The organism is Staphylococcus sp. ACRSN (genome assembly GCF_022346615.1).
Taxonomy (GTDB): domain Bacteria; phylum Bacillota; class Bacilli; order Staphylococcales; family Staphylococcaceae; genus Staphylococcus.
This window is the reverse complement of sequence record NZ_JAKRNS010000011.1, coordinates 1-115,343: the sequence shown is the minus strand read 5'-3', so window position 1 is coordinate 115,343 and position 115,343 is coordinate 1. Positions and strand designations below refer to the sequence as shown.

General features: G+C 31.6%; 109 protein-coding genes and 1 pseudogene. 78 read left to right on the top strand and 32 right to left on the bottom strand.

What is annotated here, in order from left to right:
* Positions 1-99: 99 nt before the first annotated feature.
* Both MHZ36_RS11085 and sroA read right to left on the bottom strand, forming a co-directional pair.
* The gene (locus MHZ36_RS11085; RefSeq protein WP_239231697.1) at positions 100-318 is read right to left on the bottom strand and encodes a DUF2922 family protein; all 219 of its coding nucleotides are present in this window, start codon (positions 316-318) and stop codon (positions 100-102) included.
* 14 nt (positions 319-332) lie between these two features.
* Entirely contained in the window at positions 333-539 is a 207-nt protein-coding gene (gene sroA, locus MHZ36_RS11080) for a sigS mRNA-stabilizing protein SroA (RefSeq protein WP_239231696.1), read from the bottom strand.
* Positions 540-687: 148 nt separating this feature from the next.
* Between sroA and MHZ36_RS11075 the strand changes: the two genes are divergently transcribed.
* The 9 genes from MHZ36_RS11075 to MHZ36_RS11035 all read left to right on the top strand — a co-directional run bounded on the left by MHZ36_RS11075 (position 688) and on the right by MHZ36_RS11035 (position 9,770).
* Entirely contained in the window at positions 688-1,239 is a 552-nt protein-coding gene (locus MHZ36_RS11075; protein ID WP_239231695.1) for a tyrosine-type recombinase/integrase, read from the top strand.
* 22 nt (positions 1,240-1,261) lie between these two features.
* Positions 1,262-3,658, top strand: coding sequence for a DUF4040 family protein (locus MHZ36_RS11070; protein ID WP_239231694.1), 2,397 nt, complete (start codon positions 1,262-1,264; stop codon positions 3,656-3,658).
* Positions 3,645-4,070: a Na+/H+ antiporter Mnh2 subunit B gene (gene mnhB2 / locus MHZ36_RS11065; protein ID WP_239231693.1), complete on the top strand. Its 426-nt coding sequence runs from the start codon at positions 3,645-3,647 to the stop codon at positions 4,068-4,070. The genes MHZ36_RS11070 and mnhB2 overlap by 14 nt, the downstream gene beginning before the upstream one ends.
* Positions 4,067-4,414 (top strand): Na+/H+ antiporter Mnh2 subunit C, encoded by a 348-nt coding sequence (gene mnhC2 / locus MHZ36_RS11060; protein ID WP_239231692.1) that lies wholly within the window; start codon positions 4,067-4,069, stop codon positions 4,412-4,414. The genes mnhB2 and mnhC2 overlap by 4 nt, the downstream gene beginning before the upstream one ends.
* Entirely contained in the window at positions 4,407-5,909 is a 1,503-nt protein-coding gene (gene mnhD2 / locus MHZ36_RS11055) for a Na+/H+ antiporter Mnh2 subunit D (protein ID WP_239231691.1), read from the top strand. The genes mnhC2 and mnhD2 overlap by 8 nt, the downstream gene beginning before the upstream one ends.
* Complete coding sequence (gene mnhE2 / locus MHZ36_RS11050; RefSeq protein ID WP_239231690.1) at positions 5,906-6,388, top strand: Na+/H+ antiporter Mnh2 subunit E; 483 nt, start codon at positions 5,906-5,908, stop codon at positions 6,386-6,388. The genes mnhD2 and mnhE2 overlap by 4 nt, the downstream gene beginning before the upstream one ends.
* The gene (gene mnhF2, locus MHZ36_RS11045) at positions 6,385-6,687 is read left to right on the top strand and encodes a Na+/H+ antiporter Mnh2 subunit F (RefSeq protein ID WP_239231689.1); all 303 of its coding nucleotides are present in this window, start codon (positions 6,385-6,387) and stop codon (positions 6,685-6,687) included. The genes mnhE2 and mnhF2 overlap by 4 nt, the downstream gene beginning before the upstream one ends.
* Complete coding sequence (locus MHZ36_RS11040; RefSeq protein ID WP_239231688.1) at positions 6,662-7,108, top strand: Na+/H+ antiporter subunit G; 447 nt, start codon at positions 6,662-6,664, stop codon at positions 7,106-7,108. The genes mnhF2 and MHZ36_RS11040 overlap by 26 nt, the downstream gene beginning before the upstream one ends.
* 610 nt (positions 7,109-7,718) lie before the next feature.
* On the top strand, positions 7,719-9,770 hold the full coding sequence (locus tag MHZ36_RS11035; RefSeq protein ID WP_239231687.1) for a cation:proton antiporter: 2,052 nt from the start codon (positions 7,719-7,721) through the stop codon (positions 9,768-9,770).
* A 330-nt stretch (positions 9,771-10,100) separates the two neighbouring features.
* On the opposite strand, the gene mntC is transcribed toward MHZ36_RS11035, so the two are convergent.
* Genes mntC through MHZ36_RS11020 form a run of 3 tightly spaced genes read right to left on the bottom strand, consistent with a single transcriptional unit; the run spans position 10,101 to position 12,605 of the window.
* Positions 10,101-11,027 carry a manganese ABC transporter substrate-binding lipoprotein MntC gene (mntC, locus tag MHZ36_RS11030; RefSeq protein WP_239231686.1) on the bottom strand — a complete coding sequence of 309 codons (927 nt, stop codon included), beginning with the start codon at positions 11,025-11,027 and terminating at the stop codon, positions 10,101-10,103.
* Positions 11,024-11,857: a metal ABC transporter permease gene (locus MHZ36_RS11025; protein WP_239231685.1), complete on the bottom strand. Its 834-nt coding sequence runs from the start codon at positions 11,855-11,857 to the stop codon at positions 11,024-11,026. Before MHZ36_RS11025 ends, mntC begins: the two co-directional genes overlap by 4 nt.
* 16 nt (positions 11,858-11,873) lie before the next feature.
* Positions 11,874-12,605: a metal ABC transporter ATP-binding protein gene (locus MHZ36_RS11020; RefSeq protein WP_239231684.1), complete on the bottom strand. Its 732-nt coding sequence runs from the start codon at positions 12,603-12,605 to the stop codon at positions 11,874-11,876.
* 120 nt (positions 12,606-12,725) lie between these two features.
* On the opposite strand from MHZ36_RS11020, the gene MHZ36_RS11015 reads away from it, so the two are divergent.
* Positions 12,726-13,370: a metal-dependent transcriptional regulator gene (locus MHZ36_RS11015; RefSeq protein ID WP_239231683.1), complete on the top strand. Its 645-nt coding sequence runs from the start codon at positions 12,726-12,728 to the stop codon at positions 13,368-13,370.
* A 217-nt stretch (positions 13,371-13,587) separates the two neighbouring features.
* On the opposite strand, the gene MHZ36_RS11010 is transcribed toward MHZ36_RS11015, so the two are convergent.
* On the bottom strand, positions 13,588-14,331 hold the full coding sequence (locus tag MHZ36_RS11010) for a M50 family metallopeptidase (protein WP_239231682.1): 744 nt from the start codon (positions 14,329-14,331) through the stop codon (positions 13,588-13,590).
* A gap of 297 nt (positions 14,332-14,628) precedes the next feature.
* Here MHZ36_RS11010 and tarA point away from each other — a divergent pair, with 297 nt between their 5' ends.
* On the top strand, positions 14,629-15,375 hold the full coding sequence (gene tarA, locus MHZ36_RS11005; protein ID WP_239231681.1) for an N-acetylglucosaminyldiphosphoundecaprenol N-acetyl-beta-D-mannosaminyltransferase TarA: 747 nt from the start codon (positions 14,629-14,631) through the stop codon (positions 15,373-15,375).
* Positions 15,376-15,594: 219 nt separating this feature from the next.
* Here tarA and tagH read toward each other — a convergent pair whose 3' ends face one another.
* A complete protein-coding gene (gene tagH / locus MHZ36_RS11000; RefSeq protein WP_239231680.1) occupies positions 15,595-16,389 on the bottom strand; it encodes a teichoic acids export ABC transporter ATP-binding subunit TagH in 795 nt (264 codons plus the stop codon).
* A 379-nt stretch (positions 16,390-16,768) separates the two neighbouring features.
* On the opposite strand from tagH, the gene MHZ36_RS10995 reads away from it, so the two are divergent.
* The 4 genes from MHZ36_RS10995 (at position 16,769) to tagD (ending at position 20,364) form a co-directional block, all read left to right on the top strand.
* Positions 16,769-17,569: an ABC transporter permease gene (locus MHZ36_RS10995; protein ID WP_239231679.1), complete on the top strand. Its 801-nt coding sequence runs from the start codon at positions 16,769-16,771 to the stop codon at positions 17,567-17,569.
* 154 nt (positions 17,570-17,723) lie between these two features.
* Positions 17,724-18,818 (top strand): teichoic acid glycerol-phosphate primase TarB, encoded by a 1,095-nt coding sequence (gene tarB, locus MHZ36_RS10990; protein ID WP_239231678.1) that lies wholly within the window; start codon positions 17,724-17,726, stop codon positions 18,816-18,818.
* Positions 18,815-19,873, top strand: a complete 1,059-nt coding sequence (locus MHZ36_RS10985; RefSeq protein ID WP_239231677.1) for a glycosyltransferase family 2 protein — start codon at positions 18,815-18,817, stop codon at positions 19,871-19,873. The genes tarB and MHZ36_RS10985 overlap by 4 nt, the downstream gene beginning before the upstream one ends.
* A 92-nt stretch (positions 19,874-19,965) precedes the next feature.
* On the top strand, positions 19,966-20,364 hold the full coding sequence (tagD, locus tag MHZ36_RS10980; protein WP_239231676.1) for a glycerol-3-phosphate cytidylyltransferase: 399 nt from the start codon (positions 19,966-19,968) through the stop codon (positions 20,362-20,364).
* 314 nt (positions 20,365-20,678) lie between these two features.
* Here tagD and pbp4 read toward each other — a convergent pair whose 3' ends face one another.
* On the bottom strand, positions 20,679-21,980 hold the full coding sequence (pbp4, locus tag MHZ36_RS10975; protein ID WP_239231675.1) for a penicillin-binding protein PBP4: 1,302 nt from the start codon (positions 21,978-21,980) through the stop codon (positions 20,679-20,681).
* Positions 21,981-22,201: 221 nt separating this feature from the next.
* Between pbp4 and MHZ36_RS10970 the strand changes: the two genes are divergently transcribed.
* The 12 genes from MHZ36_RS10970 to MHZ36_RS10915 all read left to right on the top strand — a co-directional run bounded on the left by MHZ36_RS10970 (position 22,202) and on the right by MHZ36_RS10915 (position 35,415).
* Positions 22,202-23,920 (top strand): ABC transporter ATP-binding protein, encoded by a 1,719-nt coding sequence (locus tag MHZ36_RS10970; RefSeq protein ID WP_239231674.1) that lies wholly within the window; start codon positions 22,202-22,204, stop codon positions 23,918-23,920.
* 390 nt (positions 23,921-24,310) lie between these two features.
* Complete coding sequence (locus tag MHZ36_RS10965; RefSeq protein WP_239231673.1) at positions 24,311-25,540, top strand: NupC/NupG family nucleoside CNT transporter; 1,230 nt, start codon at positions 24,311-24,313, stop codon at positions 25,538-25,540.
* Between the two features lie 511 nt (positions 25,541-26,051).
* Positions 26,052-26,888: a YitT family protein gene (locus MHZ36_RS10960; protein WP_239231672.1), complete on the top strand. Its 837-nt coding sequence runs from the start codon at positions 26,052-26,054 to the stop codon at positions 26,886-26,888.
* Positions 26,889-27,297: 409 nt separating this feature from the next.
* Positions 27,298-28,101: an ABC transporter ATP-binding protein gene (locus MHZ36_RS10955; protein WP_239231671.1), complete on the top strand. Its 804-nt coding sequence runs from the start codon at positions 27,298-27,300 to the stop codon at positions 28,099-28,101.
* A 10-nt stretch (positions 28,102-28,111) separates the two neighbouring features.
* Positions 28,112-29,113, top strand: a complete 1,002-nt coding sequence (locus tag MHZ36_RS10950; protein ID WP_239231670.1) for a FecCD family ABC transporter permease — start codon at positions 28,112-28,114, stop codon at positions 29,111-29,113.
* Positions 29,110-30,126 carry a FecCD family ABC transporter permease gene (locus tag MHZ36_RS10945; protein ID WP_239231669.1) on the top strand — a complete coding sequence of 339 codons (1,017 nt, stop codon included), beginning with the start codon at positions 29,110-29,112 and terminating at the stop codon, positions 30,124-30,126. The genes MHZ36_RS10950 and MHZ36_RS10945 overlap by 4 nt, the downstream gene beginning before the upstream one ends.
* A gap of 181 nt (positions 30,127-30,307) precedes the next feature.
* A complete protein-coding gene (gene dhaK / locus MHZ36_RS10940; RefSeq protein WP_239231668.1) occupies positions 30,308-31,273 on the top strand; it encodes a dihydroxyacetone kinase subunit DhaK in 966 nt (321 codons plus the stop codon).
* 30 nt (positions 31,274-31,303) lie between these two features.
* The gene (dhaL, locus tag MHZ36_RS10935; protein ID WP_239231667.1) at positions 31,304-31,879 is read left to right on the top strand and encodes a dihydroxyacetone kinase subunit DhaL; all 576 of its coding nucleotides are present in this window, start codon (positions 31,304-31,306) and stop codon (positions 31,877-31,879) included.
* Between the two features lie 2 nt (positions 31,880-31,881).
* Positions 31,882-32,241 carry a dihydroxyacetone kinase phosphoryl donor subunit DhaM gene (dhaM, locus tag MHZ36_RS10930; RefSeq protein WP_239231666.1) on the top strand — a complete coding sequence of 120 codons (360 nt, stop codon included), beginning with the start codon at positions 31,882-31,884 and terminating at the stop codon, positions 32,239-32,241.
* 175 nt (positions 32,242-32,416) lie between these two features.
* Positions 32,417-32,917, top strand: coding sequence for a hypothetical protein (locus MHZ36_RS10925; RefSeq protein ID WP_239231665.1), 501 nt, complete (start codon positions 32,417-32,419; stop codon positions 32,915-32,917).
* A 249-nt stretch (positions 32,918-33,166) separates the two neighbouring features.
* The gene (locus MHZ36_RS10920) at positions 33,167-34,234 is read left to right on the top strand and encodes a YkvI family membrane protein (protein ID WP_239231664.1); all 1,068 of its coding nucleotides are present in this window, start codon (positions 33,167-33,169) and stop codon (positions 34,232-34,234) included.
* 149 nt (positions 34,235-34,383) lie between these two features.
* Positions 34,384-35,415 (top strand): alpha/beta hydrolase, encoded by a 1,032-nt coding sequence (locus tag MHZ36_RS10915; protein ID WP_239231663.1) that lies wholly within the window; start codon positions 34,384-34,386, stop codon positions 35,413-35,415.
* A 405-nt stretch (positions 35,416-35,820) separates the two neighbouring features.
* Here the strand turns inward: MHZ36_RS10915 and MHZ36_RS10910 are convergent, their stop codons facing one another.
* On the bottom strand, positions 35,821-36,327 hold the full coding sequence (locus MHZ36_RS10910) for a GNAT family N-acetyltransferase (protein WP_239231662.1): 507 nt from the start codon (positions 36,325-36,327) through the stop codon (positions 35,821-35,823).
* Between the two features lie 121 nt (positions 36,328-36,448).
* Between MHZ36_RS10910 and MHZ36_RS10905 the strand changes: the two genes are divergently transcribed.
* The 5 genes from MHZ36_RS10905 to MHZ36_RS10885 all read left to right on the top strand — a co-directional run bounded on the left by MHZ36_RS10905 (position 36,449) and on the right by MHZ36_RS10885 (position 41,195).
* Positions 36,449-37,366, top strand: a complete 918-nt coding sequence (locus tag MHZ36_RS10905) for an NAD-dependent epimerase/dehydratase family protein (RefSeq protein WP_239231661.1) — start codon at positions 36,449-36,451, stop codon at positions 37,364-37,366.
* A gap of 16 nt (positions 37,367-37,382) precedes the next feature.
* Positions 37,383-38,063, top strand: coding sequence for a response regulator (locus MHZ36_RS10900; protein ID WP_239231660.1), 681 nt, complete (start codon positions 37,383-37,385; stop codon positions 38,061-38,063).
* A complete protein-coding gene (locus MHZ36_RS10895) occupies positions 38,050-39,072 on the top strand; it encodes a sensor histidine kinase (RefSeq protein WP_239231659.1) in 1,023 nt (340 codons plus the stop codon). The genes MHZ36_RS10900 and MHZ36_RS10895 overlap by 14 nt, the downstream gene beginning before the upstream one ends.
* A 484-nt stretch (positions 39,073-39,556) precedes the next feature.
* The gene (locus MHZ36_RS10890; RefSeq protein WP_042738139.1) at positions 39,557-40,174 is read left to right on the top strand and encodes a DUF47 domain-containing protein; all 618 of its coding nucleotides are present in this window, start codon (positions 39,557-39,559) and stop codon (positions 40,172-40,174) included.
* Between the two features lie 13 nt (positions 40,175-40,187).
* Positions 40,188-41,195 (top strand): inorganic phosphate transporter, encoded by a 1,008-nt coding sequence (locus MHZ36_RS10885; RefSeq protein WP_239231658.1) that lies wholly within the window; start codon positions 40,188-40,190, stop codon positions 41,193-41,195.
* Positions 41,196-41,415: 220 nt separating this feature from the next.
* Here MHZ36_RS10885 and MHZ36_RS10880 read toward each other — a convergent pair whose 3' ends face one another.
* Positions 41,416-42,231: a LysM peptidoglycan-binding domain-containing protein gene (locus tag MHZ36_RS10880; RefSeq protein WP_239231657.1), complete on the bottom strand. Its 816-nt coding sequence runs from the start codon at positions 42,229-42,231 to the stop codon at positions 41,416-41,418.
* Positions 42,232-42,710: 479 nt separating this feature from the next.
* Here MHZ36_RS10880 and MHZ36_RS10875 point away from each other — a divergent pair, with 479 nt between their 5' ends.
* From MHZ36_RS10875 to MHZ36_RS10865, 3 genes are all read left to right on the top strand, one after another.
* Positions 42,711-43,370 carry a Bax inhibitor-1/YccA family protein gene (locus MHZ36_RS10875; RefSeq protein ID WP_239231656.1) on the top strand — a complete coding sequence of 220 codons (660 nt, stop codon included), beginning with the start codon at positions 42,711-42,713 and terminating at the stop codon, positions 43,368-43,370.
* A 189-nt stretch (positions 43,371-43,559) separates the two neighbouring features.
* Complete coding sequence (locus MHZ36_RS10870; RefSeq protein ID WP_239231655.1) at positions 43,560-44,276, top strand: YebC/PmpR family DNA-binding transcriptional regulator; 717 nt, start codon at positions 43,560-43,562, stop codon at positions 44,274-44,276.
* 4 nt (positions 44,277-44,280) lie between these two features.
* The gene (locus MHZ36_RS10865; RefSeq protein ID WP_481867134.1) at positions 44,281-44,781 is read left to right on the top strand and encodes a cupin domain-containing protein; all 501 of its coding nucleotides are present in this window, start codon (positions 44,281-44,283) and stop codon (positions 44,779-44,781) included.
* A gap of 58 nt (positions 44,782-44,839) precedes the next feature.
* Here the strand turns inward: MHZ36_RS10865 and MHZ36_RS10860 are convergent, their stop codons facing one another.
* Positions 44,840-45,952 (bottom strand): 5-methyltetrahydropteroyltriglutamate--homocysteine S-methyltransferase, encoded by a 1,113-nt coding sequence (locus MHZ36_RS10860; protein ID WP_239231653.1) that lies wholly within the window; start codon positions 45,950-45,952, stop codon positions 44,840-44,842.
* 209 nt (positions 45,953-46,161) lie between these two features.
* Between MHZ36_RS10860 and MHZ36_RS10855 the strand changes: the two genes are divergently transcribed.
* The 5 genes from MHZ36_RS10855 to MHZ36_RS10835 all read left to right on the top strand — a co-directional run bounded on the left by MHZ36_RS10855 (position 46,162) and on the right by MHZ36_RS10835 (position 51,196).
* Positions 46,162-46,863, top strand: a complete 702-nt coding sequence (locus MHZ36_RS10855; protein ID WP_239231652.1) for a ribonuclease FAU-1 family protein — start codon at positions 46,162-46,164, stop codon at positions 46,861-46,863.
* 246 nt (positions 46,864-47,109) lie between these two features.
* Entirely contained in the window at positions 47,110-47,967 is an 858-nt protein-coding gene (locus MHZ36_RS10850; protein ID WP_239231651.1) for a LysR family transcriptional regulator, read from the top strand.
* Positions 47,968-48,054: 87 nt separating this feature from the next.
* Positions 48,055-49,266: a sugar efflux transporter gene (locus MHZ36_RS10845; protein WP_239231650.1), complete on the top strand. Its 1,212-nt coding sequence runs from the start codon at positions 48,055-48,057 to the stop codon at positions 49,264-49,266.
* A gap of 1 nt (position 49,267) precedes the next feature.
* Positions 49,268-49,756 carry a DUF456 domain-containing protein gene (locus tag MHZ36_RS10840; protein ID WP_239231649.1) on the top strand — a complete coding sequence of 163 codons (489 nt, stop codon included), beginning with the start codon at positions 49,268-49,270 and terminating at the stop codon, positions 49,754-49,756.
* A 273-nt stretch (positions 49,757-50,029) separates the two neighbouring features.
* On the top strand, positions 50,030-51,196 hold the full coding sequence (locus MHZ36_RS10835) for an MFS transporter (protein WP_239231648.1): 1,167 nt from the start codon (positions 50,030-50,032) through the stop codon (positions 51,194-51,196).
* A 255-nt stretch (positions 51,197-51,451) separates the two neighbouring features.
* On the opposite strand, the gene MHZ36_RS10830 is transcribed toward MHZ36_RS10835, so the two are convergent.
* On the bottom strand, positions 51,452-52,135 hold the full coding sequence (locus tag MHZ36_RS10830; protein WP_239231647.1) for a DUF1129 family protein: 684 nt from the start codon (positions 52,133-52,135) through the stop codon (positions 51,452-51,454).
* Between the two features lie 99 nt (positions 52,136-52,234).
* Here MHZ36_RS10830 and MHZ36_RS10825 point away from each other — a divergent pair, with 99 nt between their 5' ends.
* The 4 genes and pseudogenes from MHZ36_RS10825 to MHZ36_RS10810 all read left to right on the top strand — a co-directional run bounded on the left by MHZ36_RS10825 (position 52,235) and on the right by MHZ36_RS10810 (position 54,264).
* Entirely contained in the window at positions 52,235-52,696 is a 462-nt protein-coding gene (locus MHZ36_RS10825; RefSeq protein ID WP_239231646.1) for a GNAT family N-acetyltransferase, read from the top strand.
* 48 nt (positions 52,697-52,744) lie between these two features.
* Positions 52,745-52,942, top strand: a pseudogene (locus MHZ36_RS10820) (SA0632 family lipoprotein); the annotation flags it as partial.
* Between the two features lie 380 nt (positions 52,943-53,322).
* Positions 53,323-53,619, top strand: a complete 297-nt coding sequence (locus MHZ36_RS10815; protein WP_239231645.1) for a hypothetical protein — start codon at positions 53,323-53,325, stop codon at positions 53,617-53,619.
* Between the two features lie 96 nt (positions 53,620-53,715).
* A complete protein-coding gene (locus tag MHZ36_RS10810) occupies positions 53,716-54,264 on the top strand; it encodes a GNAT family N-acetyltransferase (RefSeq protein WP_239231644.1) in 549 nt (182 codons plus the stop codon).
* 152 nt (positions 54,265-54,416) lie between these two features.
* Here the strand turns inward: MHZ36_RS10810 and MHZ36_RS10805 are convergent, their stop codons facing one another.
* A complete protein-coding gene (locus MHZ36_RS10805) occupies positions 54,417-55,847 on the bottom strand; it encodes an aminotransferase-like domain-containing protein (protein ID WP_239231643.1) in 1,431 nt (476 codons plus the stop codon).
* A gap of 140 nt (positions 55,848-55,987) precedes the next feature.
* On the opposite strand from MHZ36_RS10805, the gene MHZ36_RS10800 reads away from it, so the two are divergent.
* Complete coding sequence (locus MHZ36_RS10800) at positions 55,988-56,608, top strand: LysE/ArgO family amino acid transporter (RefSeq protein ID WP_239231642.1); 621 nt, start codon at positions 55,988-55,990, stop codon at positions 56,606-56,608.
* Positions 56,609-56,859: 251 nt separating this feature from the next.
* Here the strand turns inward: MHZ36_RS10800 and MHZ36_RS10795 are convergent, their stop codons facing one another.
* The 4 genes from MHZ36_RS10795 to MHZ36_RS10780 all read right to left on the bottom strand — a co-directional run bounded on the left by MHZ36_RS10795 (position 56,860) and on the right by MHZ36_RS10780 (position 59,990).
* Positions 56,860-57,426, bottom strand: coding sequence for an LOG family protein (locus MHZ36_RS10795; protein WP_239231641.1), 567 nt, complete (start codon positions 57,424-57,426; stop codon positions 56,860-56,862).
* 15 nt (positions 57,427-57,441) lie between these two features.
* Positions 57,442-57,891 carry a YaiI/YqxD family protein gene (locus MHZ36_RS10790; RefSeq protein WP_239231640.1) on the bottom strand — a complete coding sequence of 150 codons (450 nt, stop codon included), beginning with the start codon at positions 57,889-57,891 and terminating at the stop codon, positions 57,442-57,444.
* Between the two features lie 4 nt (positions 57,892-57,895).
* A complete protein-coding gene (locus tag MHZ36_RS10785; protein ID WP_239231639.1) occupies positions 57,896-58,597 on the bottom strand; it encodes a hypothetical protein in 702 nt (233 codons plus the stop codon).
* A gap of 517 nt (positions 58,598-59,114) precedes the next feature.
* Positions 59,115-59,990, bottom strand: a complete 876-nt coding sequence (locus tag MHZ36_RS10780; RefSeq protein ID WP_239231638.1) for an undecaprenyl-diphosphate phosphatase — start codon at positions 59,988-59,990, stop codon at positions 59,115-59,117.
* 277 nt (positions 59,991-60,267) lie between these two features.
* Here MHZ36_RS10780 and MHZ36_RS10775 point away from each other — a divergent pair, with 277 nt between their 5' ends.
* Both MHZ36_RS10775 and MHZ36_RS10770 read left to right on the top strand, forming a co-directional pair.
* Complete coding sequence (locus MHZ36_RS10775) at positions 60,268-61,899, top strand: ABC transporter ATP-binding protein/permease (RefSeq protein WP_239231637.1); 1,632 nt, start codon at positions 60,268-60,270, stop codon at positions 61,897-61,899.
* Positions 61,896-63,569 carry an amino acid ABC transporter ATP-binding/permease protein gene (locus MHZ36_RS10770; protein WP_239231636.1) on the top strand — a complete coding sequence of 558 codons (1,674 nt, stop codon included), beginning with the start codon at positions 61,896-61,898 and terminating at the stop codon, positions 63,567-63,569. Before MHZ36_RS10775 ends, MHZ36_RS10770 begins: the two co-directional genes overlap by 4 nt.
* Before the next feature lie 91 nt (positions 63,570-63,660).
* On the opposite strand, the gene mgrA is transcribed toward MHZ36_RS10770, so the two are convergent.
* Positions 63,661-64,104, bottom strand: a complete 444-nt coding sequence (mgrA, locus tag MHZ36_RS10765; protein ID WP_239231635.1) for a global transcriptional regulator MgrA — start codon at positions 64,102-64,104, stop codon at positions 63,661-63,663.
* 222 nt (positions 64,105-64,326) lie between these two features.
* Between mgrA and MHZ36_RS10760 the strand changes: the two genes are divergently transcribed.
* The 5 genes from MHZ36_RS10760 to mdh all read left to right on the top strand — a co-directional run bounded on the left by MHZ36_RS10760 (position 64,327) and on the right by mdh (position 68,253).
* On the top strand, positions 64,327-65,256 hold the full coding sequence (locus MHZ36_RS10760; protein WP_239231634.1) for a CobW family GTP-binding protein: 930 nt from the start codon (positions 64,327-64,329) through the stop codon (positions 65,254-65,256).
* Between the two features lie 27 nt (positions 65,257-65,283).
* Positions 65,284-66,192, top strand: a complete 909-nt coding sequence (locus MHZ36_RS10755) for an aldo/keto reductase (protein ID WP_239231633.1) — start codon at positions 65,284-65,286, stop codon at positions 66,190-66,192.
* 25 nt (positions 66,193-66,217) lie between these two features.
* Positions 66,218-66,517 (top strand): hypothetical protein, encoded by a 300-nt coding sequence (locus MHZ36_RS10750; protein WP_239231632.1) that lies wholly within the window; start codon positions 66,218-66,220, stop codon positions 66,515-66,517.
* 74 nt (positions 66,518-66,591) lie between these two features.
* The gene (locus MHZ36_RS10745; protein ID WP_239231631.1) at positions 66,592-67,203 is read left to right on the top strand and encodes a DedA family protein; all 612 of its coding nucleotides are present in this window, start codon (positions 66,592-66,594) and stop codon (positions 67,201-67,203) included.
* A 111-nt stretch (positions 67,204-67,314) separates the two neighbouring features.
* A complete protein-coding gene (gene mdh, locus MHZ36_RS10740; protein ID WP_239231630.1) occupies positions 67,315-68,253 on the top strand; it encodes a malate dehydrogenase in 939 nt (312 codons plus the stop codon).
* 167 nt (positions 68,254-68,420) lie between these two features.
* On the opposite strand, the gene MHZ36_RS10735 is transcribed toward mdh, so the two are convergent.
* The 3 genes from MHZ36_RS10735 to MHZ36_RS10725 all read right to left on the bottom strand — a co-directional run bounded on the left by MHZ36_RS10735 (position 68,421) and on the right by MHZ36_RS10725 (position 70,178).
* Complete coding sequence (locus tag MHZ36_RS10735) at positions 68,421-68,696, bottom strand: hypothetical protein (protein ID WP_239231629.1); 276 nt, start codon at positions 68,694-68,696, stop codon at positions 68,421-68,423.
* Positions 68,693-69,310 carry a DUF1361 domain-containing protein gene (locus MHZ36_RS10730; protein WP_239231628.1) on the bottom strand — a complete coding sequence of 206 codons (618 nt, stop codon included), beginning with the start codon at positions 69,308-69,310 and terminating at the stop codon, positions 68,693-68,695. Before MHZ36_RS10730 ends, MHZ36_RS10735 begins: the two co-directional genes overlap by 4 nt.
* A 448-nt stretch (positions 69,311-69,758) precedes the next feature.
* Positions 69,759-70,178, bottom strand: a complete 420-nt coding sequence (locus tag MHZ36_RS10725) for a PPC domain-containing DNA-binding protein (protein ID WP_239231627.1) — start codon at positions 70,176-70,178, stop codon at positions 69,759-69,761.
* A 322-nt stretch (positions 70,179-70,500) separates the two neighbouring features.
* On the opposite strand from MHZ36_RS10725, the gene norA reads away from it, so the two are divergent.
* From norA to MHZ36_RS10675, 10 genes are all read left to right on the top strand, one after another.
* The gene (gene norA / locus MHZ36_RS10720) at positions 70,501-71,661 is read left to right on the top strand and encodes a multidrug efflux MFS transporter NorA (protein ID WP_239231626.1); all 1,161 of its coding nucleotides are present in this window, start codon (positions 70,501-70,503) and stop codon (positions 71,659-71,661) included.
* Between the two features lie 384 nt (positions 71,662-72,045).
* Positions 72,046-72,807, top strand: a complete 762-nt coding sequence (locus tag MHZ36_RS10715; RefSeq protein ID WP_275432197.1) for a hypothetical protein — start codon at positions 72,046-72,048, stop codon at positions 72,805-72,807.
* Positions 72,808-72,969: 162 nt separating this feature from the next.
* The gene (gene ybaK, locus MHZ36_RS10710; RefSeq protein WP_239231625.1) at positions 72,970-73,449 is read left to right on the top strand and encodes a Cys-tRNA(Pro) deacylase; all 480 of its coding nucleotides are present in this window, start codon (positions 72,970-72,972) and stop codon (positions 73,447-73,449) included.
* A 212-nt stretch (positions 73,450-73,661) separates the two neighbouring features.
* Positions 73,662-74,423 (top strand): DeoR/GlpR family DNA-binding transcription regulator, encoded by a 762-nt coding sequence (locus tag MHZ36_RS10705; protein WP_239231624.1) that lies wholly within the window; start codon positions 73,662-73,664, stop codon positions 74,421-74,423.
* Entirely contained in the window at positions 74,420-75,343 is a 924-nt protein-coding gene (gene pfkB, locus MHZ36_RS10700) for a 1-phosphofructokinase (protein WP_239231623.1), read from the top strand. Before MHZ36_RS10705 ends, pfkB begins: the two co-directional genes overlap by 4 nt.
* A gap of 2 nt (positions 75,344-75,345) precedes the next feature.
* Positions 75,346-77,289, top strand: coding sequence for a PTS fructose transporter subunit IIABC (locus MHZ36_RS10695; protein WP_239231622.1), 1,944 nt, complete (start codon positions 75,346-75,348; stop codon positions 77,287-77,289).
* 172 nt (positions 77,290-77,461) lie between these two features.
* Complete coding sequence (nagA, locus tag MHZ36_RS10690; RefSeq protein WP_239231621.1) at positions 77,462-78,631, top strand: N-acetylglucosamine-6-phosphate deacetylase; 1,170 nt, start codon at positions 77,462-77,464, stop codon at positions 78,629-78,631.
* Positions 78,632-78,898: 267 nt separating this feature from the next.
* A complete protein-coding gene (locus MHZ36_RS10685; protein ID WP_239231620.1) occupies positions 78,899-80,248 on the top strand; it encodes a hemolysin family protein in 1,350 nt (449 codons plus the stop codon).
* A gap of 169 nt (positions 80,249-80,417) precedes the next feature.
* Complete coding sequence (locus MHZ36_RS10680; protein WP_239231619.1) at positions 80,418-81,257, top strand: aldo/keto reductase; 840 nt, start codon at positions 80,418-80,420, stop codon at positions 81,255-81,257.
* A gap of 976 nt (positions 81,258-82,233) precedes the next feature.
* Positions 82,234-83,298, top strand: coding sequence for a glycosyltransferase family 2 protein (locus MHZ36_RS10675; protein ID WP_239231618.1), 1,065 nt, complete (start codon positions 82,234-82,236; stop codon positions 83,296-83,298).
* Between the two features lie 531 nt (positions 83,299-83,829).
* Here MHZ36_RS10675 and MHZ36_RS10670 read toward each other — a convergent pair.
* The 5 genes from MHZ36_RS10670 to queC all read right to left on the bottom strand — a co-directional run bounded on the left by MHZ36_RS10670 (position 83,830) and on the right by queC (position 86,946).
* A complete protein-coding gene (locus MHZ36_RS10670; RefSeq protein WP_239231617.1) occupies positions 83,830-84,087 on the bottom strand; it encodes a GlsB/YeaQ/YmgE family stress response membrane protein in 258 nt (85 codons plus the stop codon).
* Between the two features lie 60 nt (positions 84,088-84,147).
* Positions 84,148-84,744: a hypothetical protein gene (locus tag MHZ36_RS10665; RefSeq protein ID WP_239231616.1), complete on the bottom strand. Its 597-nt coding sequence runs from the start codon at positions 84,742-84,744 to the stop codon at positions 84,148-84,150.
* Positions 84,745-85,138: 394 nt separating this feature from the next.
* A complete protein-coding gene (queE, locus tag MHZ36_RS10660) occupies positions 85,139-85,855 on the bottom strand; it encodes a 7-carboxy-7-deazaguanine synthase QueE (RefSeq protein ID WP_239231615.1) in 717 nt (238 codons plus the stop codon).
* Complete coding sequence (gene queD / locus MHZ36_RS10655; RefSeq protein ID WP_239231614.1) at positions 85,848-86,273, bottom strand: 6-carboxytetrahydropterin synthase QueD; 426 nt, start codon at positions 86,271-86,273, stop codon at positions 85,848-85,850. The genes queE and queD overlap by 8 nt, the downstream gene beginning before the upstream one ends.
* Before the next feature lies 1 nt (position 86,274).
* A complete protein-coding gene (queC, locus tag MHZ36_RS10650) occupies positions 86,275-86,946 on the bottom strand; it encodes a 7-cyano-7-deazaguanine synthase QueC (protein WP_239231613.1) in 672 nt (223 codons plus the stop codon).
* 252 nt (positions 86,947-87,198) lie between these two features.
* Here queC and MHZ36_RS10645 point away from each other — a divergent pair, with 252 nt between their 5' ends.
* From MHZ36_RS10645 to ltaS, 7 genes are all read left to right on the top strand, one after another.
* The gene (locus tag MHZ36_RS10645) at positions 87,199-87,792 is read left to right on the top strand and encodes an anthranilate synthase component II (RefSeq protein ID WP_239231612.1); all 594 of its coding nucleotides are present in this window, start codon (positions 87,199-87,201) and stop codon (positions 87,790-87,792) included.
* Positions 87,776-88,915 (top strand): chorismate-binding protein, encoded by a 1,140-nt coding sequence (locus MHZ36_RS10640; RefSeq protein WP_239231611.1) that lies wholly within the window; start codon positions 87,776-87,778, stop codon positions 88,913-88,915. The genes MHZ36_RS10645 and MHZ36_RS10640 overlap by 17 nt, the downstream gene beginning before the upstream one ends.
* Complete coding sequence (locus MHZ36_RS10635) at positions 88,915-89,523, top strand: aminotransferase class IV (RefSeq protein WP_239231610.1); 609 nt, start codon at positions 88,915-88,917, stop codon at positions 89,521-89,523. Before MHZ36_RS10640 ends, MHZ36_RS10635 begins: the two co-directional genes overlap by 1 nt.
* Before the next feature lie 155 nt (positions 89,524-89,678).
* A complete protein-coding gene (locus MHZ36_RS10630) occupies positions 89,679-89,882 on the top strand; it encodes a hypothetical protein (RefSeq protein WP_239231609.1) in 204 nt (67 codons plus the stop codon).
* A 27-nt stretch (positions 89,883-89,909) separates the two neighbouring features.
* The gene (locus tag MHZ36_RS10625) at positions 89,910-90,617 is read left to right on the top strand and encodes a 5-oxoprolinase subunit B family protein (RefSeq protein ID WP_239231608.1); all 708 of its coding nucleotides are present in this window, start codon (positions 89,910-89,912) and stop codon (positions 90,615-90,617) included.
* Positions 90,605-91,609 carry a 5-oxoprolinase subunit C family protein gene (locus MHZ36_RS10620; RefSeq protein ID WP_239231607.1) on the top strand — a complete coding sequence of 335 codons (1,005 nt, stop codon included), beginning with the start codon at positions 90,605-90,607 and terminating at the stop codon, positions 91,607-91,609. The genes MHZ36_RS10625 and MHZ36_RS10620 overlap by 13 nt, the downstream gene beginning before the upstream one ends.
* A 771-nt stretch (positions 91,610-92,380) precedes the next feature.
* On the top strand, positions 92,381-94,321 hold the full coding sequence (gene ltaS, locus MHZ36_RS10615) for a polyglycerol-phosphate lipoteichoic acid synthase LtaS (protein WP_239231606.1): 1,941 nt from the start codon (positions 92,381-92,383) through the stop codon (positions 94,319-94,321).
* Between the two features lie 686 nt (positions 94,322-95,007).
* On the opposite strand, the gene MHZ36_RS10610 is transcribed toward ltaS, so the two are convergent.
* Positions 95,008-95,826 carry a ZIP family metal transporter gene (locus tag MHZ36_RS10610; RefSeq protein ID WP_239231605.1) on the bottom strand — a complete coding sequence of 273 codons (819 nt, stop codon included), beginning with the start codon at positions 95,824-95,826 and terminating at the stop codon, positions 95,008-95,010.
* A 113-nt stretch (positions 95,827-95,939) separates the two neighbouring features.
* On the opposite strand from MHZ36_RS10610, the gene MHZ36_RS10605 reads away from it, so the two are divergent.
* The 6 genes from MHZ36_RS10605 to MHZ36_RS10580 all read left to right on the top strand — a co-directional run bounded on the left by MHZ36_RS10605 (position 95,940) and on the right by MHZ36_RS10580 (position 104,340).
* Positions 95,940-97,820, top strand: a complete 1,881-nt coding sequence (locus tag MHZ36_RS10605) for an ABC-F family ATP-binding cassette domain-containing protein (RefSeq protein ID WP_239231604.1) — start codon at positions 95,940-95,942, stop codon at positions 97,818-97,820.
* Positions 97,821-97,833: 13 nt separating this feature from the next.
* On the top strand, positions 97,834-99,612 hold the full coding sequence (gene recQ, locus MHZ36_RS10600; RefSeq protein ID WP_239231603.1) for a DNA helicase RecQ: 1,779 nt from the start codon (positions 97,834-97,836) through the stop codon (positions 99,610-99,612).
* 307 nt (positions 99,613-99,919) lie between these two features.
* Entirely contained in the window at positions 99,920-100,879 is a 960-nt protein-coding gene (locus MHZ36_RS10595; protein WP_239231602.1) for an ABC transporter ATP-binding protein, read from the top strand.
* Entirely contained in the window at positions 100,880-102,394 is a 1,515-nt protein-coding gene (locus MHZ36_RS10590) for an ABC transporter permease/substrate-binding protein (protein WP_239231600.1), read from the top strand. It begins immediately after the preceding gene.
* A 168-nt stretch (positions 102,395-102,562) separates the two neighbouring features.
* A complete protein-coding gene (hisC, locus tag MHZ36_RS10585; protein ID WP_239231599.1) occupies positions 102,563-103,618 on the top strand; it encodes a histidinol-phosphate transaminase in 1,056 nt (351 codons plus the stop codon).
* 173 nt (positions 103,619-103,791) lie between these two features.
* Positions 103,792-104,340, top strand: a complete 549-nt coding sequence (locus MHZ36_RS10580; protein ID WP_239231597.1) for a 5' nucleotidase, NT5C type — start codon at positions 103,792-103,794, stop codon at positions 104,338-104,340.
* 211 nt (positions 104,341-104,551) lie between these two features.
* Here the strand turns inward: MHZ36_RS10580 and MHZ36_RS10575 are convergent, their stop codons facing one another.
* The 5 genes from MHZ36_RS10575 to MHZ36_RS10555 form a co-directional block, all read right to left on the bottom strand.
* Positions 104,552-105,499 (bottom strand): diacylglycerol/lipid kinase family protein, encoded by a 948-nt coding sequence (locus MHZ36_RS10575; protein ID WP_239231595.1) that lies wholly within the window; start codon positions 105,497-105,499, stop codon positions 104,552-104,554.
* Between the two features lie 119 nt (positions 105,500-105,618).
* Entirely contained in the window at positions 105,619-107,124 is a 1,506-nt protein-coding gene (locus tag MHZ36_RS10570) for a peptide MFS transporter (RefSeq protein ID WP_239231587.1), read from the bottom strand.
* A 471-nt stretch (positions 107,125-107,595) separates the two neighbouring features.
* Positions 107,596-109,110: a peptide MFS transporter gene (locus tag MHZ36_RS10565; RefSeq protein WP_239231585.1), complete on the bottom strand. Its 1,515-nt coding sequence runs from the start codon at positions 109,108-109,110 to the stop codon at positions 107,596-107,598.
* 182 nt (positions 109,111-109,292) lie between these two features.
* Positions 109,293-109,793, bottom strand: coding sequence for a preQ(1) synthase (gene queF / locus MHZ36_RS10560; RefSeq protein ID WP_239231583.1), 501 nt, complete (start codon positions 109,791-109,793; stop codon positions 109,293-109,295).
* Between the two features lie 43 nt (positions 109,794-109,836).
* Entirely contained in the window at positions 109,837-110,703 is an 867-nt protein-coding gene (locus tag MHZ36_RS10555; protein WP_239231581.1) for a DMT family transporter, read from the bottom strand.
* A 731-nt stretch (positions 110,704-111,434) separates the two neighbouring features.
* Between MHZ36_RS10555 and nrdI the strand changes: the two genes are divergently transcribed.
* The 3 genes from nrdI to nrdF all read left to right on the top strand — a co-directional run bounded on the left by nrdI (position 111,435) and on the right by nrdF (position 115,108).
* A complete protein-coding gene (nrdI, locus tag MHZ36_RS10550) occupies positions 111,435-111,833 on the top strand; it encodes a class Ib ribonucleoside-diphosphate reductase assembly flavoprotein NrdI (RefSeq protein ID WP_239231579.1) in 399 nt (132 codons plus the stop codon).
* Positions 111,796-113,901: a class 1b ribonucleoside-diphosphate reductase subunit alpha gene (gene nrdE, locus MHZ36_RS10545; RefSeq protein WP_239231578.1), complete on the top strand. Its 2,106-nt coding sequence runs from the start codon at positions 111,796-111,798 to the stop codon at positions 113,899-113,901. The genes nrdI and nrdE overlap by 38 nt, the downstream gene beginning before the upstream one ends.
* A gap of 238 nt (positions 113,902-114,139) precedes the next feature.
* Positions 114,140-115,108 (top strand): class 1b ribonucleoside-diphosphate reductase subunit beta, encoded by a 969-nt coding sequence (nrdF, locus tag MHZ36_RS10540; RefSeq protein WP_239231576.1) that lies wholly within the window; start codon positions 114,140-114,142, stop codon positions 115,106-115,108.
* Positions 115,109-115,343: the final 235 nt, after the last annotated feature.

Sequence of the window (115,343 nt, the reverse complement as noted above, 5' to 3'; positions counted from 1 at the left end):
ATGGTAATAATGATTTATTCATGATCTAACCCTTTATTGTAAATACTATTTTCTTTTATATACTTTTAGTAGTGCATATGTTTTTAATTAGAGTGAAATTTAATTATCAAATAATACCTTAGTAGTTTTATCTATAATATGTGCGGAAGACACTTTTGTAGGAATTCCAGTTTTTGGGCGTAATAAATCTAAGTCTAACAATTTTTTCATACCTTCTTTTACAGTTGATTCATTTACAAAATGTTCAATATTAGGTAATTGAATTTTCACAGTTTTATTTACTGCATCATTGAATATAAGTTCTAATGTTTGTGACATAATCATTCTCCTCCTTATTTAATTTCTTCTGTCTTGATGACCTCAAGTGATTCATAATGTTCACCAGTAATTTGTTCGATAATTGTTTTAAAGCTTTTTAATTGATCGTTTGTCGCTTCAGTATTTAAATTTGAAAAGTGACGCTTAACAATTTTAGCTTTTCCATCTTTATCGTACATTGTGCGTGTCATATTAAGTGATAGTTGATTGACATTATTCATAATTGCTAACCTCCTTTCACTATATATATCGAAACGAATCATTAAATTGGGCAAAAAAATTTTAAAAATTAAGTAAAAAAACTTTAATGTTACTTAAATGTCATATATCATTAAATATGAAACATTTAATAGTTATAGAGGTGGATATATGAATCAAGTTGATCCGATTAGGGATATTAAAGAAATAAAGGCAATGTATGAAGTGCTTAAACGTAAATCGAATAGGGATTATTTATTATTTAAATTTGCAATACATACAGGTATTAAACTTTCTGCATTGTTAAACTTAAGTGTTGGAGATGTAAGAGGTGTGCAAAACGATATTAAAACCTATTGGTTAGAAGATCACGCACCAAATATCCATATACGCTTACCGGAAATGTTGAGGAGAGAGCTATCGCAATACATTGATCATCAGAAATTGCAAGACGATGAATTGTTGTTTCAATCAAATAGAACATTAAAAGGATTATCTAGACAACAAGCATACCGTATTATTCATGCAGCAGCTGATGAGTTGGGAATGTTACATATTGGCTTAACAACATTGCGTAAAACATTTGCTTATCATGCATATCAATCTGGTATTTCTATTTCTATCATCCAAAAGTATTTAGGTCATCAAACGACGTTTGAAACGATGAAATTTATCGGTATATCAACGAAGAAAAGCAATACTACTATTGCTTTAACTTTATAATTAATACTAAAGGAGGGACAATATGAGTTTAATCATTTTATTGAGTTTTCTGTTGATGTTAATGGTATTATTGCTATTTACCTATACGCATCAAAAACTAGAACGTATTTCTGGGAATATTGTAATGTTGGCACCAGTGATTTCGGCAATTTATTTTTTATGGCAAATTCCGAATGTCATGAAAGGTAAATTTATCGCAATTAAGATACCTTGGCTACCTTCATTAGATATAAATATTGATTTTAGATTAGATGGATTAAGTTTGTTTTTCAGTCTATTAATATCATTAATTGGTGTTGCAGTATTTTATTATGCTACGCGTTATATGTCTAAAGATCATGATGATTTACCTCGTTTTTATATATATTTATTACTTTTCATGATTAGTATGCTAGGTGTAGTTACTGCAAATAACACTATTTTATTATATGTATTTTGGGAATTAACAAGTGTATCTTCCTTCTTACTTATCGCTTATTGGTATAGCAATCGGGACAGTCAATTTGGGGCATTGCAATCATTTATGATTACTGTTTTAGGCGGTTTGGCAATGCTAACAGGTTTTATTATGATTTATACGGTTACTGGTTCAAATACAATTTCAACTATTATGAATAAAAGTGATCAAATTGCCAACAGTCCGTTATTTATACCGATTATTATTATGCTTTTAATAGGAGCATTCACAAAATCTGCACAATTTCCTTTTCATATTTGGCTGCCAAAAGCAATGGTAGCACCAACACCAGTGAGTGCATATTTACATTCAGCTACAATGGTTAAAGCAGGGATTTTCTTATTATTTAGGTTTACACCTGTATTGGGATTAAGCAACTTTTATATTTATTGTGTGACATTTGTTGGATTAATAACAATGATTTTTGGAGCAGTAAATGCCATTCGTCAATATGATTTGAAAGGCATACTTGCATATTCTACAATCAGTCAGTTAGGTATGATCGTTTCTATGGTAGGTATTGGTGGTGGTGTTGTACAACATCCAAGTGATGATATGGCAAAAGTATATAGTTTAGTCCTATTTGGAGCGCTATTTCATTTAATGAACCATGCATTATATAAAGGTGCGTTGTTTATGGGTGTAGGTATCATCGATCATGAAACTGGAACGAGAGATATACGTAAACTTTCGGGTTTAAGGAAAGTATTACCTATAACACATATTGTAATGTTGATTTCAGCATTATCTATGGGCGGTATACCGTTTTTAAATGGTTTTTTAAGTAAAGAAATGTTTTTTGAAGGGTTAGTAAGTGCTCATGAATTGTCTCAATTTAATATATGGTTAACATTATTGCTTGATATAGTTGGTGTAGTGGCAAGTATTTTCACATTGATTTATGCGGTTTATATGATCAAAGAAGTATTCTGGGGAGAATATAAAGTGTCACAAATACCTGCAAACAATGTACATGAACCATTTTTATTTACGTTACCTTCATTGATAATGATGCTGCTCTTACCTGTGATTTTCTTTGTGCCTAATATATTTGCACATTATATTATATTGCCAGCATTTAGAAATATCACCTTTGGAAATAAGGCAGATTATTTAGCGCCTCATATTTCGCAATGGCATGGAATTAATTTACCGTTAATTCTAAGTCTTGTTGTCTTTATAGTCGGTATTACGGCAGCGTTAAAAATTGATTGGAAAAAATACGCGCAACAAGTTAAAACTACATCGATTTCAGAAATGTATCTTGGTACATATAAACAGTTCGAATATTATTCAGGTTATAGTATTCGCGCATTGATGAATAATCGATTGAATCATTATATAACAATTACTTTAATCATATTTATTATGATTGTTACGTATGGCATTATTCGAGCAGGATTTCCAAAAGTACATCAAATTCATGTAAGTGAATTTGGTCCGTTAGAGGTTATTACACTTATCGTCGTCTTTGTATTAGGTATCGCATTAACCTTTATAAGACAAAGATTAACGATGGTAATATTAAATGGAATTATTGGTTATTGTGTCACTATATTTTTTATTTTAATGAAAGCACCAGATTTAGCTTTAACACAATTAGTAGTAGAAACGATTACTACAATTCTATTTATAGTAAGTTTTTCAAGATTGCCAAACGTGCCTAGAACTAAAGTTCATAAAAAACGTGAGGCAGTTAAAATTGTCGTATCATTATTAATGGCTATTATTGTAGTTACATTAGTGTTTATAGCTCAACAGAGTAACGCTATGCCGACGATTTCTACTTATTACCATGATGCATATAAATTAACAGGTGGTAAAAATATCGTAAATGCGATACTAGGAGATTTTCGAGCGTTGGACACTTTATTTGAAGGATTAGTATTAATCATTGCTGGTTTAGGTATTTATACATTACTTAACTTTAAAGATCGGAGGGGACAAGATGAAAGAGAATGATGTTGTATTACGGACAGTCACGAAAATCGTAGTTTTTATATTATTAACATTCGGGTTCTATCTGTTTTTAGCAGGTCATAATAACCCTGGTGGTGGATTTATTGGTGGTTTAATCTTTAGTTCGGCATTCTTATTAATGTTCCTTGCATTCGATGTTAAACAAGTATTGGTCTCCCTACCTCTTGATTTTAGAATTTTAATGATTATAGGTTCACTCGTGTCATTTGTTATGGCAATTATACCTATGTTTTTTGGTAAACCGTTCCTTTACCAGGCAGAAGCATACGTGAACTTACCGATATTGGGAGAGGTGCATCTTACGACAATAACAGTATTTGAAGCGGGCATTGTTCTAGCGGTTGTTGGTGTGGTTGTCACTGTTATGTTATCCATTAGTGGTGGTCGCTCATGAATTTAATATTACTGTTAGTTATCGGCTTTTTAATATTTATTGGAACGTACATGATATTATCAATCAACCTAATAAGAATTGTAATTGGTATTTCAATTTACACACATGCTGGTAATTTAATTATTATGAGTATGGGGAAATATGGAAAAAATATGGTAGAGCCATTAATAAGCGATGGTAGTAAAGATTTTGTAGATCCATTGTTGCAAGCGATTGTCTTAACTGCAATTGTGATTGGTTTTGCAATGACTGCTTTCCTCCTAGTATTAGTATATAGAACATACAGAGTGACTAAAGAAGACGAAATTGATGTGCTGAGAGGAGATGATGACAACGATGAGTAATTTGTTGATTTTACCATTATTATTACCTGCTGTTTGTGCATTATTACTTGTTTTTATACGCACACAAAGTAGGTTGTCTCGAATCTTCTCAATCGGAACGATGGCATTGACTACTTTGATTTCATTACTTCTATTAATTTCAGCTATGAATCATGGACCGATTAAATTAGACTTCGGTGGCTGGCAAGCACCGTTTGGTATACAGTTTGTAGGGGATACATTAAGCTTATTGATGGTAACTGCGTCTAGTTTTGTCGTCACATTAATTATGGCATATGGCTTTGGTAGAGCTGAAAAAAGAGCAATACGTTATTATTTACCAAGTTTTATATTATTTTTAACTGTTGGTGTTATTGGTTCATTTTTAACGGCGGATTTATTTAATGTTTATGTCATGTTTGAGGTTATGTTATTAGCTTCATTTGTTCTTATTACACTTGGTCAATCTATCGAGCAACTGCGTGCAGCAATTATATATGTAGTGCTGAATATCATTGGTTCTTGGTTATTGTTAATTGGTATAGGAATGTTATATAAATTAACAGGAACATTGAATTTTGCGCTTGTAGCCTCTAGATTGGAAGAAATGAAAGATGAAAGCTCTATTGTTATCATTTCAATGGTGTTTTTGGTAGCTTTTGGTGCAAAAGCAGCGCTTGTCTTATTTATGTGGTTACCAAAAGCGTATGCAGTATTAAATACAGAACTTGCAGCTTTGTTTGCATCATTGATGACAAAAGTGGGGGCATATGCGTTAATAAGGTTCTTTACGCTACTCTTTGATGAACATGAATCGATATCACATCCATTGTTAGTATTTTTAGCATGTATTACGATGCTAATTGGTGCATTTGGCGTATTGGCTTATAAAGACATAAAGAAAATAGCGGCATATCAAGTTATATTATCTATTGGATTTATTATTTTTGGACTAGGGACACAGACGTTCTCTGGTGTGAATGGCGCAATTTTTTATTTGGTAAATGATATTGTAGTAAAAACACTTTTATTCTTTATTATTGGAAGTTTAGTTTATATAACTGGCTATCGACATTATAAGAATTTATCTGGTTTAGCCAAACAACAGCCATTTTTTGGAGTTGCTTTTGTAGTAATGATTTTAGCAATCGGAGGCGTACCGCCATTTAGCGGTTTTCCAGGTAAATTATTTATATTTAAAGGTGCAATTGAAAATGGGAACTATATCGGTTTAGCATTAATGATATTAACAAGTCTTGTAGCAATGTTTAGTTTGTTTAGAGTATTTTTTACAATGTATCTCGGAAATGACAAAACAGGAGAAGCCGTTGAGTTTAAAGAGATTCCAGCCTATAGAAAAGGATTAATAGGTATTCTAGTTGCTACGGTACTTGCAATGGGTATTGCTGCACCTGTTATCTTTAAAGTAACTGAAAATGCCACACATTTAAATATGGACGATGGATTATATGAAAAAACAGTTAACCCTAACCTTGAAAAGGAGGTTAAAAAATGAGACAAGTCGTATTAAACATTGTGATCGCCTTTTTATGGGTATTGTTTCAAGATGAAGAGTCATTTAAAATTTCAACTTTCTTTGCAGGGTATTTAATAGGACTAATTGTTATTTATATATTACATCGGTTCTTTGGACAACAATTTTATTTGAAAAAAGTATGGGTGGCAATTAAGTTTTTAGCTGTGTATCTATATCAATTAATCACCTCAAGTATGACCACGATAAATTATATACTATTTAAGACAAAAGAAATGAATCCTGGATTGGTGACGTATGAAACTAAGTTAGCCAGTGATTGGGAAGTTTCCTTCTTAACAATTCTAATTATCATAACGCCAGGTTCCACGGTAATTAGAATTTCTAAGAAGAAACAAAAATTCTTTATACATGCGATAGATGTATCTGAAAAAGAAAAGAGTAAACTATTGAAGAGTATCCAACAATATGAAGGTCTTATATTGGAGGTGACAGAATGATAAACAGTCTAATTAACTTTTTTATCACGAGTTCACTAATCATATTTGGAATAGCACTGTTACTTACTTTATTTAGAATTATTAAAGGACCTACGACTGCAGATAGAGTTGTAGCGTTTGATACAGCGAGTGCAATTTTAATGGCAATTGTAGGCGTATTAAGCATTATATTTGGTACATTTTCTTTCTTAGATTCAATTCTGTTAATTGCAATTATCTCATTTGTAAGCTCTGTATCTATTTCTCGATTTATCGAAGGGGGGCACGTATTTAATGCAAATAACAAGCGAAATCATTAATTTAATTGCAGCGTTTATGATGTTTCTTGGGAGCATCATTGCATTGATAAGTGCGATTGGTTTAATCAAATTCCAAGATGTATTTTTACGTAGCCATGCCTCTACGAAAAGTTCAACGTTATCTGTATTATTAACACTTGTCGGTGTTATCATATACTTTATTTCATCACAAGGTTACCTCAGTGTTAGAATGATCTTGGCCTTGGTGTTTATTAACTTAACCGCTCCAGTTGGAGGACACTTGATTTCTCGCGCCGCGTATCGAACAGGCGCGTATATGTATAGAAAAAGTGACGCACCTCGACAGTCGAGTATTTTGTTAAGTGCTAGCGAGAATAATACATTTGATCAATTAAAAAAACGTGCTGAAGTGCGTGAAGCAAAAAGACGTAAAACATATGAACAAGATCATGATTTTTAATCAAGTGATCTAGTTATTGAAAAATGATACGAGTTTGGTATATAAATATTACTGACTAAAGAATAAACGTTAATTTCTATTGATATAATATAGAAATTAACGTTTTTTGTTTATAAGCAATTCTGTGTCATTAAGATAAAACTAATTTTCGTTCAATCTTTATTTGTTTCAAGAAGCGATATAAAAGTGAAACCAAAAATAGTTCTTATTTATTTTTGAAGTATTTAAATAATAAGTAAATGAATGAACTATATCCAGACAAGTAGAAAAAAATTAAATTTTGAGCTTTATATTTTAATTAAAGTAAACAGTCAACTTATAATTAATAATTTATAGGAAAAATTTTAATCGATTGTATTGTTTTGTAGAAGAAATATTACAAAACGAGTGCAATACATTTAATCAATGGCTAAAAAAATGATAAAATAATATATATTTGTAATTGTGTTAATTTTTAAAATATTAATCACAAGGTGAATTGTAAATCACTTATTCATAGTTATTCCATTATGAATAATAACATTTGTATAGTTCATTCATGGGAAATTGATTTATGTTTCAACCTCAACAATTATGAACAGTAAATATCAAATAGAAAAGAGGTGAAACTTTGCAAATATTTGAAACAATACTTATCTTTTTAGCGCTTGTTATTGCTAGTTCATTTGTACATACTTTCTTACCTAAGGTACCACTTGCCTTTATTCAAATTATTTTGGGGATGCTTTTATACGTCACACCTATTCCGGTTGAATTTCAATTCGATACAGAACTATTTATGGTAGCATTAATTGCACCATTGCTTTTCGTAGAAGGTGTTAAAGTATCGCGTGTTCATTTGAGACGTTATATTAAACCAGTGTTGATGATGGCTTTAGGCTTAGTAGTCACAACAGTTATCGTTGTTGGTTTATTCGTACACTGGATATGGCCAGATTTACCGATGGCAGCTGCATTTGCGCTAGCAGCAATACTTTGTCCTACCGATGCTGTAGCAGTTCAAGCAATTACGAATGGGAAAGTATTACCGAAAGGATCTATGACAATTTTAGAGGGTGAATCATTATTAAATGATGCTGCAGGTATCATATCTTTTAAAATTGCTGTAGCCGCACTTGTCACAGGTGCCTTTTCTATTACTAATGCAATATCACAATTTTTAATTTCATCTATTGGTGGTTTTATAGTTGGTATTATTATAGGTGTTGCTTTAGTAAGATTTAGAGTAACATTGACACGCCGTGGTATTGAAAATATAAATATGTTTACATTTATTCAACTTGTTACACCATTTGTAACATATTTAGTAGCAGAAATGTTCCATGCATCAGGCATTATTGCGGCCGTAGTAGCTGGTCTTGTTCATGGATTTGAACGAGACAGAATTGCACAAGCGCGTACACGATTGCAAATGAGTTATAACCATACATGGAATATATTAGGTTATGCATTAAATGGTTTTGTCTTTACAATTTTAGGTTTCTTAGTACCTGAGGTAGTCGGTAGAATTATCGAAAATGAACCGCACAACCTTGTATTTTTAATAGTTGTAACATTCTTAATTGCATTGGCGATTTATCTGTTTAGGTTTTTATGGGTTTTCGTTTTATATCCGTATTTTTATTTACCTGTCAGTCCCTTCCAAAAGATGATTTCTTACAATCAAGATGAAGAAAAATCTACAGAAGCGCCACCTAAACGTAGTATGTATGCTTTTATTATGACGCTATGTGGTGTGCATGGAACAATTTCACTAGCAATCGCATTGACGCTACCTTATATGTTAGCTAATCATCATTCTTTTGCATTTAGAGATGATTTATTATTTGTTGCATCTGGAATGGTTTTAATCAGTCTTATTGTAGCGCAAATAATTTTACCATTTGCTACACCAAATGCAGAGCCACCAAAGATTAATGGAATGAATTTCAAGCAGGCTCGTGTATATATTTTAGAAAAAGTAATTGATAGCTTGAATCAAATGTCTACAGTGGATTCTAGTTTCCAATATGGGAATGTTATCAAAGACTATCATGATAAATTGGCTTTTATCAGAACGGTAGAAAATGAAGATGAAAATACGAAAGAGCTACAGAGGTTACAAAAAATCGCTTTCGATGTTGAGAATGAAACATTGAATGGTTTAGTTGAAAATGGGGACATAACAACCAATGTTTTAGACAACTATATGCGTTATTCTGAACGTACTCAAGTGTATAAACAAGCATCATTAATACAACGTATTAAAGTAGAGTTAAGAGCGATGTTATTAAAACGCCGTATTAAAAATAAGGTGAAAACAAATGCAGCTTCTTCATTATCGGTAGTAGATAACTTGAGAGAAATTTCAAACGTGATGAGAACAGTTCATTATAGAGTAGTTAGTAGGTTAGCAAAAGAAACAACTGAAGACAATAAGTTAGAAGTAGGTATGGTATGTGATAGTTATTTACTACGTACCGATAACTTAACACCATCTAATTTCTTTAACCCTAAAAATGAAAATTCAATTACGAAAATAAAATTAGTTGCTTTAAAAGAGCAACGTCGAATTCTTAATCAACTTATTGAAGAAGAAGAGGTCAGTGAGGCAACTGCTTTGAAAATAAGAGAAGCGATTAATTATGATGAAATGATCATTGTTGATAGTTTAACGGATTAACTATATAAAAAAGCGTGATAAATAAGTGTATTGATTACTATAAATCTAGTATATACACTATTTATCACGCTTTTATTTTTAGGGATAAGTTTGAAGATTTACAAATAAAAAATGAAGTCTATCAAATCGTTTTACCGTGATAGACTTCAAATAATTTTTCTAGGCATATTACCTAGACGCTACATGCCATAAATGGGGGGAGGAGCCTACCATTTATGATTTTTGGGAGATTATTTAAGGCTTGAATACCACCATACCGTACGTTTTTAGGAGGGTAACGTACGGTATGGGACTATTCACCTCAAAGAGGTTAATAGCCTCAATTTCATATTATTTCATGCTACCGTGAATTGTTTCGATATTTTCTTTCATCATATTGTAGTATGAGTCTCCTTTAGAACCTTCTTTACCTATTGAATCAGTAAATACTTCGCCATAAATATCGCGACCTGTTTCTTCACTTAAACTTTCCATACTCTTATGGTCTACACTTGTTTCTACAAGCAGGTGCTTAAGATTATTTTTTCTAACAAAATCTATAGCTTGTTTCATTTGTTCTGGCGTACCTTGCTTTTCTGTATTAATTTCCCAAATATAGCCAGGTTTAATGTCGTATTGTTGAGAGAAGTATTTGAATGCACCTTCACTCGTAATCATGTTTCTTTCATTTTTAGGAATGTCATTGAATTTTTCTTGACTTTCATTTTTTAAGTCAGTTAGCTTAGCTATGTACTTTTTACTATTTTTGTTGATTTCATCTTTGTGATTTTTATCTCTTTCTAATAAGGTATCTCTGATTGTTTCAACATATTTAATACCATTAGATAAACTTAACCAAGCATGTGGATCTTGTTTAGATTCATCGCCTTCTTTTGCACCATTTAAATAATTAGGTTTTACATTCTTAGAAACTTTAATTACTCTGTCATCATCTAATGATTTGTTAGCTTGAGATAATGCTTTTTTAAACCATCCATTACCAGTTTCTAAATTAAGTCCGTTGTAGAATACAACGTCTGCATCTGTCAATGCTTTAATATCTTTAGGTTTAACTTCGTATTCATGAGGATCTTGACCTACAGGTACGATGCTATGTATTTCGACATTTTTACTTGCTGTATTTTTAACCATGTCATATAGAATAGAATTTGTTGTTACAATTTTGACTTTCTCATTTGAGCTTGTTTCATTTTTCCCATTGCCACAAGCAGCTAAAAATAATAAGAAAATAAGAGCGATTGAAATTATTTTTTTCATACTGTTTGTCCTTCCCTTTTAAAGAAATTAAGCTTGCTACCAATAAACACAAGAATATAAATAAAGAATGCACATAGCACAATCATCGCACCGCTAGGTAAGTTATAAACATAACTAAAGTAGAGACCGACAATTGAACTAATCGTACTTATACAACTTGAAATAATCATCATCGTGCGCAATTTTTTAGCTATCAAAAATGCTGCTGAAGCAGGTGTTATTAATAGTGCTACGACAAGGATGATACCTACAGTTTGAATGCTAGCAACGGTTACGAGTGATAATAACAACATTACAAAGTAATGAATTAATGTTGTATTAAGACCACTCATTCTACTGAATGTTGGATCAAATGTAGACACCATTAGCGGGCGATAAAAAGTAATAATAAGTATCATTACGATTATGCCGACGATGATTGTTGACCAAAATGTTGCTTGTGTAACGGCTAGTATGTTCCCAAATAAAATATGGTATAAATCCGTTGTACTATTGATTACACTTATCAGGATAATACCAGTTGCTAAAAAAGCTGTGAAACTAATACCGATGGCTGCATCGGGCTTGGTTTTACTGCTTTTTGTGATAAAACCAATAAATATACTTGCAATCATTCCTGTTACTAAGGCGCCGATAAACATTGGGATTTCGAAGAAAAATGATAATGCTACACCAGGTAGTACAGCATGACTCATTGCATCACCCATGAGTGACAATCCACGAAGAACAATTAAACATCCCACAGTACCGCAGACGATACCTACAACAATGGAAATGATTAAGGCATTTCTTAGAAACAAATAGTCAAATAAATGTTGAATGAAATCCATATAAGTTACGTCCTTTCTACTGTGCTAATTCGCCTTCATCTTGAGAAGTAGCACTTAGGAATGTACGATTTAAATAATCGGGTTGCATTGCTATAGCGCTATCTCCAAAAAAGCGAATCGTTTTATTTAAGAGAATGACACGATCAAAATATTTTTCTGCTTTAGATAAGTCGTGGTGGACGATAAGTAACAATTTACCTTCATCCTTTAATTGACGTAACTGTGACATAATAATTTGTTCACTGTGGAAATCAATCCCTACAAACGGTTCATCGAGCAAATAAAGTTTGCTTTCGGTCATTAGTGCACGGGCTACGAGCACACGTTGTAATTGACCGCCACTTAAAGCAGATATTTGACGGTGTCGTAATTCCTGTAGCTCTAAAGTTTTTAACAATTGATTAAGTCTCAGTCTAGTTTCCCCTGTAACCCATTTAAACCAACCGATATCTTTATAAGCTCCAGATAAAATGACATCTTCCACTTTTATTGGAAAATCTAAATCGATATGCGCTTTTTGAGGGATATATGTGATATCCTTAAGCGCATTTTGTACAGGGCAATCTTGTAAATTAGCTACACCAGTTGATTTGAATTCTCCGATTATTGACTTTAGCAACGATGATTTACCAGCGCCGTTTGGTCCCATAATACCAATAATTTCCCCTGATATAGGTATGTCTAAATCTATATTTTCTAAGACATTTTTATTCCCTAAAGTAAGATTTAAATTCTTTATTTTTAACACGTTAGCCCTCCTTAATTTAAATTTTAGGTTAACCTAATTTATATTATCATATACTACTAACTTTTAGCGTGTCAAGTAGATTCGTGATACAATAAAGTGAATGAGTTGAGAGGTGAGACAATGCTAACTGAAGAAAAAGAAGATTACTTAAAAGCGATATTAACGCATGACGGGGACCGTTCATTCGTTTCAAATAAAACACTGTCACAGTATTTAAATATTAAGCCACCTTCTGTCAGTGAAATGGTTAATCGGTTAGAGAAATCTGGTTATGTTATGACCAAACCATATAAAGGTGTACAACTTTCTGAACAAGGATTAACCTATACTTTAGACATAATTAAACGTCATAGATTGTTAGAATTATTTTTAATTAAAGTATTACAGTATAATTGGGAAGAAGTTCATCAAGAGGCAGAGGTATTAGAACATCGCGTTTCGCATTTGTTCGTAGATAGATTAGATAAATTATTAGAGTATCCTGTCACATGCCCACATGGTGGAGTGATACCGAGAGATAATCAATATAAAGAACTATATACAAATAATTTATTATCATTTGAAGCTGAAGATAAGGTGACAATCAAGCGTGTAAGAGACAGAACCGAGCTTTTGGTATATTTAACTAGCAAAGATATTCTTATTGATGAAGAGATTAAGATAGTAAATAAAGATGATACTAATAAAGTGATTATAGTGCAGAAAGATGAAAATATAACGATTTTAAGCTATGATAATGCAGAACATATTTATGCAGAGAAATAAAATTTTTGTAGCAATTCCTGTATTGAAGTAGTTGTATAATGAGTACATATCAACGAGGAACAAAAAACAGATTGTTAGCGAATAGGATTAAATCCTGCTAACAATCTGTTTTTATATATAAATATGATATAGGTCAGCAAATGGTAAGCTTAACCTATCAAATATTTAACATGCATAAATAGAATTGGTTTCAACGGCTTTTGATTGTGAATTTAATTTAAAAATAATTTGTGAATAATAAGTAAACAATAAAAAGGTTAAAAAATATCCAAATCAAACTAAATACAGTAGTTGGTATATGTGTCAGTTCTTTTAGTGTACTGCCATCCCAAGTTACAGTATGCGGTGAGAAGGTCAATCTACCTATTGTCCAAGAGGATTGTAACACTTCTCCAAGTAAAACACCGACTATAAAGTGATAGGTAAATGTGATGATATAGGTCATCATAAATTGATTATCACTATGAAACAAGCTATATAATATAAGTATTAAAATTAAAATAATTAATGTGGGCAAAACTTTTCTTGAAGTTAAGATAAAGAAATATATAAAGATAATTAAATATGCTGCAATAAATAGACTTGGATATGTTGATTGGATTGCTGTGAAACCGATAAGTAACATCAGCGGGGGCATTACATAGCCACCGAATGTTGTGATAGCTTGACCAAGTCGACCTTTAGATTGAGTGATTGCATAACCTTGTTGCGACGTGTTAGCACGTTCAGTAGGAGATGCCACGATTACCAGATCCTTTGCCTTTCCATTACTTATCTTATTGAATAAAATATGCCCAAACTCATGTGTGAGAACAGGAATATAATTTAGATAGATATCTAAAAAACGGTTGATAGCATTGTGTCTATAATTATGAATCACAATATAGAGTATGGCTATACAAATGACCCAAAAAATATTAAATTTTATCGTGTAGCTAAGAAAATCATGTATGTATGTCATAAATAATACCTCGATTTTAATTGTCAATAATACTTTAATATATGAATGCGTGAGTTATAACCAGTATTTTATGGTTAATCTCCATTATTTAAAAAATTAAAAGCATCATAATATTTGATTGTATCTTTATATAGCATTATAAAGGAAATAAAAACATTAATCATTTAGACTTTTGATGTATCTTTATATTAGTTATTTAACTTTGGTTTAAATAGGTTAGACAAATTGAATATGTTAAAATGACCATAATAATTAAGTATGTGTAATTGGTAATATGCAGATAGGAGAAATTGATAAATGAATGAGCACAAACAAGTACAAAAAGTAGATGTTTTATCAGTACTTTTTGATAATGTAACCATGTCCGAAATGAAAGAAAATATCACAAGTTTTTTTAAATCGCAATTATTAGACAATTTATTTATAGTAACTGCTAATCCTGAAATTGTAGATTATGCACAACAAGATACAACGTATAGGCACTTAATTAATTCAGCAGATTATGTCGTAGCAGATGGAACAGGTGTTGTCATGGCTTCCAAATTACTACAAACACCATTAAAAGAGAGAGTGCCGGGTATTGAATTGATGGAAACTTGCCTTCACATTGCGAATGAACAACACCAAAAAGTGTTTTTATTAGGAGCAGAAAACGAAATTGTTAAGGCGGCTTATATACGTTTAAGTGAAAAGTTTCCTGAAGTGGCATTTGATTTTCATCATGGCTTTTTTGACTTGTCGGATGAAATGGTAGTACAACAAATTAAATCATTTAATCCTGACTATATTTTTATAGGAATGGGCTATCCAAGACAGGAATTGTGGATTGAGCGACATGCTAATCAATTTGAACAAACTATGTTCATGGGTGTAGGTGGCTCATTAGAAGTATTTAGTGGAATGAAAAAGCGTGCGCCAAAATTATTTAGAACTTTGAATTTGGAATGGGTGTATCGCGTGATTATAGATTGGAAACGAATTGGTAGAACAAAAGCGATTCCTAAGTTTATTTTTAATGTTTTCAAAGCAAAATTCAAAAAATAATGTATTAATGTAATACCTTTGTCATAGATTTGTTTAATTAGAATGTAACTAAGATAGCATTATACTTGGGACACGGTTAACTATGATCTTACATATAATACAAGCTGGAAATTATCGTTTTTATAATGGATAAAAAAAGTGCCCTTCTAGTATTCGTCAGTGACTAGACGTTACTTAGTAGGGCATTTTACTTATAGTTTATAATTATTTGTGTTTAGATTATTTCACTTCGAATCTTGATGCATCAAGTTCTTCTCTAAATTGTTTTTGTTCTTTTTTAGAGCGCTTTTTAAAACCGTTTAAGAATTTTTCGTATTTAGGTAATACTTCATCAAGTTCACCATATTCTTTTAATTTTCCGCCTTCAATCCAAGCAATTTTTGTACAAAATTCACGGACTTGTTTCATGTTATGGCTGACGAAAAAGATTGTTTTACCTTGGGCCTTGTATTCATAAATTTTATCTAGACACTTTTGAGCAAATGTTTGATCACCTACGGATAATGCCTCATCGATTACTAGGATATCAGGGTTTGTCGTGATATTTATTGAAAAACCAAGTTTAGCTCTCATACCACTAGAATATTTTTTAACAGGTTGGTATATAAATTCACCTAATTCACTAAATTCGATAACTTGAGGTGTTAACTCTTTAATTTCTTTACGTGTGAAACCCATACATAACATTTTAAACTCGATGTTTTCGATACCTGTTAATTGCCCATTTAAACCTGCGCTAATTGCAATAACACTAACATCTCCATTTCGGTCAATATGTCCTTCAGTTGGAGACAGAGATCCACCAATCATATTACTCAATGTGGATTTTCCTGAACCATTGATACCGACTAAACCAATCACATCGCCTTCATATGCTGTAATTGATAAATCGTTAAGCGCGTAGAAAGTTTTATTTTTGTGAAAAGGTATGATAACATCCTTCAACCGTTCTTTATTGTTTCGATAAATACGGTATTCTTTAGTTACATTTTCAATGCTAACCGATACATTCATATTTTTACCTTCCTTATTTACAGTTACTTCAAGTATATTATATATTATATTAGTTGTTAAATTTATTAACCTATTGTAAAGTAAGTGAGTACTATTTTACTATTTTTAGACTTATACAGTTGTTAAAGTTTACTTAATAATTCGTATAAAATCAACTATTAAGATAAAAAATTTATTGTTTTTATTTCATTGTAACAAGAAATAGTAAATGTAATGAACTATAAAAAGCAACTTTATTGTAAATATAAAAAATTATAATATTTAAAAGATGATAGATAAATTGTTATGATAGTAATTAAAGCTTTTAATAAAAATTTTCAAGCCAGTTTAATGAAGATTAAAAATATAGTCAAATCGATTGAAAGTGTGGTTTATTTAAATGAATGCTGTGTGGGTTGTTTTTAAAGAACATATCAAGAATTTTTATCTTATTCAAAGATTAGCCCAATTCCAATTAAAAATTTCAAATACGAACAATTATTTAGGCATGGCTTGGGAATTAATTAACCCAGCGCTACAAATCATGGTTTACTGGTTTGTATTTGGTTTAGGAATTCGAAGTAATAGCGATGTTGATGGTGTGCCATTTATATATTGGTTACTTGTTGGTATTAGTATGTGGTTCTTCGTTAACCAAGGTGTATTAGAGGGGACTAAAGCAATTGCTACAAAATATAATCATGTAGCGAAGATGAATTTTCCGTTATCTATTATACCGTCATATATTGTTATGAGTAGATTCTATGGGCATTTGGCATTATTGGTCGTCGTCATTTTATTATGCATGCTATCTGGATTCTATCCAACGATTTATACGTTGCAATTAATTTTATATGTGCCTTTTGCTTTAATATTAACATCGACGATAGCGTTATTTACTTCTACATTAGGTGTGCTTGTGAAAGATACACAACAAGCAATTCAAGCGTTAATGCGAATGGTATTCTTTGCTTCTTCAATTCTTATCGTGCCCCCAGAAGGTATCGTTAAGCAAGTGATGCAATTAAATCCAATTTATTATTTAGCAGAAGCCTATCGTTCTGCAGTACTACATAAAGAATGGTACTTTATAACACATTGGGAGTTAACATTATATAACTTATTTATTGTGCTATTCCTATTTATGATTGGCTCAATTTTACACATGAGATATAGAGATCATTTTGCTGACTTTATGTAAGTTATATATTCCAACTGAAACATTAATTCAATAAGCAAAATACAAATAATCCTTTGATGACTTGTGGGTCGTCGAAGGATTTTTCTATAAATTTTATTATAAGATAGATATAATAAAGAAACTGAGGAAACAAATCCATTTGGCGGTGAAAATTTTGAGACAGATAATTAAAGCTATATATATATGTATGACTAAGTTTTTGAATTTATTTTTTAGTAAAAAGAAAATAAAGGAACAGGAAATTGTTATTATGATGACGTTTCCCGAGGATGTTCTACCAATCATAGAAGCCCTTAATCGGAAAGGTGATTATCAAATTACTGTAATAGGAAAAGAGAAGCATAAAAAATATACGCAACATTTAAAACATGTGAAATATGTACTAGCAGGAAATAAACAAATATATAAACATTTAAAATGTTTGAGTTCGGCTAAAGTAATTATAATTGATACATATTATTTACTTATGGGAGGTTTTCAAAAAAAACAGGGTCAAACTATTATTCAAACTTGGCATGCAACAGGTGCGTTGAAAAATTTTGGGTTAACGGATCATCAAGTTGATTTAAATAATAAAAAAATAGTCGCTCAGTACCAACAAGTATATGATGCAACGGATAAATATATTGTTGGGGGAGAACCAATGATTAGTTGTTTTAAATCATCTTTTGGTGCATCAGATGAACAGATGCTTAGAACTGGGTTGCCTAGACTCGTACCATATCGAACAGTAAATATCACCCAACGCCAACAAGAGTTAAAACAACAATATGGTATTAAAGGAAAAGTAGCGGTATATGTTCCAACTTATCGTGAACATCATCAAGCAAATCGAACTATAGATAAACAAAAGTTTGAAACAGCATTGCCTAATTATACATTATTTAGTAAGTTGCATCCTTCTATAGCAATAGAGCAACAGCCGTCGATTAACTTACAATCTTTAATGATTATGGCTGATATTATAATTAGTGATTACAGTTCATTGGCTATCGAGGCGAGTTTATTAAATAAACCTACATTATTTTATGTTTATGATGAGCAACAATATGAAGCGGAACGGGGTTTGAATCATTTTTATTATGATATTCCAACTCAATATAAAGCATATGATGAAGGAGAATTAATTCAGAAATTAAAAGAAAATGATGGAGATTTTCAGCTTTTATTTTCAAAATGGCATGAATATAACGAAACTCAAAGTCTAACGCAAGTAATACAATATATAGAGGAAATGGTGAAAGCATGAAGATTTCGATAATTATTCCTGTTTATAACGCGGCAGATACAATTAGACGTGCGATAGCTTCGATAGATACAAAACATGATTACGAAGTGATCTGTATTAATGACGGTTCTACAGATGAAACGCAAAAAGTTCTTGAGCAGATACAAAAAGAATTTAAAAATATCATAGTAATTGAACAACAGAATAAAGGTGCGGCTGCAAGTAGAAATGTAGGTTTGACATACGTGACAGGAAACATGTTTATGTTTTTAGATGCGGATGATATTTTCCTTCCCAGTCGAATTGATTTAATGGCAGAAAATTACCAAAAAGATGAAAACGTTGAAATCGTTATAGGGCAGATTGGTCGTGGTGCATCTGGAGATTGGAAACCAATTGTGACACATGAAGTGTTGCGTGAAAATAAAATAGTTAATTTAGCGCAATGCCCAGAAATGATGCAATCTATTGGCCCAGGAGCTAAAATGTTTAGTGCTAAATATAAAGATTTACGCTTTGATGAAAATATTGTATTTTGTGAAGAGCATTATTTTATTATTCAAGCTTATAGAAAAGCTAAAGATATTCAATTAATACCTGAAATTGTTTATGGTTACAACGAAGTCGTAGGTTCAGTTACGCATCGGAGAGCATCAGAGTTTATTGAATATATGGCAGATGCAAAGGAAGTTCGGAATAGAGTAATGCCATTACTTCCTTTAAGAGAGCAACGAATATATTATAGCTATCGTATGGATGAATTAATCGTTAGCTATTTAATACAAGCATATATTACAAAAAATAGCGCATTGTCACAGTCATTATTAGATGTAGTCATACGCTATCTAGAAGCTATGCAACAAACAGATTATGACGGAGAGGCACTATTTAGAATTATCAAAGTCGTTGAACAAGGTTCAACAAAATGGAATAAAAAATTATATGGCCAGTGGAGAGAAGCGTTATTAAGGTTTGGTATTGGACGACCACATTATTATAGATTTAAAGTTGAAGTATTGCCAAAACGCACATCCTTCAGAGGAAAGCAGAAACTCAAACAATATCTTAAACGTTAAATTCTTCGAATATTCGTAAACTTATGATTGTTGTGCTATAATTTTTAAAAATGTAAATTTTAATTTAATTTTATGTTAAGGAGATTAAACGAATGAAACGTGTAATTACTTATGGAACATATGATTTGTTGCATTACGGACATATAGAACTGTTAAGAAGAGCAAGAGAAATGGGCGATTATTTAGTCGTTGCATTATCAACTGATGAATTTAATCGTGTGAAAAACAAAAAATCATATTATAACTTTGAACAAAGAAAAATGATGTTAGAATCAATTCGATACGTTGATCTTGTTATTCCTGAAAATGGTTGGGGTCAAAAAGAAATTGATGTTGATCGTTATGAAATTGATAAATTTGTAATGGGTCATGACTGGGAAGGCGAGTTTGACTTCCTTAAAGATAAATGTGAAGTAATATATTTAAATCGTACTGAAGGTATTTCAACTACGAAAATTAAAAAAGAATTATATGGTGATTCTGAAAAATAATTATTGTTCAGAAGAAGAAAACGATTCTGAAACATAAATTATAGAAAAGAAGCACTCAGATAAATTGGTTTAATTTATCTGAGTGCTTCTTTTTATTCAATACTTCAAATTGTTTGCTTGCTTTCTTAGGGGACAGCTTCAGCCTGTAATCTTCAGCTTGTCCTGTTCCTTCAAGCTTCTCGCTAAAATACTTCGTAGTTATATGTGATTTTACATTTAATGCTTTTAAAAAAATAGAAAAGCCGATTGATATTTCAATCGGCTTTCTGTACGCAAAAATATAGTGATTTGTATTTACTTAAATAACTAATACGTTAACGTTTTTTCTTAGATGATTGTTTTCTGATTGTGTCTATAATTAAGTAAACCACGATTGCAATCGCTGCAATAATAAGTAAAGTACCTAATAATGTTAAGATTGGATGGTCGTCCCATGTTGATTTCACAACGGTCGTTGCTTTGTGTACCAGTGGTTTTTTTACATCAACAGATGGTGGGCCATACTTACTTGAAACAAATTCACGATCATATTCGATATGTACTTTGCTATCTTCGATTACAAATTTATAATCATTTTTATCGAAATCTTTTGGTAATACGTCATAAAGGTCTTTTTCTACGTAATATGTATGACCATTGATTTTGTGTTCACCTTTAGATAGTACTTTTTCATATTTATATTGATCGAACGACATATTCATTAAAGCATTACCCATCATATTACGTTGCTTTTCGCCACCTAATGATTTGTAATTACCTGCACCCATGATTGTCTGAACTATTCTGAAACCATCACGTTTAGTTGTAATTGTATGATTGTAATCCGCTTGGTCACTAGAACCGGTTTTTAAACCATCTGTACCTTTTAAACTCATATCGGCGCCATCAAGTGAATGGTTGAATGTGTAATAAGTTACGCCGTGTTGTGTAGGTGCTAGTTGCTTTGTAAAGTATAAAATTTTAGGTGTGTCTTGAATCACACGTTGAGATAAAATATCGTAGTCTTTAGCAGTAGAAGTAGAATTATCTTCATCTTTATACCTTTTAGGAGCAAAATCTTTTAATTGCTTATTTTCAGCTCCAGTAGGATTAGCAAAGTTTGTGTGTTTCATACCTATTTCTTTAGCTTTTTCATTCATTTTATCTGTGAAATCAGAAGTATTGTCAGAAACTTCATTCGCTAAAATTAATGCTGCAGCATTACTTGAATTAGAAACAGTGATTTGTAGTAATTCTTTTATTGTGTACGTTTCACCCGGATAAAGTTTTGTATTACTGAGCTCGGGCAGGGTGGACATACGATAGTGATCGTTAGTGATTTTTACTTTGTCGTTTAAAGATAAGTCACCTTTTTTAACTGCCTCAAGTGTTAGGTACATTGTCATAAGTTTAGTCATAGAAGCTGGGTACCATTTTTTATTTGCGTTGTACTGATATAATACTTGTCCAGATTGTGAGATGTTGATTGCACCTTCTGGTTGGTAAGCGTCAGATACATTATAACCATATTGATTTGCCGCTTGGGTAGGTGTCACTGTTTCCGCATTGGCAAAAGGTGTTATAATTACATTGACGCAAAATAAAGCGATAATTGTCAAAATTAGTCTTTTAAACATAACATACCCTCTAACATATTCTGTTTTTTAATAATAGAACTAGTTTAGCATATTGTATGTTGTTAGCAAAACTATTGTATCGCTAAAAGTAGGGCGGAATATTGTTTTGTACATGTATTTTATTAAAAATTACAATTGATTTTTAAGATTAATATATCGCTTCTCAACTTGTGTTTTAAATCATTATTAATACATAACAAATTTCAGAAGAGGTAACAAAAATGAAACAGGAGAATCCATTATTTTACTTATTTAGAAAATTAACATGGCCGGTTGGCTTGATCATTGTTGCTGTGTTTATATCATCTTTAGGTAGTATTACAGGACTGGTTGTACCATTTTTCACTGGTAAACTTGTTGATAAGTTTTCATTTACGAACTTCAACTGGAACTTCGTGATTGCATTTATTGGTATATTTATTTTAAATGCATTACTCAGCGGTATTGGTTTATATTTGTTGAGCAAGATAGGTGAAAAGATTATTTATGCAATACGTTCTCTTTTATGGCAACATATTATACATTTGAAAATGCCGTTTTTTGATCAAAATGAAAGTGGACAATTGATAAGCCGTTTAACTGATGACACAAAAGTGATAAATGAATTTATATCACAAAAGTTACCTAACTTATTACCATCCGTTTTAACGATTGTTGGTTCTTTAATCATGTTATTTATCATGGATTGGAAGATGACATTACTAACTTTTATTACCATTCCTATATTTGTAGCAATTATGATACCGCTTGGTAAAATCATGCAAAACATTTCTAAAAAGACACAATCAGAAATTGCTAACTTCAGTGGTTTGTTAGGCCGTGTCTTAACAGAGATGCGTTTGGTAAAAGTCTCTAATACAGAGGATCAAGAATTAAAAAATGCACACAAAAATTTAAAAGAAATATATTTTTTAGGTTTAAAACAAGCTAAAATCACTGCAATTATTCAACCCATAACAGGTGTGATTATGTTATTAACAATTGCGGTTATTTTAGGGTTTGGAGCAATTAGAATTTCTACAGGCGCAATCACAGCTGGGACGCTCATCGCTATGATTTTTTATGTTATACAGTTGTCGACACCGTTAGTTAATCTTTCGACATTAGTAACGGATTATAGAAAAGCAATTGGTGCCAGTAGTCGTATTCATGAAATTATGGAAGAGCCAGTAGAAGTAATTACATTTAATGAACAGGCAAATATACCAGAAGGCAATTTATCATTTACCAATGTACAATTTCAGTATGGTATCAAGCCTATATTAAAAGAAGTATCATTTGAAATTCCTTATAGTAAAGTTACAGCTTTTGTAGGTCCTTCTGGTTCTGGTAAAAGTACAATATTTAACGTTATTGAACGAATGTACGATATACAACGGGGTGAAATAACCTATGGCAGTACATCAATTTATGACTTGTCTTTAGCAGACTGGCGAGCTAAGATTGGATACGTTATGCAAACGAATTCGTTGATGAGTGGGACTATTCGAGACAATATATTGTATGGTATAAATAGAACGGTTTCTGATGATGAATTAATACATTATGCGAAGATGGCAAACTGCCATGAGTTTATTGAACAGTTTGAAGACGGTTATGACACTTTGGTGGGTGAAAGAGGTCTAAAACTTTCAGGTGGTCAACGTCAACGTATTGATATTGCTAGAAGTTTTGTGAAGAATCCAGATATATTATTATTAGATGAAGCAACTGCCAACCTTGATAGTGAAAGTGAACGTAAGATTCAAGAAGCTTTGGAAGTGTTGATGGAAGGTAGAACTACAGTAGTCATTGCACATCGATTGTCTACTATTAAAAAAGCAGAACAAATTATATTTTTAGATGGCGGAGAAGTAACAGGTAAAGGAACACATCAAGAATTAATGGATTCCCACGAAAAATATCAGGCTTTTGTAAATACACAAAATTTAGCAAATTAAATGTGCTGTATGTAAAACACAAAATATACACATGTAGTGTATGCGTTTTCATAACAAAACCCGAATTTTAACAGATTTCATCTCTTGATAATATATTGTAATGCGAACTATAAAATTCTTATTTTCTCTAAAGTACATACATGCTATAATTGTTTTGAATTATAAGGATACAATGTAATTGTAAAAGCTATTTAAAAATCGACTTTAGAGAGATAATAAGATAATAAATGAGGTTAATGAAGGTGAACACACATAGTTACTGTACAAGATATGACTTCGTTCTTATCAAATTAAAACTATAGGTGTTTACCTTTATTTTTTTACATAATAAATAGGGCTCTTAGCGTTTGCATTGTATTCTTTATTAAAATCTGAAATGGTAGGTGTATTATGTTTTTAGTTATTAACATAATTGGATTGTTTGTTTTCTTAGGAATTGCAGTCTTATTTTCTAGAAATAGAAAAAATATACAATGGACATCAATTGGAATATTAGTTCTGCTTAACCTAGTGTTAGCTTGGTTCTTTATTTATTTTCCATGGGGAAGAACAGGTGTACAGGGGTTAGCTAATGGTATAGCATGGATGATTGATTCAGCACATGCTGGAACTGGATTTGCATTTGCGAGCTGGGTAAAACCAGGTGCAATGGATATGGCAGTGAGTGCTTTATTTCCAATCTTACTTGTAGTACCATTATTTGATATTTTAATGTACCTTAACGTGTTGCCAAAGGTGATTGGTGCAATTGGTTGGGTATTAGCTAAAATTACACGACAACCTAAGTTTGAATCATTCTTTGGTATAGAGATGATGTTCTTAGGTAATACTGAAGCATTAGCTGTTTCAAACGAGCAGCTTAAAAGAATGAATGAAACACGTGTATTAACCATTGCAATGATGTCGATGAGTTCTGTATCAGGAGCAATAGTTGGTGCTTATGTGACAATGGTTCCAGGAGAACTCGTGTTGACAGCTATTCCATTAAACATTATCAATGCAATAATTGTATCTTCAATCTTAAACCCAGTAAGCGTTGAAGAAAAAGAAGATATTATTTATAGCATTAAAAATAATGAAGTGGAACGCCAACCATTCTTCTCATTTTTAGGAGATTCTGTATTAAATGCAGGTAAATTAGTTTTAATTATTATTGCGTTTGTAATCAGTTTCGTTGCACTTTCTGATTTGTTAGACAGACTAATAAACTTATTCACGGGAATTGTCGGTGGTTGGATTGGAGTAAAAGGCAGCTTTGGATTAGATCAAATGCTAGGTACTGTGATGTATCCTTTCGCTTTACTCTTAGGTTTACCGTTTGATGAGGCTTGGATAGTCGCACAACAAATGGCTAAGAAAATTGTTACCAATGAATTTGTTGTAATGGGACAAATCAAAGATGTGATAGATTCTTACTCACCACATAGAAAAGCAGTTATTACAACGTTCTTAATATCATTTGCTAACTTCTCAACAATTGGTATGATTGTCGGTACTTTAAAAGGTATTGTCGATCAAAAAACATCTGATTTTGTATCGAAATATGTTCCAATGATGTTACTAGCGGGAATTTTAGTTTCATTAATGACAGCAGGTTTCGTAGGATTGTTTGCATGGTAATCACTATTTAATATTAATGGGAAAATACTTTGTTTTTAAAATAGGCTGATTGAAGATTATCTTCAATCAGCCTATTTTTTTATAATGTAAATAATTCAGAAATAACATTTTGAAAATAAAAAATAAAGCCAAGTGAATGAAGTGAGGAGACACATTCATCATTACTTGGCTTTTACGGGAAATGAATTAATTGTATATTAATAGTAAGGACTAGGTACTATTAATACACTCGAGCAAAAATTTGTTTTGTTTGTTACTATAAACAACACAAAGGAGATGGCTTCTTATTGGCTATCAATAAGAAGATAGATATTATTATAGCAAAGAGATGCATATAAGTAAATCGAAAATTCAGAATTTTTAAAATTATGAATAAATAACATTTATAAAAGCTGTTATGATAGAGTTTCTAGTAATTAATTTAATTATTTTTTTTAGAGTTAGTATTGTGATATAAAAGAATATTTGCTAACATTCAATTGATTGAACTAAATAAAAGGGGGTTATGTGGATGAATAAAACAGTGCGGGATTTAATATTAATCGTGTTCGGTTCATTTATATTTGCTGCTGGCGTTAATACCTTTATAATATCTGCTGATTTAGGTGAGGGAGGCGTAACCGGATTAGCGATTGTATTATATTATGCCTTCCACATTTCGCCCGGTATTACAAACTTTGTGTTGAATGCAATTCTTATCGCGATTGGCTATAAATTCCTAAGTAAACGCAGTATGTACTTAACTATCGTAGCTACGATATTAATATCTCTGTTTTTGGAACTGACAAAAAGCTGGGAAATTGAAACAGGTAATATATTAGTAAATGCTGTTTTTGGAGGAACTTGTGTTGGATTAGGAATAGGTGTAATTGTGCTTGCTGGTGGAACAACTGCTGGAACAACTATTCTTGCTAGAATTGCTAATAAGTACTTAGATGTTAGCACACCGTATGCATTGTTATTTTTTGATTTAATAGTAGTAGCTATTTCTTTATCTGTTATTCCAATTTCAAGTGCATTAGTTACTGTAATATCTTTATACATTGGAACTAAAGTAATGGACTATGTTATTGAAGGTTTAAATACTAAAAAAGCAATGACAATCATTTCTAGTAAACCTGATGAAATTGCTAAAGTAATTGACGAACAAGTTGGCCGAGGTTTAACGATATTGAACGGTAGAGGTTATTTTTCAAGAGAAGATAAAGATGTATTATACGTAGTAATCACTAAGACGCAAGTAACAAAAGCCAAAAGATTAATTAAAAAAATTGATAATAATGCGTTTTTAGTTATTCACGATGTGCGTGATGTATATGGCAATGGATTCTTAATCGATGAGCACTAGATAAATTTAATATATATTTTGAAACAGGCTGAGACATTAATGTCTCAGCCTTTGTCTTTATATCGATAAACATCGTTTACGGAATGAGACATTGAAATAATTTAAGCATAGATTATTTCTTGTTCCATGACTTTTAATATCATAGTAAATGAGTATAATTTTTTAAGATGATAATTCATAATCCTTGAAAGTATGGGATTATTTAGGTTAGCGTCGCATTTAACAGTAAGTCAAATCCCACTTAAGTAACATGTTTTATTGGTAATATTTCATAGTCAATAGAATTCAAAAATGATATAATGACACGTATGATAATGATTATCATTAACGTAAATGGCATGAATACATTGAAATCAACAAATTAAAATAGATAGAGATTTAAGCTTATTATTTAGGAAGAAGGGAACTTATGACTCGCTTAAATGGAGAACAAGTAACAATTGGTTATGGAGATAATGATATTGTGAATAATTTGGATGTAGAAATACCAGATGGGAAAATCACATCAATTATTGGTCCTAATGGTTGTGGGAAATCGACTTTACTTAAAGCCTTATCAAGACTTTTACCGATTAAAAATGGAGAGATTAGACTAGATGGCGAAAGTTTACATGCACAATCGACAAAAGATGTTGCCAAGAAAATAGCGATTTTACCTCAATCACCTGAAGTGGCAGACGGACTTACTGTTGGAGAATTAGTATCATATGGTCGTTTTCCTCATCAAAAAGGTTTTGGTCGCTTATCAGCTGAAGATAAAAAAGAAATTGATTGGGCTATGACAGTAACAGGAACTTATGATTTTAAACATCGTCCAATTAATGACTTAAGTGGTGGCCAAAGACAAAGAGTTTGGATTGCAATGGCGTTAGCACAAAGAACAGATATTATCTTTTTAGATGAACCAACAACGTATCTAGATATTTCTCATCAATTGGAAATCTTAGAATTGATAACACGCTTAAACCAAGAGCAAGGTTGTACGATTATTATGGTATTACATGATATTAATCAAGCAGTCCGTTTTTCAGATCATCTCATTACAATGAAAGATGGAGATATTATAGCTGATGGGGATACAGAAAGCGTATTAACAAAAGAAATCTTAGAACGCGTATTCAATATTGATGTTGAAATTAGTACAGATCCAAGAACTGGTAAGCCAATGCTAGTTACGTATGATTTATGTAGAAAGAGCTATTCGCAAGTGTAGGAGCCAAATTATGTCGACAAATAGAAAAGGCAAGATGAACTTTACAGCAATTCTTATAATAAGTATTTGTTTATTAGTTATCGCATTGATTGTTTCTATATTATTAGGAGATGCCAAGGTTCATCTTTCAACAATCTTTGATGCAATATTCAATTATGATAAAAAAAATCAGCAACATAATATTATAAGTGAGATTAGGGTACCTAGGGATGTTGGAGCGATGTTAGTTGGCGTTGCACTTGCAACGTCAGGAGCAGTAATACAAGGTGTAACTAAAAATGGTTTAGCTGACCCGAGTTTGATTGGATTAAATTCAGGAGCTTCATTTATGTTAGCGATGACATTTGCATTTTATCCATCTGCACCGTTTTTAGTGATGATGTTTGCAGGTTTTCTTGGAGCAATGTTAGGCGGTTTTATCGTTTTAATGATTGGTAGATCCAGAAGTGATGGTTTTAATCCAATGCGTATTATTTTAGCAGGTGCAGCAGTCAGTGCATTACTTACTGCTTTGAGTCAGGGGGTTGCATTATTATTCCGACTTAATCAAAGTTTGACATTTTGGAGTGCAGGTGGTGTTTCTGGTACAACTTGGCATCAACTTGTATGGGCTGCACCGTTTATAATTATTGCATTAACGATTATTATAGCAATGAGTAAGCAGTTAACAATTTTAAATTTAGGCGAGACTTTAGCAAAAGGTTTGGGACAAAACGTAAGTGTCACACGTGGTGTGTCGTTAGTTCTCTCAATGATATTGGCTGGTATTGCGGTTGCGATGGTTGGTCAAATTGCTTTTGTAGGTTTGATGGTACCACATATTGTTCGTTACCTCGTTGGTACGGATTACGCAAGAGTGATTCCTTTAACAGCAATTATTGGTGGTTTACTCATGTTAGTGGCGGATACAGTAGCTCGTATGTTAGGAGAGGCACCTGTTGGCGCTATTATTTCTTTTATCGGTGTACCTTACTTTTTATATTTAGTTAAAAGAGGGGGCCGATTTTCATGATTGATCCACGTCTTAGATATAAACAATGGGTGACAATGATTGTTTTAATCATACTTATATTACTCGCATGTGCCTGGAGTATGACCTCAGGCGAGTATAAAATGTCCGTAGGCACTTTTTTCAAAACATTATTTGGTCAAGGTGAATATACAGATACTTTGATATTAATGGAATTTAGGTTGCCAAGAATGATCATAACCATTTTAGCAGGTGCAGCACTTGCAATGAGTGGTGCGATATTACAAAGTGTAACGCGAAATCCTTTGGCAGAACCAGGTATACTTGGTATCAATGCAGGTAGTGGTTTTGTTATTGCATTATTTATTGTAGTAGGCCAGGTTAATGCCGAAAATTTTGTCTATATATTACCAATTATTAGTATGATTGGTGGAATCTTAACTGCCGGTATTATATTTTCATTTAGTTATAATAAAGGAGAAGGAATATCTCCGGCAAGTATGGTGTTAGTCGGTGTTGGTATGGCAGCCGCGTTAAGTGGCGGATCGCTAACTTTAATGTCCACATTTGATAAAGATCAATCTGAATTTATTGCTTCGTGGTTTGCTGGTAATATTTGGGGAGATGAGTGGACATTTGTTATTGCATTTTTACCTTGGGTCATCATACTCATTCCTTATTTGTTATTTAAATCAAATGTATTGAATTTATTGAATACACACCAACACATTGCACAAGGCGTTGGTGTTAAGATTGGTAAGGAACGTATTGTCTTACTTCTTATTGCAGTTGTATTATCATCCGCAGCAGTATCTGTTGCTGGAGCGATTGGTTTTATAGGACTAATGGGACCACATATTGCTAAATCTATTGTCGGTCCCAGACATCAACTATTCTTACCTATATCAATCTTAATAGGTGCACTGTTATTAGTTGTCTCAGACACCTTAGGTAAGGTGATACTTCAACCAACCGGTGTGCCAGCTGGTATCGTTGTTGCTATTATTGGTGCACCGTACTTTTTATATTTAATGTATAAAACAAAATCAGTTTAAGTATTGTTTAAATAATGACTACTACTTGGTAATGTACCAGGTGGTAGTTTTTTTATTAAATTGCTGAGTATTGCAGTATATTTTTATATAAATACTAAAATGATTTATGTTAGCGTTTACAAATATGTGTGAGTTATACTATAAGTGGCTATATGGTTATTAAGAATAGGAGGCCATTACAATGAAAAAATTAATTAAGAGTAAAACACAATTCTTATCTGATATGCTTGATGGAATGTTAGAAGTGGATACTAATATAGAGTTGATTGCTGACACAGTCGTTGTTAGAAAAGCAAAGAAAAAACAAGGTGTTGCAATAGTTTCAGGTGGTGGTAGTGGCCATGAACCTGCACATGCAGGATATGTTGCAAAAGGCATGTTAGATGCAGCTGTATGTGGTGAGGTGTTCACTTCTCCAACACCAGATAAAATCCTAAGTGCCATTAAAGCAGTAGATAATGGTGAGGGTGTCTTGCTTGTGATTAAAAATTATGCAGGCGATGTCATGAACTTTGAAATGGCACAAGAGATGGCGGAAATGGAAGATATAAAAGTGGCTTCAATCATAGTAAAAGACGACATTGCAGTGCGTGACGAAGATAAGAGAAGAGGCGTTGCAGGTACTGTTTTAGTTCACAAATATGCTGGATATCTTGCAGAACAGGGTGTTAAATTAGAAGATATTAAAGATAGAGTGGAACATTTATTACCAACAATTAAGTCAATTGGTATGGCGATGACTGCACCAATGGTACCAACGACAGGTAAGTATGGCTTCGATATAGAAGCGGATGAAATGGAAATTGGTGTTGGTATTCATGGTGAAAAAGGGTTATCTAGAGAAAAAGTAGCACCTGTTGATGAAGTTGTTGCACGTTTAAGTGATGAATTATTAGAAGAAGTGCAAGCAGACCAACTGATTGTTATGGTGAATGGTATGGGTGCTACACCGTTATCTGAATTGAATATTGTAGTGAAATATTTAGCTGACTATTTAAAGGGTAAAGATATATCAGTTAAGCATTGGTTAGTCGGCGACTATATGACAGCGCTTGATATGCAGGGTGTTTCATTAACTTTTGTACCAGCAGAAGATGATTTATATAATGCTTTAAAAGCACATACAGACAGTATTTATTTTAATTGATGTTAATTTGATTTAAGGGGTTGAAATATAATGAATATTAAAGAAATGAAGTCTAGATTGTTAAATTTAGTTACAATTTTTGAAGAGAAAGAAGATGAACTTACAGAATTAGATAGAGCAATAGGTGATGGTGATCACGGAGTGAATATGGTTAGAGGATTTAAGGCATTACCTGATAATTTAGATGATAGCTCTATGCAAAGCTTGTTCAAATCCACAGGTATGACATTGATGTCTAATATTGGTGGAGCTTCAGGACCGTTATATGGTTTTAGCTTTGTGAAGATGTCACAAGTAGTAGATGATGAAATTAATGAAAATAATAAAGCTGAATTGTTAGGCGCATTTTCAGAAGCAATTGCACAAAGAGGTAAAGTGGAACTTAATGAAAAGACGATGTACGATGTGATTGAAAGGGCACATGAAGCTGTGAAAAATGGTGAGAAACTTAATCAAGAAATATTACAATCATATGCAGATGCAACAAAAGATATAGAAGCGACAAAAGGGAGAGCCTCTTACTTTAAGGAAGATTCAATTGGATTTGTAGATCCAGGTGCGCAGAGTAGTGTCTATATTTTAAATGCATTGATAGGAGATGATTAATTATGACATCGATAGTTATTGTAAGTCACAGTGAAGATATTGCAAATGGAATAAAGGTCTTACTTGAACAAATGGCTGGAGATGTTAATGTTATCGTCCAAGGTGGCACGGAAGGGAATATTGGCACATCATATGATCATATTCAAGAGCTGATTAATACTTTAACCGATGATGCAATTTGTTTTTATGATATAGGATCTGCAGAAATGAATTTAGATTTAGCTATAGAAATGTATACAGGTGAACAACGTGTTGAAAAAGTTGATGCACCAATAGTTGAAGGTAGTTTTACTGCAGCAGTCAAATTATCAGTAGGGGCCTCGTTGGAAGAAACAATAAATGAAATCAAACAAAATTATTAGTTCGAATAGGTAAGAGATAGTAAATTATCTAATGAAATAACTGCAAGTTATAGAAACTGATAATCAAGTGAAAAATAGGGTTAGTTCAGTTGTTTTTTATATGAATTAATATTTGAAATATGATAAAATAAAAGCTAACTATAATTAGGAATCTGGATATTAGGAGGACATTGCCATGAAAGGTTTAATCCAAAAACATGTCTTAAACGGCGAGTTCGAGTCAGTAAATCGATTAATGTCCCAGTCAGATTTTATGGAATTTGAAGAAGCCTATATTTCGAGTGCACATGAAGTGGAAAGCGTTATGTTTTATACATGCATATTAGACATGATGAAAGAGGAAGAAACTGCAGAATTGCATGATTTAGCCTTTTTATTACTTGTTTATCCACTAAGTGAACTGCAAGGCGCACTTGATTCAGCTTTTTATCATGCACAGTCATCCATAAAACTTACTGAAGGCAAAGAAGTAAAAAGTTTATTACAAATGTTGTTATTACATGCAGTGCCTGAACCAGTCATTTCTGATAAGAAAGCTTTCGATGTAGCGCGTCAAATTCTTAAGTTAGATTCATCCAATAGCGTTGCGCGTAACGTTCTGAAAGAAACAGCGAAGCGTATGGATAATGTTGTTGTAGATTTCAATGAATTGAATCGATTTAAGGACGCACACTAATAATAGGGTGAAAAATGTCAGTTCAAAAGCTATTTATTAGATTTGAATAAAAACCGAAACACTCAAAGTATATTGAGTATTTCGGTTTTTTAATTTCAATAATTTATATTTATTTCGAACAAATTGATATAATAGTTTTTTTGAAAATATATTGAATGGAACTTTAAGAATATTTTTTATTGTGTTGCAAAATATAGTTGATAAGGTATAATATCTCAATGTGTAAACAATTAGGAGGTTGTAATATACATGGGGTTGAATAAAGAATCTATAAAAATAGGTTTTGCATATGTCGGCATTGTAGTTGGTGCTGGATTTTCGACTGGTCAAGAAGTCATGCAATTCTTTACATCTTATGGTCTATGGTCATATATAGGTGTAATTCTTTCAGGATTAATTTTAGGGTTTATTGGTAGACAAGTAGCAAAAATTGGTAGTGCGTTTGATGCGCAAAACCATGAGTCTACTTTAGACTATTTATTCAGTGATATTTTCAGTAAAATTATTGATTATCTATTAATATTTTTCTTATTTGGTATCTCTGTAACGATGATTGCAGGTGCTGGTTCAACGTTTAAAGAAAGCTTCGATATTCCAACTTGGCTTGGGGCTTTAATCATGGTCATTGCAATTTATATAACATTATTGATGGATTTTAATAAAATCGTAAGAGCACTTGGAGTAGTTACTCCGTTTTTAATTATTTTTGTAGTTATTATTGCAGTATATTATTTGTTTAATGGTAGTATCCCAATTAATAAGGTAAATAACACGGTACCAGACGCTAGCTTTTGGAAAGCGATAATCTTTGGTATTAACTATGGTGGACTAGCATTTGCAGTAGGTTTTAGTACCATCGTTGCAATTGGCGGAGATGCTTCAAAAAGAAAGGTTGCAGGTTCAGGCGCACTGTTTGGTGGTGTAATATACACCATACTATTAGCATTGATTAACTTTGCGTTACAAGCAGAATATCCAAAAATTAAAAATGTATCTATACCTACTTTAACATTAGCAAATGATATCCATCCTTGGATTGGGTTTGCATTATCAATCATCATGTTAGCTGTAATGTATAATACCATTTTAGGTTTAATGTACTCATTTGCGGCGAGGTTTACGGAACCATACAGTAAAAAATATCATATTTTTATCATATTAATGGTTCTAATTGCATTTGGGTTAAGTTTTGTAGGTTTCACAAGTTTAATCAATTTCTTATATCCAATCATGGGTATCATTGGACTCATTGTAGTTGTTGCGGTATTGATTAAATATTATTTACGTAAAAATCAAAATAAAAAGCACATTGCATAATTTGGTTGAATTCGGATAAAGTATAAAAAAGCCTCAGCTTTACAATTGCGTGAAAGCTGAGGTTTTCTGTATAATTCAATTGCTTTATTTGCAAATACTATTGTCACAATAACAATTATGATACAATGCTTCCGAAAGGAACGGTAATGATGAAGAAAAAACATAAATGGACTTTAATTACAATCATTGTCTTCATAGTGATTGCGGTGATTACTGGATTATTGTTGAAACAGCAATTTGACCGTCAACACACAAAAGAAGTGAAAGAAAAAGTGCAAATTAATAATAAAAATGTTAATGCTTTTACAAATATTACTTATAGTAAAGGTATACCAAATAGTCGTTTAGATATTTTAACACCTACAGAATTGGATAATGACAACAAACTTCCTGTTATATTTTGGATGCATGGTGGAGGATATATCGCTGGAGATAAACAATATAAGAATCCTCTTTTGTCAAAAATTGCAGAACAAGGATATATTGTGGTTAATATTAACTATGCATTAGCACCTGATTCGAAATACCCTACACAACTAAAACAAATTGATCGTGCAGTTAGGTTTATTAAACATAATCAACACCAACTACCTATTAATTTTGACCAAGTTGTATTTGGTGGAGATTCAGCAGGCGCTCAGTTATCAAGTCAATATGCGGCAATTCAAACAAACAAATCTTTGAGAGAAGATATGCATTTCAAACAACAGTTTAAACCGGATCAAATTAAAGCGGCTATTTTCTTTGGTGGATTTTATGATATGAAAACAGTTAAAGAAACGGAATTCCCTCGTATTCAGCTGTTTATGGAGAGTTATACAGGAAAACGTAATTGGGAACAACAATTTAAATATATAAGTGAGATGTCTACGATCAATCAGGTCACAAAAGATTATCCTCCTACATTTTTATCCGTTGGAGATGCAGATCCATTTTATAGTCAAAATATCTCATTTTATAAAAAGTTGAAATCTAAAGAAGTACCAGCTGATAAACTCTTCTATGACGGTTCACATCATTTAAGACATCAATATCAGTTCCACATGGAAAAACCAGAATCAAAACAAAATTTAAAAGATGTTTTACGATTCTTAAGTAGAAATACTAATTCATCAGGGGTGGAAACGAAATTACGTACTGAAGATACAAATCCGAATGGAATAGAATTAAATCCATATTAAATCGGAATTATGAGATTTGATATTATAAATTCATACAATGTTATAATGTGTTTTATTGACAAGTTGTTAAAAAGAATGACGATTGAGTTGAATACTATAATTTTGAAGTTGTCTATTTAGTGCATACAGTTATGCAAGGTGGATAAAATATATAAATAAAGCCCTTAAATGAATGCTTGAAATTCATTTAAGGGCTTTATTATATGATTTATGTCGAGGACATTTTTAGCTATAATCTATCAGCGTATATTGATTTAGTATTTTGCAAAACAATATACGTTCAATCTTTACAAAAAATGCCATCCTGGCTCTAGTTAGCGAAATATAGTTTTACTTATTAAAATAAATCGCTTTCGTTTTAACAATCATATTAGGGAACGTTTATTCTAAATGGATAGAGGTAGATTATAATAATAGCTTTGCTAAAATATATTTATTATAAAAGCGCCCATCTATATAAAGTTTGTCACGTAGTTCACCTTCAATTTGATAATTTGCAGATTTGAATAAAGAAACTGCAGTTTCATTTTCGGGCACTACTAACACTTCAATTCTTCTGATGTCATGGTTCAAAGACCATGCTTCAACAGCATTGATCAAAGATTGACCTAGTCCTTTTTCACGGTAATGTCTAATTACACCCATAGAGAATTTAGCTTCATGGCGCGCGCGTTCGTATGCTTCAGTCGTCACAGTAGCAAATCCTACGAGTTCTCCATTATTTTCGGCAACAAAAATTGCGTTGGAAGGTGAAGTGATAAAATGTTCTAGATTTGAAATGGCATCAGTAGTAGAAGGAGAATACTCGCCAGGATTATATATGAGATAATCTGACTCATCATAAATCGTGGTTAATAATTTAATAAATGGGTCTATATCTTTTATACTTATTTCTCGGATTTGATGAACCATTCATCTCCACTCCTTGTTTTAATTTTACATATTTTTAATCATAATATAATTTAACATCAAAATCATTATTTTACTAGACTATATTAATTTTTAATAAACTAATAAAAAGGAAGTATGTTTTATGAAGCCTAATATATTACTTGCTGGAGCAACGGGATACATCGGGAAAAATCTTGTACCAGAGATAAAAAGTGAAGCAAATTTGTATACGTTATCTAAATATCCGAAAGAGCAAGATCTAAAAGATGTCACTTGGTTAAAGAAAGATATTTTTAATTATAGTGACGTTCTTGAAGCTATGGAAAATATGAATATAGCGATATTTTATTTAGATCCCACAAAGCATTCAGCAAAATTAACAAAAGCGAGTGCACGAGATATGAATTTATTAGCGGCAGATAACTTTGGTAGAGCTGCAGCGAAACGCAAGATTAATAAAATAATTTATATTAGTGGAGGCCGATTTGATAAAGAAACAATTGAAAGGTTAGCTGCATATGGTACACCAGTCGAAAAAACAGAAACAACTGTTCCAAGACCTCATGTAGCTGTTGAATTACAAGTTTCAAAATATGATGATGTACGTAGTGCATTAAGTATGCAACAACCATTGAAGTTGACACTAGAACAGCTTGTCACCTATTATTTTAAGTGGTTAAATGAAACTAATGGAACGTTATTACATACAAAAGTTGAACAAAGTAAGTATATTATTTATTTAAAGGATGAACACAAACCACTTTTAGTAATGAATAAAGAAATCACTGATAATGATTTAATAACACTGCGCATTATTGGTGGTAGATTGATGAATGAAAAAGTAAGAAAACAAGGTAAACTTGAATTTCGACAGTTGTCTGGTAGGCAAACTGTAATGGTTCATTTATATGATTATATACCTAAATTAGTGTGGCCAATTTATTATATGCTGCAATCACCATTTCAAAGTTTAATGATGAGAGGGTTTGAAATTGAATGTCGTATTCGACATTTTAATAGCCGCATTCAATCAGGTGAAGATATCAAATATACCAAATAAGTTGGGAGGATTTAATGTGGATATATTGTTAGTTGAAGATGATATGACTTTATTTAATGAGTTAAGTGGAGAGCTTGAACAATGGGATTTTCAAGTGAGAGGCGTAGATGATTTTAGCAACGTACTTGGTTTATTTGAACAAATAAATCCAGCAATTGTAATTATGGATGTAAAGTTACCGAAATATGATGGTTTTTATTGGACGCGAAAAATTAGAGAAATATCGAATACGCCTATTTTATTTTTATCCTCTAGGGATAATCCAATGGATCAAGTAATGAGCATGGAACTGGGGGCAGATGATTTTGTTCAAAAACCTTTTAATACAAGTATTTTAATTGCTAAAATTCAAGCTATTTATAGAAGGGTTTATGAATTCAGTAAAGATGAAAAAAGAGTGATTCAATGGCAAGCGGCTACATTAGATTTAGCTAAGGATAGTATAAGTAAAGGTGATACTGTTATATATTTGTCTAAAACAGAAATGATTATTTTAGAAATGTTGGTGAAAAAACAAGACCAGATTGTGAATAGAGATACAATTATTACAGCACTATGGGATGATGAAGCATTTGTAAGTGATAATACGCTTACAGTTAATGTTAATCGATTAAGGAAAAAACTTGCTGAAATTGAAATGAAAGATGCTATAGAAACTAAAATTGGTAAAGGTTACATGGCGCATGGCACATTTTAAATGGTTTTTCTTATTTTTAATGACGCGTATAAACTGGATATTATGGATAATATTATTGCATCTTATTTTTCTTGGTATCGCATATATAGATTATGATATTAGTGTAGGCAGTATTTACTATATTTTAATTTTGAATTTAGGGTTAACTACGTTATTTTTAATATTTACATATATAAAAGAGATAAAGTTTTATATGCATTTGCACGATAATATAGAACCTGAAGAATTAAAGCATAAAGGATTAGCTGACACACCATTTCAAGATAAAATGGTTGATTATTTATATAATCAAATCACTAATCAAAAAGGAATTGTTACAAAACAAAGAATGAAAATTCAATCTACTGAAGCGTCATTAACAGATTTTGTGCACGACATTAAAACTCCCGTTACCGCGATGAAGCTAATGATTGAAAAGGAAACAGATTTAGAGAAAAAAAGGGCATTGCTTTTTGAGTGGACTCGGATAAACGATATGTTGGATAAACACTTATATTTAACACGATTAGAATCACAGAATAATGATATGTATTTCGAATATGTCGCATTGAAACGCTTAATTATTGAAGAAATACAGCTTACGCGGCATATAAGCCAGTCAAAAGGTATTGCATATGAATTAGATTTAAATGATGAACATTTTGTTTATACAGATACTAAATGGTGCAGAATGATGATAAGACAAATATTTTCAAATGCTATTAAATATAGTGAAAATGGAATAATTTATGTGAAATCAACACTGAGTCATGGGGTGATTCAATTATCCATTAAAGACGAAGGTAGAGGGATTAGTAAAAAAGATTTGCCTAGAATCTTTGATAAAGGATTTACTTCTACAAATCATCGTAATGAAACAACTTCATCAGGAATTGGTTTATATCTAGTTAATACAGTTAAGAAAAATCTTGGTATCGATGTTGAGGTGCAATCTACTGAAAATATCGGTACAGAAGTTATATTTAATTTTCCAAATCAAAATGAAATTGTAAAAAGAAGCATGCAATAATACAATGTTGAAGTGACTATTTAACTGATATCACTTCAACATTTTTATTATTTATTAGACATCTAATTATCGATAAATAGTTGAAAAGTGAAGGTAAGTATGAAAATATATTTGATGTAACAAGGTTATGACTGATTTTTAACATTGGAAAGACTAGAAAATAAACTAGTTTTTAATCCTAACAGTGTAGATGTGAACAACTTTATTAATATAATGAAAATGTAATGTTAAGAATTTGTAAATCTAATTGTAGGATTGTAAATTTTGTGCTATTTTCATTAAAGGACAAATCAAGAATTGTGAGATTTTTTAAAACTGTTAGAGCAAAAACTCATTTACAAATATTTTACAAAACAATTTGAAAAATCAAAAAAATGAGTTTATTGTAAATCTTCGCATTATTATTTGTCTGGAAGGAATATTAAATTTTTTAAATTTATTGAAGGTGATTGGTGACAGTCGCTGTAAATGGAGGATTTTTTGAATGTTAAACAAGAAAAAAGATAAGTTCATGGTGCAACTAGAGGAAATGGTATTCAACTTAGACCGCGCAGCAATTGAATTTGGAAAGATGGATTTTAATACACATTTAGATCTTAAAGCATATTCAGATAATATTAAAACATATGAGTCACATGGTGACGAATTAATGCACCAAGTGATTTCAGATTTAAACCAAACTTTTATTACACCAATTGAACGTGAGGATATCCTCTCTTTATGTAACGCAATTGATGATGTTTTAGATGCTATGGAAGAAACTTCAGCAATGTTTGAGATGTACTCAATTGAATATACAGATGAATATATGGCTGAATTTGTAGATAATATTCAAAAAGCTGTAGCAGAAATGAAATTAGCTGTAGGCTTACTTGTAGATAAGAAATTATCACACATGCGTATACACTCTATTAACATTAAAGAATTTGAAACAAATTGTGATGGTATCTTACGTCAATCAATTAAACACATCTTTAATAGTGAAACAGACCCAATCACATTAATTAAAGTGAAAGATATATATGAAAGTATGGAAGAAATTGCTGATAAATGCCAGGCAGTAGCGAATAATTTTGAAACTATAATTATGAAAAATAGCTAAGGAGTCTTAATTTATGGAATACATTATGATTATCACAGTAGCTATCGTTATTTTTTCACTCGTATTTGACTTTATCAATGGTTTCCATGATACAGCGAATGCGGTTGCTACTGCTGTTTCAACGCGTGCATTAACTCCTAGAACTGCGATTTTATTAGCAGCAGTTATGAACTTTATCGGTGCATTAACTTTTACTGGAGTAGCTGGCACAATAACAAAAGATATCGTCGATCCATTTAAATTAGAAAATGGTCTTGTCGTTGTATTAGCGGCGATTATTTCTGCGATTCTTTGGAATTTGATTACTTGGTACTATGGTATTCCAAGTTCATCATCACATGCATTAATCGGATCAATCGCAGGTGCAGCAATAGCATCTCAAGGTTCATTTGCAGTGTTACATTATCAAGGATTTACAAAAATAATCATCGTTTTATTAGTATCACCAGTTATTGCTTTTGGAGTCGGCTTTATAATTTATTCAATTGTTAAAGTTGTATTTAAAAATGCAAATCTTACAAAAGCAAATAGAAACTTTAGATTTTTCCAAATTTTCACAGCATCATTACAATCCTTTTCACATGGGACTAATGATGCACAAAAGTCAATGGGGATTATCACACTAGCTCTTATCGTAGCTAATGTACAACAAGGTACTAGTGTTGAGCCACAATTATGGGTTAAAGTTGCATGTGCGACAGCAATGGGCCTTGGTACTGCAGTAGGTGGTTGGAAAATCATCAAAACAGTTGGTGGTAATATCATGAAAATTCGTCCAGCTAATGGGGCAGCAGCTGATTTGTCATCAGCACTAACTATATTTGTTGCTTCATCATTACACTTCCCATTATCAACAACACACGTTGTATCATCATCTATCCTAGGTGTTGGTTCAGCAAACCGTATTAAAGGCGTTAAATGGAATACTGCACAACGTATGATCATCACTTGGGTAATTACCTTGCCAATTTCAGCGATTGTAGCAGCAATCATTTATTATATAATGAATATTTTCTTATAAATGAAATAAGATGTATTTAATGTCTTTTTCATTTCAATGAGCTACTATATAAAATTATAATGTAGATTGAGACATTACAACTGTTTCAACCTGCATTATTTTTTTATACAAAAATTCTGGAATGTTTTATAATTAATAGAATTTAATAAATATAAAAATAAAAAACCGACTTGCCATTTTGGATTTTAAAATGACATTTCGGTTTCTTTGATTTATAAAATTAATGTATATAATTGTAACTTGAAACTTCAGAAGCTGGTATAGTACGATAGTCAACTGTACCTGGAGGTGTATTATAATTCATTTCTGAAATTAAGATACTTCCATCAGGATTAACACGTTCAACATATGCAACATGTCCTACAGCGCCTGAGTACGTTTGTAAAATAGAACCAGCACTCGGTGTGTTGTTTACTGTGTATCCATCAGCTGCAGCATTATTTGCCCAGTGATCAGCGTTCCACCAGTATGTACTGATAGGTTGTCCAGTTTCGGCTCTACGATTAAATACGTGCCAAGTACATTGGCCCCAGTCGTATAAATTAGCATCGCTTGCTGTTGATCCAGTGTTTGATGTTGTAGTAGAACCTGTAGTTGATCCACCTGAACCACCTACACCTGTTCCGCCTGGAATAGTTAATGTTTGGTTTGGTTGAATAATATAACTATTTAAGTTATTTGCTGACATGATTTCATCTACAGAAACACCATATTTACTAGCGATAATATCTAATGACTCACCAGATTGAACAGTGTGCGTATTACCACCAGATGTTTGTTGAGAAGTATTGGAGCTACTATTTTGACTTTGTGATCCACTTCCACCAATTTCAATAACTTGTCCCGGAAATACCATATTATTGTTGATGTTATTATTTTGCTTAATTTCGTCTACAGAAACACCGTATTGTTGTGAAATTGTCCAAAGTGACTCACCCGACTGTACTGTATGCTGTGTCGATGCTTCAGCGTCATGATTAGCGATAAATGCTGCTGCTCCTGAAGCAGCGGTTACTGCAAATGCTAACTTTTTCAAAAGAACTCCTCCTCTGATACCTTATATATGTCCCGAAGTTATTAGAGCATATAGTTTATAGTAATTGTCTAAATTCAAATTCCATATTAACAAAAAACCAACGCTTTGTGTCTGTTGTTATAAAGTTGTAATATTATTAACATTTTTAGATAAAAAAGGCTATGATCGTTGAATACCCTTACAGTCGCATTTAAAACAAATTGTATTGTGCTTTAACGGCATTTTATATTCATAATTGTAATATTCATTTAAAGATATAAATGTTAAATTTGCAGTATTGAATATATTGAGTACTTATTAATGATTCATTTATTTAATAAAATAATATCATCCATGTTTGCTTACATGAGTTTAAGTGAAAATTATAATTAATGATTTATTTTCTTTCTATATTATTAGATAGTAAAATAAAGTTATGCAGAGTAGCTTATTCTGACTAAATTAGTGACATAGATGTATATGATTGAGGAGTGAAATTAATGGCTGAAACAGCACAAGATACAAAAAAACAGCAACATAAGTCTAAGAAAAAGACACAGGCAGGTGCATATGGCAAGGTATGGTTATTCTTTGTGTATTACTGGATAATCTTTGGTATTGGTTGTTATTTTGGTCAATATTTACCGTTAGAATGGAGACGTCCACTATCTTTCGTATTACTCGCACTAGTCCTTATTACTGTACTATTTAATCGAGCAAGACGTTATGGTATTGTCATATCTCATATATACGCAATTGTAGTGGGGTTATTATCCTATGCTACATTTACAGCCTATTTACAAAATTTAGGACCAGAAGTTTTTTATAAAAACATAATCCTTGCTATTGCAGCCTTTATTGCATTTGGATTGATTGGTTACTTCTTAATAGGCAATGCTGCAAGTATGGGTAAATATTTATTTGTGACATTAATAGCATTAATTGTGGCAAGTTTGATTGGAATGTTCATCCATAACCCCATTTTTCATACCATCATTACGGTTGTAGGTCTATTATTATTCTTACTTTATACGTTATATGATTTTAATCGTATGAAAAGAGGGCAATTCTCACCAAGAGAAATGGGTTTTAATTTATTTATTAATTTATTACACATAATTAAGTATGTACTGAATTTGGCAAATAGATTTAAAAAATAATTCTGTTTAAATGTTTACACTTAAATATGTAGTTCAAGCACACTTAAATTATTGCGTAAGTTTAAGTGTGCATTTTTTATACAAACTGAATAATTACATTAAGTAGGCGTACATCTATGTTATACATGGAAAATATTGTATAATATATCATGGTAGTTAAAGTATTTATCGAGAAAGTGAGATGACGATATGGGACGTAAATGGAATAATATTAAAGAAAAAAAGGCCCAAAAGGATAAGAATACAAGTCGAATTTATGCGAAATTCGGTAAAGAAATATATGTAGCAGCTAAATCAGGAGAACCTAATCCAGAATCTAACCAAGCGCTACGACTAACTTTAGAACGAGCTAAGACATATTCAGTGCCTAATCATATTATTGATAGAGCGATTGAAAAAGCAAAAGGTGCAGGCGAGGAAAACTTTGATGAATTAAGATACGAGGGCTTTGGTCCAAGTGGATCAATGATTATCGTTGATGCACTAACAAACAATGTAAATAGAACTGCATCTGATGTACGTTCAGCTTTTGGTAAAAATGGTGGCAATATGGGTGTATCTGGATCAGTTGCCTATATGTTTGATTACACAGCTGTATTTGGTATAGAAGGTAAATCTGCAGATGATACCTTAGAAGCTTTGATGGAACAAGATGTTGACGTTAGAGATGTTATTGATGAAGATGGTTTAACAATTGTTTATGCAGAACCTGATCACTTCGCACAAGTGCAAGATGCGTTGAGAGCATTTGGTGTTGAAACCTTTAAAGTGGCAGAATTTGAAATGTTACCACAAACTGATATTGAATTGTCAGAAGAAGATCAAGTAACGTTTGAAGGATTAATTGATGCCTTAGAAGAATTAGAAGACGTTCAAAATGTGTTCCATAATGTGGATTTGAAATAAGATGATGACTACAGTAAAAAAATGGGTTGATCAACTAGAACTAACCCCACATCCTGAAGGTGGTTATTATAAGGAAATAATTAAAGGTGAGCAAGATGAAGTGACAGCGCGTGCTGCTTATTCAAGTATTTATTTCTTGCTAACGCATGACAATATTTCACATTTTCATCGTATTGATGTGGATGAAATTTGGTATTACCATGCTGGAGATTCTTTAACTATTCATATGATTGATGCGAATGGATTATATAATAAGGTAACAGTTGGACAAAATATTGAAGCAGGTGATGTATTACAATACGTTGTACCTAAAGGCACAATATTTGCATCTTCAATTGAGGACGGTGTTGGGTATGCGCTCGTAGGTTGTATGTGTCAACCAGCCTTTGATTTCAATAATTTTGAGATGTTAAGTACTGAGCAACTTAACAAGCAATTTCCCCATTTATTAGAAATTAATAACAAGTATGCATTGTCGCAATCAGAAATAACAAAATATAATTAACACATAAAAAAGAAAGTTATCACATGCAAGAAGCATTGTGTGATAACTTTCTTTTTTGTTATTTTGCCGTACCGAATACTTCGTTAGCGATTTCTACAACATAAGCCAATTTTTGCCATTGTTCGTCTTCAGTTAATTTATTTCCTTCTTCTGTAGAAGCAAATCCACACTGTGGACTTAAGCAAATTTGGTCTAATTCGATATAATTTTGAGCTTCTTTAATACATTTTAATACCGTTGCTTTATCTTCTAATTCTCCATTTTTGGAAGTGAATAAACCAAGCACAGCTGCAGATTGATCTTTAGGGAAGTAGCGTAATGGTTCAAAATCACCAGAACGCTCATCATCATATTCTAAGAAGAAACCACCTAAATTTTCTTCGAATAAGTAAGGGGCGATTGGTTCATAACCACCAGAAATAGCCCATGTTGACTTGTAATTGCCACGACAAATATGTGTTGTTATAAGTAAGTCCTCTGGTAAATCTTTAACTGCATCATTTACTACACGATAAGCGAGTTGTCGAGCAACTTCTTTTTCTTCTTCAGAACGATCTCTACCACGAGTTTTTTGAGTTCCTGAAGTTAAGTTTGCCCAATATACGTCATCTAATTGAATATATCGTGCACCTAATTCATAAAATTTAAGCAAACTATCGTGATATGCTTGAGCAACATCTTTAGCAAAATCGTCAATATTAGGATAAATCTCTTCATTTAAAATATCTGGATGGAAAAGTTGGTTTGGACTTGGAATGGAAACTTTTGCAGTAGCACGACCATTTACTTTGTCATGTAAAAACTTAAAGTGTTCAAAATGAGGATGTTCAGAATTGAAAGCTACTTTAGCAACAACTTGTACATTGTGATTTCGTGTTTCTACACCCGCAAATGATAAACCTTTATCGGAAGTATAGCCTTGAACACCTTCCAAATTTTCTAAGAAATCAAAGTGCCACCAACTTCGACGAAATTCACCATCTGTAATACTATGTAAACCTACTTCTAATTGCTTTTCTATAATATGTTCAATTTCTTCGTCTTCGATTTGCTTTAAAGCAGTAGCATCGATAACGTTATTTTGATAATCAGCACGTGCATCTTTTAAGCGTTGTGGTCGCAATAAACTACCAACATGATCTGCTCTAAAAGGTCTTTGTGTTAATGTCATGACTGCATCTCCTCTTTGTTAAGAATTTTCTGAAAAATATAAATAAAATTTAACAGAATTCAAAAGTAATGTCAATTTCGCTTTTGCGCCATGAAATATAGTACAATAGTACTAAATAAATTTCGCAATGTGATTTTGCATAGAAAAACGTAACAACAGATGACACATAGAAGCCAGTTATATATAATAATGACAAGGAGTTGATGGCAGTGAAAGTAAAATATATTGATAAGCGTCACTGGCGTCGCATCATTGATAGAGAGTATACAGAAGTAAAGGTGAATAATAATAAGTATAAAGGAATCATCGGTTTAGTGACGATGAAAAAAGTACGTGAACCTTTAGAGGTCAGTGTTGTCGGGCAAAATATTATCGTCGCCGATGATAATTATCAATGGTTACAAATTTTACCTGAAAAGAAACGCTATAGTATCACAGTGATGTTAGATGACAAAGGCAATCCGTTAGAGTATTACTTCGATATAAATATAAAAAATGTAACACAAAAAGGAAATGCTCGAACTATAGATTTATGTCTAGATGTATTAGTACTTCCAAATGGAGAATATGAACTCGTTGACGAAGATGATTTACAACGTGCATTAGACCAAGGACAAATAACTAGAAAGCAATATCATGAAGCATATGTTATTGCACATCAATTAATGATAAAAATTGATGAAGACTTTAAAACGATGCAAGAAAAAATCATGTACTGTTACCATAAAATTAAACATAAACCAAAAGCTAAAAAGCCTTATAAACACCCAAAACATAAAAAGAATGAGCGTAATCAACAAAGTACCAAATCAAATCCAGCAAAGCATATAAACCAAAAGTACGAGCGTAGTAATTTATCTCATAATAAAAACGATCAAACTGATCAAGAAGAGCATAATAAAAAGCACTAAGAATTAAAATATCAGCATCTATTTTCTAGTTTTAATTATTAATACATTGATAATTAAAATGGGCAAGAATGGTTATATCGAGATAGATATAATCATGTTATAGTAATAATTATAGTTAATATATCAATGATTTTGGTGAATTAGGATTGAATAACTAATTTACTATTTATAACTATATAAATTAATGATAAATGCATTGATTATTAAATGAGCGACATGTTCTTTTTGAGCACATAGGGGGATAATATGAAGATTGATGATTATCGCTTGTTAACTACTTTAGATGAAACGAAAACACTTAGAAAAGCTGCTGAAATCCTATACATTTCACAACCAGCAGTGACACAACGTTTGAAAACGATTGAGAATGCATTTGGTGTGGAAATCTTTATTCGAACAAAGAAGCAACTCATCACAACGACAGAAGGTACAATGATTATTGAACATGCAAGAGATATGTTGAATAGAGAACGTCTTTTTCTCGATAAGATGCAAGCACATATTGGGGAAGTTAATGGGACGATTTCTATAGGGTGCTCATCTTTAATTGGTCAAACCTTATTACCAGAAGTGTTGAACTTGTATACGAGACAATTTCCAAACGTAGAAATTCAAGTACAAGTAGGTTCAAGTGAACAGATAAAAGCAAATCATAGAGATTACCATGTCATCATTATTCGTGGTAATAAAATTATGAACTTAAGTAATACACATTTATTTAATGATGAACACTATTTTATTCATCCAAAGAATAGATTTGATGAAGTAGATAAGTTACCGTTTATCGAGTTTCAAGCCGATCCAATTTATATAAATCAGATTAAAGAATGGTACGGTAGTCAAATCGGACAAGATTATCGAGCAATGATTACAGTAGACCAAGTTGCAACTTGTAAGGAAATGCTACTAAATGGTGTTGGAGTGACAATATTACCTGAAATAATGATGCGTCATTTAGATCATGAGCAGTTTGAATTTAAACGCGTAAACATCGATGAAAAACCATTAATCAGGTCGACATATATGAGTTATGATGCGAGCATGTTACAATTACCTCAAGTTGAGTCCTTCATTAATCTGATGATGGAATATGTTGAGTCTTAATCTTTGAACAATAGTTACTAAATATTCAGTTTGATGCAATGCGTGTATGAAAAGCAAACATAATTAATAAGAATTGGGGTAAAATCAATGTTTGGAGCTTTACTACATATTAAGAATTATAAGTTGTTTGTAGTAAATATGATGTTATTAGGGATGGGTATTGCGATTACAGTGCCGTATCTCATTTTATTTGCTACCAATGAATTAGGTATGACATCCTCGCAGTACGGTCTACTATTGGCTTTAGCTGCTATTAGTCAGTTTATTATGAACACCATTGTCGCACGTTTTTCCGATACACACGATATCAATAGAAAATTAATTATCGTCAGTGCATTATTTATGGGTGCATTAAGCTTTTCCATATATTTTTACATCCATGAGATTTGGATATTTATCTTGATTTATGCAATATTTCAAGGATGCTTTGCGCCTGCGATGCCTCAGATGTATGCATCAGCAAGAGAATCGATAAATGCATCAGCTTCTAGAGATAAGGCGAAGTTTGCAAATGCGGTATTACGGTCAATGTTTTCTTTTGGGTTTTTATTTGGTCCATTAATAGGAGCTTTATTACTACAAATTAATGGTTATTCAGGATTATTTGCAGGAACAATTTCAATTATACTGTTTACCCTGATTTTACAATTATTCTTCTTTAAAGATATTCAGACTAAGAAGAGTGTGTCAGACGTTACACATGTAGAAGCGGAAGCACCGAATATGTTACGTGATAAACGTTTATTCGTTCCTTTTGTAGCATTTATACTTTTACATATTGGTCAATGGATGTATACGTTAAATATGCCATTGTATGTTACAAAATATTTGAAAGAGCCTCAAGGTTATGTTGGTGGTCTTGCTAGTTTATGTGCAGGATTGGAAGTTCCGTTTATGGTACTACTAGGTGTATTATCAGCTAAACTTGAAACACGAACACTATTGATGTTAGGTGGATTGTTTGGTGGATTATTTTATTTCAGCATCGGTGTATTTGAGAACTTAATCATGATGTTTGTTGGACAAGTATTTTTAGCTATTTTCTTAGCTATATTATTAGGATTGGGAATTAGTTATTTCCAGGACATTTTACCTGATTTTCCAGGATATGCATCTACATTATTTGCAAATGCAATGGTTATCGGTCAGTTATGTGGTAATCTATTGGGAGGAATTATGGGCCAATGGGTTGGCTTAGGTAATGTGTTCTTTATATCGGCAATATCTATTTTTGTTGGTATGGTACTTATATTCTTTACGAAAGATCAACAATTCACAGAAGAAAGTACGGTGAAATAAATTGTCAGCTATCTTATGGATATTAATTATATTATCATTTATCTTAGCCTTTATCGGATTGGTTAAACCTATTATTCCTTCAGTATTAGTTTTATGGATAGGATTTTTAATTTATCAATTTGGATTTAATAATCATCATTTAACTTGGGTGTTTTATGTATCCATGATTTTATTTACGTTATTTATCTTATTGGCGGATTTCTTAATGAATAAATATTTTGTAAATAAATTTGGCGGATCTAAACTTAGTGAATATGCTGCACTAATTGGTGTAATTATAGGATGTTTTGTATTTCCACCATTTGGTATCATTATTATACCTTTTGCAGCAGTATTCATTGTCGAATTAATTCAAGAACCTAATTTTACAAAGGCATTGAAAGCAAGCTTTGGTTCAGTTATCGCATTTTTAGCGAGTTCAGTAGCCCAGGCAATAGTTATGCTGATTATGGTTATTTGGTTCTTCCTAGATGCGTTATTAATTAATTAAATATGGTAAATAATAATTAAAGAGTTAACTATTAACATTAAAGGTATTTTTCAAATTACTTATATTATGTTGGTAGTTAACTCTATTTTATTTTTATTGTTTTTAATAGCTAACTATATTAAGTTTAGTGAAATTTTGTTAGTTTAATTTAAATGTAAGCGTATTATTTATAAAAAATAATTAAATTTAAGCAACTCTCTTGTTTTCAGATAGCAATTTTTAGTATAATCACAAGCATGTTTGAAAAAAATTGAAAACGGAGGAAACCAAAATATGAAATATCCAGTGGCAATTTGGATGCTTGCAATAGGTGCTTTTGCGATAGGGATGTCAGAATTTGTAATTATGGGACTATTACCGAATATTGCACGTGATTTTGATGTTACAGTAAGCCAAGCAGGTCAACTGATTACTGGTTACGCATTAGGTGTAGCCATCGGTGGTCCAATATTAGTAATGTTAACGATTAAATGGAATAGAAAATATCTCTTACTCGTTCTTATGGGAATCTTTATATTAGGGAATATTGCTGTAGCAATGAGTCCAAATTATGGCTTAATGATGACGAGTAGAATTATAACTTCTTTAGCACATGGTTCTTTCTTTGGCATAGGTTCTATTCTAGCGGCAAGCATGGTCAATCCGGAAAAACGAGCAAGTGCAATGGCACTTATGTTTATGGGACTTAGTTTAAGTAATATCTTAGGTGTACCTTTTGGCACATTAGTTGGTCAAAACTTTGGTTGGCCAATGACATTTATAATCATTTCAATTATTGGTGTTCTTGCATTGATTGGAATAATAATCTTTGTTCCAATGCGTCGTGAAACTGTTAAATCATCAGTAGTTAACGAACTGAAAATATTAAAAGAAAAACGTTTGTGGTTAACATTAGCAGTAACGTTGTTTGGATTTAGTAGTGTATTTGCTTATTTCACATACATTTCTTCAACATTAACAGAAGTTTCGCATGTTCCAGAAAATTTAATTTCTTATTTATTAATTATTTTCGGTGTGGGTGTGACATTGGGCAATATTGTAGGTGGAAAATTAGCTGACTGGAATCTAAATAAGGCACTTAAAATTATTTTTGTAATCTTTATTTTGTATTTCATTTTGCTATATTTTGTACAAACAAATAGCATTCTTATGGTTGCAGGAATATTCTTCTTTGGACTTATTGGATTTAGTATGAGTCCTTCGTTACAATTCAAAAGCACATTAATTTCGAAAGATGCGCCAACACTAGCAAGTACATTGAACCAATCAGCATTCAATTTAGGTAATGCATTGGGTGCATTTATCGGTGGTGTAGTGGTAACCAATTTGCCACTGGCATCATTGAGTTTAATTGCTCCGATACTAACAATTATAGGTTTAATATTCTTGTTTATTAGCATTGCTGTAGAGAAAAAAGAAGACGCTATTGAATTAGGTTAATAAACAAACGTACCAAAATTTTTGGTAATATTTTAAAAACACTTTTTTGAATTCAAGTTATTATGAATTCAAGAAAAGTGTTTTTTTAATTTTTCTAAATAACAATAGATTTTTTTGAGGAAATAATAATTAATGAAGGTGAAACGATGAAGAATTGAATTAGAAATGTTCACATATAAAAGTAGCCTTTAAATGAATATTTTAAACTCACTTAAAGACTATTAATAAGCATTTTATAGATTTTAGATTACATGTTTATAATGAAGTAGAAGTATCTTTTTTTATAAACTTATGGTCTACATAAAGTGCAATAGGTAAAACAATAAAAGAAATGATAATGAATGCCCAATTACCTACAAAAATATAAGGACCGAAAGCTAACATCGACTGTGGAATAAAAAACACATAGAAGATGGCTGATAAAAGCATCAAAATAACTACATAAGTAACTACCCATGTCCAATGTGATTTAGTAAAGCACTGCATTTGTACCGTTTTAAAAACCATCCATATAAATAGAAAGATTATAAAAATACCAATCATTACCATAATTGGAAATGTATATAAATATAAGCGGTTTGCGCCTATGAAAAATCCTATAAAACCTTTTAAAAAGCAAAATATGCCAAAGAATAGTAGTAAATGATTAACAATATACTTGAATATATTAATAATTGTTTCATTTGGTAATTTCTTTAATTCTTTTTTAGCATGTGCCTTCGGATCATGATCAAAGAAATCCATAGCTAACATCCCATTACTTTCAGCTTTAAATAACTGATTTAAAATGCGATTTAGCATTTTTTCAGAATCATGTGGATTCACACTTAAATCGGCACGTACATACGTCATATAATTCTCGAAAATCTCTCTATCCGTATTATTAAGCCTTAAAGACTTAACATTATTTTCACGCATCAATTTTTCAGTAGATTTCATTTGAATTTAGCATTCCTTTTTATAGAATATTAATGATAGGCTTATTATGACGAATATAATAGGATAAATCAATATAACTTTTTATTTTATGGAGGTAGTATGAACTTTATTAAATATAGTGATAAAGAAATCATCTCTAAAGTTGCGCAATTACACGAAAATGAGCTAGAAAAACAAGAAAAAGATTATAAAAAAACAGCATTGTCCATAGCGCTTAGGGAAGAAATGATCTTAAGCGGTATATATCATGGAACTGATGCTTTAATTGTTGAAACAAGCAATCAAACACTTATTGGCGTTATTTGGGGGCGTTTTCTAAAAGGTGAACAAAAAGTGATAACTGAATTTTTATATGTGGCATTAAATTATAGACGGCAAGGTATTGCATCAAGTTTAAAAGATGCTATAGAGGATTGGGCAATTGTTAAAGGTGCTAGTCAAATTCAAGGTACTGTATCTGCACAAAATGTTTTAATGCAACAATTAAATATAAAAAAAGGATACCATATGGATAAAGTAATAATGACAAAAAATATACCTTTGAGTAATGAAGAAGGTTAAGATAAATGATAAGATAATTGTGATAACGTATGGAAAAGGAGAACTTTAATGAAGAAATGTCTAGCCTTGATATTAGCGTCTACACTTTCGCTAACTGCGTGTGGAAAAAGTGATGAGAAAGCAACGTTAGAAAAAGATGTTCAAAAGTTGGAAAAAGATAATAAATCTCTAAAGGAACAAAAAGAAAAACTGCAAAAGCAACATGATAAATTAAAAGATAAATCTAAAGATTTAGAAAAAGAAATAAATGCAGACACATAATAAAATTTATAGAAATAATATAGAAAACTGATTGTAGAGTGAATGAGGGATTTAACTGAATAACAGTAAATATCGAATGAAATTATAGTATATAAACATTCGTAAATTTATTAGAAATAAGTGTTTTAAAATATGTAGTTTTATAGCATATTTCCTAGGAAATTATTGTAATGTGGTTTTGCTACTTGTTATAATGGGTATCAATAATGATAAAAGCAGTTTAGTATATGTGTATTAATTTAAAGTATAAAAAAAGTATTGGCTTACAGGGTAGTTATGTTGTTTTACATTTGTTTTACGAGCATATTTAAATTTAGGATAAAGCAAATGTGTAATTATCCTATATAAGGAGAGAGGTAATTATTATGCATGAACAAGATTTTAATTTATTAGAAGGTCGATCAATTACTTTACCAGAACTAGGTAGAGAAATAGAAAATATAACGGGTAGACAAATTAAAGATTCTACTGGTGAAATTAAACGTGTTATCGCACATTTACCAAACTTTGAATCAGATACAGATACATTTGTGGCTACATATCAACTAAATCATCAAAATGATTTTATTGATGCGACATTTACTGCTCCAAAGACTGAACGTAATCGTTTGAAAGAAATACCGGTTAATGTGGAGTTAATTAGTTATATTTCAAGAGCTTAGTTAATTTTTGATGTAAGGGGTGTAGCGCGTTATGATTATTCATATCGCGTTACTTTTGTATTAGATTGTTAATCAACCAGTATAGAGGTGTAACAGATGACAGTTTATATTGAAACTGAACGTTTAAGGTTACGTGACTGGGAAGAAAAAGATTTAAAACTTTTTCAGCAAATGAATGCTAATCCACAAGTTCGAAGATACTTTCCAAGTTTATTAAGTTACCAACGTTCAGAAAATGATATGAATAAAATGCAGAAAACAATTAATCAAGAAAGTATTGGTCTTTTTGCTGTAGAGCTAAAAGAGACGAATGGATGGTTGGGTTTTATAGGCGTTAATTACATAACTAAAGATAGTAAATATAATTTTGAAGAAATCCCTTTTTATGAAATAGGTTGGCGCTTAATACCGGAAGTTTGGGGAAATGGACTTGCTACTGAAGGTGCAGAGGCCGTATTACAGTATGCGAAGCAAAAAGGTATTCAAGAAATATATGCTTTTTCTACAGAAAACAATACACCTTCACGTAAAGTTATGGAAAAAATTGGCATGAAAGTTTACGATTATTTTGAGTACCCAGAATTGAGTTCTTATCATGAATTGAAAAAATGTGTGCGTTATTATATTAGTTTGACTGAAGAGTGAAAAGAGTAGGGGGCATTAGTAATGTCTCAACGCATGCCAAAAATGTAAGGTAATTTATTCAATTATTTTTATTTAAAGGTATTTTTAAATCAATTTAGCACTTATAAAAGTGAGACATAAATCGTTTGTAATAGATTTATGTCTCGCTTTTTTTATTCACAATCTATATTTTGCAATTTAATTATGAGTTCACTTAATATTTTTAGTGAGTGATCTATTTTATCAATTTCGATATAAGCATATGAAAATCTTATAGCTTGCTTGGCATCAACGCTATAAATTTCTCCGGGATTAATCAATATATTGTGTTGTACTGCTAAATCAAAAAGTTGTTTCATATCTATTGTACGATATAAGTTGAACCAAATATAGAATGAGCCAGTTGGAATATCCCAACTACCAAGTTGATTAAAATACTTATTTAGTGATTGTAAAAATTGGTCTCTCTTTATTAATAGTTTTTCTTTTAAATTCTGTATATGTTGATGATGGTATTGTGGATTTGCTAGCCATTGAGCTGCTATAAACTGTGAAATTGAGCTTGCGCCATAATCATTTTGCATTTTTAAATCAGCTAAATGTGATATTACAGAGGTTTTACCAATTATCCAACCGATTCTTAAACCAGGACTGACTGTTTTCGATAGACTACCTAAATATAAGATATTATCATTTTTATCTAAAGATTTTAAAGGTTGTGGACGTTGATGGTGAAAATATAATTCTCCATAGACATCATCTTCGACAATAGGAATGCCTTGTTGTTGGCACTGTTGTACAATTTTCATACGCTCAGTGTTAGTATAATTATTTTGTGTCGGATTATGACAAGTTGGAATTGTATAAAAAAGACTATGCCTAAAATGGTTTGAATTGTTAAAGATATGATTTATATTTTTCTTAATCGTTGAAATAGGTAATGCTTTTAATTTAGCTCGTATATTGTGCCAAGTTCTAATAGAATTTATATATGACGGTGTTTCAATAATGATATCAGATTTTGGGACTAATAAGCCATCTGCGATAAGCTTTAATCCTTGTAAAGCTCCAGAAGTTATACATACTTGATCAACGGTACATTGAATACCCCATTGTTGGACATGATTTACAATTGCTTCTCTTAATTTGAGGTTACCAAGTGGATACTCATAATTTGAGTTCAATGATTCAATAGAGCATTCTGATAATATTTTTTGAAATTTACTATTGGGTATTAAATTGGGATTTAATTCACCTGTACTTAACCTCTGTAATTGAGGTTTAAACTCTAATTCGTTAATGCGTTGTATAAAATATTGATTGTTTTTTGTAGTGCTGTGACTAATATAACTCTGCCATTGAATGTTGTCATTCAGATAAGTATTCCATTTATTGTCAGTAATAAACATGCCTTTTCTAGGTTTACTCTCAATAGTGCCATAACTATGTAAAATTTCGAGTGCTTGTATCACTGTTGAACGATTAACGTTGTATTGAGATGCTAAGCTTCTTTGCGTTGGTAATTTCATACCGGATTCAAGTTTACCCTCTTGAATTTGTAATAGTATATCATCAATGATTTGTTGGTATTTAGCTTTAGACAATGCAGTGACACCTCCTGGTTGGGTTACAAATTATGCTTTGGTTGGTCAAAATAATTAAGATTTATTATAGCATAGTGATTATAAATTATTGTAGATTCAAAAAAAGTAATTATTAATATAACCTGTAGGAGGTAATTTAAGTGTTAGAACCAATCATTCATGGCTTTATTTTAGCATTAGGTTTGATATTGCCATTAGGGGCACAAAATATTTTTATTTTTAATCAAGGAGTCAATTATAAAGGGCTAAAAAGTGTTGTACCTGTGATTATTACTGCCGGTCTTTGCGATACAGTATTGATTTTACTTGCAATATTAGGTGTCTCAATCATTTTTTATTCTATACCTGTATTACAAGTGATTATTTATTGTGTTGGGTTGGTATTTTTAATTTATATGGCATGGGCACTTTGGCACGAAAATTCGACAAAAATGAATCAACAAGAACGTATGTCTATAAAAAAACAGATCAGTTTTGCTATTTCTGTATCTATTTTAAATCCTCATGCAGTTATGGATACAGTGGGTGTAATTGGTACGAATGCGACTTTATATCATGATGAACGAAAAATTGCATTTACTATTGCAACGATCATTGTATCCTGGTTATGGTTTATTAGTTTAGCAATTTTAGGAAAGTACTTTCATCGGTTCGATAAAACGGGTATTTATATTAAGGCTTTAAATAAAATATCGAGTATCATTATTTTGATTGTGGCATTGATGATTGTGAAACAATTAGTTCAATTATTTATGTCATAAATGTGTTTAACGTGAAACTTTAAGATGTTTGACATTTTTATATAAACAGGACTATATCATTATTTTAGTGAAAAGCTAGTGCGTCATAGAGCAAGACATTATATCTGTTTAAAGTAGAAAACAAGTACATTTTAAAAGTGAAGCTTTAAAAATAATTTGTTTATGCAGCATTTAAAAAAGCAAATCAATTTAAAAATCAAAATGATTTGCTTTAAATTACTATTGAAATTGTGAATACTTAGAAAGTCATTTTAATCATAAGTTCTAGATCCTAATGGTTGATATTTATTAAGTGTTTCAAATAAAGATTCAGGTGTATCACAAAGTGGGGCTAAAGATTTGTATTTATCATCGATAAAACCTTCGTCAATCATGTGTTGTAGCATAGTGCTTAATGGATTGAAAAATTGGTTTATGTTATAGATCGCGATGGGCTTTTCATGAATACCGATTTGTGACCAACTATACATTTCAAAAAATTCTTCTAATGAACCTGCGCCTCCTGGTGCCATAACAAATGCATCTGCAAGTTCTGCCATTTTGAATTTTCTTTCGTGCATAGAATCTACAAGTATAAGCTCAGTTAAGTTTTGGCTTGTAATTTCTCTTTCATTTAACATATTAGGCATTACACCTATTGCTCGACCACCATAATCTAATACACCGTCTTGAATAGCACCCATTATACCTACTGAACCTGCACCGAATATTAATTCATAACCTTGTTCTGCCATGTATTTTCCTAATTCATAAGCTTCTTTCATATAGATATCATTTTTACCTTTGCTTGCACCACAATAAACAGCAATTCTTTTCATAATTAATCCTCCTTTTTAAATTAAGTCTTTAATTAAAGTAGAAAAATGAAACTCAAATAATTTAATATCTTGATTAGTGAATGGGGGTGGGCCTTTTGTTCTACCACCACTTTTCCTAATTTGTGCACTTGTGTGTCTTTGTTCTAGTAATGTATTAATATTTTGGTCATCAAATTGGAATCCTTTATGATGAAGTACAATATGTACTTTATTGATAAGTAAGCTAGCTAACCCATAATCTTGTGTAATAACAACATCTTTTGATTTAGCAAGTTTTACAATACGATAATCCACAGCATCTGGACCATCGTCGACATATATTGTGTCTACATGAGCAGGCTGCATTACAGTAGAATAATGACTGAAACTACGTACAATGATAACAAAAATGCCTGTCCCTTTGGTCAATTCAATTACTGAATTGGTTACAGGACAAGCATCTCCGTCTATTATGACCCGTGTCATTTAATTATTTACCATTTTCTTCATTGCTTTGTTTTACGACGCTTTTAGCTACATAATTTTTGTACTTCTTAAATTCAGACAATCTTGCTTTTTTATTCTGCTCTTGCGCTTTCTCTTCTTGTTTATGGCGCTTATCGATATTTTTTTGTAAAACTTTATCCAATTTATTAATATCTTTACGATTATTTTTTTCTAGTTTTTCGCCTTTTTTCTCTGTTTCATCGTCAAGTTTACCTGGTGTTAAGCCAATTTTCTCCATGTGTTTGTTAGCTTGCTTCATATCTTTGATACGTTGTTTTTTATTTTCTTCACGTAATTTCTCTTCTTGCTTATGACGTTTATCAATATTTTTTTGTAAGAGCTTATCCATCTTATTCGCTTCTTTACGGTTTTCTTTAGCTAGTTTTTCGCCCTTTTTCTCGATATAAGCAGGGTCGTGTTCTTTAGCGATACGTTTAAGTTCGCGTTTTTGATCTCTATCATGTTTCTTTTCTGCAACATAGTCTTTAGCGTTAGATGATTTTTCAACTACCGTATCTTTGAATTGTACAGATTTGCCTGCTACTGTTTTTGAAGCACTTACAGTTTTGTCTGTCGCTTTTTTAACATCTGGATGTTCTTTTATTTTTTTTCTCTCTACAATTAGAGGTACTAAAAACACAGGAGCTACTGTGATGATTGTTTTGATTAATTGTTTTTTGTTCATACTCGTTGCCTCCATTTAATTTATACTATCTTCATATTACCCTATGATACATGAAAATAAACTGTAATTACAGTTTTATAAAAGGCTTATGAAAAATAAATAAATAGCGCTCAACTTACCAATGACTAATTTTCAAGATTTACATATTATTTAAATAAAATAGGAGAGTTGATTTGTAATAGATTAGCGCTCTTTTTTATTCTAAATCGGTATAATGTGCTTATTAATATAGCATGAGTAAAGGTATTTATAAAATAAGCACTAAACAAATGTAAAATTAGACAATTAATTTATACTATTGTTTAAATGTGAAATCGCCAGAATTTGCGAAGTGTTTTGAGGAATTTTTGAGGAAGTAGTGCCAGTTGAAGACTAAGGTTGAAACCATAGTCTAGGAAAGTAAGTCAATTATAGGTAGTATTGTAAACAAAAAGCCAGTAAATGAAAAAACTCATTTACTGGCTATCTTTTTAAGATTTATGTCTTAGATTATTAAGTTCATTATTCCGTGATTAATTTATGCATTTGTAATGCCTTGTCCAATTCCAAATCCAAAGTAAAGAATAGCAATGATGATTACTAATATAATACGATAAATTGCAAAAGGAATAAGTTTAACCTTACTGATTAAGAATAAGAAAGTTTTAATTGCTATTAGACCTACAATAAATGCAGCTAAGAAACCTAAAATATAAAATCCGATATCACTTATATGAATGTATTCCATATTTTTAACCAACGATAGTGCACTGGCAGCTAACATAACTGGAACGGCCATAATGAATGTAAAATCTGATGCAGATTTATGATTCATTTTCATCAATACACCTGTTGAAATTGTAGAGCCAGATCTACTAAATCCAGGCCACATGGCAACTGCTTGAGACAGTCCAATTACAAAAGCTTGAAAATAACTAATTTGGTCTACAGTTTTAGGATTAGTAACTTTTTTACTATAAATATCAGCGATAATCATGTAAATCGCACCTATAAATAGGCCAATCATAACAGTGGGAACGCTAAATAAATATTTTTCGATTACATCATCAAAAAGTACACCTAATATACCAGCTGGAATCATACCTACCAAGATATGTAATAAATTGAGTCGTTTAGGCTTTTGTCCAATACCATCAATAGGTTCAGATTTATATTTGCCAATATGTAGCATTTCAAAATAACGTTCTCTGAATACCCAAGCACCAGCAAAAACAGAACCGAGTTGTATTACAATTTTAAAAGTGAAAGCGGACTGAGAACCAAGAAACTCACTTGATTTTAACCACATGTCGTCGATTAATATCATGTGACCTGTGGAAGATACAGGGGCAAATTCAGTTAAGCCTTCAACAATACCCAAGATAATACCTTTAATTAATTCAAGTATTAACATATTTTACCTACTTTCTTTCTTTTTTATTCATTAATATTCTACTTTTCATTTTTTAATCATAGCATAATAAAAATGAAATTTACCACATATATGTGATTTTATAGTGAAACTTTAATAGGAAATAATTATTCGTCTTTAGAATTATAATTTAAACATTAATATTTAAATTATAATTATGACAAAAATATGAAACTAGCATAAAATTGTCACTGAAATACAATGCGAATTAATTCAACTTTTATAGAATAAGTCTATAATATGTGACAGGTGATATTTTGTGAAAAGATTAACAAATATAGTTTTAAAATATAAAATTTATCCAATGCTAATGTTTATATTTAGTGTATTGTTAGCATTGACAGTCGTAGTACAAAATATTTCAATAGCAGAAATTTTAAATAGATTGTTATTGAATACGCAACAAGGCTTAATAGGAATAATGATATTTACATTGATTGTGCTTCTTGCGAGGGCAACGTTTAATACCCTCAATCAAATGATGGGTGATAAATTAGCAAGTATTGTTAAGTTTGATTTACGTAAACAAGTAATTTTAAAAAGAACACGCGCACCAATTGGTGTACAAATTAATACATTGACGCAGAATATAGATGGCATTACATCATTTTTTAATAGTTATTTACCACAAGTATTCAAATCGATGATGATTCCTTTATTTATAATTGTAGCAATGTGCTTCATACATTTAAATACGGCATTAATTATGATAGTGACTGCACCATTTATCCCAATGTTTTACATTATTTTTGGTTTGAAAACACGTGACGAATCAAAGGATAAAATGACTTATCTTAATGAATTTAGTCAGCAATTTTTAAATAAGGTTAAAGGACTTATTACGTTAAAACTATTCAATAAAACGCATAAGACAGAACATGAGTTATATGAAGAGAGTACAACATTTAGAGATTTAACAATGAAAATATTAAAAAGTGCGTTTCTCTCAGGACTAATGCTAGAATTTATTAGTATGTTAGGCATTGGTTTAGTTGCGTTAGAGGCAGGATTAGGTCTGATTTTATTTCATAATATTGACTTTAAAACGGCAGCGATAGCAATTATATTAGCGCCTGAGTTTTATAATTCTATTAAAGATTTAGGACAATCATTTCATACAGGTAAACAAAGTGAAGGCGCAAGTGACGCTGTATTCGAATTACTTGATCAAACACCTCAAGTGAAAAAAGAAGAACCGAATGTAAATAAGTATCAAACACCGATTGTTCAACTGCGTGATGTGTCTTATCGATATTTAGATTCGCACCTAAATGCATTAAATGAAATTAATATAGATATACATGAAGGGGATCGTATTGCTTTAGTAGGACAAAGTGGAGCAGGGAAATCTACCTTAGCACAATTGATAGTACAAAACTTCAAACCCGTATCTGGAACCGTATCATTTAAATATGAAAATATGAAAATAGGATTTTTAAGTCAAAAACCATATATCTTTGGTAGTTCAATTAAAAATAATATTGCTATGTTTCGTGAATATAATGATGGAGTGATATTAAAAGTATTAGAGGATGTAGGGTTAAAACAGAAGGTAAGTGCTTTAAAAGATGGTGTCCATACAGTAATTGGTGAAGGTGGAGAAATGTTATCTGGCGGTCAAATGAGAAGAATTGAATTAGCTAGGATACTATTATTAAATCCAGATTTGCTTATATTTGATGAACCTGCAACAGGACTAGATGTTAAGACAGAACAAATTATTCAAGATGTCTTAATGACAGCGTTTAGTAATACAACAATGATCACAATAGCGCATCGTGCACATACAATTCGAAATGCAAACAAACGCATCGATTTAAAAAACGGCTATATTGATTCTATTCAAAATCTTAATAGAGACAATGCATATAAAGGTGGTGATGAACGATGAAACCACGAATTAAGTTTAAAATAGACAGAGACTTAGGACTTTCTATTATCGTAGGCGTAATTGGTAGCGTCGTTGCACTATGCATGTTCTTTCTAAGTGGTTACATGGTAACGCAAAGTGCTTTAGGTGCACCGTTATTTGCTTTAATGGTGTTAATCGTTTCTGTTAAAATGTTTGGTTTTTTACGTGCAATAGCACGTTATATAGAAAGGTTATTATCTCATAGAACGACATTTACTATGTTACGTAATGTAAGAGTACAATTTTTTCAAAAGTTAATACCAGTTGTGCCTAATATATATAGAAAATACAACTCAAGTGATCTTATATCAAGAATGATTGACCGTGTTGAAGCTTTGCAAAATATATATTTACGTGTGTATTATCCACCAGTTGTCATTGGTATTACTGCTATCATCGCTACAATTGTAATGGTTTATTTTTCATATATACATGCAATCATTATCTGTATCAGTATGGTATTAACATTGGTTATAATCCCGTGGTTAAGTGGTAAACGTGCAAGACAATTAAAGAAAAAAATTAATTTAGAGCAAGATGGTTTACTAAGTAACTTTTATGATTATAAAGAAGGCTACGAAGAATTAACACGCTTTAATCAAGTTGACAAATTTGAAGAGGGATTATTAAATCATCTTGATTTATATAAAAAAGCACAAGCAAAAGAACAACGATTTTTAACAATTTATGAATATAGCTTAAATATTGTTTCTATGTTTGCTTTATTTGCAACTTTAGCTTTGGGGGCGCTGCAAATTCAGCGACAAGAATTAGATGTTGTTTATTTAACAAGTATTGTTCTGATGATGTTGACCTTATTTGAACAAGCAATTCCAATGAGTAACGTTGCTTATTATAAAGCAGATACAGATGAATCATTAGCGGATTTAAATGAGGTCATCGCTTATCCAATAGTTCAAGGTTCTGAACACCTCACTGCCGATCAATCTAAGCCGCTAGTGGATGTTAAAGCTATTCAATTTAAATATTGGAATCAATCACAATATGTTTTAAATGATGTTAATCTCACTGTCGAAAAAGGTGAGCATGTCGCAATTATTGGTCCTTCTGGGTCAGGCAAAAGTACATTATTACAATTGATGCTAGGATTATACGAAAGTGATAGTGGCTATGTCAGGTTTAAAGGCCAAGATATCACTAAAATTAAAGACAACGAGAAATATGAGGAAATGAATGCATTATTACAAAGCCAACAACTTTTTGATGGAACTGTAAGAAGTAATCTATTTACAGATAAAGCTGATAGCTATATTAATGAGGTGTTTAATAATTTAGGATTACAACATATTACTTTGGACAGGGAAATAACTCTAAATGGTAATACTTTATCTGGTGGAGAAATACAACGAATTGGTTTAGCTAGATTATTATTAAGACGAGCGCCACTTTGGATTCTAGATGAGCCTACAACAGCGTTAGATATCAATCATACTGATTCAATTATGCGACAAATTCATAATGTTGCAGAAACATTAATTATAGCTACACATGACCTAAGATTACTGGCTGATTTTGATAAAATTATTGTTATGTCAGAAGGAAATATAGTAGAATGTGGTGATTATCGAACATTGATGGAAAATAAAGGGTATCTATATCAAATGATGGAAATTAATAAAAGTGAATAGTATAAAAAAAGAGGGCTCAAATACTTTTGTGTTTGAGCTCTCAATATTATAAAATCTATAATTTGTTTGATTTAACTTTAACTTAAGAAAATTATTTTGCTTTTTCTTCTGTAAAAGCATTGATTACTTTACTAAGTAATCTGTTTAATTCATCTGACTCATCTGAGCTTAATGAAGATGCCACAGCGACGTCTTGGCATGCTGTGTCTAACTCAGGACGAATTGATTCGCTTTTTTCTGTTAAGTGAATAAATACTTCACGTTGGTCTACTTCTGAACGTTCACGTTTGATTAAATCAACTTGTTCCATTCTTTTAAGTAGTGGTGATACAGTACCTGTATCAAGTGCCAACTCTGTTACGACTTTTTTAACATTTACGGGTGACTCAGACCATAAAATTGTTAAAACTAAAAATTGTGGGTAAGTTAGTTTGTATTTCTTAAAGACATTATTTGAGTAGTAGCGATTTACCTGTCTTTGAGCATTATACAAACTGAAACAAAGCTGTTCCTTTAAATTAAGTTCTTCAGACATAAAGTTCTCCTCCAGACATTCTATCCGTTTTGTTCTCTCTGTATCGGATTGAATCCGTCTAATGTTGTGCGATACTCCCTCCAGAATACTTTTGTGCTTTGCCATGCTAAAATAAAACCTGTACAAAAATCCGGAAGTCTTTTAATATTGTATCAAATAAAGACCTAATTATATAAGTATTTAAACTTTTATGCAAACATTTATTAGAAATGAGTGATAATTTTGAAAAATATTAAAAATCGAAAAATTGCTATTACAATACTAACAGGCTTCTTAGGTAGTGGTAAAACTACATTTTTAAAAAATTATGTAAATTACCTATTAAATAACCAAGAAAAACCACGTGTAATTGTAAATGAATACGGGAATTTAGATGTAGATAGCTATACGCTCGGTAATCAAATTGAGGTTGCATCTATATTAAATGGTTGCGTATGCTGTGATTCACAACTGGATTTAATAAAACAATTAAAACATTTTATTAACAAAAGTGCAATGCACCATATAATAATTGAGGCAACAGGCATTGCGCATCCATTAGAAATTATAGCGGCTTGTCAAGACCCTGAAATTGCTGAAAGTGTTGATGTGCCTACTATTATAGGTTTAGTTGATGGACCTCAATTTTTAAAAAGAAAGTTGTATACAAATAATACAAAAGATTTAATGGAAGAACAATTGAAAGTCTGTCATGCAATTATTGTTAATAAAATGGATTTAGTGAAAAATGATACAAAAGCAGCGCTAAATGATTTAGAAGAATTGAATCCCAATGCAGCCATTGAATATACAACTTATGCAGAATGTGACATAGCACAATTATTATATCACTCAAATGTTTCATCAACATCCGATATAACTAGACATGGGCATCACAACGGCATAAATAGTTTAGTTTATACATTTACTGGACCGATTGATAGACAACTATTTTATCAATTTATTTTACGGTTGTCTGATAATGTTCTAAGATTAAAGGGATATGTTAAATTTCATGATGCTCCAATGGATACTTATGAATTTCAATATGCAAATGGATTACCGGATTATCACGTTATAAATCAATCTATGGAATTGAAAATTGTATTGATTGGTGAACAACTGGATATAAATCAATTACGCAACAAATTAGATGTAATACAATTCACATAAACAAAATGTTAAAGGTGTGGTGCAATTATGGAAAAAGTTAAAATTAATCAACACGTATCATTTTCTAAAGTTATTCAGGGGTTTTGGAGAGCTAAAGATTGGAATTGGACGCCACAAGCGTTAAATCGTTATATAAATGAGTTAATTGATAGAGGTATAACGACTATGGATCATGCTGATATTTATGGAAATTATAGTTGTGAAGGCATATTTGGGGAAGCGTTGAAATTGTCACCACAATTGCGCAACGAAATAGAAGTTGTTTCAAAATGTGGCATCGTATTACCTACAGATCGTATACCTAATGCAAATGGGCATCGCTATGATCATAGTAGTCAACATATCAAGCGTTCTGTTGAACGTTCATTACAAGAATTAAACGTAGATTATTTAGATACGCTATTGATTCATAGACCATCTCCGTTGATGAATCCAGATGAAATTACAGAGGCATTAAAATCATTAGTTACTGAGGGGAAAGTGAAATCGTTCGGGGTTTCTAATTTTAATAAATCACAATATGACTTAATCAATCATAGTTTAGTATGTGATAAATTGCATATCACTGTAAACCAACTTGAAGTTTCTCCGTATACATTAGACGCAATCGATGATGGTATTTTAAACCATATGTTTAAAGATGATGTTAAAATAATGGCATGGAGCCCGATGGCTGGAGGTAAATTATTTGATTTGAATGATGAAAAAGCAAAACGAATTATGCATGTAATTACACCACTTACTGAGAAGTATGAGGTGACAACAAATAGTATCATTGTGGCTTGGCTGAATAAGCATCCAGCATCTATTATGCCAGTGTTAGGTACACATAATATAAATAGAATTGATGCAGCATTGGAAGGTTTTAATTTTACTTTGACTGACCAAGAATGGTTTGATATTTACACAGCATCATTGGGTCACGATATACCGTAATTTATTTGTAAGAGGAGCGTAAGCAATGAAAAACCAGAACGACGAACAACGTAGAAAGCAACTAAAATTTGAACGAAACTTTATTAATATTCCATTTTTAGGATTTGCATTAGTTATTGCAATTTTAAATTTAAGTTTTCCGGATATTAATATTATGATGACATTGTTTGGATTGTTTTTCTTATATAATGGAGGCATTTTATTTGTATCATTTATTAAACATTATAAAAGAACGACAATATTGTCATTATTTTTAACAATTTTAACTTTAGCATTATTTGGATTATCGCTTTATTTATATGCAACAGCAAATAATTTAATTTAAAGTGACATTGTATAACTTAAGATGATTTGGGAATTATAATCACAGATGAGAAATAAGATTATAGGGGGAAATGAATGGAAGTCTGGATTACACACTTTATGGAGAAATTTGGTTATTGGGGCATCGCATTTTTAATCTTTTTAGAAAATGTGTTTCCACCCATTCCTTCTGAAATTATATTAACCTTTGGTGGATTTATGACTACGAAATCCGATTTAAGCTTTCTTGGTGTTACGATAACTTCAACAATTGGATCTGTACTTGGAGCGATTGTATTATATGGTATAGGCGCTTGGATTGGTGAACATAATTTATATCGATTTATCAATCGCTATGGGAAAATATTACGTGTGAAAACAAAGGATTTAGACAAGACAATTGGTTGGTTTGAAAAATATGGATATTGGACAATATTTTTCTGTCGTTTTGTCCCATTATTAAGAAGTTTAATTTCAATTCCAGCTGGTTTAACGCGTATGAATATGCCGTTATTTATTATTTTCACTACCATTGGTACATTGATTTGGAATATCGTACTTATTTACTTAGGGCAAGCAGTTGGAGGCAATTGGCACACAATTGTAAATTATATGGACATTTATTCAAAAGTTATTTATATAATTTTAGCCATTTTAATTATATTTGTCCTTTGGAAATGGTTTAGACGTTCAAAAAAGAATAAGTAAATGTGATAAACATACTTTATAAAATTGAATGATGAATTTATTTTCGCAAACACATTGTATTCATTTCTAATGTTATAATAAAGATAATAATTTAACGATTGAAGGGATACTATGGCAAATAGAAAGGTTTCAATTATAGGCGCAGGTAATACAGGTGCAACGTTAGCATTTATCATTGCACAACAAGAACTTGCAGATGTTGTAATGATTGACAGACCACATAATGAAGGACAAGTGAAAGGTAAAGCATTAGATATCTTGGAAAGTAGTCCTGTGTATGGATTTGATGTAGATGTTAAAGGATCAGTAGACTATGCTGATACTGCAAACTCTGACATTGTAGTAATTACTGCAGGTGTACCGAGAAAGCCGGGCATGAGTAGAGATGATTTAGTTCAAGTTAATGAATCAGTCATGCACGACGTTACGAAAAGTATTGTTGAACATTCACCAAATTGCACAATTATTGTACTAACTAATCCAGTGGATGCTATGACTTATTCAGTAATCAAAGCATCAGGTTTTCCTAAATCACGTGTGATTGGACAATCTGGTATTTTAGATACAGCAAGATATCAAACCTTTATCGCTGAAGCATTAAATGTATCTGTAAAGGATATTAGAGGATTGGTGTTAGGTGGGCATGGTGATACGATGGTTCCATTAGTAAATTCAACAAATGTGAATGGTATTCCTTTAAATAAAATGTTGGATAGTCAAACCATCGAAAGTATTGTTGCGCGCACGAGAAAAGGTGGGGCAGAAATTGTTGAACTATTAGGTAATGGCTCAGCATATTATGCACCAGCATCAGCAATTTATAGTATGATTGCGGCAATCTTAAAGGATCAAAAGCGATTATTACCAAGCATTGCTCTATTAGAAGGTGAATATGGTTTTACTGATATTTGTTTAGGTGTTCCAACAATTTTAGGTTCAAATGGAATTGAGCAGGTTGTCGAGTTACAATTATCTGAAGAAGAGCAACGTCAATTGCAAATTTCAGCCGATTCTGTGACTGAAGTAAAACAATCTTTAACTAAAAAGTAACTATATATTTAATTTTCAAAGTGAAATAAAACTGCCGACAAATGTAATGTTTGTCGGCAGTTTTATCATTAACTTTATATTTTTATATGATGCCTATGAAATGACAGCAACTTGTCTATTTTAATGTCGAGATTGTAAAGTCAATTATACCATTTTTAAATTGATCATTACATTTTAAATAGGCAAATATAAACAGCGACATACTCAAAGAAAGTTAAGATATACATGTATTTGAGTCTTAATTTCGCTTTAATTGGTACATTCCATTTTTGGTATTTACGTTCGTAATAAAATAATTGCAAATAGAATAACCCGATACCAAGAGGTAAGCACATGAGCAAGATACTCTTTTTATAGCTAAATCCAATATCGTGTAATAAATGACCAATAATTAATTGGGCGATAATTAGAACAATCGCTAATACTATGAAATTAAATGTCATTTAGTTGCTCGCACTCCTTTCGCAAATGAAAATAGTAAGATTTGAAGTGTCACTAATAATAAAATGAAACCAAATGCATTCAAATCTGTTCTTAAAACGACTTCTTTAATTATACGCATTGGTTCATTGATTAGGTAAACAGAATGTAGTCTTAAAAAACGTCCTATAAATATACCAAAGCCATTTAAGAACATCATGGCAACGATAATTGTATAATTTAACCATTTATGCTTAGTGAAGTGTTCCATCTCTATAAACATGATTGTTAAAAGATATAGTGCGAAAATGACTGCTGACACAAGAAATGTAAAATATGCCCATTCAATTAATAATAAACCTTGGTAAAAGTTGAATGAAAATTGATTTAAGTGAATTAAGTCAGTAACCATATATAAGGTGTTTGGCACCATAAGTAGAAATATCAATGAAAAGATGATGAAGAGTGGCCACTCAAATTTGAATTTAGGTTTAAATAGATTTAAAAGTAAACAAAGTTCAAAAGGAACGTATGCTAAAAATAAGTTTAATGTCATAAATTTATAAAAACTATTAAAGAATATAGATACGATCATCAGTAAAAGAAAAACCGTCCTTGCAATATAACGCGCACGCATAGATACACCTACCTTTTATTTATATTCGAATTTTATATTTTAGAAAGTTAACTATCATATTTATTGTACGTAATTTCCAAAGATAATAAAAAAATGTAGTTCCATATATTTGAAATACGAATATACATAATACAAGGTTCAAAATCAAAATTCAATGATTGTTGTATTTTATAATTAGTAGTGTAACGATTTATTTTAATTTAATGAAAAACTTATTTTAGTAAATGGGTAAAATAGATGAAAGTGAAATTTGTGAACAATTTGGTGATAAACAACTATGGGTAAAATAAAAACGAGGACAATCTCTAATTGTAAATGAAATGCATTAATAAGAAAATAGTGTGACCATTATCGTAGGTAACATGTAATTTTAGTTGCCCTTTTATGCATACATTAGTAGACATTGTCCTAGTTTGAGTATCTTGAAACGCTTTATATGATAGTTTTTTTATAGGTCTAATAGATTGAGGCCAATTTCTTCGTTGAATTTTCGATTGATGTCTAGGTTAGTCATTGTGATAATGATTTCTGCAGTTGCTGATACTGTCGCCTTTGATAAATGACCGCTATATGTTTTATATGTGTTTGTGCCAAATGTTGCGTGTAAATGTGCAAAAGGTTTATCATCAATATGAGAAATATTACCTAATAAACTAGTTAATTCCAATGATTCCTGAATTTGTTTTTTCTCGTAAGTTTTGGTCTCTAAATTATAAAAGTTTAATTCAACTTCTGAGCATGCGCCAATACCACTAACCGATCCGAATTTACCACCTTTTTCTTTGGCAATATCAGTAACCGATTCTACGATATCTTCCCCTTGTTCTAATACGAGTACGATTGTATTATTTTCTTCTTGATATATCATTTAAACCACCATCCTATCACTCTTTACCCTTTATTGTACTACTAAATTATGGTTATTTAACAATTTGATGAGAAAAATAAAATTCTTCTATTGTATTTACCAGGCTTGGTGTTATAGAATATTCTAATATTATGTTTGCGACAATTATATAGGGAATAGGGTATAAAGTGTTTATAGTTAATAAAATATGAGTTAATAAAATTTTATCTTAATTAAAAAATATAGTCTTATTTAATAAATAGGTTAAACGTGTATCAGCTTAAATTAAAAAATATAAATAGTTTTTACTCTACCTTGGGTATTGAGAAGTGGAGGGAGTCATGTGAATAAGCAATTTGTAATTTTGTATTTTAATATTTTTCTAGTCTTTTTAGGTATAGGTTTAATTGTACCCGTACTGCCTGTTTATCTTAAAGATCTAGGACTTAACGGTAGTGATTTAGGTATACTAGTAGCAGCATTTGCGCTTGCTCAAATGGTGATTTCACCTTTTGGTGGAACATTGGCGGATAAATTAGGGAAAAAATTAATTATCTGTATTGGTCTAGCTTTATTTGCTGTATCTGAATTTTTATTTGCAATCAGTCATTCATTTAGTTTGCTTATTGTTTCTAGAATTTTAGGAGGATTCAGTGCAGGAATGGTTATGCCAGGTGTAACAGGAATGATTGCAGATATTTCTCCAGGTAAAGATAAAGCGAAAAATTTTGGATATATGTCAGCGATTATTAATTCGGGTTTTATACTTGGACCTGGTCTAGGTGGTTTTTTAGCAGAATTCTCACATAGATTGCCATTCTTTGTTGCTGGCGGTAGTGGCTGTTTAGCATTAATTTTATCAATAATATTAATTAAAAATCCTAAGAATGAAACGCAAGATGGTTTTACAAAATATCAACCTGAATTACTTAGTAAAATCAATTGGAAAGTATTTATTACACCAATTGTACTTACGCTTGTCTTAGCGTTTGGTTTATCAGCATTTGAAACATTATTCCCGCTTTATACAGCTGATAAAGCGCATTATTCACCATTAGATATTTCATTTGCGATTACTGGTGGTGGTATCTTTGGTGCCATTTTCCAAGTATTCTTTTTTGATAAATTTATGAAATACTTTAAAGAGTTAACTTTTATAACATATGCATTGATATATTCAGCGCTAATATTATTAGGATTAACATTAGTTCATAGTTATTGGTCAATTATGGTTATAAGTTTCATAGTGTTTATTGGTTTTGATATGATAAGACCTGCTATTACAAATTATTTTTCTAATATAGCAGCAGATCGACAAGGTTTTGCAGGTGGACTTAATTCAACATTTACAAGCATGGGGAACTTTATTGGGCCGCTTGTAGCAGGTAGTTTATATGATATAAATTATGAGTTTCCATTGTATATGGCAGTGTTAGTTATGTTATTGGGAATACTCGTAATATTTGTTGAAAAATCGATTAGAAAAAGTTTTAAAAAGGCATAAAACATAATTATAAAAATCTTTAAAATCTTATAAAGAAATAAATTCAGAAATGCCGGCAAAGGAATTCACTTTGCCGGCATTTTTTTATAATTTACGATGGTTCAAAGTCTTAGTTTAATATTTGATTAACCAATTCGAACAAGTAAAGATATGAACAGGCTCTTTTATTTGAACAATATATAGTTAAATAAAGTTAGTATTAAAATAGCGTTACTTCTTTATTAGGGTAAAGAAAACATGACAATTAGATTAAATTGAATCATATTGCGTAATACTATTGTTACAGATATTACATTTGTTTTAAATTGTGGCCTATATAAGTTTTTTGTTAATTTTATGTGCTAGTATATAGAGAAATGTTAAAAGAAATGTGGGTATCAATGAATGAGTATCAAAAATTTAACTTTAGCTATATCAGCGTTGTTTTTATCTGGTTGTTTAGTCTTATTACTATTTTTAGCGACACACCAAAATGCGTTAGTAACAGTTCATGAAAAGATTTCGAGCTTTTCTGGTTTTGAAAGTATAGTAGAAGCTAAAGATAAACCAAAACAAGAAGAAGAAAATGACAAAAATGAACATGGTATTATCGAAGCATCTATGAAAGAAGAAAATGTAAAATCACATAATGCAAAGAATTTTGTCCCAATTGCGCAACATTCTACTCATAATTTAGAGAATAATGCGATCGGCAAATCGAATTTACCCCAATTTGAAAAAGCGTTAACAGCTGCACAAAAAAAGGTGAATCAAGATAATCATAGCGAGAATAAATATAATGATTATGGTATTGATAGTACATGCCAAGGTGTATATTATTATATCTTTACTTTTAAAAATGAAAAAAAGCCGGACACATTTTACAGAGTAACTGTTAATAAGCATAATAAAGCTGAAATTTTTGATACCTCATATCATGTTGCAGATAACCCACCAAACAATGCACCATGTATTTCACCTCAAGAATCTGAAGTGATCGCACAAAAATATGCGACAGATAACTTAGGAAATAATGCTAGCCTAAAACAGGTTAAACAATCAAAAGAGGGCATGTACTATACATTTAGTAATTCTAAAACTCAAAAAGAATGTAAAGTAGTTATCAATAAAGCAGGAGATGTAATTCAACAACCTGCATTAAAATAAATAGTTAAGCTGATTGTTTGTCTGACGATAATGATATTATTGTAGAATAAACGTCAGCTTTTTTATTTTATTAAAAATTAGGCATCAAAATAAATAATATAGTTTAAATTCTGGTATAAGCGTACAATAGCTATAAATAGGGTTAAATGAGGTGTAAACAACGTGAAGGAAAAAAAGACGAATGCGATGCGTATATTAGATCGTAATCATATTGAGTATGAAGTAAATCGTTTTCCAGTGACAGCAACACATATGGATGGTCATACAGTAGCTAAATTAGTCAATGTAAATGCGAGTGAGATATTTAAGACGTTAGTTTTAGAAAATGCACAGCACGAACATTTTGTATTTATAATACCAATTAATGATACTTTAAATATGAAGCTGGCAGCTAAAGCTGTTAATGAAAAAAAGCTACAATTAATGCCCCTTAATGATTTGAAACAAGTGACTGGTTATGTAAGAGGGGGATGTTCTCCAATAGGTATGAGAAAAAAGTTTCCTACTATAATAGATAATCAAGCTAAAACATTAGAGTCAATATATGTAAGTGGTGGGGAAAGAGGCGCACAAATTCGAGTGAAAGTCTCTGATATTATTGAAATTACGGAAGCTACAATGACAAAAATCACGGAAATGTAGATTTAATGGTTATATTTTTAAATAAGAAGACGTAAAAACGATGAAATATTATGATCGTTTTTGCGTCTTTATTTTATATAAAAGTAATATTGGCAAAAAAGTGACAAAAAGTTGAAAAATTATTATTAAAATGATTGTTTTTGATTGTTTTTGACAAAATATGATTGAAAAAAGAAAGCGGAAACATTATAATATCTTTGAGATGAGGTGAAATGATGATTACGGAAAAACGCCATGAGTTAATTTTGACTGAACTGTCAAAAAAAGATTTTTTAACATTACAAGAACTGATTGATCGAACTGAATGTAGCGCTTCGACAATTAGAAGAGATTTATCTAAATTACAACAGCTAGGTAAATTAAAAAGAGTTCATGGTGGCGCAACTCTAAATCAATCATCTCTATTGGAACCGAATTTAGCAGATAAAAGAAGTACAAACCATAGAGAAAAACAGGAAATTGGAAAGTTAGCGGCGCAACAAATTGAAGATAATGATTGTATATATTTAGATGCAGGGTCGACTACGTTGGAAATGATTCCGTATATTAAAGCGCAAGACATCATTGTAGTTACAAATGGTTTGACTCACGTGGAAGAACTTCTTAAACAAGGTATACGCACGTTGATTATTGGAGGGGAAGTAAAGGGTACGACATTTGCAACAGTTGGTGTGAGTGCAGTTGAAACACTAAATCGTTATCGATTTGATAAAGTGTTTCTTGGTATGAACGGTATCGATTTAAAGTATGGTCTGACAACGCCAGACGATCAAGAAGCTATTATCAAGAACAAGGCAATGCAATTGGCAACGCAAAATTTTGTGCTTGTAGACCATTCGAAATTCAATAAAGTTTACTTTGCATATGTGCCATTAACAGAAGATGTGACGTTGATTACATCTAAGAAAGCGATTGAAAGTACTACTTTTCAATATTTTTCAGAAAAATACAATTTTATTGGGGGAACATTATGATATACACAGTAACATTTAATCCTTCTATTGATTATATAATGTTTGCACAAGGATTCGAACTTGATGGTTTAAATCGTGCAACAGAAACATATAAATTTGCAGGAGGAAAAGGAATTAATGTATCAAGAGTATTAAAGACGTTAGATGTGCCATCAACAGCACTTGGATTTGCAGGTGGCTTTCCAGGCCAGTTTATCGAAGACACCTTAAAACAATCAGGTATTCAAACAGACTTTGTTAATGTAGACGAAGATACGAGAATTAATGTGAAATTGAAGACTGATAATGAAACGGAAATCAATGCACCAGGACCTTCGATTACAGAAAAGCAATTTGAATCTTTATTAAAACAAATTCAATCTACAACATCAGAGGATACTGTTATTGTTGCAGGTAGTATACCAAAAAGTGTACCGGCTAATGCTTATGAACAAATTGCCCAAATTACTAATACCACAGGTGCAAAACTCGTAGTAGATGCAGAAAAAGATTTGGTAGAAACGGTATTAAAATATAATCCATTGTTTATTAAGCCGAATAAAGATGAATTAGAAGTGATGTTTGACACAAAGATAACTACTGATGAACAGGTAATTCAATACGCTAAAGAAATAATAAATAGAGGCGCAACGTCTGTGATTATTTCTCTCGGTGGTGAGGGAGCAATCTATGTAGATCGTGAACAAAGCTACAAAGCAATTGTACCAAATGGCGATGTGGTAAACACGGTTGGTTCGGGTGATAGTACAGTTGCGGGAATGGTAGCTGGTTTAGAAAATGGATTACCTGTAGATGAAGCGTTTAAACAAGCGGTATCAGCGGGAACTGCTACAGCTTTTAATGATGACTTAGCCACACGCGATGCGATTGAAGACATTAAAGTACAAGTTCAGATTAAGACACTAGATGGGAGTGTATAATTATGAGAATTACAGAATTATTAACTAAAGATACGATTGCGATGGATTTAACTTCTAATGATAAAAATGGCGTTATTGAAGAACTAGTCAATCAATTAAATCATGCAGGTAAATTAAATGATATTACGGCTTTTAAAGAAGCCATTCATAATCGTGAATCACAAAGTACGACTGGCATCGGGGAAGGCATTGCAATTCCACATGCAAAAGTTGCTGCTGTAGACACACCTGCCATTGCTTTTGGGAAATCGAAAGAAGGCGTAGATTATCAAAGTCTAGATATGCAACCGGCACATTTATTCTTTATGATTGCTGCACCAGAAGGTGGGGCACAAACACATTTAGATGCTTTAGCAAAATTATCAGGCATTTTAATGGATGAAGATGTGCGAAAAGATTTATTGAATGCATCATCACAAGAAGAAGTATTAAATATTATTGATAAAGCTGATGATGAAGCAACTGAAGAAGAGGCATCAGAAGCGGAAGCAGCTACAGCAACTAGTGCAGTTGATAATGATGAGCCATATGTACTCGCTGTTACTGCATGTCCAACGGGTATTGCACATACCTATATGGCACGTGATGCATTGAAAAAACAAGCTGAAAAAATGGACGTTAAAATTAAAGTTGAAACTAATGGTTCCGGTGGTATAAAGAACCATCTTACAGAAGATGATATCGAACGCGCGCAAGGTATTATTGTAGCAGCAGATGTTCATGTTGAAACAGATCGATTTGACGGTAAGAACGTGATTGAAGTACCAGTTGCTGATGGTATTAAACGTCCTCAAGAATTGATTGAAATGGCTCAAGATACATCAAGAAAACCGTTTGTTGCAAGAGGAAATAGTGGAAGTAATACAGAAACAGCAAACGAAAAGCAAAGTGTAGGTAAAACAATTTATAAACATTTAATGAATGGTGTTTCTAATATGTTACCACTTGTTATTGCTGGTGGTATTATAATGGCCATTGTATTTTTATTTGGACCTAACTCATTTGATCCTAAGAGTTCAGAACATAATGCCTTTGCAGAGCAATTATGGAATATCGGTAAGAATAGTGCTTTTGCATTAATCATTCCAATATTGGCAGGTTATATCGCACGTAGTATTGCTGATAAACCAGGTTTTGCAGCAGGTTTAGTAGGTGGTATGTTAGCAGTTTCAGGTGATTCAGGATTTATTGGCGGTATTTTAGCAGGTTTCTTAGCAGGTTACTTAACGCAAGGTATTAAAAAACTTGTAAGTGGTTTACCTCAAGCATTAGAAGGTTTAAAACCGACACTTATTTATCCAGTATTCTCTGTAGCAATTACTGGTTTACTAATGATTTATGTATTAAATCCACCAGCATCATGGTTGAATAATTTATTACTCAATGGACTTCAAAGTTTGTCAGGTACAAATATTATGTTACTTGGTTTAGTACTTGGTGCGATGATGGCTATCGATATGGGTGGTCCTTTCAATAAAGCAGCATATGTATTTGCAACAGCAGCATTAACAGAAGGTAACGCTGCACCAATTACAGCAGCAATGATAGGTGGTATGATTCCACCACTTGCGATCGCAACAGCAATGATAATCTTTAAAAAGAAATTTACTAAAGAACAGCGTGGTTCTGTTGTTCCAAACTATGTGATGGGGCTATCGTTTATTACAGAAGGTGCAATTCCTTTCGCAGCTGCAGACCCAATACGTGTTATTCCATCTATGATGGTTGGTTCAGGAGTTGCGGGTGCCATCGCATTAGGTCTAGGTTCATCAATTCAAGCACCTCATGGTGGTATCTTCGTAATCGTTGGTACTGACTTTGGTCACGTATTACAATCGTTAATTGCAATTGTTATTGGTACAATTATCTCAGCCTTGTTATACGGTTTATTAAAACCAAAATTAGGAAAAGAAGAAATTCGTGCTTCAGAAGCAATGAATGAATAGAATTTAATTGAAATTTTTAATCAGTAGAGATACGTGGCTATCGTATTTCTACTGATTTTTATTTTCAATAGATAAAAAACTTAAGATTATAATATAAGCTATAATTTTGGTAAAATGATATAAAAGCGTCGTTGTCCGAAGTGAGTAAATTAACGTAAAGAAGGTAGATAACATGGCAGAATATGTGATAGAAAATGGCCGCATTTATACAGAATTTGAAACAATTGAAACAGGCTATATCATAGTAAAATCGGGTAAAATTGCTGGATTAGGAAAGGGAGAATATGAAGGTACATTACCTAAGTATGATGCGAATGGACTTCATGTTTTACCTGGGTTTATTGATATTCATATACATGGTGGATATGGTGAGGATGCAATGGATGCATCAGAAACAGGATTGAAACATTTTGCAGAATCTTTATTATCTGAAGGGACAACGAGTTTTTTAGCGACAACGATGACGCAATCAGATGATAATATTATTAAAGCTTTGAAAAATATAGTGAAGTATCAAGCGAATCATAACAAATATCAAGCTGCAGACATTGTTGGTATTCATTTAGAAGGGCCATTTATCTCAGAACATAAAGTAGGTGCACAAAATCCTAAATATGTCCAAAGACCTTCAATAGAAAAAATACAACAATTTCAAAATATAGCAAATCAACAAATTAAAGTAATAACATTTGCACCAGAAGTTAGTGGTGCAAGGGAAACATTAGCTGCCTTTCATGACAAAATCAAATTTTCCATTGGTCATACTGTGGCAACATATGATGAGGTGAATGAAGCTGTAGAGCAAGGGGCTAGACATGTGACCCATTTATATAATGCGGGTACGCCATTTGAACATAGAGAACCCGGTGTGTTTGGTGCCGCGTGGACAAATGATACTTTAAGCACCGAATTAATTGTAGATGGTATTCATTCACATCCTGCTGCTGTAAAAATTGCTTTGAAGCAAAAGGGTAATAAGCAATTTTTCCTAATTACGGATGCTATGCGAGCAAAAGGTATGCCGGATGGTGAATATGATCTTGGCGGCCAAAATGTGCATGTTAAAGGTGCAGAAGCAAGATTAGAGTCAGGTGCATTAGCAGGTAGTATATTAAAAATGAATGAAGGCGTGAAAAATTTAATGGTCTTTACTGGTGAATCATTAGACAAAATTTGGCGTGTCACTAGTCTAAACCAGGCGATTGCACTTAATATTGAGCATCAAAAAGGTAGTTTGGCCGTAGGAAAAGATGCAGATATTGTAATTTTAGATAATGATCAAACAGTATGTGCGACAATTAAAGAGGGAGAAATTCATCAGTTTGAAAAAAGAATTTTTTAAAAAATAAAATAATATATAATAGTGGAAAGTTGACTCAAACAAAATTTTACGTTTTAATGTCTAGTTGAACAAATAAAAATTGTAGTATAAATTAGATTGCAAGATTACATTATGATAAAATAAAGGAAATGCGTATTTTTAGGGAGGTGTTACAATGGGAAGGATTTAGTAAGTAATTTTATAGCATTGCGAGATAGAAAATTTTATGAACGGTCACCTATTGTGACACGATATTTTGGAGGTGAATCCCTAGAAATAGGGAACTAATTGGAAACTGTGACCATAATGAATTTAGTAATATTTTTTCTTTTAATAGCATTGACGACGGTCTTCGTCGGATCGGAGTTTGCACTTGTTAAAGTAAGAACAACAAGAATCGAACAACTTGCCACAGAAGGTAATGGCAGTGCTCGAATCGTAAAAAAAATGATCAAGAACCTTGATTATTATCTATCTGCATGTCAGTTAGGTATAACTGTTACATCTTTAGGACTTGGGTGGCTTGGTGAACCTACGTTTGATAAGTTGTTACATCCTCTATTTGAATTAATTAATTTACCTGAGGCATTGACAACAACTATTTCATTTATTGTGGCATTTATTGTTGTAACGTATTTACATGTTGTACTTGGTGAATTGGCACCTAAGACTTTGGCAATCCAATACACTGAAAAGTTAGCACTCATTTATGCAAGACCGTTGTACTATTTTGGTACAGTAATGAAACCATTAATTTGGTTAATGAATGGTTCAGCAAGAATGATTATTCGTATGTTTGGTGTAGATCCTGATGCAAATAATGATGCGATGTCAGAAGAAGAAATTAAAATAATAATTAATAATAGCTACAATGGTGGAGAAATCAATCAAACTGAATTAGCTTATATGCAAAATATTTTTTCATTTGATGAACGTCATGCGAAGGACATCATGGTACCACGTACACAAATGATTACATTAAATGAACCATTTAACGTAGATGAATTATTGGAAACAATTAAAGAGCATCAATTTACAAGATATCCTATAACTGAAGATGGCGATAAAGACCATGTTAAAGGTTTTGTAAATGTGAAAGAATTTTTAACAGAATATGCATCTGGTAAATCAATTAAAGTGAGCAACTATATTCATGAACTACCTATGATTTCTGAAACTACACGTATTAGTGATGCATTAATTCGTATGCAACGTGAACATGTGCATATGAGTTTAATCATTGACGAATATGGTGGTACAGCAGGTATATTAACAATGGAAGATATACTTGAGGAAATCGTTGGTGAAATACGAGATGAATTTGATGATGATGAAGTAAATGATGTTGTTAAATTATCAGACAATAAATATCAGATCAACGGTCGTGTATTGTTGGATGATTTAAATGACCAATTTGGCATTGAATTTATTGATTCAGAAGATATTGATACTATTGGTGGTTGGCTACAAGCGCATAATACAAACTTGCAACAAAATGATTATGTTGATACAGAATATGATCGTTGGGTTATAGCTGAAATTGATAATCATCAAATCATTACGGTAATATTAAAATATGAATTTAATGAAACTCGTCCAACTCCTGAAGATGATGAGGATGAGGAAGAAAAGGATTAATATGCGCTCTTTTGAGCTTATCATTAACCAGCTAGGTCTTTATGACTTAGCTGGTTTTTTAGTCTAATTGGAAAATAAATAAAGTAAGATGTGTTGGTATATTTTTTTATAAGAGTATATTAAAATAAATTGAATAAACATTATTTGTGGTTGAAAGGGGATTTGCATCATGATAGAAGACGTGTATTACTTAAACAATAGTTATCCAATGCCTAAAGTAGGGCTTGGTGTATATAAAATCACTGAAGAAGAAATGGAAACATCAATTGAAGCAGCATTAGAAGCAGGTTATAGAGCATTTGATACAGCTTATTTTTACAAAAATGAAATTGCATTAGGCAATGCCTTAAAACGTTCTGAAATACCAAGAGAAGATTTATTTATTACATCAAAGTTATGGAATGATTATCAAGGTTATGATCAGACAATTGAATATTTTACCAAATCAATAGAAAACCTTGGCACGGATTATTTGGATTTATTTCTAATACATTGGCCATGTGAAGAAGATGATTTGTTTATCGAAAGCTATAAAGCAATGGAAAAATTATATGAAGAGGGATGGGTACGTGCTATAGGTGTTTGTAATTTTAAGCAACATCACTTAGAAAAATTAATGGAAGCAACATCTGTTGTTCCAGCAGTTAACCAAATAGAGGTGCATCCATACTTCAACCAACAAGAATTACAAGCATTTTGTGATAAACATGATATCGCAGTTACTGCTTGGATGCCGTTGATGAGAAATCAGGGCCTACTAGATAACCCAATTATAACAGATATTGCAGAACGTTATGATAAAACACCTGCTCAAATTGTGTTACGTTGGCATCTAGCACATAATAGATTAATTATTCCTAAATCAAAAACACCAACTCGAATTAAAGAGAATATTGATATTTTTGATTTTAATTTGGAATTAACTGATATTGCACTAATAGACAATTTAAATGTAAATGAACGTCAGGGTAAAGATCCAGATAAAGTATCAATTGGCACATTAAAGTAATTAGACCAAAAGGTTGTTTGCTAATATTAAATTAGAAGTAGGTCTGATGAAACAAATAAGACTGAAATCACTTAGGTTAAACCTATTTTTTAAAAATATAGGCATATAAAATAGCAGTATTGATATAACATAATAACTAAAGTTAAAAGCTTGATTTAAAGACGTATCAATACAAAAACTGTCCCATTATGCAAGAATCAAGGAAATAAATCTTAGAAGAAGAATAGCTAGTAAATGATTTTTTATTCATTTACTAGCTATTTATTTACAAAACTTCGTATTGTTGTCTCACATGTCTAGGATACCACCTTAGCTTACTGGTACGGATTCCTCAGAAGTATTACCAACATACTTCACATATATGGACTTTTACATTAAAATCCTCTAATACTGAAAGCCCCTCATTTTAAGTTTGTTTAGTAATCAGTTTATTATGCGAAAGGTATTACTTTTTCGATATTAATAAAGTATATATTACTGATTTTAAATATAAATAAGGCTATTTAATTACTATGTAGTTTATTTTTTTCAAAATGGCTATTTATGTTTCATTCAGATTATTTTAGTATCGATATACCATGCGAGCGAAATATACAGAGAATGTAAATTGGCATGATATGATAAAGTGAAGTTGTTGTATAATAGATTGAATATAACGTGGATTTGTTTTCAAATATAAAAAAGGGGAATATGCTAAATATTGAACTTGAATTATATTTTTTAATACTTTTAATTTTGAACTATGTTATTATTTTTCCGATTATGATGCAAATAACAGATTAAATAGATTAACCAAGTTAAAATTTTAAACTTCACATCATTGTTAATAACAAACTTATTTTAAAAAACTTTAATTTTTTTACTTGATTATTAATTCAATATAAAGATTGTGTAAATCTAAATGATTAAGTTAGCTTTAAGATGATTAATATTGATAAAGTAAGAATAGAAGTAACTGAAATGAAGGTGTTAAGGTATGCAAATAAGAGTAATTGTGCCTTGCTTTAATGAAGGTGAAGTAATATTAAAAACTTATCAGCGCTTATCAGAGATATTGTCAGAAGATAGTGCGCATCATCAATATCAATATGATTTGTTATTTATTGATGATGGAAGTAAGGATAAAACGATTAATTATATTCAAGAGATAGCTACAAAAGATGAACATGTTAAATTCATATCATTCAGTCGAAATTTTGGAAAGGAATCTGCAATGATTGCTGGATATCAGAATAGTAAAGATTGTGATGCAGTAATTATGATAGATGCGGATTTACAACACCCTCCTGAATTTATTCCTAAAATGATTGAAGGGTATATGGATGGTTATGATCAAGTAGTCGCTAAAAGAGATAGAACTGGCGAAAAAAAATCACGTAAAATTATGACGCAAATTTATTATAAAGCAATCAATCGTTTCGTTGAAGATATCGAATTGGAAGACGGTGTTGGTGATTTTAGATTGTTGAGTCAACGTGCTGTCAATTCTCTAACTGAATTAGATGAATGCAATCGTTTTTCTAAAGGATTGTATGAATGGATAGGTTATAATACGAAAGTATTTACTTATGAAAATGTTGAAAGAGAAGATGGTGAGTCTAAGTGGTCATTTGGTAAATTACTTAATTATGGCATAGATGGCTTACTATCATTTAATACCAAACCACTACGTGCAATGATTTATCTTGGGCTATTTGTATTTTTTGTCAGCATTCTATATATTACATTTATTTTTGCAGGTATTATATTAAATGGTGTGAATACACCTGGATACTTTTCAACAATAGCTGCAATTCTATTACTTGGTGGTATTCAATTGATTTCGATTGGTGTTGTAGGTGAATATATTGGACGCATATACTATGAAGTGAAAGAGAGACCGAAATATATTGTCCAAGCTACCAATCTACGTAATGATAAAGTTAAGTCAAACCTAGACCAAGATTTATCATCTAATATGGGAACAAAAGAATTTAACAGTGAACAATTTAAATATAAAAAACACTATAAACGTAATAAGGAATTAGTAAATCATCGTTAAATGCTATGGTTAATATAGTGAAAACCAATGTGCGTGTGCTACGATAATAAATTTTTCAAAGCGTAAAAATTAAATAAAAGTCCTTAAGTAAATTTTAATATTTATTTAAGGACTTTCTTACTTTAAACATATTTAGTCTTGTTATAAAAATTAAGATGAACATCTGTCATATATAGTAGCATAAAGAAATTGAAATAAATTTAGGATATTATGATATAAAAAAGTCTAGGATATAAAATGCATTTACTGGTTATTAGCCGACTTTTAACTTACTATATTGTTACCTAGGATGTCGTCTGAGACTCAGTCTTTTGCTGATATTGACTACTCAAAAGCCTCACCAAAAAACTTCACAAATCATTGTGATTTCACATTAAAATAATAAAATATAAACTATACCTATTTTAAATATAAAAGAGAGCTAATCTATTAGATTAGCTCTCTTATTTTAATCATAGAGAGTTATGTCCTAGTTTCTTCATCGAACTAGGGTGAATATCTCAGTAATATTAATATGAATTGGTTATATTATTACGATTTTTTCTTACGTAATTTACCGACAATAAATGATACGACTGCAACTAATATAATTGTACCAATTAAAGCAGGGAAGATTGCGATACCACCTAAGTGCCAACCCCAATCTCCTAATAACCAAGAACCTAGAGCTGAGCCGACGATACCAGCAATAATATTACCTAAAATACCACCTGGAATATCTTTACCGACGATGCCACCAGCAATCCAACCGATTAGACCGCCGACAATTAGCATTAATATAAATCCCATAATATAACCTCCTTTTATTTAATTTCTTCAACATTAATATTTACCACAAATTGAATTGAATTAACCACGTTTATGTAAAAATATATTTTGCCAGATTACAAATGAAATGAAAATGGCGTGAATAATAATAAACATATACCAATATGGTGTAAGTAATGTCATTAATGTAGTAGAAAGAATCATAAGGATTTGCCCAACTAATACGGGATGTTTAATACGTTGCATGAATCCTATTTTGGCTTGCTCATTTGGTTGAAAACTACTATAGAAAACAACAATCGCACCAATCATAAAAATCGATGGCGCCAAATATGGAACCGACATATAATAAGAATCATTACTTGTACTGTAAGTTAAAATTAATGAAGTACTTAACATACTTGTTATGATAAAAGCTATAAATTTTTGTTGCGAAATAACAAAAGTATGAACTTTTTTATTTAAATAAAGTTGTAAAATTGTCCATAATATAAATTGTATATTAGTGTATACAGAAATAAAGTCATATTTACCAACTATAATTAAGTTGATAATACTTGTGATAGTTAATGCAATGAGTATAGAGCTAAACTTTAGTTGTTTGTAATTCTGACGATATAAATCAATACCGAAGACGATTAATACCGCAGCTATATTTATGATTATATTTATTAGCATGGTGCTCTCCTAACCTAGATACTTCACTGCAATATTATATCAATTAAGATAAATTTATTCATATGAAAACATTCAATGTTTCAGCATTTAGAAGTTTAGTTATTAAATGATTCATTTTCGTAGTAATCGAAAAATAATTCTAAATAATAAGCAGTGTGACTGTCCTATTAAATGTAAACGTATGTTCAAAATATTATAATCTGTTCAAAACATACAATTAGTCATTTAATATACATTGTTAATGTAAGGATGAATTGTGTTCATGTATTCCAATTCGATAGGTTACTTAACAGTAATTTATGAATTTATTTAATAATACTAAATTTTACCATAAAAAAGTGATGCGTTGATAGGACAAAGAGCATTATACAACGCATCACAGTAAAATCTCAATTTAAACACCTTTTTTATTGCTCCAAAGTAAGGTGTGTAGTTGAGGTAGAACATAGACATTATTCATATCAGGGCTAGCCATCACACGATCGACAAGTGTTTCATAGAGTGTTAACAATCTTTCAGTATGTGATTCAACATATTCGCCATCTAAATAAGGATTACCAACTTGTAGGTAAAAAGGAATATTAGGATAGCGATGATGTATCATTTTTGCAAATTCATAATCTGCATCATCAAAAATAACAACTTTAAGATTTAATGTCTCTTCTACACATTGTTTAATAACTTCATCTAAAATTGGGAGGTTAGGTTTCATTTTAGAGCTAGGCGGTTTTGGACTTATTGTTAAATCATCAATTTGAGTCATCCAAGGTTGGAATTTACTACCTTGTGTTTCTAATGCACTTTTGATATTTTTACTGTCGAATAAATCAACTAAAGATTGAATACCTTTGATTAATGCAGGATTACCACCTGAAATCGTAACATGATTAAATGAATCACCAGCAACTTCATATAGTTCATCATAAATCTCTTCAGCTGTCATAAGCTTGATATCATCTTTGGCACTACCATCCCAAGTAAAGCTTGAATCACACCAACTACATCTATAATCACAACCTGCAGTTCTGACAAACATTGTTTTACGACCTATGACACGGCCTTCGCCTTGAATCGTAGGACCGAATATTTCTAATACAGGTATCTTACTCATGTGTTGTCTCCTTAGGTCTATACACTACATAACTCGTTGGTGTTTCTCTTACATATACCTGTAAACATTTTGGTTTGTTATGACGTGCGTCTAATGAATTTTGGACCATTTCATAAATTGTTTGTGCTACAACTTCTGTAGAAGGGCTCTTGCCTTCGAATTGTGGAAGCTCATTTAATAAATGATGATCGAATTGGCCATGTATTAATTTTTTTAAATCACTAAAATTTACTAAAAAGCCATTATGGTCGAGTGTATCGCCCGCGATTGTCAAATTTACAAAGTACGTATGACCGTGTGTTCTCATACACTTACCAGCATCTTCACTTGGAATGTAATGTGCTGCAGAAAAATTAAAATCCTTATTTAATTCAAATTGGTAACCATGTTGTACACTTGGATAATTTTGTTGGAACATATTATCTCGCTCCTTTTTCATTTAAATATGCATTTAAACCGCGTGCGCGTAAGTGACAAGCTGGACATTCGCCACATCCTTCTCCAACGATACCGTTGTAACAAGTGAGTGTTTTCGTTCTGATATAATCAAGCACGCCTAAGTCATCACTTAATGCCCATGTTGCTTTTTTGTCTAGCCACATTAAAGGTGTATGAATAACAAAATCTTTATCCATAGCAAGTGATAATGTAACATTCATTGATTTAATAAAACTGTCTCTACAATCTGGATACCCAGAAAAATCTGTTTCACAAACACCTGTAATAATATGTTTTGCGTTTATTTGATATGCTAATGCGCCTGCAAAAGATAGAAATAATAAGTTTCTTGCTGGAACAAAAGTGTTTGGTATACCATCTTCGTTTTCTTCAATGTCCATATCGTGTTGTGTTAATGCATTCGGTGTTAATTGTGATAATAAAGACATATCTAATAGATGGTGTTTCACGTCTTGTTCTTCTGCAATTTGTTGAGCAACCTTTATCTCGGTATCATGTCTTTGACCATACTGGAAGGTAACAAGTTCAACTTCTGAAAAATGTTTTTTTGCCCAAAACAAACAAGTGGTACTGTCTTGTCCACCACTAAAGACGACGATTGCTTTATCGTTATTTAATAATTGTTGCGTCATAGAATAATGCACTCCTTATAAATTTCGTACTAGCTTTTATATATTTCAAAATGACGCAAAAAAACGTCTATCTCTATAAAAAGACAGACGTTTTCGAGTGTCTAGTTTTTTATAGAGGGTATCAGCTAGGAACCTCTTTGTATTCATTTATGCCGTGAATAGAATAATATATTTACGTTGTAAAATCAAGGTGATATTTGTGATAATAAAGCTAATAGCATATGATAGATTAATTATAAAAGAGGTGAACACATGATATTAATGATAGATAATAAAGATTCATTCACCTATAACATTGTAGATTATATTGAGCAAATCTACAAAGATGGTGTTTGTGTCATAGATGTAGCACAACTTACAGTTGAATTTATTACAAAGGTAAATCCTAAAGCAATCATTATTTCTCCAGGACCTGGGACTCCGGATGATTATCCCATAATTACAGAAATGATGGATGCCTATAGCGCTCAAATACCGATTTTAGGTGTGTGTCTTGGTTTTCAACATATTATTACTTATTTTGGTGGAGATATTATAAAAAGCGTCCGTCCAATACATGGTCACACTACTTTGATAGAACACAATAATCAAGGTATTTTTAAAGGCTTACCCAACACATTCGAAGTAATGCGATATCATTCATTAATGGCATGCAGAGAAACAATACCTGATTTATTAACAATAACGGCTGTTAATAAGGAAGGTATCGTTATGGCAGTTGAACATCAACATTTACCTATTTACGGTGTACAATATCATCCAGAGTCTATTTTGAGTGAATATGGTTTAGATCAAATGAAATTATTTATAGAAATTATGGTGGAGAAATATGCAAATACAATTTAATTATCGATATATAAGTGATGAAGTGACGTTTGAATCACATCAATATAATTTTTCACGTTGTATTAAACAAAAAATTGCTTATCAAATTAAAGATATAGGAGAGGTTGTACACTTTGCAGAAATGATGCAAAAGTCAGGATATTATGTTGCATTATACTTACCATATGAAGCGGCAACATACTTTAATCCAAATATGGAGACAGTATCAATAAACCATGTCAATGTCTATGCAGCTGCCTATGCTTTTGTTGAATTTGATAATCCTGAGAATACGTTGAAGCAAGCTTATGTACAACAGTGTGATTTTACATTCTGCCTAAATCATCAAACAATGATTGAACATATTAAATTTGTGCAAAAAGCTATAATTGAAGGAAATACATATCAAGTGAACTATACGACACGATTAACAGATAAAATACGACTTCCAATTGCAACATTATATAATGAATTACAACAGGGGAAAAATGGATTTTATTCTGCGTTAATCGATACAGATGAAATTGAGGTGGCTTCAATTTCACCAGAGCTATTTTTTCAAAGAGGGCCATTTAAAGGAGAGCAGGATATTATACTAAGCAAACCGATGAAAGGAACGATTGCACGAGGTGAAACTGAAGATGAAGATAAAAAGAATTTAGAAACCTTGAAACACTCTGCGAAAGATAAAGCAGAAAATGTGATGATTGTAGATTTGTTACGAAATGATATTGGAAGAATTGCTGAAACTGGCACAGTTCATGTATATCAATTGTTTAATATTGAACAGTATTTAACGGTTTATCAAATGACAACGATGGTTACTGGCAGGGTTAGTCATACAAAATCATTGTTAGAAATTTTAAAGGCACTGTTCCCGTGTGGTTCAATCACTGGTGCTCCAAAGCTTAATACAATGAAGTATATTAAAGCATTAGAACAAGTACCAAGATATATCTATTGCGGAACTATAGGTTTGTTACTTCCTAATGGTAAATCGATATTCAATGTTCCAATAAGAACGATTCAATATATTAATAATCAAGCGGTTTATGGTGTTGGTGCTGGTATAACGATTGATTCTGATCCAGAGTTAGAAATTAATGAATTTAAAGATAAGACGCAAATATTGGAGAGATTATAATGCAACTATTTGAAACGATGCGACTGGAAAACGGTGATTTTAGTAGACTGAATTATCATATAGCTAGAATGCGTAAAGCATGTAAACGGCTAAATATTGATTTTAGTCAAAGTGAATTTGAAAATTTAATTGAAACTATAGCCAAACACAATGCGCGAGGTATATTTAGAGTGAAAGTTTTAATTAATGAGAACGGTGATTTTGAGCATGTGATAGCTGATTTGCCTATTAAAAGTTCTTTTACAGCACGTTTAGTAAAGTTAAATGTACCAGATAATCATGAAGAAATGATTTATAAGACGACACAGCGAAATCATTTAGCGCACAATCATGCAACAGATATAATTCTTTTATATAATGATGAGGGCAAATTATTAGAATTTGATATAGGAAATCTGATGATTAAGGAGCAGCAACAGTATTTTACGCCGACGTATAATGAAGATTTCTTAAAGGGATGCATGAGGGCAGCTTTAATTGATGAAGGTAAATTAATCGAAAAAGATTATTATATAGAAGAATTTAAATCAAAGTTACAAGATGGCGAAATCGAGGTTTTTCTTATAAATAGTTTGAGAGAGGTTGCCGATGTTACATTTTATCTTTAAAATATAGTTTAAGTAACAGTTATAAATAAAACTAACATGAACTTACATTTGATTACTAATAAAAATCATAATTAACAATGGCTCATCAATACATTTGAATGATAAAACGATTAGTGCCATTTAAATAAAATTAAACAGTGAGTGAGGCAAGATTAATGATATGGGTTTGGACAGTAGCGATTATCGTTTTAGCAATACTAACCAAGTTGTGGACGAATCGATTAGCGAAAATAAATAGAATGTTACGTGCGCAAGTCATCGTTTCCATATCTTGTATTGTCCAAATTATCTTTATTTACTTTTTTATGAGAGAACTCGTACATCATTTAATACAAGGATTACGTATGTTTTATCATTAGAAAAGCAACAATTTATGAGGTGAACCTATGAAGATTTATAGTCAAGGAGACCAAGCTATTGTGGTTTCTATTGAGAAAGAAGTCTCGAGAGATTTAACAGAAGATTTATTGGCACTAAAATCATATCTATTAAGTAAAAATTTTACGTTTATAACAGAAATTGTGCCAACTGAATCGGATATGATGATTTGTTACGATGCGAGAGATATGATTAAACATCATCATATTCATTCGCCATTTTTGTACATGAAAGCATTATTGCAATCAATACAGCTTGAGATTAATCATGTCGACAAAGCAATGTCTGCCGTAGAGATACCAGTTGTTTATGGAGGAGAGTATGGTCCAGATTTGGAAGATTTACTATCATATTATAAATTAACAGAAGATAAGTTTGTTAAATTACATACTAAGCCAACATATTTTGTTTCAATGATGGGCTATACACCTGGCTTCCCTTATTTAACTGGCATGGAAAAACGTTTATTTGTAAATCATACTGGTAAGGAAAAGCAATTTATCCCTGCAGGTTCTGTTGTTATTGAGGGTAAGAAATGTGGAATCACTACAACAGATACATATGGAGATTGGTTAGTGGTTGGCTATACACCGGTCAAATTGTTTAACCCTAATAATGTAGACTTTGCCAAATTGAAGTTAGGGGATAACGTAAGCTTTAAACCAATAACGGAACAAGAACTTGACTTAGGAGGCTTTAAACCATGTCAATTATAATTGAAGATGCGGGATTATTTTCAAGCTTTCAAGATTTTGGTCGTCATGGCTATGAACATAGCGGCGTTATACCTGGTGGAGCCTTAGATCCTTTGTCGCATGAAATTGCAAATAGACTCGTCGCAAATGACAAAAGAGAAGCAACATTGGAAATGACAAATAATATGGCACGAATCCGTTTTACCGAACCGACGTTAATTGCTTTAAGTGGTGGTAATTTTAAAGCTACGACGGACAATATGACAGTATTACCCAACAAGTTGTATTTAATGGAGAAGGGAGATGTTCTATCGTTTATAGAAACGAAACAGACATCACGTGTCTATTTGGCTGTTGGAGGAGGTTTTGAGTTAGACGAATGGCTAGGATCAACATCTACTGACTTTAAATCTCAGATAGGTGGCTTTCACGGCCGTAAGTTAAAAAAAGGTGACGAAATAAATATGAAACGTGATTATACCGAACGTCATCACAAGTTATTTGAAAACCTTGAAGAAAAACATGAGACCAATTGGGGTATAGATGGCTATGCACTGTCATTTAATTATATGTCAGATGTTATTCATGTTATTAAAAATAAAGGAACTGAAGATTTTAAGAAAAATGCACTAAACCGTTTTATATTATCAGAATATAAAGTTTCAAGTAAGGCGAATAGAGTAGGAATGTTAGTAGAAGGTCCTTCGGTGAAGGCTTATTATGAAGACATGCCTGCACATCAATCTGTGCAAAAAGGCACAATTCAAGTTAAAAGAGATGGGACACCAATTATATTGTTAAATGATCATTACACATTAGGTAGCTACCCACAACTTGGGACTATCGCAAGCTATCATCTAACTAAATTAGGACAAAAACATCAAGGAACAAAATTAAAATTTCAATTTATTGATGTAGAAACAGCTGAAAAAAATCTAATTAAATATTCTAATTGGCTCAATCAATTATTTCATGGAATTGAGTATCGAATGCAATTAGAAATGTTGAAATAACAGAAAAAAGTGGAATTATATAACATTATGATATTCTTATCATCTTATTCTTAGATATAATTTGTGCTATATAAGATAAATTGAGATAATACGAAAAGAAATCACGTTCAAATTAGCGTGATTTCTTTAATTTTTAAGTAGAATAGCGATTAAAAATTTGATAATATTAAAAAAATATAAGAAAGTTTGAAGTATTATAATTATTTCTTATTATATATATAGGGCTATAGTCTGATTAATATATCAATAATTCTGCGTATAATTAAAACGTATCTTGTTCCTTAATGGATTATTAATATGTCGTTAATAAGTTCTTAATAAAAGGATATTTATAAGTTTATTCACCTCAAAAAGTGTGTTTTTACTTGAAATTTGACTTCAATTGCTTTATATTAATTAATTGAACTGTATGCGTTTTGTTACAGTTGTATTACAAAAAATGCGAAATGTAAATGGATTATTAATATATTAAACTACAGTATAAATCTGTAAAATCATCTCGTATTTAAACTGCTAAAACAAAGCAATGCATATTGAAAATTAAAAACGAATGAATTGAAATCAAATTTAAAGAAGTGAAATCGCTAGCAAAACTGATGTGTTTCTAAATAACTTTAAAAGCCTGAAGAATGTATTTTAGCAAATAACGACCTAATGAATTACTAAGCAATATTATTATCGCAAACAGGACATCATTACAGTAACTTTGCCAATTTTTTCTAGGTATGGATAATAACCAGCCTATATTAATTTATAACGGGGGAAACAAACATGAGTTTACACAAAAAGAAATTGACTCTTTTTGCGTTTTTTATTTTGACAGTATTAACTGTTACTTTAAAGACGTATTTTTCATATTATGTTGATTTTTCTTTAGGTGTTAAAGGATTAGTTCAAAACTTAATCTTATTAATGAATCCATACAGTTTAGTGGCTTTAATTTTAAGCATCTTCTTATTCTTTAAAGGAAAGAAAGCTTTTTGGTTTATATTTATTGGAGGCTTTATTCTAAGTTTTCTATTGTACGCTAACGTCGTTTATTTCAGATTTTTCTCTGACTTTTTAACGTTTAGTACATTAAATCAAGTAGGCAATGTAGAGTCAATGGGAGGAGCTGTAACAGCTTCATTTAAATGGTACGACTTCATTTATTTCCTTGATACTATTATTTCCTTGTTTATTTTAATCTTTAAGCAAAAATGGATCGACAAACGCGTATTTAGCAAAAAATTTGTGCCGGTAATTATGGCAGCATCAGTCGCGTTATTCTTCTTAAACTTGGCATTTGCGGAGTCGGATCGTCCTGAATTGTTAACACGTACATTTGACCATAAATATTTAGTTAAGTATTTAGGGCCATATAACTTCACAGTTTATGATGGTGTGAAAACAATTCAAAATAAACAACAAAAAGCACTAGCAAACGAAGACGATTTAACTAAAGTGTTGAATTACACGAAACAAAAACAAGTTGAACCGAATAAAGAATATTATGGTGCAGCTAAGAAGAAAAATATTATCAAAATTCACTTAGAGAGTTTCCAAACTTTTCTTATAAATAAAAAAGTTAATGGTCAAGAGGTAACACCATTCTTAAATAAACTTTCAACTGGTAAAGAAGGATATAGATATTATCCAAACTTCTTCCACCAAACAGGTCAAGGTAAGACCTCTGACGCAGAGTTTACAATGGATAATAGTTTATATGGTTTACCACAAGGGTCCGCATACTCACTAAAAGGTGATAATACATTCCAATCACTACCAGCGATTCTTGATCAAAAACAAGGTTATACATCAAGCGTAATGCATGGTGACTATAAAACATTCTGGAACAGAGACCAAGTGTACAAACATTTCGGTATTGATAAGTTCTATGACGCAACATACTTCGATATGTCACCAGACAACATCGAAAACTTAGGACTAAAAGATAAAGAGTTCTTTAAAGAATCTACGGATTACTTAGCTAAAGAAAAAGAACCGTTCTATTCGCACTTAATTACATTAACGAATCATTATCCATTCACATTGTCATCAGAAGATGCAACAATCGATAGTCCGAATACTGGTGATTCTACAGTAGATGGATATATTCAAACAGCTAGATATTTAGATGAATCATTAGAAGAATTTGTTAATGAATTGAAGAAAAAAGGATTATATGATGATTCTGTTATTATGATTTATGGTGACCACTATGGTATTTCAGAAAATCATAATAAAGCGATGGAAAAATTATTAGGTGAAGATATTACTCCTGCTAAATTTACTGACTTAAACCGTACTGGTTTATGGTTGAAGATACCTGGTAAAGAAGGTACAGTTGATAAAACTTATGCAGGTCAAGCTGATGTTATGCCAACAATCTTACATTTAATGGGTATCAATACTAAGAATTACTTGATGATGGGTACAGATTTATTATCTAAAGATCATAATGATACAGTTCCATTTAGAAATGGTGATTTTATAACAAAAGATTATAAATATGTAAACGGTAGAATTTATGATAACAAGACAAACGAACCCGTTACTAAAACACCAAAAGATTTTGAAAAACGTAAGCAACAGTCTGAAAAAGACTTAGAAATGAGCGACAATGTCTTAAATGGTGACTTGTTTAGATTCTATAAAAACCCTGACTTCGATAAAATTAATCCTTCTAAGTATGAATATAAAACTGGTCCAAAAGGACAAGAAAAAAATTAGAAGTATTAAAGAAGCATTAAGGATTAATGTTTATTAATATAAAGGCAACCTTCAATTATTAAGAAGGTTGCCTTTTTTATGTAATAAACTTTAGTTAATAATTAAGGTAATCAGTTTATTTTTAAAGTGACATTAAATTGAAAATAGATTAAATGTAGCTTATTTAATACTTCGTATTGTTAGCTCGCTTGCTTAGGGGACAGCTTAAGCCTGTAGTCTTCAGCTCGCCCTGTTCCCTCAAGCGTCTCGCTTAAATACGTGGTATTCATATGTAGTATTACTTTAAAACACTTTGAAAAATAAAGATTTTCCGTATAATTTAATAAATATTACTAAGTTAAATTAATGAAGTGCCTTAGGTATAAAGACTTTAACACGTTATTTAATTCTTCGTATTGTTAGCTCGCTTGCTTAGGGGACAGCTTCAGCCTGTAGTCTTCAGCTCGTCCTGTTCCCTCAAGCGTCTCGCTAAAATACGTGGTATTCAAATGTAGTATTACTTTTAAACACTTAAAAATAAGGTTCTTTCGTATAAATTAATAAATACAATAAAAGCAATATTGAAAAAGGCAATTTCTATATTATTTCAATAGAAATTGCCTTTTTATAATCGTCCAAGAACTTTATTTCTCAGACGCCATTTTCATTCAAAAATATTTTGTTCATTTTATCAAAATTCACTTTCCTTATCCAAGTGCAACATCTAGGATCATCATAATTGTGAATCCTAACATTAGACTGAGTGTGGCAAGGTCGGTGTTATTACTAGCTTGTGAATCAGGGATTAATTCTTCAACCACAACGAATATCATTGCGCCAGCAGCAAATGCAAGTGCATAAGGTAACATTGGTGTGATTACTAACACGGCAGCAGCACCAATTGTCGCAAATATTGGTTCCACAATCGCAGAAGCTTGTCCATAGTTGAATGCTTTCCAGCGAGATGCACCAGCAGCACGAATTGGCATGGATAACGCAGCACCTTCAGGAATGTTTTGAATACCGATACCTATTGCTAAACTAAGTGCACCTAATAATGTAGCTTGACCATTCCCAGATACAATACCCCCAAAGGCAACACCAATAGATAGTCCTTCAGGAATGTTGTGAAGCGTAATAGCTAAAACTAGTAAAGTATTCTTGTTGAGTTTCTTAGTGCCTACACCTTCATGGAACTGATTTGTATCAGATGTATTTGGGTGAATATGAGGTATCACTAAATCTAAAGCACGAATAAATAGACCACCCAATAAAAATCCGATTGCAGCAGGTAACCATGCAAATGAAGAATCTTTACCATAATCTATTGCAGGTTGTAATAAAGACCAAAAACTTGCCGCAATCATTATCCCTGCAGCAAAACCTTGCATAGAATTTAAAATTTTATCATTTACACGCTTAAATACAAATACTGAAGCAGCTCCTAATGCTGTTAATAACCAGGTAATGATACCTGCTATTAATGCTTGGATATAAGGAGGTAACGCTTGGAAAAAATCCGTCATAAGCTTGTCTCCTTTGTATCATTTGAACTAAAAAAGGTGTATAATGTATGGAACTGAAATTAATTTTAACAGAATTAAGTATAATTATCGATATTTAAAAAGGATGTTGGAATATGGAAGCATACAAAATAGAACATTTACATAAATCCTATGCCGACAAAGTTATTTTTGATGATTTACATCTTTCAATCTCTAATGGAGAGAAGATTGGTCTCGTCGGTATTAATGGTACCGGAAAGAGTACATTATTAAAGGTAATTGCGGGCATAGATGAAGATTACGATGCAGAAGTTACGCATCCCAACTCCTATCGCATACGCTACTCTTCACAAAAGCAAGAGTTCGATGAGGATTTAACCGTTTTTGAAGCAGTGTTAACTTCAGAAACTAAGACTTTGCAAGTCATACGAGATTATGAATTTGCTGTAAATCAATATAGTTTGAATCAAAGTGACAATAATTTCCAAAAAATGATGCAAGCACAAGAAGCAATGGATGCGAATCAAGCTTGGGATTATAGCTCTGAAATTAAGACTATACTGTCTAGATTAGGCATACATGATACGACGAAACAGGTGAAAGCATTATCTGGAGGGCAACAAAAACGTGTAGGTTTGGCAAAAACTTTAATAGAACAGCCAGACTTATTATTGCTAGATGAACCTACCAATCATTTGGATTTTGAATCTATAAACTGGTTAATCAACTACGTTAAACAATATCCTCATACAGTACTCTTTGTAACCCATGATCGGTATTTTCTTAATGAAGTATCTTCTAGAATTATAGAATTAACGCAAGGTAAATTAAAGACGTATCCAGGAAACTATGAAGCCTATATAGAACAACGTGCAGAGAATGAAATTATTGAACAAAAGCAACAAGCGAAACAACGTTCTCTTTATAAACAGGAATTGGCTTGGATGCGTGCAGGCGTTAAGGCACGTACAACAAAGCAACAAGCAAGAAAAAATAGATTTAGTGATTTAGAACAAGATGTAAAGCAACAACATCAACAAGATCAAGCATCGCTAAACCTAGCTTATTCTAGATTAGGTAAACAAGTTTTTGAGTTAGAACAAGTAACGAAACGTATCCCAGACAGAACGTTATTTGAAGATATTACACAAATCATTCAAAATGGACAACAAATCGGGATTGTAGGACCTAATGGTGTTGGTAAGACAACTTTATTAAATATTTTAAGTGGTGAAGACACTGCATTTGAAGGTAATTTAAAAGTTGGACAAACAGTTAAAGTAGCGTATTTCAAACAAACCGATGAGCGTTTGGATCGAGATATACGTATGATTGATTATCTTAGAGAAGAAAGTGAAGTAGCTAAGGAAAAAGATGGTACTTCTGTATCAATCACACAATTATTAGAACGCTTTTTATTTCCAAGTTCAACACACGGTAAAAAATTATATAAATTGTCTGGAGGAGAACAGAAACGTTTATATTTATTGAAATTACTCGTGCATCAACCCAATGTATTACTATTGGATGAACCGACTAATGATTTAGATACAGAAACACTTACTATATTGGAATCTTATATTGATACATTTGGTGGTACTGTAATTACGGTTAGTCACGATCGCTATTTCTTGAATAAAGTAGCGAAAGAGTATTGGTATATTCATGATGGTAAAATGGAACGTATTATCGGTTCATTTGATGATTATGCAATATATCAAAAAGAACAAGATAGACAAATAGAAGCAGAAAAACAACAACAAAAGTCAAAATCAAAAGCACCACAAAAAAAGAAAAAGGGACTTAGTTATAAAGAAAAGCAAGAATATGAATTAATTATCGAACGCATAGAAACAACTGAACAAAGGCTGGAAGAAATAGATACAGAAATGATAAACGCAAGTTCAGACTACGCAAAGATTAAAGCATTAAGTGAAGAACAACAAACATTAAATCAAACTTATGAAGATGATATTGCTAGATGGAGTGAACTTGAAGAACTAAAAGAACAATGAGGGATCTTATAACATGGAATCAACTTTAGCGCATTATTTTGGTTATGACACGTTTCGTCCAGGCCAAAAGGAAATAATTACAAAAGTAATGAATCAACGTAATGTATTAGGGGTTTTACCAACTGGTGGTGGTAAATCAATTTGTTATCAAGTACCAGGATTAATGCTAGGTGGCACTACTATTGTCATCAGTCCGTTAATTTCTTTGATGAAAGACCAAGTAGATCAATTAAAGGCTGCGGGCATTCGCGCTGCGTATTTAAACAGTAGTTTAACGCAGAAAGAGCAAAAGTCTATAGAAGAGCAATTAAAACAAGGTGAAATACAATTTCTTTATGTGGCTCCAGAGCGTTTTAATAATGATTATTTTATGATGTTATTACAACGTTTACCAATACATTTAGTTGCGTTTGATGAAGCGCATTGTATTTCTAAATGGGGTCATGATTTTAGACCTAGCTATCAAGAAGTTATTCATAAAGTGTTTGCATTACCACAAGATTTTACAATCGTTGCCTTGACAGCCACGGCGACAACAGAAGTTCAAAAAGATATTATGGAAAGATTAAACATCAACAAGCATGATGAAATTAAAACGAGTACGAAAAGACGTAATTTAGTTTTTAAAGTCAATCCTACATATCAACGACAAAAATTTGTATTAGAATATGTAAAATCGCATGATAATGAAGCTGGTATCGTTTATTGTTCTACACGTAAACAAGTTGAAGAATTACATGAAGCATTAGAAGATCACAAGATTAACAGTACGATATACCATGCGGGGCTTTCGAATAAGGAACGTGAAGCTGCTCAGAACGATTTTGTTTATGACCGAGTACGTGTTGTTATCGCTACAAATGCCTTTGGTATGGGGATTGATAAATCCAATGTGCGATTTGTTATACATTATAATATGCCAGGTGATTTAGAGTCATATTATCAGGAAGCAGGTCGTGCAGGACGTGATGGGTTGAAAAGTGATTGTATTCTACTATTTAGTGAACGAGATATCGGCTTGCACCAGTATTTTATTTCATCTTCAAAAGGTGATGATGATTACAAAGATAAGATGGGCGAAAAGCTGACAAAAATGATTCTTTACACTAAAACGAAAAAATGTTTAGAAGCGACATTAGTACACTATTTTGAACCAAATGAAAAGTTAGAAGAATGTGAACAATGTAGTAATTGTACGCGAGAAAACAAGACATATGATATGACAAATGAGGCTAAAATGATAGTGAGTTGTATCGCTCGTATGAAACAAAAAGAAAGCTATAGTGTTATCATTCAGGTTTTACGTGGTGAAGATACTGATTATATTCGTTATTGTGAGTATAATAAATTATCAACACACGGTATTATGAAAAATTACACAACATCAGATTTAAGTCATTTAATTGATGAATTAAGATTCAAAGGTTATTTAAATGAACATGATGAAATTTTAACATGTGACAAGACAGTTAAACAGTTGTTGACCGATGATGTGACTATTTTTACAACGCCATTTAAACGTAAAACAAAAGAAATTGTTAATATTAATACAGTTGAAGGTGTCGATCGTGCATTGTTTGAAGAATTAATTGCAGTGCGTAAGAAACTTAGTGAAGATTTAGAGATTGCACCAGTCAGTATTTTCTCTGATTATACTTTAGAAGAATTTGCTAAACGAAAGCCTGAATCTAAACAAGATATGATTTCAATTGATGGTGTTGGAAGTTACAAATTAAAACATTATTGTCCGATGTTTTTAGAAACAATTCAATCTTATAAAGCACAAATATAGAATGGACAATATTACAGGTAGTGATATTGTCTACACTGATTGTGCGATAGTTTAAAATATTTATATACATTGCAAAGTTAATTTTAAAAACAAACCGAAAAGAGCCAAAATAAGTGGTGATTGTTTGGTTAGTTGTTAAAATTAACTTTATTTTTGTGTAATAAATAGATTTTGTGGTATTTAATTTTGTAAGTGTGTATTTTAAAACGATAGATTTATGTTAATTACATATACATTTAATTAATTGGGAATCACAAGAGTATAAATGATGATGCATTTATCTATATATCAAATTGAAGGTGATTAAGTGATAGAATTTAAAAATGTTGTAAAGAAGTATGGGGATAAAACTGCTGTGGATAATATTAGTTTCAATATTAAAGAAGGTGAATTCTTTGTGCTCATTGGCCCTTCAGGTTGTGGGAAAACAACGACTTTGAAGATGATTAATCGATTAATTTCATTGACGGAAGGTTATATTTACTTTAAAGATAAGCCAATTAGCGACTATCCAGTGTATGAAATGCGTTGGGATATAGGCTATGTACTTCAACAAATTGCGCTATTCCCACATATGACAATTAGAGAAAATATTGCACAAGTACCACAAATGAAAAAATGGAATACTCAGGACATAGAAAATAGAATTGATGAGTTACTTAATATGGTTGGTTTAAACCCCGAAGTATATAAAGAGAGAAAACCAGATGAATTATCAGGAGGACAAAGGCAACGTGTAGGTGTTGTGCGTGCTTTAGCAGCAGATCCACCAGTAATATTAATGGACGAACCGTTTAGTGCATTAGATCCAATTAGTAGAGAAAAATTACAAGACGATTTGATTCAATTGCAACGTCAGATTAAAAAAACGATTGTTTTTGTTACACATGACATTGAAGAAGCAATGAAATTGGGGGACAGAATTTGTTTGTTAAATGAAGGTCGCGTTGAACAAATAGATACGCCAGAAGGTTTTGCAAAGCATCCTAATAATGATTTTGTGGCACAATTTTTAGGAAATAAAGTACAACGTTCGATAAATGATTTGAAGTTGTCTGAACTTACTCATTATTTGAAACCGTTTGTTGCTGATGAGACAACACCAAACTTTCCGATGTTAGAAAGTACGAATTTTGTAAAAGATGCCTACGCACATTTAGTTACACACGATGCTATTGTTATCAATGATAAGTCAACTTCGCAACGTTATCTAATGCAACGACAAGATGTATTTAGATTGTTTTCAGAATCGAAGGGAGTGTCTTAGATGAATGAAGTATTACAAACTTTATCCGATAGACGTGGGCAACTTTTTACAACGATATTTGAACACATTCAAATTTCATTCATTGCACTATTAATAGCTGCGTTAATCGGTGTTCCTTTAGGTATAATACTAACAAAAACGAAAAAAATATCGGAAATTGTAATGAATATTGCGGCAATTTTACAAACGATACCATCGCTTGCGTTATTAGGGTTAATGATTCCATTGTTTGGTATTGGAAAAGTGCCAGCAGTTATTGCACTTGTTGTCTATGCTTTATTGCCGATATTAAGAAATACATATACAGGTATATCAGAAGTAGATACTTCTCTAGTGGAAGCGGCAAAAGGTATAGGTATGAAACCAGGACGTAGACTTACAAAGGTAGAATTACCGATTGCAATGCCTGTTATTATGGCAGGTATTAGAACAGCGATGGTGTTAATTATAGGTACGGCAACATTAGCAGCGTTGATTGGAGCAGGTGGATTAGGTGATTTAATTTTACTAGGTATCGATAGAAATGATAGTTCTCTTATATTAATTGGTGCAATACCGGCAGCACTATTAGCGATTTTGTTCGATTTAGCTTTACGTTTTATGCAAGGATTGTCGTATAAAAAATTAATTATTGCATTATCAATCATTGTTATAGTCTTATTGATTGTTATTATAGCCCCAATGTTAGGTCAAAAAGGTGACAAAGTGACATTAGCTGGAAAGCTAGGCTCAGAACCATCAGTCATAACAAATATGTATAAAATATTAATAGAACAAGAAACCAGTGATACTGTTGAAGTTAAAGATGGTATGGGTAAAACATCTTTCTTATTTAATGCATTAAAATCTGATGATATAGATGGATATTTAGAATTTACTGGCACAGTGTTAGGGGAATTAACTAAAGAGAATCTAAAATCTAAACAAGAAGGAAAAGTGTATCAACAAGCGAAAGAAAGTCTTGAACAAAAATACGATATGACCATGCTCAAACCTATGAAATATAATAATACGTATGCTTTAGCAGTTAAAAAAGATTTTGCGAAAAAGCATAATATAAAAACAATTGGTGACTTAAACAAAGTGAATAATGAAATTAAACCAGGATTTACGTTGGAATTTAATGATCGTTCAGATGGGTATCCTGCAGTTAAGAAAGCTTATAATTTAAATATTGGAAAAGCTAGAACAATGGAACCGAAACTTCGTTATCAAGCAGTAAAAAGTGGTGATATCAATTTGATAGATGCTTATTCTACTGATGCAGAATTAAAACAATATGATATGGTTGTCTTAAAAGATGATAAACATGTCTTCCCACCATATCAAGGAGCACCAATGTTTAAAGAAAAATATCTTAAAGCACATCCGGAAATTAAAAAGCCTTTAAATCAATTAGCAAATAAAATTTCTGATGAAGATATGCAACAAATGAATTATGAAGTTACTGTGAAAAAGAAAGATCCGTATCAAGTGGCAAAAAATTACTTAGAAAAAGAACATCTCATAAAATAATTGAAGTCAAGCTTATGGGTTTTGAATGTATATGATATTCAAAACCCATTTTTCTATCATTAAAATATGATGGTATCACTTGGACACATTGATTTTGATATAACATAAGGTTTATAATAGTTACTAAGTTTTGAAATTTCTGTAAAATTAAGGAGGACCGAAGCAACCATGAAAAAACAAATTGAGCAATTATCAGCATATGAGCCGGGGCTTTCACCTCGTGCCTTAAAAGAGACTTACGGAATTGAGGGTGAGTTATATAAATTAGCTTCAAATGAAAATTTATATGGACCATCACCAAAAGTAAAAGAAGCAATTCAAAGTCATTTAGATGAATTGAATTTTTATCCGGAAACGGGTTCTCCAATGATTAAAGAAGCGATAAGCAAACATTTAAATGTTGAGCAGTCACGTATCTTATTTGGAGCAGGTTTAGATGAAGTCATATTGATGATTTCCCGTGCGGTATTGTCAGCTGGTGATAAGATAGTGACGAGTGAAATGACATTTGGACAATACTATCATAATGCGGTTGTTGAAGCGGCAACGGTAGTACAAGTACCGTTAAAAGAAGGATACTTTGATTTAGAAGGTATATTAAATGAAATTGATAACGAAACTAAGTTAGTGTGGTTGTGTAATCCTAACAACCCAACAGGAACATATTTTACACATGATGAGCTGAAAGATTTCTTAGAGAGAGTACCGAGTCATATACCGGTAATTATAGATGAAGCATATGTGGAATTTGTTACTGCTCAAGACTTTCCAAATACATTGGAGTTACAACAACAGTTTAGCAATGCTTTCTTATTACGCACATTCTCAAAAGCTTATGGTCTAGCGGGTATGCGTATAGGTTATGTTGTTGCAGCTAAAGAAGCGATTGAAAAATGGAATATTATTCGTCCACCGTTTAATGTGGGGCGTTTGTCAGAGTATGCGGCACTTGCGGCACTTGAAGATCAATCGTATCTTACATTTATACGAGAAAGAAATGCAGAGGAAAGAGAAAAATTCTTTGCCATAGATAATAGTAAAGCATTTTTCAATAGTCAAACAAACTTTGTCTTTGTAAAAACGTCTAAACCACATGATTTATATGAGGCTTTATTAAATGTGGGTTGTATTACACGTGAGTTTCCAAATGGTGTGAGAATTACTGTAGGATTCCCTGAACAAAATGACAAAATGATTCAAGTGCTTAAAGACTTTGAGTTATAAGTGGTGCTATGAAATAACTTTAAAAAAAGATGATAAGCGCAATAATCTATCAATCGTATGCCTAACATGGATGATATCTAAATGTATTTTTGAATTTTACATTTCAATGCAAAAATACATAGTTTTGATATACTAAGATACATGAGGTTATATAAAAGGGAGTAGAGTAATTAATGACACGAAAATCAATTGCAATTGATATGGATGAAGTATTAGCTGATACAGTAGGCGCTTTAATTGAAGATGTAAATAAGCATACGGATTTAGGCATTTCTTATGATATGTTAGATGGGATGAAATTGCGACATGCTATGCCTGAACATGATGGGCTGTTAACCGAGATTTTGAGAGAACCAGGATTTTTTAGAAAGCTTGATGTTATGAAAGATGCGCAAGCAGTAGTGAAAAATCTAACTGAGCATTACGATGTTTATATTGCTACAGCAGCAATGGATGTTCCTACATCATTTCATGATAAATATGAATGGTTAAGAGAGTATTTTCCGTTTTTAGATCCACAGCAATTTGTATTTTGTGGTAGAAAGAATATTGTAAAAGCCGATTATCTCATTGATGATAATCCTAGACAACTAAGTATTTTTACTGGTAAGCCGATAATGTATACAGCGTCTCATAATATTAACGATGATCGATTTACACGCGTAAATAACTGGCAAGATGTTGAAACATATTTCCTTGGAGATAAAGCTTACCAAATTTAATAACTTATAATATAAAGGGTAGTGGGATAGAAGTCTATTGCTAATAGTTCACTGTTATCACACGTCTGTAAAGATAGAGAGAGTTACAATCGTTTTGATTTTAATTTCTTGCTACGCTTTATTACTATCTGCATAACAAAACAGGCTAGCACATTATAAAATTAATGTGCTAGCCTGTTTTTATTTTTAGCGAATTAAGTAAATAGATAATTTATATGTCTGATCCTTCATCATCTTGAAGCATATCATTGAGTGTTAATATTTGTACAGCGTTAGGAATGATTTCAATATCAAGAGGTGTTTTTAATGCAATTTCTCCATCGATATCCACCTTCACTACTGGATCTGTTTCTATAGTAATTTTTTTAGCTAGGATGTGCTGAATACCTTCGGTCATATGATTCCAATTCATACTATCACGTTGCTTAAATATATCATTTAAAACGCTAGTATTCTGTTCTTTAAATATAAATGAATTTAAATAGCCATCACTTGGAGATAAATCTGTAAGTGGTATACGACTGCCACCTATAAACGGTCCGTTTGCGACAACTAGCATAGATGTCTTGCCACTAATTGTTTTATCATCGGCTGTTAAAGTGTAATCAAAATATTCTGGATTAAGCAAAGTCTTTACTGTTGATCCAACATAGCTCAATTTACCAAATACATCTTTGTTACCATTTTGAACATTCTCAGCATTTTGTACGATTAAACCTAACCCAACGAAGTTTAATGCATATTGATTATTAATCTTCATTACATCATATGGTACAAGCTCAGCATTAATTAATTGCTGACTAGCTGCTTTATGTCGTGGGCTTAAATTTAATGTCTTTACAAAGTCATTAAACGTGCCACCAGGAATAACACCTATAGGTATATCGAGTTCACTCTGCATGATTCCATTAATTAATTCATTAACAGTGCCATCGCCACCTAATATAAAGACAATATCGACGTCATCACTATATGATTTGGATTTGATTTTTTTACAATATTCAATAATGTCTCCTTCATTTTCACTAAGTTGTATAGATAGGTGCTTACAAAATGAAGTTAAAGCAGCGGAAACATCCCCTAAACCTCTATAGATATCTTTGATACCAGAGTGTTCATGGTAAAATAAAACGCCATGATTATATTTTTTGTTAGTCAATATATTCACCATATTTCTCTCTATTTTATGTTTAACAATACATATTTTATATTATACCTTTTTTTATAACAAAAAAACTACGATGAACGGTATAAGTTCATCGTAGTTTAGTTTAACAATTATTTAATTCCTCGCATACCTTTAACAATTTTAGGCACAAAAGCTAGAATAATTACACTAACGATAATTGCAATTGCACCTAAGAATAGAAAGTAATTTTTATAACCTAAAGGTTCAATCAAATGCACGAGTGAACCATTGATTGCTTGAGCACAGGCGTTTGTTAACAACCATAAGCTCATCATTTGCGCATTAAATGCTTTAGGTGCTAATTTTACTGCCGCGCTATTGCCGGTAGGAGATAAGCATAACTCACCAATAACACAAATGATATACGATAAAATAACCCAGTTTACACTAATGTTTGATGCACCTGCTGAATGACCAATTAAGCCAATCATGATATATGATGCACCTGCTAAAAATGCTCCCAAAACAAATTTAGTAGGTAAGCTTGGTTGGCGTCTTGCCATTTTAGCCCAAATTATAGAAATAACTGGTGCTAGTAGAACGATGAACAATGGATTAATTGATTGGAATAGTGCCGGTCCAAAATCAGATTTCCATCCAAATAAATTTAATTTCATGTCACTACTTTCGAATGCATATAAATTTAGCACGTTGGCGCCTTGTTCTTGAATTGACCAGAATAATACTCCAAGTATAAACAATGGTATAAAGGCAATAACTCTTGAACGTTCGTCATCTGTTACATCTTTACTGCGTATCATGATAGTAAAATAAATGATAGGTAAAGCTACACCTAACACAAGTACTGCTGTACTAATAATGTTAAATGATAAAGTACCTGTTAATCCAGTGATGATTAATACTGCTGCTATGATAATAATCGCAATCGCAAATATTAAACCATATTTCTTTTTCTCACTTTGAGTTAATGGATTTGAAGCTTTCGATCCAATTGTACCAAGATTCTTTTTGTTGAATAACACGTACCATATAAGTCCTAGCGCCATTCCTATTGCAGCAATTAAGAACCCTCCATGGAAATTAGCAGTTCCAACAAAATGATTTAATATGAGTGGTGATATGAGTCCGCCCATATTGACTGACATGTAGAAAATTACAAATCCTGCATCAAGTCTTACGTCGTTTTCAGGATAAAGTCTACCAACAATATTTGAAATATTCGGTTTCATCAGACCTGAACCTACAATGATAAAGAACATCGAAATAAATAGTCCAACGATGTCTAACGGTAAACTTAGGAATATATGACCTATAATTATCAATATACCACCAATAAGTGTTGCTGAACGTGTCCCTGTCACTCTATCAGCAATCCATCCACCTAATACTGATGTCATATAAATCAATGCACCGTACACAGCCATTACCGATTGTGCAGTGCCTTTGTCCATACCTAAGCCACCATCTTTGATAGCAAAATACATATAAAAAATAAGCAAGGCACGCATGCCATAGTAACTAAATCTTTCCCAAAATTCTACAAAAAATAGAACACCTAGACCTTTTGGATGTCCAAAAAAGCCTTTTTGTGGGATAGATTGTGCGTCTTGCTCATGGGTTGTTTGGTTTTGCATAAAACATTCCCCGTCCTTTCTAGCTCCCAATAAAAAAATGTATAAAAAAGATTTTACTCCTAATATTATTGAATTGCAATAATATTCTCAAAATAACAATATTCTGAATATTCACATAATATTTTGATATAATTGTATGTCACTAGAGTGTTTGAAACAAAGTTATACATAATTATTTTTAGTATGGTGATTATTTTATTATATGAAAGGTTTGATATTTTCAATAATTGATAAGATATCATACCGATTTTTTAATGTACTGACGTGTGGGGGAGTTGTATAAGTAAGAAACTATAAGATAGCAATATTTCCGAGGCGAACAAGCATATTCAAGATAGTATGGTTTTGAATATAAAAGAGAGCAAACCTTTTACGGATTTGCTCCCTTATTTTGAGAATGGAGGTTTATGCACCAGACTCCTAACTTAAAATTAATTATAGTATAAATAATAAAAACCGCGTCTATTTGGTTTAATAAACACCTTTCATCGCACGTTTCACAATAGGTGAAATGAATAGTAAAATGATGCCGATAAAGACTGCTACAAGTCCTGAGTACATGAAATAATCACTTTGATTAATCTTTGTATAAACAACTACTAATTGTGAATTAAGTCCTTGTGCAGTAGCATTACTCAACATCCATAGACTCATCATTCTAGCTGTAAAGGCAATCGGTGCTAGCTTTGTTGTCGTAGATAATCCAACAGGTGAGATACATAATTCTCCGATTGTAATTAAGAAGAAACTAAGTACAAGCCATAATGGGTTAACAAGTGATTGTCCAGAGGCTAACGGAATAATCATTACAAGATATGATAAACCAGCTACGATAACACCATATGCGAATTTATGCACTGTAGGTGGATTATGTTTACCAAGTTTGAGCCATAAAGTGGCAAAAACTGGTGCTAACAAAACAATGAAAATTGGATTTAATGACTGTGCCCATGATGCTGGGATTGAGAAGTCAATTAAACCTCCAGTTAATACAGACATTTCAAGTTGTGTCTTTTTATCGGCAAAACTTGCTAATATTGTAGAACCTTGTTCTTGAATCATCCAAAACGCAACTGATGTAATATAGAGTGGTATGTAACTATAAATTCTTGCACGTTCATCTTTTGTAACATCCTTACTCAATATCATATTTAAGAAAATATATATTGGTAAAACAATACCTAAGATTGTTACTAATAGGCTAAAGTTTTCTAACGATAATGCATTGTTTAAATGTAAAACGAATAAATAAATTAAAAACAATACAATTACGCCGAGAGTAATCAGTACAAATTTCTTTATTTCGGGTTTAGTTAATGGATTAGGTACATTGCGTCCAGCTAAACCAAGATTCTTTTTGCGTTTGATCATGTAGACAACTAAACCACAAAACATTCCTATGGCAGCAGCTAAAAAACCTGCATGGAAACTAATTCTTGTTTGTAAATAGCCAGTGATTAATGGTGCTAATAGACTACCTAAATTGATTCCCATATAGAATAATGTAAATGCAGCATCTCTTCTGACATCATTTCGGTCATAAAGCTCTCCGACAGTGGTTGATATATTTGGCTTTAATAAGCCTGTACCTGCGATAATAACAGCAAGTGCGACCATGACTAATGTTAAATTATTAGGCAAGGATAATAAGATATGTCCAACCATAATTAAAAATCCACCATAAAAGACGGCGTTTTGCGTCCCGGTAATTCTATCTGCTATCCAACCTCCGATAACACCGGACATATAAATAAGTGTTCCATAAATAGATACAATTTGTAACGCAACAGCTTCATCAAGTCCAAATCCACCTTTAGCAACTGTGTAGTATAAATAGTAGATTAGGATGGCTTTCATACCATAGTAACTGAATCTCTCCCAAAATTCAGTGAAGAATAAAGTACTTAGTCCCTTTGGATGACCAAAGAAACCTGTTCGCGGTGTGCTTTCCATAATTTCTTCGTGTGTATAACTAACTTTTCTCATAAATTCCCTCCCCGATTATAGTTGGATTAATTTTATACTGTTTTTATAAAAATGACAAGTGTATGTATTATTTGTACAATATTAAATTGAAAGTGATTTATTATACTATTTGTATTATTAGTTAATTAAAAAAACAGGAATGAAAACGACGTGTTTTCATTCCTGTTAAATAGGAAAAGCTATTATCGATTATCTATCTTTTCTGGATATAAATCGTGATTCATTAAACGATGTTCTGCTATTTTTTCGTATTTCGAATTAGGGCGACCATAGTTTGTATAAGGATCTATTGAAATTCCACCACGTGGCGTAAATTTGCCCCAAACTTCTATATAATGTGGATCCATAAGTTCGATAAGATCATTCATAATAATATTCATACAATCCTCATGAAAGTCACCATGATTTCTAAAACTAAATAAGTAAAGTTTTAATGATTTAGATTCAACCATTTTTACATTTGGTATATAAGAAATATATATTGTTGCAAAATCGGGCTGTCCAGTGATAGGACAAAGTGATGTGAACTCAGGACAGTTGAATTTGACAAAGTAATCTCTGCCTTGGTGCTTATTATCAAATGATTCTAATACATCAGGACGATAGTCGAAATCGTATTGATTATTTTGATTGCCCAGTAATGTAATATCTTGTAACTCGTCTTTGTTACGGCCTTCAGCCATAGAAAATCGCTCCTTTTTTAATCATAAAAAATATTTATTAGTGTTATTTTTTTATACTAATTGGTTGTCGGCGTGCTTTTTCAAACATATAATAACTAGAGCTTATAATGATAATATAACCTAAAACAGCATATAAATCTGGTGATTCTCCAAACAATATAAAACCAAATAATGCTGTAAAAACAATAGATGCATAAGTGAAAATAGATATATCTTTTGCAGGAGCATAACTATAAGCTAAGGTAATACCAATTTGGCCAACAGCTGCTGCTAATCCAGCACCTAAAAGATATAAGCATTGAATCCATGTCATAGGTTCAAAAGTAAAGATAGTAAATGGTATTAATACGATGATTGAAAAGAATGAAAAATAGAAAACAATCGTATAAGGTGCTTCTTTTGAACTTAAAGCTCTCACACACGTATATGCGGCGGCAGCAAAAATACCAGAGAATAAACCACCTATTGCCGGAATTACCGATGATGAAAACTCAGGTTTAACTACGAATAACATCCCAAATATTGCAACAAACATAGCAATAAACTGATAATTACGTACTTTTTCATTTAAGAAAAATAAGCTAAGTAATATAGTCCAAAAGGGGTTAAGTTTCATTAAAGTATCCGCATCGCTTAAAATCATATGGTCGATTGCATAGATATTAAGTAGTACACCGATTAAACCAAGTGTTGATCTAGATATAAGTAACGGCTGGCTACTTAATTTACCAAATAGAGGTTGCTTATATTTAAATATGAAATAGAGAGGTATAAACATAGCTACCAAATTACGAGCGAGTGACTTTTGAAATACAGGTAGATCGCCTGCTAATCTGAAGAACACAGACATAAAACTAAAGCCAATTGCAGAAATTAGAATAGCGATGATACCTTTAACTTTAGGATTCAATAATATCGCCTCAATTTTAAAAATTTAACGTATCTATATTAGCATAAAATTTTAGAACATGTATATATACTTGAAATTAGGGAAGAAATATAATATTATATAAAAGCGAACAAATGTTCTGTTTTTGTGGTATTTGACTAAAATTAATACTTATCGAAGTAAATCAAATTTTTTGAATATTTTATACAACAAAATTAGTGAAATGTGCAAAGTGACAGTATGTAAGGCTTTGTCTTAATTTTAAAAAAATCAAATAAAATGAACGAAATTAATAGAAAAAATTTTTTTGGGAGAGGTGACATCAATTTAAAGTTGAATTGGTGCCATTTTCATTCCGTTTTCAAAATTTCGTCATAGTTTCATCAAATAAAAAGGCTTTTAATCGTCTTCTGACTTATGTATAATGAAACACATAATATAGTATTAACGACAGAACCGAAACACTATATATTGTGTTTCGGTTTCTAGTCACTTTATATATAATAAACCAAATTTCAAGTAAAATAACACTGGTTTAGGCACTTAATCATGACAAATATAGTATTAATACTGTTTAAACGTATTTTTACATTACTATATGTAGATTACTTTATTACTATATATTGTGTTTTATAAGTACTCGGTCATTAGTTGAGAATGGACTTGATTGAAATTAGGTGAACAAATTGGTGAAATATAATGATTTTCCTAATTGATATGGATAATCATAGTAATAGAAAGTAGGTGTGCCGATGAAGGTTGTTTATTTTTCATTTTCCGGTAATGTCAGACGTTTCATTGCCAGAGCAGAATTGAACAATACTATGGAAATTACGCAGAATAATTGCACGGAAAGATTAGATGAACCGTTCATTATGGTCACTGGAACAATAGGGTTTGGTGAAATTCCACAACCTGTTCAATCATTTTTAGAGGTAAACCAAGACTTGATTAGAGCCGTTGCAGCAAGTGGTAATCGAAATTGGGGACAAAATTTCGCAAAAGCTGGCCGCACTATCTCTGAACAATATGATGTTCCTTTATTAATGAAGTTTGAAGTACAAGGAACGAAAGAAGATATTAGCGAATTTAAAGATAAGGTGGGACATTTCAATGAAGATAATAGACGAGAAGAAATACAATCATATTGAATTAAATAATGAAGTTACCAAGCGTAAGGATAATGGTTTTTTCAACTTAGAAAAGGATCAAGAGGCATTAACTGTTTATTTAGAAGAGATAAAGGATAAAACGATTTACTTCGATAGTGAACTAGAACGCCTACACTACCTCGTCGATAACGACTTCTATTTTGATGTATTTGAAGCATATTCAGAAGCAGATCTTCAAGAAATTACTGACTTTGCTAAGCAAATTGAATTTAATTTTGCTAGCTATATGTCAGCAAGTAAATTCTTCAAAGATTACGCATTAAAAACAAATGATAAAAGTCAATATCTAGAAGATTATAAACAGCACGTTGTAATTGTTGCACTTTATCTTGCTAATGGTCATAAGGCAACAGCTAAGCAATTTATTTCAGCTATGATTGAACAACGTTACCAACCTGCGACACCAACATTCTTGAATGCAGGACGCGCACGTCGTGGTGAGTTAGTATCATGTTTCTTGTTAGAAGTTGATGATAGCTTAAATTCAATCAACTTTATCGATGCGACAGCTAAACAATTAAGTAAAATTGGTGGCGGTGTAGCAATTAACTTGTCTAAATTACGTGCACGTGGTGAAGCAATAAAAGGCATTAAAGGTGTTGCGAAGGGCGTACTTCCAGTAGCAAAATCATTAGAAGGCGGTTTTAGTTACGCGGATCAATTAGGGCAACGTCCAGGTGCTGGTGCTGTATATTTAAATATCTTCCACTATGATGTTGAAGAATTTTTAGATACTAAAAAGGTAAATGCTGATGAAGATTTACGTCTATCTACAATTTCAACTGGTTTAATCGTCCCTTCAAAATTCTTTGATTTAGCTAAAGAAGGTAAAGACTTTCATATGTTTGCACCACATACAATTTACAAAGAATACGGTGTAACACTAGATGATATCGATATAGATGAATATTATGATGAATTAGTAGCTAACCCAAATATTGATAAAAAGAAAAAAGATGCACGTGAAATGTTAAATATGATAGCACAAACACAATTACAATCAGGATACCCTTATTTAATGTTTAAAGATAATGCGAATAAAGTGCATGCAAACTCAAACATTGGTCAAATTAAGATGAGTAACTTATGTACTGAAATTTTCCAATTACAAGAAACATCAATCATTAATGATTATGGTACAGAAGATGAAATTAAACGAGACATTTCATGTAACTTAGGTTCACTTAATATTGTAAATGTAATGGAATCAGGTAAATTTAAAGATTCGGTACACACTGGTATGGATGCATTAACAGTAGTAAGTGATGAAGCAGATATTCAAAATGCACCAGGTGTTAAAAAGGCAAATAGTGAGTTGCATTCAGTTGGACTTGGTGTTATGAACTTGCACGGTTATTTAGCTAAAAATAAAATTGGTTATGAGTCAGAAGAAGCAAAAGACTTTGCTAACATATTCTTTATGATGATGAATTACTACTCCATTGAGCGCTCAATGGAAATTGCTAAAGAACGACAAGAAACATATGTTGGTTTTGAACAGTCTGATTACGCTAATGGTAAATACTTTGAATTCTATACTTCACAAACATTTGCACCACAATATGAAAAAGTACGTAAATTGTTTGACGGTTTGGAAATTCCTACACCAGAAGATTGGAAAGCATTGCAACAACAAGTTGAACAGCATGGTTTATTCCACGCTTATCGTTTAGCGATTGCACCAACACAAAGTATTTCATATGTACAAAATGCAACAAGCTCTGTTATGCCTATCGTTGATCAAATTGAAAGACGTACTTATGGTAATGCAGAAACATTTTATCCAATGCCTTTCTTATCACCTGAAACTATGTGGTATTACAAATCAGCGTTTAATACTGATCAAATGAAGTTAATTGATTTAATATCTACAATTCAAACGCATGTGGACCAAGGTATTTCAACGATACTTTATGTAAATTCAGAAATATCTACACGTGAATTGTCTAGACTCTATGTATATGCACATCATAAAGGATTAAAGTCTTTATACTACACTAGAAATAAATTATTAAGTGTTGAAGAATGTACGAGTTGCTCAATTTAATTTTAACAAGACACGACGATCAGTGATTAATTCAAAATGAATGAGATATAAGCATGGCATGATAAATGTTAAATCATTTATTGAAAATTAATGTTAACAGCCAATCGTTATTTGTACATTAAAACGAAAAGAGGGTTTTAATAAAACGATTTGACTGTTAACTTTGTTTGCTTATGTTTTAAAGATTTTACATCACTGCCCAAAATAAATTTATACTGGAATAGGAGACAATATCTAAATGAAAGCAGTCAATTGGAATACACAAGAAGATATGACAAATATGTTTTGGCGACAAAATATTTCACAAATGTGGGTAGAGACAGAATTTAAAGTATCGAAGGATATAGCAAGTTGGAAAACTTTAACTGAAGCAGAGAAGAATGCATTCAAAAAAGCATTGGCTGGGTTAACAGGATTAGATACACATCAAGCAGATGATGGTATGCCTCTAATCATGTTACATACAACTGATTTGCGTAAAAAAGCTGTATATTCTTTTATGGCAATGATGGAACAAATCCATGCTAAAAGTTATTCACATATTTTTACAACATTACTTCCTTCTAGTGAAACCAATTACCTATTAGATAAATGGGTGATTGAAGAACCGCATTTGAAATATAAATCAGATAAAATCATCGAAAATTACCACAAACTTTGGGGTAAAGAAGCTTCGGTTTATGACCAATATATGGCTCGTGTATCGAGTGTGTTTTTAGAGACATTCTTATTTTACTCTGGATTCTATTATCCACTTTATCTTGCTGGACAAGGTAGAATGACGACTTCAGGTGAAATTATCCGTAAAATTTTACTTGATGAATCTATTCATGGTGTATTTACAGGTATGGATGCACAAAGTTTAAGAAATGAATTGTCTGAAAGTGAAAAGCAACAAGCAGATCAGGAAATGTATAAATTACTTGATGACCTATATAAAAATGAAGTGTCATATACACATTCTTTATATGATGAACTTGATTTGTCAGAAGATGTCCTTAACTATGTACGTTATAATGGAAATAAAGCATTATCAAACCTTGGCTTTGAACCTTATTTTGAAGAAAGAGAATTCAATCCAATTATTGAAAATGCTTTAGATACAACAACGAAAAACCATGATTTCTTCTCAGTTAAAGGTGATGGTTATACACTAGCTTTAAATGTAGAAGCATTAACAGATGAAGATTTTATCTTCGAAGATTAATCATTTTTGTAATGCAATTAGTATATAACTATATCAGTGTTGATTGATAGATCAATACCAGATCCGAATTGGAGAAGGCTTTGGGAAAGTTACAGTTATATAAAAATCAATAAGAAACATACTAAGATTAGCTGTGAAGAAATCTATGACGATAGATTTTTTCGCAGCTATTTTTTATAGTTGTAGAGAGGAGTAGACTGTGCGGACTCTTGGGTTTTAAACCCGTATAAAAAAC

Excerpts from the sequence above, each read along its gene's own strand:
- MHZ36_RS10865 (WP_481867134.1), top strand. The coding sequence starts at position 44,281 with ATGACTACAGTAAAAAAATGGGTTGATCAACTAGAACTAACCCCACAT.
- nrdI (WP_239231579.1), top strand. The coding sequence starts at position 111,435 with ATGAAGGTTGTTTATTTTTCATTTTCCGGTAATGTCAGACGTTTCATT.
- MHZ36_RS11010 (WP_239231682.1), bottom strand. The coding sequence starts at position 14,331 with ATGACATACATACATGATTTTCTTAGCTACACGATAAAATTTAATATT.
- queF (WP_239231583.1), bottom strand. The coding sequence starts at position 109,793 with ATGGCTGAAGGCCGTAACAAAGACGAGTTACAAGATATTACATTACTG.
- MHZ36_RS10860 (WP_239231653.1), bottom strand. The coding sequence starts at position 45,952 with ATGACATTAACACAAAGACCTTTTAGAGCAGATCATGTTGGTAGTTTA.
- MHZ36_RS10850 (WP_239231651.1), top strand. The coding sequence starts at position 47,110 with ATGAAGATTGATGATTATCGCTTGTTAACTACTTTAGATGAAACGAAA.
- mnhC2 (WP_239231692.1), top strand. The coding sequence starts at position 4,067 with ATGAATTTAATATTACTGTTAGTTATCGGCTTTTTAATATTTATTGGA.
- tagH (WP_239231680.1), bottom strand. The coding sequence starts at position 16,389 with ATGAATGTATCGGTTAGCATTGAAAATGTAACTAAAGAATACCGTATT.
- MHZ36_RS10770 (WP_239231636.1), top strand. The coding sequence starts at position 61,896 with ATGAAACCACGAATTAAGTTTAAAATAGACAGAGACTTAGGACTTTCT.
- MHZ36_RS10785 (WP_239231639.1), bottom strand. The coding sequence starts at position 58,597 with ATGAACAAAAAACAATTAATCAAAACAATCATCACAGTAGCTCCTGTG.
- MHZ36_RS11075 (WP_239231695.1), top strand. The coding sequence starts at position 688 with ATGAATCAAGTTGATCCGATTAGGGATATTAAAGAAATAAAGGCAATG.
- queC (WP_239231613.1), bottom strand. The coding sequence starts at position 86,946 with ATGACGCAACAATTATTAAATAACGATAAAGCAATCGTCGTCTTTAGT.
- tagD (WP_239231676.1), top strand. The coding sequence starts at position 19,966 with ATGAAACGTGTAATTACTTATGGAACATATGATTTGTTGCATTACGGA.
- MHZ36_RS10780 (WP_239231638.1), bottom strand. The coding sequence starts at position 59,990 with ATGTTAATACTTGAATTAATTAAAGGTATTATCTTGGGTATTGTTGAA.
- MHZ36_RS10905 (WP_239231661.1), top strand. The coding sequence starts at position 36,449 with ATGAAGCCTAATATATTACTTGCTGGAGCAACGGGATACATCGGGAAA.
- MHZ36_RS11085 (WP_239231697.1), bottom strand. The coding sequence starts at position 318 with ATGTCACAAACATTAGAACTTATATTCAATGATGCAGTAAATAAAACT.
- MHZ36_RS10870 (WP_239231655.1), top strand. The coding sequence starts at position 43,560 with ATGGGACGTAAATGGAATAATATTAAAGAAAAAAAGGCCCAAAAGGAT.
- MHZ36_RS10755 (WP_239231633.1), top strand. The coding sequence starts at position 65,284 with ATGGAAAAAGTTAAAATTAATCAACACGTATCATTTTCTAAAGTTATT.
- recQ (WP_239231603.1), top strand. The coding sequence starts at position 97,834 with ATGGAATCAACTTTAGCGCATTATTTTGGTTATGACACGTTTCGTCCA.
- mdh (WP_239231630.1), top strand. The coding sequence starts at position 67,315 with ATGGCAAATAGAAAGGTTTCAATTATAGGCGCAGGTAATACAGGTGCA.
- MHZ36_RS10570 (WP_239231587.1), bottom strand. The coding sequence starts at position 107,124 with ATGCAAAACCAAACAACCCATGAGCAAGACGCACAATCTATCCCACAA.
- MHZ36_RS10635 (WP_239231610.1), top strand. The coding sequence starts at position 88,915 with ATGCAACTATTTGAAACGATGCGACTGGAAAACGGTGATTTTAGTAGA.
- MHZ36_RS10610 (WP_239231605.1), bottom strand. The coding sequence starts at position 95,826 with ATGACGGATTTTTTCCAAGCGTTACCTCCTTATATCCAAGCATTAATA.
- MHZ36_RS10620 (WP_239231607.1), top strand. The coding sequence starts at position 90,605 with ATGTCAATTATAATTGAAGATGCGGGATTATTTTCAAGCTTTCAAGAT.
- nrdE (WP_239231578.1), top strand. The coding sequence starts at position 111,796 with ATGAAGATAATAGACGAGAAGAAATACAATCATATTGAATTAAATAAT.
- MHZ36_RS10955 (WP_239231671.1), top strand. The coding sequence starts at position 27,298 with ATGACTCGCTTAAATGGAGAACAAGTAACAATTGGTTATGGAGATAAT.
- MHZ36_RS10565 (WP_239231585.1), bottom strand. The coding sequence starts at position 109,110 with ATGAGAAAAGTTAGTTATACACACGAAGAAATTATGGAAAGCACACCG.
- MHZ36_RS10950 (WP_239231670.1), top strand. The coding sequence starts at position 28,112 with ATGTCGACAAATAGAAAAGGCAAGATGAACTTTACAGCAATTCTTATA.
- MHZ36_RS10825 (WP_239231646.1), top strand. The coding sequence starts at position 52,235 with ATGAACTTTATTAAATATAGTGATAAAGAAATCATCTCTAAAGTTGCG.
- mgrA (WP_239231635.1), bottom strand. The coding sequence starts at position 64,104 with ATGTCTGAAGAACTTAATTTAAAGGAACAGCTTTGTTTCAGTTTGTAT.
- ltaS (WP_239231606.1), top strand. The coding sequence starts at position 92,381 with ATGAGTTTACACAAAAAGAAATTGACTCTTTTTGCGTTTTTTATTTTG.
- MHZ36_RS10670 (WP_239231617.1), bottom strand. The coding sequence starts at position 84,087 with ATGGGATTTATATTAATGCTAATTGTCGGCGGTCTAATCGGTTGGATT.
- MHZ36_RS11040 (WP_239231688.1), top strand. The coding sequence starts at position 6,662 with ATGCAAATAACAAGCGAAATCATTAATTTAATTGCAGCGTTTATGATG.
- MHZ36_RS10590 (WP_239231600.1), top strand. The coding sequence starts at position 100,880 with ATGAATGAAGTATTACAAACTTTATCCGATAGACGTGGGCAACTTTTT.
- MHZ36_RS10810 (WP_239231644.1), top strand. The coding sequence starts at position 53,716 with ATGACAGTTTATATTGAAACTGAACGTTTAAGGTTACGTGACTGGGAA.
- MHZ36_RS10675 (WP_239231618.1), top strand. The coding sequence starts at position 82,234 with ATGCAAATAAGAGTAATTGTGCCTTGCTTTAATGAAGGTGAAGTAATA.
- MHZ36_RS10915 (WP_239231663.1), top strand. The coding sequence starts at position 34,384 with ATGAAGAAAAAACATAAATGGACTTTAATTACAATCATTGTCTTCATA.
- MHZ36_RS10580 (WP_239231597.1), top strand. The coding sequence starts at position 103,792 with ATGACACGAAAATCAATTGCAATTGATATGGATGAAGTATTAGCTGAT.
- queD (WP_239231614.1), bottom strand. The coding sequence starts at position 86,273 with ATGTTCCAACAAAATTATCCAAGTGTACAACATGGTTACCAATTTGAA.
- MHZ36_RS10715 (WP_275432197.1), top strand. The coding sequence starts at position 72,046 with ATGAGTATCAAAAATTTAACTTTAGCTATATCAGCGTTGTTTTTATCT.
- mnhB2 (WP_239231693.1), top strand. The coding sequence starts at position 3,645 with ATGAAAGAGAATGATGTTGTATTACGGACAGTCACGAAAATCGTAGTT.
- MHZ36_RS10945 (WP_239231669.1), top strand. The coding sequence starts at position 29,110 with ATGATTGATCCACGTCTTAGATATAAACAATGGGTGACAATGATTGTT.
- MHZ36_RS10845 (WP_239231650.1), top strand. The coding sequence starts at position 48,055 with ATGTTTGGAGCTTTACTACATATTAAGAATTATAAGTTGTTTGTAGTA.
- MHZ36_RS10645 (WP_239231612.1), top strand. The coding sequence starts at position 87,199 with ATGATATTAATGATAGATAATAAAGATTCATTCACCTATAACATTGTA.
- mnhE2 (WP_239231690.1), top strand. The coding sequence starts at position 5,906 with ATGAGACAAGTCGTATTAAACATTGTGATCGCCTTTTTATGGGTATTG.
- queE (WP_239231615.1), bottom strand. The coding sequence starts at position 85,855 with ATGAGTAAGATACCTGTATTAGAAATATTCGGTCCTACGATTCAAGGC.
- MHZ36_RS10885 (WP_239231658.1), top strand. The coding sequence starts at position 40,188 with ATGGAATACATTATGATTATCACAGTAGCTATCGTTATTTTTTCACTC.
- MHZ36_RS10960 (WP_239231672.1), top strand. The coding sequence starts at position 26,052 with ATGAATAAAACAGTGCGGGATTTAATATTAATCGTGTTCGGTTCATTT.
- dhaM (WP_239231666.1), top strand. The coding sequence starts at position 31,882 with ATGACATCGATAGTTATTGTAAGTCACAGTGAAGATATTGCAAATGGA.
- MHZ36_RS10815 (WP_239231645.1), top strand. The coding sequence starts at position 53,323 with ATGCATGAACAAGATTTTAATTTATTAGAAGGTCGATCAATTACTTTA.
- MHZ36_RS10605 (WP_239231604.1), top strand. The coding sequence starts at position 95,940 with ATGGAAGCATACAAAATAGAACATTTACATAAATCCTATGCCGACAAA.
- MHZ36_RS10970 (WP_239231674.1), top strand. The coding sequence starts at position 22,202 with ATGAAACAGGAGAATCCATTATTTTACTTATTTAGAAAATTAACATGG.
- MHZ36_RS10640 (WP_239231611.1), top strand. The coding sequence starts at position 87,776 with ATGCAAATACAATTTAATTATCGATATATAAGTGATGAAGTGACGTTT.
- MHZ36_RS10630 (WP_239231609.1), top strand. The coding sequence starts at position 89,679 with ATGATATGGGTTTGGACAGTAGCGATTATCGTTTTAGCAATACTAACC.
- MHZ36_RS10985 (WP_239231677.1), top strand. The coding sequence starts at position 18,815 with ATGAAGATTTCGATAATTATTCCTGTTTATAACGCGGCAGATACAATT.
- dhaK (WP_239231668.1), top strand. The coding sequence starts at position 30,308 with ATGAAAAAATTAATTAAGAGTAAAACACAATTCTTATCTGATATGCTT.
- MHZ36_RS10735 (WP_239231629.1), bottom strand. The coding sequence starts at position 68,696 with ATGACATTTAATTTCATAGTATTAGCGATTGTTCTAATTATCGCCCAA.
- MHZ36_RS10920 (WP_239231664.1), top strand. The coding sequence starts at position 33,167 with ATGGGGTTGAATAAAGAATCTATAAAAATAGGTTTTGCATATGTCGGC.
- MHZ36_RS10790 (WP_239231640.1), bottom strand. The coding sequence starts at position 57,891 with ATGACACGGGTCATAATAGACGGAGATGCTTGTCCTGTAACCAATTCA.
- mnhD2 (WP_239231691.1), top strand. The coding sequence starts at position 4,407 with ATGAGTAATTTGTTGATTTTACCATTATTATTACCTGCTGTTTGTGCA.
- sroA (WP_239231696.1), bottom strand. The coding sequence starts at position 539 with ATGAATAATGTCAATCAACTATCACTTAATATGACACGCACAATGTAC.
- MHZ36_RS10695 (WP_239231622.1), top strand. The coding sequence starts at position 75,346 with ATGAGAATTACAGAATTATTAACTAAAGATACGATTGCGATGGATTTA.
- MHZ36_RS10745 (WP_239231631.1), top strand. The coding sequence starts at position 66,592 with ATGGAAGTCTGGATTACACACTTTATGGAGAAATTTGGTTATTGGGGC.
- MHZ36_RS10835 (WP_239231648.1), top strand. The coding sequence starts at position 50,030 with ATGAAATATCCAGTGGCAATTTGGATGCTTGCAATAGGTGCTTTTGCG.
- tarA (WP_239231681.1), top strand. The coding sequence starts at position 14,629 with ATGAATGAGCACAAACAAGTACAAAAAGTAGATGTTTTATCAGTACTT.
- MHZ36_RS10875 (WP_239231656.1), top strand. The coding sequence starts at position 42,711 with ATGGCTGAAACAGCACAAGATACAAAAAAACAGCAACATAAGTCTAAG.
- nrdF (WP_239231576.1), top strand. The coding sequence starts at position 114,140 with ATGAAAGCAGTCAATTGGAATACACAAGAAGATATGACAAATATGTTT.
- MHZ36_RS11025 (WP_239231685.1), bottom strand. The coding sequence starts at position 11,857 with ATGGATTTCATTCAACATTTATTTGACTATTTGTTTCTAAGAAATGCC.
- MHZ36_RS10890 (WP_042738139.1), top strand. The coding sequence starts at position 39,557 with ATGTTAAACAAGAAAAAAGATAAGTTCATGGTGCAACTAGAGGAAATG.
- mnhF2 (WP_239231689.1), top strand. The coding sequence starts at position 6,385 with ATGATAAACAGTCTAATTAACTTTTTTATCACGAGTTCACTAATCATA.
- dhaL (WP_239231667.1), top strand. The coding sequence starts at position 31,304 with ATGAATATTAAAGAAATGAAGTCTAGATTGTTAAATTTAGTTACAATT.
- MHZ36_RS10705 (WP_239231624.1), top strand. The coding sequence starts at position 73,662 with ATGATGATTACGGAAAAACGCCATGAGTTAATTTTGACTGAACTGTCA.
- MHZ36_RS11015 (WP_239231683.1), top strand. The coding sequence starts at position 12,726 with ATGCTAACTGAAGAAAAAGAAGATTACTTAAAAGCGATATTAACGCAT.
- hisC (WP_239231599.1), top strand. The coding sequence starts at position 102,563 with ATGAAAAAACAAATTGAGCAATTATCAGCATATGAGCCGGGGCTTTCA.
- MHZ36_RS10965 (WP_239231673.1), top strand. The coding sequence starts at position 24,311 with ATGTTTTTAGTTATTAACATAATTGGATTGTTTGTTTTCTTAGGAATT.
- MHZ36_RS10730 (WP_239231628.1), bottom strand. The coding sequence starts at position 69,310 with ATGCGTGCGCGTTATATTGCAAGGACGGTTTTTCTTTTACTGATGATC.
- MHZ36_RS10910 (WP_239231662.1), bottom strand. The coding sequence starts at position 36,327 with ATGGTTCATCAAATCCGAGAAATAAGTATAAAAGATATAGACCCATTT.
- nagA (WP_239231621.1), top strand. The coding sequence starts at position 77,462 with ATGGCAGAATATGTGATAGAAAATGGCCGCATTTATACAGAATTTGAA.
- MHZ36_RS10625 (WP_239231608.1), top strand. The coding sequence starts at position 89,910 with ATGAAGATTTATAGTCAAGGAGACCAAGCTATTGTGGTTTCTATTGAG.
- MHZ36_RS10750 (WP_239231632.1), top strand. The coding sequence starts at position 66,218 with ATGAAAAACCAGAACGACGAACAACGTAGAAAGCAACTAAAATTTGAA.
- MHZ36_RS10725 (WP_239231627.1), bottom strand. The coding sequence starts at position 70,178 with ATGATATATCAAGAAGAAAATAATACAATCGTACTCGTATTAGAACAA.
- MHZ36_RS10830 (WP_239231647.1), bottom strand. The coding sequence starts at position 52,135 with ATGAAATCTACTGAAAAATTGATGCGTGAAAATAATGTTAAGTCTTTA.
- MHZ36_RS10995 (WP_239231679.1), top strand. The coding sequence starts at position 16,769 with ATGAATGCTGTGTGGGTTGTTTTTAAAGAACATATCAAGAATTTTTAT.
- MHZ36_RS11070 (WP_239231694.1), top strand. The coding sequence starts at position 1,262 with ATGAGTTTAATCATTTTATTGAGTTTTCTGTTGATGTTAATGGTATTA.
- mntC (WP_239231686.1), bottom strand. The coding sequence starts at position 11,027 with ATGAAAAAAATAATTTCAATCGCTCTTATTTTCTTATTATTTTTAGCT.
- MHZ36_RS10925 (WP_239231665.1), top strand. The coding sequence starts at position 32,417 with ATGAAAGGTTTAATCCAAAAACATGTCTTAAACGGCGAGTTCGAGTCA.
- MHZ36_RS10895 (WP_239231659.1), top strand. The coding sequence starts at position 38,050 with ATGGCACATTTTAAATGGTTTTTCTTATTTTTAATGACGCGTATAAAC.
- MHZ36_RS10680 (WP_239231619.1), top strand. The coding sequence starts at position 80,418 with ATGATAGAAGACGTGTATTACTTAAACAATAGTTATCCAATGCCTAAA.
- MHZ36_RS10665 (WP_239231616.1), bottom strand. The coding sequence starts at position 84,744 with ATGCTAATAAATATAATCATAAATATAGCTGCGGTATTAATCGTCTTC.
- MHZ36_RS10795 (WP_239231641.1), bottom strand. The coding sequence starts at position 57,426 with ATGAAAAGAATTGCTGTTTATTGTGGTGCAAGCAAAGGTAAAAATGAT.
- pfkB (WP_239231623.1), top strand. The coding sequence starts at position 74,420 with ATGATATACACAGTAACATTTAATCCTTCTATTGATTATATAATGTTT.
- pbp4 (WP_239231675.1), bottom strand. The coding sequence starts at position 21,980 with ATGTTTAAAAGACTAATTTTGACAATTATCGCTTTATTTTGCGTCAAT.